Source organism: Enterobacter sp. TCD1-1 (assembly GCF_020567405.1).
Lineage (GTDB): Bacteria > Pseudomonadota > Gammaproteobacteria > Enterobacterales > Enterobacteriaceae > Enterobacter > Enterobacter quasiroggenkampii.
Map to the genome: position 1 here is coordinate 1 of NZ_JAJCXF010000005.1, position 114,440 is coordinate 114,440.

Annotated in this window: 104 protein-coding genes, 5 tRNA genes and 1 pseudogene (1 of these 110 running past the window's edge); 59 read left to right on the forward strand and 51 right to left on the reverse strand. The window is 56.1% G+C overall.

The window, feature by feature from the left end; all coding sequences use genetic code 11:
- From LJA86_RS17815 to LJA86_RS17835, 5 genes are all read right to left on the reverse strand, one after another.
- A partial coding sequence (locus LJA86_RS17815) for a GTP-binding protein (protein WP_229226521.1) occupies positions 1–659 on the reverse strand: 659 nt, incomplete at its 3' end.
- 118 nt (positions 660–777) lie between these two features.
- Positions 778–853: transfer RNA gene (locus tag LJA86_RS17820), tRNA-Thr, on the reverse strand.
- A gap of 6 nt (positions 854–859) precedes the next feature.
- Positions 860–934: transfer RNA gene (locus tag LJA86_RS17825), tRNA-Gly, on the reverse strand.
- A 117-nt stretch (positions 935–1,051) separates the two neighbouring features.
- Positions 1,052–1,136: transfer RNA gene (locus LJA86_RS17830), tRNA-Tyr, on the reverse strand.
- A gap of 8 nt (positions 1,137–1,144) precedes the next feature.
- Positions 1,145–1,220: transfer RNA gene (locus LJA86_RS17835), tRNA-Thr, on the reverse strand.
- Between the two features lie 317 nt (positions 1,221–1,537).
- On the opposite strand from LJA86_RS17835, the gene coaA reads away from it, so the two are divergent.
- Positions 1,538–2,488, forward strand: coding sequence for a type I pantothenate kinase (gene coaA, locus LJA86_RS17840; protein ID WP_021242480.1), 951 nt, complete (start codon positions 1,538–1,540; stop codon positions 2,486–2,488).
- Between the two features lie 43 nt (positions 2,489–2,531).
- On the opposite strand, the gene dppF is transcribed toward coaA, so the two are convergent.
- The 9 genes from dppF to LJA86_RS17885 all read right to left on the reverse strand — a co-directional run bounded on the left by dppF (position 2,532) and on the right by LJA86_RS17885 (position 13,128).
- A complete protein-coding gene (dppF, locus tag LJA86_RS17845; protein ID WP_032644494.1) occupies positions 2,532–3,545 on the reverse strand; it encodes a dipeptide ABC transporter ATP-binding subunit DppF in 1,014 nt (337 codons plus the stop codon).
- Positions 3,542–4,525 carry a dipeptide ABC transporter ATP-binding protein gene (dppD, locus tag LJA86_RS17850; RefSeq protein WP_008502772.1) on the reverse strand — a complete coding sequence of 328 codons (984 nt, stop codon included), beginning with the start codon at positions 4,523–4,525 and terminating at the stop codon, positions 3,542–3,544. Before dppD ends, dppF begins: the two co-directional genes overlap by 4 nt.
- Before the next feature lie 10 nt (positions 4,526–4,535).
- Positions 4,536–5,438 (reverse strand): dipeptide ABC transporter permease DppC, encoded by a 903-nt coding sequence (gene dppC / locus LJA86_RS17855; RefSeq protein WP_048028029.1) that lies wholly within the window; start codon positions 5,436–5,438, stop codon positions 4,536–4,538.
- Positions 5,439–5,447: 9 nt separating this feature from the next.
- Positions 5,448–6,467, reverse strand: a complete 1,020-nt coding sequence (dppB, locus tag LJA86_RS17860; protein ID WP_008502770.1) for a dipeptide ABC transporter permease DppB — start codon at positions 6,465–6,467, stop codon at positions 5,448–5,450.
- A gap of 177 nt (positions 6,468–6,644) precedes the next feature.
- The gene (dppA, locus tag LJA86_RS17865; RefSeq protein ID WP_229226522.1) at positions 6,645–8,252 is read right to left on the reverse strand and encodes a dipeptide ABC transporter periplasmic-binding protein DppA; all 1,608 of its coding nucleotides are present in this window, start codon (positions 8,250–8,252) and stop codon (positions 6,645–6,647) included.
- Between the two features lie 620 nt (positions 8,253–8,872).
- A tRNA-Pro gene (locus LJA86_RS17870) sits at positions 8,873–8,949 on the reverse strand.
- A 91-nt stretch (positions 8,950–9,040) separates the two neighbouring features.
- A complete protein-coding gene (gene eptB, locus LJA86_RS17875; protein WP_045907857.1) occupies positions 9,041–10,732 on the reverse strand; it encodes a kdo(2)-lipid A phosphoethanolamine 7''-transferase in 1,692 nt (563 codons plus the stop codon).
- Between the two features lie 256 nt (positions 10,733–10,988).
- Positions 10,989–12,191 carry an L-lactate MFS transporter gene (locus LJA86_RS17880; RefSeq protein ID WP_008502767.1) on the reverse strand — a complete coding sequence of 401 codons (1,203 nt, stop codon included), beginning with the start codon at positions 12,189–12,191 and terminating at the stop codon, positions 10,989–10,991.
- Between the two features lie 238 nt (positions 12,192–12,429).
- Positions 12,430–13,128, reverse strand: coding sequence for an autotransporter domain-containing protein (locus tag LJA86_RS17885; protein ID WP_048028038.1), 699 nt, complete (start codon positions 13,126–13,128; stop codon positions 12,430–12,432).
- A 153-nt stretch (positions 13,129–13,281) separates the two neighbouring features.
- Here LJA86_RS17885 and tag point away from each other — a divergent pair, with 153 nt between their 5' ends.
- Positions 13,282–13,863 carry a DNA-3-methyladenine glycosylase I gene (gene tag, locus LJA86_RS17890; protein ID WP_063622839.1) on the forward strand — a complete coding sequence of 194 codons (582 nt, stop codon included), beginning with the start codon at positions 13,282–13,284 and terminating at the stop codon, positions 13,861–13,863.
- Positions 13,841–14,287: an N-acetyltransferase gene (locus tag LJA86_RS17895; protein WP_229226523.1), complete on the forward strand. Its 447-nt coding sequence runs from the start codon at positions 13,841–13,843 to the stop codon at positions 14,285–14,287. Before tag ends, LJA86_RS17895 begins: the two co-directional genes overlap by 23 nt.
- On the opposite strand, the gene LJA86_RS17900 is transcribed toward LJA86_RS17895, so the two are convergent.
- Positions 14,250–16,529 carry a molybdopterin guanine dinucleotide-containing S/N-oxide reductase gene (locus LJA86_RS17900; RefSeq protein ID WP_229226579.1) on the reverse strand — a complete coding sequence of 760 codons (2,280 nt, stop codon included), beginning with the start codon at positions 16,527–16,529 and terminating at the stop codon, positions 14,250–14,252. The two genes, LJA86_RS17895 and LJA86_RS17900, sit on opposite strands and share 38 nt — an antisense overlap.
- 211 nt (positions 16,530–16,740) lie before the next feature.
- Between LJA86_RS17900 and LJA86_RS17905 the strand changes: the two genes are divergently transcribed.
- From LJA86_RS17905 to ghrB, 6 genes are all read left to right on the forward strand, one after another.
- Positions 16,741–17,403 (forward strand): OmpA family lipoprotein, encoded by a 663-nt coding sequence (locus LJA86_RS17905; protein WP_024909080.1) that lies wholly within the window; start codon positions 16,741–16,743, stop codon positions 17,401–17,403.
- 179 nt (positions 17,404–17,582) lie between these two features.
- Positions 17,583–18,599, forward strand: coding sequence for a LacI family DNA-binding transcriptional regulator (locus tag LJA86_RS17910; RefSeq protein WP_045907861.1), 1,017 nt, complete (start codon positions 17,583–17,585; stop codon positions 18,597–18,599).
- Between the two features lie 103 nt (positions 18,600–18,702).
- Entirely contained in the window at positions 18,703–19,452 is a 750-nt protein-coding gene (locus LJA86_RS17915; protein WP_229226524.1) for a sugar phosphate isomerase/epimerase family protein, read from the forward strand.
- A gap of 3 nt (positions 19,453–19,455) precedes the next feature.
- On the forward strand, positions 19,456–20,394 hold the full coding sequence (locus tag LJA86_RS17920; protein ID WP_229226525.1) for a sugar kinase: 939 nt from the start codon (positions 19,456–19,458) through the stop codon (positions 20,392–20,394).
- 117 nt (positions 20,395–20,511) lie between these two features.
- On the forward strand, positions 20,512–21,792 hold the full coding sequence (locus tag LJA86_RS17925) for an MFS transporter (RefSeq protein WP_126534948.1): 1,281 nt from the start codon (positions 20,512–20,514) through the stop codon (positions 21,790–21,792).
- A gap of 28 nt (positions 21,793–21,820) precedes the next feature.
- Positions 21,821–22,795, forward strand: coding sequence for a glyoxylate/hydroxypyruvate reductase GhrB (gene ghrB / locus LJA86_RS17930; protein ID WP_069720483.1), 975 nt, complete (start codon positions 21,821–21,823; stop codon positions 22,793–22,795).
- Between the two features lie 58 nt (positions 22,796–22,853).
- Here ghrB and cspE read toward each other — a convergent pair whose 3' ends face one another.
- Positions 22,854–23,066 (reverse strand): transcription antiterminator/RNA stability regulator CspE, encoded by a 213-nt coding sequence (gene cspE / locus LJA86_RS17935; protein WP_003860775.1) that lies wholly within the window; start codon positions 23,064–23,066, stop codon positions 22,854–22,856.
- A 246-nt stretch (positions 23,067–23,312) separates the two neighbouring features.
- Positions 23,313–24,023 (reverse strand): DUF3053 domain-containing protein, encoded by a 711-nt coding sequence (locus LJA86_RS17940; protein ID WP_024909075.1) that lies wholly within the window; start codon positions 24,021–24,023, stop codon positions 23,313–23,315.
- Positions 24,024–24,354: 331 nt separating this feature from the next.
- Between LJA86_RS17940 and LJA86_RS17945 the strand changes: the two genes are divergently transcribed.
- On the forward strand, positions 24,355–24,642 hold the full coding sequence (locus LJA86_RS17945) for an HTH-type transcriptional regulator (protein ID WP_008502755.1): 288 nt from the start codon (positions 24,355–24,357) through the stop codon (positions 24,640–24,642).
- A gap of 39 nt (positions 24,643–24,681) precedes the next feature.
- On the opposite strand, the gene LJA86_RS17950 is transcribed toward LJA86_RS17945, so the two are convergent.
- The gene (locus tag LJA86_RS17950) at positions 24,682–26,301 is read right to left on the reverse strand and encodes an ABC-F family ATP-binding cassette domain-containing protein (protein ID WP_229226526.1); all 1,620 of its coding nucleotides are present in this window, start codon (positions 26,299–26,301) and stop codon (positions 24,682–24,684) included.
- Positions 26,302–27,145: 844 nt separating this feature from the next.
- Between LJA86_RS17950 and LJA86_RS22225 the strand changes: the two are divergent.
- Positions 27,146–27,322, forward strand: a pseudogene (locus LJA86_RS22225) (hypothetical protein); the annotation flags it as partial.
- Positions 27,323–27,543: 221 nt separating this feature from the next.
- Here LJA86_RS22225 and glyS read toward each other — a convergent pair.
- From glyS to LJA86_RS17970, 3 genes are all read right to left on the reverse strand, one after another.
- Positions 27,544–29,613: a glycine--tRNA ligase subunit beta gene (glyS, locus tag LJA86_RS17960; protein WP_126534950.1), complete on the reverse strand. Its 2,070-nt coding sequence runs from the start codon at positions 29,611–29,613 to the stop codon at positions 27,544–27,546.
- 9 nt (positions 29,614–29,622) lie between these two features.
- A complete protein-coding gene (gene glyQ, locus LJA86_RS17965) occupies positions 29,623–30,534 on the reverse strand; it encodes a glycine--tRNA ligase subunit alpha (protein ID WP_003860141.1) in 912 nt (303 codons plus the stop codon).
- A 160-nt stretch (positions 30,535–30,694) separates the two neighbouring features.
- A complete protein-coding gene (locus tag LJA86_RS17970) occupies positions 30,695–31,000 on the reverse strand; it encodes a YsaB family lipoprotein (RefSeq protein ID WP_048226588.1) in 306 nt (101 codons plus the stop codon).
- Between the two features lie 183 nt (positions 31,001–31,183).
- Between LJA86_RS17970 and LJA86_RS17975 the strand changes: the two genes are divergently transcribed.
- Positions 31,184–32,179, forward strand: coding sequence for an acyltransferase (locus LJA86_RS17975; RefSeq protein WP_229226527.1), 996 nt, complete (start codon positions 31,184–31,186; stop codon positions 32,177–32,179).
- Here LJA86_RS17975 and LJA86_RS17980 read toward each other — a convergent pair.
- The 4 genes from LJA86_RS17980 to xylA all read right to left on the reverse strand — a co-directional run bounded on the left by LJA86_RS17980 (position 32,172) and on the right by xylA (position 36,573).
- Positions 32,172–33,092, reverse strand: a complete 921-nt coding sequence (locus LJA86_RS17980) for a GlxA family transcriptional regulator (protein ID WP_229226528.1) — start codon at positions 33,090–33,092, stop codon at positions 32,172–32,174. The genes LJA86_RS17975 and LJA86_RS17980 overlap by 8 nt on opposite strands.
- Entirely contained in the window at positions 33,092–33,631 is a 540-nt protein-coding gene (locus tag LJA86_RS17985; protein ID WP_229226529.1) for an isochorismatase family protein, read from the reverse strand. The genes LJA86_RS17980 and LJA86_RS17985 overlap by 1 nt, the downstream gene beginning before the upstream one ends.
- A 103-nt stretch (positions 33,632–33,734) precedes the next feature.
- A complete protein-coding gene (gene xylB / locus LJA86_RS17990) occupies positions 33,735–35,189 on the reverse strand; it encodes a xylulokinase (RefSeq protein WP_229226530.1) in 1,455 nt (484 codons plus the stop codon).
- A gap of 61 nt (positions 35,190–35,250) precedes the next feature.
- Complete coding sequence (gene xylA, locus LJA86_RS17995) at positions 35,251–36,573, reverse strand: xylose isomerase (protein ID WP_086374966.1); 1,323 nt, start codon at positions 36,571–36,573, stop codon at positions 35,251–35,253.
- A 371-nt stretch (positions 36,574–36,944) separates the two neighbouring features.
- Between xylA and xylF the strand changes: the two genes are divergently transcribed.
- From xylF to xylR, 4 genes are all read left to right on the forward strand, one after another.
- Entirely contained in the window at positions 36,945–37,937 is a 993-nt protein-coding gene (xylF, locus tag LJA86_RS18000) for a D-xylose ABC transporter substrate-binding protein (RefSeq protein WP_008502746.1), read from the forward strand.
- A gap of 72 nt (positions 37,938–38,009) precedes the next feature.
- The gene (locus LJA86_RS18005; RefSeq protein WP_111967672.1) at positions 38,010–39,551 is read left to right on the forward strand and encodes a xylose ABC transporter ATP-binding protein; all 1,542 of its coding nucleotides are present in this window, start codon (positions 38,010–38,012) and stop codon (positions 39,549–39,551) included.
- The gene (gene xylH / locus LJA86_RS18010) at positions 39,529–40,710 is read left to right on the forward strand and encodes a xylose ABC transporter permease XylH (RefSeq protein WP_229226531.1); all 1,182 of its coding nucleotides are present in this window, start codon (positions 39,529–39,531) and stop codon (positions 40,708–40,710) included. The genes LJA86_RS18005 and xylH overlap by 23 nt, the downstream gene beginning before the upstream one ends.
- A 33-nt stretch (positions 40,711–40,743) precedes the next feature.
- On the forward strand, positions 40,744–41,922 hold the full coding sequence (gene xylR / locus LJA86_RS18015) for a D-xylose utilization transcriptional activator XylR (protein WP_021242460.1): 1,179 nt from the start codon (positions 40,744–40,746) through the stop codon (positions 41,920–41,922).
- A 39-nt stretch (positions 41,923–41,961) separates the two neighbouring features.
- On the opposite strand, the gene LJA86_RS18020 is transcribed toward xylR, so the two are convergent.
- Complete coding sequence (locus tag LJA86_RS18020; protein ID WP_063622827.1) at positions 41,962–42,786, reverse strand: protein bax; 825 nt, start codon at positions 42,784–42,786, stop codon at positions 41,962–41,964.
- 314 nt (positions 42,787–43,100) lie between these two features.
- Between LJA86_RS18020 and LJA86_RS18025 the strand changes: the two genes are divergently transcribed.
- From LJA86_RS18025 to LJA86_RS18040, 4 genes are all read left to right on the forward strand, one after another.
- The gene (locus LJA86_RS18025; protein ID WP_229226532.1) at positions 43,101–45,131 is read left to right on the forward strand and encodes an alpha-amylase; all 2,031 of its coding nucleotides are present in this window, start codon (positions 43,101–43,103) and stop codon (positions 45,129–45,131) included.
- Between the two features lie 236 nt (positions 45,132–45,367).
- Complete coding sequence (gene avtA / locus LJA86_RS18030) at positions 45,368–46,624, forward strand: valine--pyruvate transaminase (protein ID WP_229226533.1); 1,257 nt, start codon at positions 45,368–45,370, stop codon at positions 46,622–46,624.
- Positions 46,625–46,929: 305 nt separating this feature from the next.
- Complete coding sequence (locus LJA86_RS18035; protein WP_229226534.1) at positions 46,930–48,144, forward strand: collagen-like triple helix repeat-containing protein; 1,215 nt, start codon at positions 46,930–46,932, stop codon at positions 48,142–48,144.
- Positions 48,145–48,234: 90 nt separating this feature from the next.
- Positions 48,235–49,953 (forward strand): ShlB/FhaC/HecB family hemolysin secretion/activation protein, encoded by a 1,719-nt coding sequence (locus LJA86_RS18040; RefSeq protein WP_229226535.1) that lies wholly within the window; start codon positions 48,235–48,237, stop codon positions 49,951–49,953.
- Here the strand turns inward: LJA86_RS18040 and LJA86_RS18045 are convergent.
- Both LJA86_RS18045 and yiaJ read right to left on the reverse strand, forming a co-directional pair.
- Positions 49,937–50,392 carry a 4Fe-4S dicluster domain-containing protein gene (locus LJA86_RS18045; protein ID WP_229226536.1) on the reverse strand — a complete coding sequence of 152 codons (456 nt, stop codon included), beginning with the start codon at positions 50,390–50,392 and terminating at the stop codon, positions 49,937–49,939. The two genes, LJA86_RS18040 and LJA86_RS18045, sit on opposite strands and share 17 nt — an antisense overlap.
- 3 nt (positions 50,393–50,395) lie before the next feature.
- Positions 50,396–51,214: an IclR family transcriptional regulator YiaJ gene (gene yiaJ, locus LJA86_RS18050; RefSeq protein ID WP_021242452.1), complete on the reverse strand. Its 819-nt coding sequence runs from the start codon at positions 51,212–51,214 to the stop codon at positions 50,396–50,398.
- Positions 51,215–51,438: 224 nt separating this feature from the next.
- Here yiaJ and yiaK point away from each other — a divergent pair, with 224 nt between their 5' ends.
- The 8 genes from yiaK to araD all read left to right on the forward strand — a co-directional run bounded on the left by yiaK (position 51,439) and on the right by araD (position 59,159).
- Positions 51,439–52,437: a 3-dehydro-L-gulonate 2-dehydrogenase gene (gene yiaK, locus LJA86_RS18055; RefSeq protein ID WP_167214663.1), complete on the forward strand. Its 999-nt coding sequence runs from the start codon at positions 51,439–51,441 to the stop codon at positions 52,435–52,437.
- A 10-nt stretch (positions 52,438–52,447) separates the two neighbouring features.
- Positions 52,448–52,915 carry a YhcH/YjgK/YiaL family protein gene (locus LJA86_RS18060; protein WP_196365556.1) on the forward strand — a complete coding sequence of 156 codons (468 nt, stop codon included), beginning with the start codon at positions 52,448–52,450 and terminating at the stop codon, positions 52,913–52,915.
- 151 nt (positions 52,916–53,066) lie between these two features.
- Complete coding sequence (locus tag LJA86_RS18065) at positions 53,067–53,993, forward strand: DUF4862 family protein (protein WP_111967666.1); 927 nt, start codon at positions 53,067–53,069, stop codon at positions 53,991–53,993.
- A gap of 43 nt (positions 53,994–54,036) precedes the next feature.
- Positions 54,037–55,356: an MFS transporter gene (locus LJA86_RS18070; protein WP_025910539.1), complete on the forward strand. Its 1,320-nt coding sequence runs from the start codon at positions 54,037–54,039 to the stop codon at positions 55,354–55,356.
- 95 nt (positions 55,357–55,451) lie between these two features.
- Positions 55,452–56,957 carry an FGGY-family carbohydrate kinase gene (locus tag LJA86_RS18075; RefSeq protein ID WP_048028171.1) on the forward strand — a complete coding sequence of 502 codons (1,506 nt, stop codon included), beginning with the start codon at positions 55,452–55,454 and terminating at the stop codon, positions 56,955–56,957.
- Positions 56,954–57,607: a 3-keto-L-gulonate-6-phosphate decarboxylase UlaD gene (gene ulaD, locus LJA86_RS18080; RefSeq protein WP_048226564.1), complete on the forward strand. Its 654-nt coding sequence runs from the start codon at positions 56,954–56,956 to the stop codon at positions 57,605–57,607. The genes LJA86_RS18075 and ulaD overlap by 4 nt, the downstream gene beginning before the upstream one ends.
- Positions 57,608–57,609: 2 nt before the next feature.
- On the forward strand, positions 57,610–58,470 hold the full coding sequence (locus tag LJA86_RS18085) for an L-ribulose-5-phosphate 3-epimerase (RefSeq protein ID WP_196352846.1): 861 nt from the start codon (positions 57,610–57,612) through the stop codon (positions 58,468–58,470).
- Complete coding sequence (araD, locus tag LJA86_RS18090) at positions 58,464–59,159, forward strand: L-ribulose-5-phosphate 4-epimerase (protein WP_069720500.1); 696 nt, start codon at positions 58,464–58,466, stop codon at positions 59,157–59,159. The genes LJA86_RS18085 and araD overlap by 7 nt, the downstream gene beginning before the upstream one ends.
- Before the next feature lie 83 nt (positions 59,160–59,242).
- Here araD and LJA86_RS18095 read toward each other — a convergent pair whose 3' ends face one another.
- Positions 59,243–59,983, reverse strand: a complete 741-nt coding sequence (locus LJA86_RS18095; RefSeq protein WP_229226537.1) for a MipA/OmpV family protein — start codon at positions 59,981–59,983, stop codon at positions 59,243–59,245.
- Between the two features lie 117 nt (positions 59,984–60,100).
- Here LJA86_RS18095 and LJA86_RS18100 point away from each other — a divergent pair, with 117 nt between their 5' ends.
- The gene (locus LJA86_RS18100; protein ID WP_063622816.1) at positions 60,101–61,066 is read left to right on the forward strand and encodes a LysR family transcriptional regulator; all 966 of its coding nucleotides are present in this window, start codon (positions 60,101–60,103) and stop codon (positions 61,064–61,066) included.
- On the opposite strand, the gene aldB is transcribed toward LJA86_RS18100, so the two are convergent.
- The 6 genes from aldB to LJA86_RS18130 all read right to left on the reverse strand — a co-directional run bounded on the left by aldB (position 61,063) and on the right by LJA86_RS18130 (position 68,215).
- Entirely contained in the window at positions 61,063–62,601 is a 1,539-nt protein-coding gene (aldB, locus tag LJA86_RS18105; RefSeq protein ID WP_048028094.1) for an aldehyde dehydrogenase AldB, read from the reverse strand. The two genes, LJA86_RS18100 and aldB, sit on opposite strands and share 4 nt — an antisense overlap.
- Before the next feature lie 86 nt (positions 62,602–62,687).
- Positions 62,688–64,535 carry a selenocysteine-specific translation elongation factor gene (selB, locus tag LJA86_RS18110; protein ID WP_229226538.1) on the reverse strand — a complete coding sequence of 616 codons (1,848 nt, stop codon included), beginning with the start codon at positions 64,533–64,535 and terminating at the stop codon, positions 62,688–62,690.
- On the reverse strand, positions 64,532–65,917 hold the full coding sequence (gene selA, locus LJA86_RS18115; protein WP_229226539.1) for an L-seryl-tRNA(Sec) selenium transferase: 1,386 nt from the start codon (positions 65,915–65,917) through the stop codon (positions 64,532–64,534). Before selA ends, selB begins: the two co-directional genes overlap by 4 nt.
- A 103-nt stretch (positions 65,918–66,020) precedes the next feature.
- A complete protein-coding gene (locus tag LJA86_RS18120) occupies positions 66,021–66,629 on the reverse strand; it encodes a glutathione S-transferase (protein WP_229226540.1) in 609 nt (202 codons plus the stop codon).
- Between the two features lie 90 nt (positions 66,630–66,719).
- Positions 66,720–67,856, reverse strand: a complete 1,137-nt coding sequence (locus LJA86_RS18125; protein ID WP_025758413.1) for an HlyD family secretion protein — start codon at positions 67,854–67,856, stop codon at positions 66,720–66,722.
- A 2-nt stretch (positions 67,857–67,858) separates the two neighbouring features.
- Positions 67,859–68,215, reverse strand: a complete 357-nt coding sequence (locus LJA86_RS18130; protein ID WP_045907895.1) for a DUF3302 domain-containing protein — start codon at positions 68,213–68,215, stop codon at positions 67,859–67,861.
- A gap of 657 nt (positions 68,216–68,872) precedes the next feature.
- Here LJA86_RS18130 and LJA86_RS18135 point away from each other — a divergent pair.
- From LJA86_RS18135 to trmL, 9 genes are all read left to right on the forward strand, one after another.
- A complete protein-coding gene (locus LJA86_RS18135; RefSeq protein ID WP_045907896.1) occupies positions 68,873–70,780 on the forward strand; it encodes a PTS mannitol transporter subunit IICBA in 1,908 nt (635 codons plus the stop codon).
- 100 nt (positions 70,781–70,880) lie between these two features.
- Positions 70,881–72,029 (forward strand): mannitol-1-phosphate 5-dehydrogenase, encoded by a 1,149-nt coding sequence (gene mtlD / locus LJA86_RS18140; protein ID WP_045907897.1) that lies wholly within the window; start codon positions 70,881–70,883, stop codon positions 72,027–72,029.
- Positions 72,026–72,616, forward strand: coding sequence for a mannitol operon repressor MtlR (mtlR, locus tag LJA86_RS18145; protein WP_047071159.1), 591 nt, complete (start codon positions 72,026–72,028; stop codon positions 72,614–72,616). The genes mtlD and mtlR overlap by 4 nt, the downstream gene beginning before the upstream one ends.
- A 58-nt stretch (positions 72,617–72,674) precedes the next feature.
- Entirely contained in the window at positions 72,675–73,037 is a 363-nt protein-coding gene (locus tag LJA86_RS18150; RefSeq protein WP_021242435.1) for a YibL family ribosome-associated protein, read from the forward strand.
- A 271-nt stretch (positions 73,038–73,308) separates the two neighbouring features.
- A complete protein-coding gene (lldP, locus tag LJA86_RS18155) occupies positions 73,309–74,964 on the forward strand; it encodes an L-lactate permease (protein WP_063622812.1) in 1,656 nt (551 codons plus the stop codon).
- Entirely contained in the window at positions 74,961–75,734 is a 774-nt protein-coding gene (gene lldR, locus LJA86_RS18160) for a transcriptional regulator LldR (protein WP_023294814.1), read from the forward strand. Before lldP ends, lldR begins: the two co-directional genes overlap by 4 nt.
- Complete coding sequence (lldD, locus tag LJA86_RS18165; RefSeq protein WP_023334042.1) at positions 75,731–76,918, forward strand: quinone-dependent L-lactate dehydrogenase; 1,188 nt, start codon at positions 75,731–75,733, stop codon at positions 76,916–76,918. The genes lldR and lldD overlap by 4 nt, the downstream gene beginning before the upstream one ends.
- Positions 76,919–77,088: 170 nt before the next feature.
- Positions 77,089–78,429 carry an MFS transporter gene (locus tag LJA86_RS18170; RefSeq protein WP_045907899.1) on the forward strand — a complete coding sequence of 447 codons (1,341 nt, stop codon included), beginning with the start codon at positions 77,089–77,091 and terminating at the stop codon, positions 78,427–78,429.
- 45 nt (positions 78,430–78,474) lie between these two features.
- A complete protein-coding gene (gene trmL, locus LJA86_RS18175; RefSeq protein ID WP_048226547.1) occupies positions 78,475–78,945 on the forward strand; it encodes a tRNA (uridine(34)/cytosine(34)/5-carboxymethylaminomethyluridine(34)-2'-O)-methyltransferase TrmL in 471 nt (156 codons plus the stop codon).
- Between the two features lie 32 nt (positions 78,946–78,977).
- Here trmL and cysE read toward each other — a convergent pair whose 3' ends face one another.
- From cysE to LJA86_RS18200, 5 genes are all read right to left on the reverse strand, one after another.
- A complete protein-coding gene (cysE, locus tag LJA86_RS18180; RefSeq protein WP_008502718.1) occupies positions 78,978–79,799 on the reverse strand; it encodes a serine O-acetyltransferase in 822 nt (273 codons plus the stop codon).
- A gap of 75 nt (positions 79,800–79,874) precedes the next feature.
- Positions 79,875–80,894, reverse strand: coding sequence for an NAD(P)H-dependent glycerol-3-phosphate dehydrogenase (gene gpsA, locus LJA86_RS18185; protein ID WP_045907901.1), 1,020 nt, complete (start codon positions 80,892–80,894; stop codon positions 79,875–79,877).
- Positions 80,894–81,361 (reverse strand): protein-export chaperone SecB, encoded by a 468-nt coding sequence (secB, locus tag LJA86_RS18190; RefSeq protein WP_003860835.1) that lies wholly within the window; start codon positions 81,359–81,361, stop codon positions 80,894–80,896. Before secB ends, gpsA begins: the two co-directional genes overlap by 1 nt.
- A 32-nt stretch (positions 81,362–81,393) precedes the next feature.
- Entirely contained in the window at positions 81,394–81,645 is a 252-nt protein-coding gene (grxC, locus tag LJA86_RS18195) for a glutaredoxin 3 (protein ID WP_008502715.1), read from the reverse strand.
- Positions 81,646–81,656: 11 nt separating this feature from the next.
- Positions 81,657–82,088 (reverse strand): rhodanese-like domain-containing protein, encoded by a 432-nt coding sequence (locus tag LJA86_RS18200; protein WP_023309913.1) that lies wholly within the window; start codon positions 82,086–82,088, stop codon positions 81,657–81,659.
- 247 nt (positions 82,089–82,335) lie between these two features.
- Between LJA86_RS18200 and gpmM the strand changes: the two genes are divergently transcribed.
- The 3 genes from gpmM to LJA86_RS18215 are packed head-to-tail and all read left to right on the forward strand — an operon-like array spanning position 82,336 to position 86,109.
- The gene (gpmM, locus tag LJA86_RS18205) at positions 82,336–83,880 is read left to right on the forward strand and encodes a 2,3-bisphosphoglycerate-independent phosphoglycerate mutase (protein ID WP_023345210.1); all 1,545 of its coding nucleotides are present in this window, start codon (positions 82,336–82,338) and stop codon (positions 83,878–83,880) included.
- Between the two features lie 33 nt (positions 83,881–83,913).
- Entirely contained in the window at positions 83,914–85,173 is a 1,260-nt protein-coding gene (gene envC / locus LJA86_RS18210; protein WP_025910576.1) for a murein hydrolase activator EnvC, read from the forward strand.
- 3 nt (positions 85,174–85,176) lie between these two features.
- Positions 85,177–86,109: a divergent polysaccharide deacetylase family protein gene (locus LJA86_RS18215; protein ID WP_229226541.1), complete on the forward strand. Its 933-nt coding sequence runs from the start codon at positions 85,177–85,179 to the stop codon at positions 86,107–86,109.
- A gap of 11 nt (positions 86,110–86,120) precedes the next feature.
- On the opposite strand, the gene LJA86_RS18220 is transcribed toward LJA86_RS18215, so the two are convergent.
- From LJA86_RS18220 to kbl, 3 genes are all read right to left on the reverse strand, one after another.
- Entirely contained in the window at positions 86,121–86,921 is an 801-nt protein-coding gene (locus LJA86_RS18220; protein ID WP_229226542.1) for a glycosyltransferase family 2 protein, read from the reverse strand.
- Positions 86,922–87,063: 142 nt separating this feature from the next.
- Positions 87,064–88,089: an L-threonine 3-dehydrogenase gene (tdh, locus tag LJA86_RS18225; protein WP_024906616.1), complete on the reverse strand. Its 1,026-nt coding sequence runs from the start codon at positions 88,087–88,089 to the stop codon at positions 87,064–87,066.
- Positions 88,090–88,098: 9 nt separating this feature from the next.
- Positions 88,099–89,295: a glycine C-acetyltransferase gene (gene kbl, locus LJA86_RS18230; RefSeq protein WP_229226543.1), complete on the reverse strand. Its 1,197-nt coding sequence runs from the start codon at positions 89,293–89,295 to the stop codon at positions 88,099–88,101.
- Between the two features lie 215 nt (positions 89,296–89,510).
- On the opposite strand from kbl, the gene rfaD reads away from it, so the two are divergent.
- Genes rfaD through LJA86_RS18255 form a run of 5 tightly spaced genes read left to right on the forward strand, consistent with a single transcriptional unit; the run spans position 89,511 to position 94,690 of the window.
- Positions 89,511–90,443, forward strand: coding sequence for an ADP-glyceromanno-heptose 6-epimerase (gene rfaD, locus LJA86_RS18235; protein WP_008502707.1), 933 nt, complete (start codon positions 89,511–89,513; stop codon positions 90,441–90,443).
- 2 nt (positions 90,444–90,445) lie between these two features.
- Positions 90,446–91,492 (forward strand): ADP-heptose--LPS heptosyltransferase RfaF, encoded by a 1,047-nt coding sequence (gene rfaF / locus LJA86_RS18240; RefSeq protein WP_045907906.1) that lies wholly within the window; start codon positions 90,446–90,448, stop codon positions 91,490–91,492.
- Between the two features lie 3 nt (positions 91,493–91,495).
- Entirely contained in the window at positions 91,496–92,482 is a 987-nt protein-coding gene (rfaC, locus tag LJA86_RS18245; protein WP_063622806.1) for a lipopolysaccharide heptosyltransferase RfaC, read from the forward strand.
- Positions 92,475–93,584 (forward strand): putative lipopolysaccharide heptosyltransferase III, encoded by a 1,110-nt coding sequence (gene rfaQ / locus LJA86_RS18250; RefSeq protein ID WP_229226544.1) that lies wholly within the window; start codon positions 92,475–92,477, stop codon positions 93,582–93,584. The genes rfaC and rfaQ overlap by 8 nt, the downstream gene beginning before the upstream one ends.
- On the forward strand, positions 93,581–94,690 hold the full coding sequence (locus LJA86_RS18255; RefSeq protein WP_229226545.1) for a glycosyltransferase family 4 protein: 1,110 nt from the start codon (positions 93,581–93,583) through the stop codon (positions 94,688–94,690). Before rfaQ ends, LJA86_RS18255 begins: the two co-directional genes overlap by 4 nt.
- Here LJA86_RS18255 and LJA86_RS18260 read toward each other — a convergent pair.
- The gene (locus LJA86_RS18260) at positions 94,669–95,772 is read right to left on the reverse strand and encodes a glycosyltransferase family 4 protein (RefSeq protein WP_045907909.1); all 1,104 of its coding nucleotides are present in this window, start codon (positions 95,770–95,772) and stop codon (positions 94,669–94,671) included. The genes LJA86_RS18255 and LJA86_RS18260 overlap by 22 nt on opposite strands.
- Positions 95,773–96,002: 230 nt before the next feature.
- Between LJA86_RS18260 and LJA86_RS18265 the strand changes: the two genes are divergently transcribed.
- The 7 genes from LJA86_RS18265 (at position 96,003) to coaD (ending at position 103,817) form a co-directional block, all read left to right on the forward strand.
- Positions 96,003–97,373: an O-antigen ligase family protein gene (locus tag LJA86_RS18265; RefSeq protein WP_229226546.1), complete on the forward strand. Its 1,371-nt coding sequence runs from the start codon at positions 96,003–96,005 to the stop codon at positions 97,371–97,373.
- Positions 97,374–97,516: 143 nt separating this feature from the next.
- Positions 97,517–98,500 (forward strand): glycosyltransferase, encoded by a 984-nt coding sequence (locus LJA86_RS18270; protein WP_045907911.1) that lies wholly within the window; start codon positions 97,517–97,519, stop codon positions 98,498–98,500.
- 8 nt (positions 98,501–98,508) lie between these two features.
- Positions 98,509–99,480: a hypothetical protein gene (locus LJA86_RS18275; protein WP_069720515.1), complete on the forward strand. Its 972-nt coding sequence runs from the start codon at positions 98,509–98,511 to the stop codon at positions 99,478–99,480.
- Between the two features lie 18 nt (positions 99,481–99,498).
- Complete coding sequence (locus tag LJA86_RS18280; protein WP_069720516.1) at positions 99,499–101,133, forward strand: sulfatase-like hydrolase/transferase; 1,635 nt, start codon at positions 99,499–99,501, stop codon at positions 101,131–101,133.
- 156 nt (positions 101,134–101,289) lie between these two features.
- Positions 101,290–102,564 carry a lipid IV(A) 3-deoxy-D-manno-octulosonic acid transferase gene (waaA, locus tag LJA86_RS18285; protein ID WP_024906625.1) on the forward strand — a complete coding sequence of 425 codons (1,275 nt, stop codon included), beginning with the start codon at positions 101,290–101,292 and terminating at the stop codon, positions 102,562–102,564.
- Positions 102,564–103,334, forward strand: coding sequence for a glycosyltransferase family 2 protein (locus LJA86_RS18290; RefSeq protein ID WP_126534972.1), 771 nt, complete (start codon positions 102,564–102,566; stop codon positions 103,332–103,334). Before waaA ends, LJA86_RS18290 begins: the two co-directional genes overlap by 1 nt.
- 3 nt (positions 103,335–103,337) lie before the next feature.
- Entirely contained in the window at positions 103,338–103,817 is a 480-nt protein-coding gene (gene coaD, locus LJA86_RS18295; protein WP_008502695.1) for a pantetheine-phosphate adenylyltransferase, read from the forward strand.
- A gap of 2 nt (positions 103,818–103,819) precedes the next feature.
- Here coaD and mutM read toward each other — a convergent pair whose 3' ends face one another.
- From mutM to radC, 4 genes are all read right to left on the reverse strand, one after another.
- Complete coding sequence (mutM, locus tag LJA86_RS18300) at positions 103,820–104,629, reverse strand: bifunctional DNA-formamidopyrimidine glycosylase/DNA-(apurinic or apyrimidinic site) lyase (protein WP_032675725.1); 810 nt, start codon at positions 104,627–104,629, stop codon at positions 103,820–103,822.
- A gap of 72 nt (positions 104,630–104,701) precedes the next feature.
- On the reverse strand, positions 104,702–104,869 hold the full coding sequence (gene rpmG / locus LJA86_RS18305) for a 50S ribosomal protein L33 (RefSeq protein WP_003024094.1): 168 nt from the start codon (positions 104,867–104,869) through the stop codon (positions 104,702–104,704).
- Positions 104,870–104,891: 22 nt separating this feature from the next.
- Positions 104,892–105,128 (reverse strand): 50S ribosomal protein L28, encoded by a 237-nt coding sequence (gene rpmB, locus LJA86_RS18310; RefSeq protein ID WP_002436699.1) that lies wholly within the window; start codon positions 105,126–105,128, stop codon positions 104,892–104,894.
- 218 nt (positions 105,129–105,346) lie between these two features.
- Positions 105,347–106,015 carry a RadC family protein gene (gene radC, locus LJA86_RS18315; protein WP_032675724.1) on the reverse strand — a complete coding sequence of 223 codons (669 nt, stop codon included), beginning with the start codon at positions 106,013–106,015 and terminating at the stop codon, positions 105,347–105,349.
- Positions 106,016–106,186: 171 nt separating this feature from the next.
- On the opposite strand from radC, the gene coaBC reads away from it, so the two are divergent.
- The 3 genes from coaBC to slmA all read left to right on the forward strand — a co-directional run bounded on the left by coaBC (position 106,187) and on the right by slmA (position 108,551).
- Complete coding sequence (coaBC, locus tag LJA86_RS18320) at positions 106,187–107,398, forward strand: bifunctional phosphopantothenoylcysteine decarboxylase/phosphopantothenate--cysteine ligase CoaBC (RefSeq protein ID WP_090393101.1); 1,212 nt, start codon at positions 106,187–106,189, stop codon at positions 107,396–107,398.
- The gene (gene dut, locus LJA86_RS18325; RefSeq protein WP_008502691.1) at positions 107,376–107,834 is read left to right on the forward strand and encodes a dUTP diphosphatase; all 459 of its coding nucleotides are present in this window, start codon (positions 107,376–107,378) and stop codon (positions 107,832–107,834) included. The genes coaBC and dut overlap by 23 nt, the downstream gene beginning before the upstream one ends.
- Before the next feature lie 120 nt (positions 107,835–107,954).
- Positions 107,955–108,551: a nucleoid occlusion factor SlmA gene (slmA, locus tag LJA86_RS18330; protein ID WP_008502690.1), complete on the forward strand. Its 597-nt coding sequence runs from the start codon at positions 107,955–107,957 to the stop codon at positions 108,549–108,551.
- An 82-nt stretch (positions 108,552–108,633) separates the two neighbouring features.
- On the opposite strand, the gene pyrE is transcribed toward slmA, so the two are convergent.
- Both pyrE and rph read right to left on the reverse strand, forming a co-directional pair.
- Complete coding sequence (gene pyrE / locus LJA86_RS18335) at positions 108,634–109,275, reverse strand: orotate phosphoribosyltransferase (protein WP_229226547.1); 642 nt, start codon at positions 109,273–109,275, stop codon at positions 108,634–108,636.
- 66 nt (positions 109,276–109,341) lie between these two features.
- Positions 109,342–110,058: a ribonuclease PH gene (rph, locus tag LJA86_RS18340; RefSeq protein ID WP_006812424.1), complete on the reverse strand. Its 717-nt coding sequence runs from the start codon at positions 110,056–110,058 to the stop codon at positions 109,342–109,344.
- A 125-nt stretch (positions 110,059–110,183) separates the two neighbouring features.
- On the opposite strand from rph, the gene LJA86_RS18345 reads away from it, so the two are divergent.
- From LJA86_RS18345 to LJA86_RS18355, 3 genes are all read left to right on the forward strand, one after another.
- Entirely contained in the window at positions 110,184–111,047 is an 864-nt protein-coding gene (locus LJA86_RS18345; protein ID WP_008502687.1) for a YicC/YloC family endoribonuclease, read from the forward strand.
- A gap of 205 nt (positions 111,048–111,252) precedes the next feature.
- Positions 111,253–111,870 carry a trimeric intracellular cation channel family protein gene (locus LJA86_RS18350; RefSeq protein WP_045907917.1) on the forward strand — a complete coding sequence of 206 codons (618 nt, stop codon included), beginning with the start codon at positions 111,253–111,255 and terminating at the stop codon, positions 111,868–111,870.
- A 113-nt stretch (positions 111,871–111,983) separates the two neighbouring features.
- On the forward strand, positions 111,984–113,636 hold the full coding sequence (locus LJA86_RS18355; RefSeq protein WP_069720519.1) for a phosphoethanolamine transferase: 1,653 nt from the start codon (positions 111,984–111,986) through the stop codon (positions 113,634–113,636).
- On the opposite strand, the gene ligB is transcribed toward LJA86_RS18355, so the two are convergent.
- On the reverse strand, positions 113,633–114,440 hold the 3' portion of the coding sequence (gene ligB, locus LJA86_RS18360) for an NAD-dependent DNA ligase LigB (protein WP_229226548.1). The gene runs 863 nt beyond the window's last position; 808 of the gene's 1,671 nt are visible here — the last part of the coding sequence; its start codon lies beyond the right edge, outside the window; it ends in the stop codon at positions 113,633–113,635. The genes LJA86_RS18355 and ligB overlap by 4 nt on opposite strands.

Genomic DNA, 114,440 nt, shown 5'->3' on the forward strand with positions numbered 1-114,440 from the left:
GAGAATACGTCTTCGATTGGCAGCAGGAATGGCTTGTCAATCGCACGCTCTGGTTCTGGGATGTAAGAATCCAGGAAACCAGCCAGTTCGATGATTTTCGCTTCCCACTCTGCGTCGCCTTCCAGCGCTTTCAGAGCAGAACCACGAACGATTGGGGTATCGTCGCCTGGGAAATCGTACTGAGACAGCAGTTCACGAACTTCCATCTCTACCAGTTCCAGCAGCTCTTCGTCATCAACCATGTCGCACTTGTTCAGGAACACGATGATGAAAGGAACGCCTACCTGACGACCCAGCAGGATGTGCTCACGAGTCTGAGGCATTGGGCCGTCAGTCGCAGCAACAACCAGGATCGCGCCGTCCATCTGCGCAGCACCGGTGATCATGTTTTTAACATAGTCGGCGTGGCCTGGGCAGTCTACGTGTGCGTAGTGGCGAGTCGGGGTGTCGTACTCAACGTGAGAGGTGTTGATGGTGATACCACGAGCTTTTTCTTCTGGTGCGTTATCGATCTGGTCGAATGCACGAGCAGAACCACCGTAGGTTTTTGCCAGAACGGTAGTGATTGCAGCGGTCAGCGTTGTTTTACCATGGTCAACGTGGCCGATAGTACCGACGTTAACGTGCGGTTTTGTACGTTCAAACTTTTCTTTAGACATCGATTGTCCCTCTAAGACACGGATAAATCGGTGATATCACCACATCAACCAGGCGAAATGCCTGAATTGTTGAATACAGTAAAATTGAAACAGAGAGAAACGGGAAGGAGAAGTGAAGTGGTGCTGATACCCAGAGTCGAACTGGGGACCTCACCCTTACCAAGGGTGCGCTCTACCAACTGAGCCATATCAGCACGTATTGGAGCGGGCAGCGGGAATCGAACCCGCATCATCAGCTTGGAAGGCTGAGGTAATAGCCATTATACGATGCCCGCATCCTGAAACTCGGCTACCCAGTTCTTTCTGTAACAAAAAAAGAGATTTCTCTCTTTTTCAGTTTGAGCTGGCTAATTTTTCCAACCAGCTCCGGCGGCATTTACGCTGCCAGAAAGTGGTGGTGGGGGAAGGATTCGAACCTTCGAAGTCTGTGACGGCAGATTTACAGTCTGCTCCCTTTGGCCGCTCGGGAACCCCACCGGACTTGATGGTGCCGACTACCGGAATCGAACTGGTGACCTACTGATTACAAGTCAGTTGCTCTACCTACTGAGCTAAGTCGGCATCAAGTAGCGCGCATTCTATGGATACCTGCGCGGTCATGCAACTAAAAATTTGCATAAAACGTTCTTTCGCTCACATTTTATGCGAACGAAGCGCTAAGCGCTGTAAAAGTAGTCATTGCGGGTCAAATAATCAACATGCACGCGTGATTTACACTATATACACCATAGCGTGACGGCTTCCGCGTAACGCAGCGCTATCCATCTTTTTTCTTATTATTCCTGCCATCTGGTGTTAACCTCCTGCCCATTGTCCAAAATTAACTGTGTGATGAGCCACGATCCGGCAGTGTAGCGCTGGCTCACTGAAGCATGCTTATGAGCAAAAAAGAGCAAACGTTAATGACGCCTTATCTTCACTTTAACCGCAGCCAGTGGGCTGCCCTGCGTGATTCCGTCCCTATGACGCTGACGGAAGGTGAAATCGCACGGTTAAAAGGGATAAACGAAGATCTGTCCCTTGAAGAGGTGGCAGAAATTTATCTCCCCCTCTCTCGCTTGCTTAACTTCTATATCAGCTCGAACCTGCGTCGTCAGGCGGTGCTGGAGCAGTTTCTCGGGACGAACGGTCAACGCATTCCTTATATCATTAGTATCGCAGGCAGCGTGGCCGTGGGTAAAAGTACCACCGCACGCGTTTTGCAGGCGCTGTTGAGCCGCTGGCCGGAACACCGCAGCGTGGAGCTGATCACGACCGACGGCTTCCTGCATCCAAACGAAGTCTTAAAAGAACGCGGGCTGATGAAGAAGAAAGGCTTCCCGCTCTCTTATGATATGCACCGTCTGGTGAAATTTGTCTCCGACCTGAAATCCGGCGTGCCTCACGTGACAGCGCCGGTCTATTCGCACCTGATCTACGATCGCATCCCGGGTGGGGATAAAACGGTGGTCCAGCCGGATATTCTCATTCTGGAAGGTCTGAACGTGCTGCAAAGCGGCATGGACTATCCTCACGACCCGCATCACGTCTTTGTCTCGGATTTCGTCGATTTCTCTATTTACGTCGATGCGCCGGAAGACCTGCTGCAGAACTGGTACATCAACCGCTTCCTGAAGTTCCGCGAAGGGGCCTTCACCGATCCGGACTCCTATTTCCACCACTATGCTCAGCTTTCTGAAGAAGAAGCGATCAATGTGGCGACGGGGCTGTGGAATGAGATCAACTACGTGAATCTCAAAGAGAACATCCTGCCGACGCGCGAGCGTGCGAGCCTGATCCTCACCAAGAGCGAAAAGCACGCCGTCGACCAGATTCGCCTGCGGAAATAATAAAGCAGACATAAAAAAACCGGCTTAACGCCGGTTTTTTTCGTTATGCATGTGGCTTCTCGCCGTTTTCATCCTGATCGACCGCAAAGCAGGCCACCAGCTGGCCGCCATAATCCTTCAGCTGCGGCTGTAGCTGGGTGCAGGGGCCAAAGCGACGGCTGCAGCGGGCATTGAATGCACATCCCGGCGGCGGATTTAACGGGCTTGGCAGCTCTCCCGTCAGCTTAATACGCTCACGACGATCGTCCGGGTTCAGACGCGGCGTCGCGGACAGCAGCGCCTGGGTGTACGGGTGACGAGGGTTATTAAAGATCTGGTCTTTGGTCCCCTTCTCCACGCAGCGCCCCAGGTACATCACCATCACTTCATCGGCAATATGCTCCACCACCGACAGGTCGTGGGAGATGAACACGTAAGAGAGTCCCAGCTCCTGCTGCAGATCCATCATCAGGTTCAGCACCTGCGCACGCACGGAGACGTCGAGCGCCGACACCGGCTCGTCGGCAATCACCACGTCCGGGTCAAGCATCAGACCGCGTGCGATGGCGATACGCTGACGCTGACCACCGGAGAACATATGCGGATAGCGGTCGTAATGCTCGGTTTTGAGGCCGACCTTCGCCATCATCGCCAGCGCTTTTTCACGGCGCTGCTCTTTGCTCAGATTGCTGTTAATCAGCAGCGGTTCTTCCAGAATCTGCCCCACTTTTTTACGCGGGTTCAAAGAACCATACGGGTTCTGGAACACAATCTGGATTTTCTGGCGACGCAGCTTCTGCGCCTGCGGATCGTGCTTGAGCAGATCCTGGCCCTGATAATAGAGCTCACCGCCGGTCGGCACTTCAATCATCGTCAGCAGACGGCCCAGCGTCGATTTCCCGCAGCCTGACTCTCCCACCACCGCCAGCGTTTTACCGCGTTCGAGGTTAAAGGAGACGCCGTCCAGCGCTTTCACCAGGCGTTCAGGGGCAAACAGTCCCTTCTTCACCGGGTAATATTTTTTCAGGTCGATGGCCTGCAACAGCGGCTGTTGCGTGGTGGCCTGTTGCGTACTCATAGTGTTGGCCTCCCGGCATCATCGAGTGGGTAGTGGCATTTCGACTGACGACCGTCAGCCAGCTGGTTCAGCTCTGGCTCTTCCGCCCGGCATTTGTCCGTCGCATACGGACAGCGCGGATTGAGCAGACAGCCCTGCGGACGGTCATATTTACCCGGCACCACACCCGGCAGCGATGCCAGACGCGCTTTATCCTGAGCAAACTCCGGCAGCGCGCGTAAAAGCGCCTGGGTATACGGGTGACGCGGCGCGCGGAAGATATCGTGCGAATTTCCGGTCTCGACCACCTGGCCGGCATACATTACGATGATTTTGTGTGCAGCTTCGGCCACCAGCGCCAGATCGTGCGTAATCAGCACCAGCGCCATATTCTCTTTCTGCTGCAGCTCCAGCAGCAGCTCGATGATTTGTGCCTGAATGGTCACATCCAGCGCCGTCGTCGGTTCATCCGCAATCAGCAGCTTTGGCCGACAGGCAATTGCCATGGCGATCATCACGCGCTGGCTCATCCCGCCGGAAAGCTGGTGCGGGTAAACGTCCAGACGCGAAGCCGGGTCAGGAATACCCACCTGATTCAGCAGATCGATCGCCCGCTGACGACGGGTTTTCTTATTCCCGCCCTGGTGCACCTTAATCGCTTCCATAATCTGGAAACCGACGGTGTAGCACGGGTTCAGGCTGGTCATCGGATCCTGGAAAATCATCGCCACTTCCGCGCCCACCAGCTGGCGGCGCTGTTTTTCAGAAATGCGCTTCAGGTCCTGACCGTTGAACTGCAGGTTTTCCGCCATCACGCGGCCCGGGTAATCAATCAGCCCCATGATCGCCAGCGAGCTGACGGACTTACCGGAACCGGACTCCCCAACGATACCCACCACTTCGCCCTGATTGACGCTGTAGCTGATGCGGTCCACGGCGCGAAACGGGGTGCCTTCATCGCCGAAGTGCACCGATAATTTATCTACATTTAATAACGCCATCTCGTGCCTCTTACTGCTTCAGTTTGGGATCAAGCGCATCACGCAGGCCATCACCCATCAGGTTAAATGCCAGCACCGTCAGCAGGATTGCCAGACCCGGGAAGGTGACAACCCACCAGGCGCTTTGTGCGAACTGCAACACGTCGGAGAGCATGGTGCCCCACTCCGGTGTTGGCGGCTGCGCACCCATGCCCAGGAAGCCAAGAGCGGCCATATCAAGAATGGCGTTAGAGAAACCGAGCGACGCCTGAACAATCAGCGGCGCAAGGCAGTTCGGGAAGATATTGACAAACATCTGACGCATCGCACCGGCCCCCGCTACGCGAGACGCCGTGACGTAGTCGCGGTTCACTTCCACCAGCACCGCCGCGCGGGTTAAACGCACGTAGTGAGGAAGCGCCACGAACGTCAGCGCCAGGGCGGCGTTACCGATCGACGGCCCGAAGATCGCCACCAGCACCAGCGCCAGCAGCAGGCTTGGCAGCGCCAGCATGATGTCGACGATACGCATGATGATGTTATCAACAATGCCGCCGAAGTAACCGGCAACCAGACCCAGTACGATCCCCATAATCAGGGATAACACCACCACCAGACAGCCGACCAGCAGCGACAGGCGCGCACCGTACATCAGACGCGACAGCACATCGCGGCCCACATCATCGGTCCCCAGCAGGTGCGCCAGGCTACCGCCGTCCTGCCAGGCAGGAGGGGAGAGCAACGCATCGCGGAACTGGTCCGCCGGGTTGTACGGCGCAAGCACGTTCGCAAATACCGCAATCAGGATCATGATAGCGACATACACCAGCCCCACCACCGCGCCTTTGTTGCGCTTGAAGTAGTGCCAGAACTCCTGCATCGGCGTCATCGGAACCGGTGCAGCAACAACTTTGTTTTCAGAAACCTGTGACATGATGGCCCCTTACTTCTTATGACGAATACGCGGGTTCACCACGCCGTACAGCAAATCGACCAGCAGGTTGACGAGGATAATCATCGTCGCGACCAGCAATACACCGCCCTGCACAACCGGATAGTCACGGCGCTGCAGCGCGTCAATCAGCCAGCGGCCCAGGCCCGGCCAGGAGAAGATGGTTTCGGTCAGGATCGCCCCCGCCAGCAACGTCCCCACCTGGAGACCAATAACGGTCACTACCGGCAGCATGGCGTTACGCAGCGCATGGACGATGATGACGCGCATACGCGTCAGGCCCTTGGCGCGGGCGGTGCGGATGTAATCCTCACCCAGCACTTCCAGCATCGATGAACGGGTCATACGGACGATCACCGCCAGAGGAATGGTGCCCAGCACCATGGCAGGCAGGATCATATGCGCGACGGCATCCATGAAGTTGCCCTCTTCACCCCAGATAGCCGTATCAATCAGCATAAAGCCGGTGAGCGGGTTGGAGTCGTCCAGGAAGACCATATCGCTGACGCGCCCGGAAACTGGTGTCAGGTTAAGCTGCACCGAGACCAGCATGATCAGCATCATGCCCCACCAGAAGATAGGCATGGAGTAGCCGGTCAGCGCGAGGCCCACGGCGGTATGGTCAAAAATAGAGCCACGCTTGACGGCAGCCAGTACCCCAACAGGGATACCCACCGCGGTGGCGAAAATCATGGCGCAGACGCCAAGCTCCAGTGTCGCTTTAAAACGCGGCACGAACTCGTCCCACACCGGAAGACGGCTTTTCAACGAAATCCCTAAATCACCGTGCAGCACGCCCCAGATATAGTGGAGATACTGCTGCCACATCGGCTTATCGAGGCCGAGTTCAGCCAGCAGCTGTGCATGGCGCTCAGGGGAAATACCACGCTCGCCCGCCATAATCATTACCGGGTCGCCGGGGATCATATGGACGAAGGCAAAAGTGAGAAGGGTGATACCGATAAACGTGGGGATAACAAGTCCCAGACGTCGGAGGATGAACTGCAACATAACCCGGATTCTCTCTGATGACGCACGCCCAGTGGCGTGACGTCTGTATTGCTCACAAATCTTATCCCCTCTCCTTTCAGAGAGAGAATTAAGCACTGCTGCCGGGTGGCGCTACGCTTACCCGGCCTACATACCGTAGGCCAGTGCAAGCGCAGCGCCGCCTGGCGTTGCTTTTAATTATTCAACCGATACGTTTTCGAAGTGGTGTTTGCCCAGTGGATCAACCACGTAGCCTTTCACTTCTTTACGCACTGGCTCGTACACGGTGGAGTGAGCAACAATCAGCGCCGGAGCCTGATCGTGCATAACAACCTGTGCCTGCTTGTACAGTTCAATACGTTTGTTGTGATCGTCGGTCGCACGCGCCGGCTGGATCAGGTCTTCAAACGGCTTGTAGCACCAGCGAGAGTAGTTAGAACCGTCTTTTGCCGCCGCGCAGCTGAACAGGGTGGCGAAGAAGTTGTCCGGATCCCCGTTATCACCGGTCCAGCCCATCATGACTGCCTGGTGCTCACCCGCTTTGGCACGCTTCAGGTACTCGCCCCACTCGTAGGTCACAATCTTGGCCTGAACGCCAATCTTAGCCCAGTCAGCCTGAACCATTTCTGCCATACGGCGTGCGTTCGGGTTGTACGGACGCTGTACCGGCATCGCCCACAGCTCGACGGTGAAGCCTTTATCCTGGCCCGCTTCTTTCAGCAGCGCTTTCGCTTTCTCAGGATCGTAGGAGTAGTCTTTAACGTCGTCGTTATAGCCCCACATGGTTGGTGGGATCAGGTTTTTGGCTGCAACGCCAGCGCCCTGGTAAACCGCCTTGATAATCGCTTCTTTGTTCACCGCGTAGGTCAGCGCCTGACGCACTTTCACGTCATCAAACGGTTTCTTCTCGGTGTTGAAGGAGAGATAGCCCACGTTCAGGCCAGCCTGCTCCAGCAGGTTGATGTTCTTGTCCTGCTTCATGCGGGCGATGTCTGCCGGGTTCGGGTATGGCATCACCTGGCATTCGTTTTTCTGCAGTTTTGCATAACGTACGGACGCATCAGGCGTGATGGAGAAGACCAGACGGTCAATCTTCGGCTTGGTGCCCCAGTAGCCTTCGAATGCTTTATACAGAATACGGGAGTCTTTCTGGTACTGCAGCAGCTGGAATGGACCGGTACCGATTGGGTTCAGGTCGACTTTCTCCGGCGTACCGGCTTTCAGCATGTTGTCCGCGTACTCTTTGGACAGAATAGAGGCGAAGTCCATGGCCAGGTCAGCCAGGAACGGCGCTTCAGGACGCGTCAGCACGAACTGAACGGTATTATCGTCCATTTTTTTCACTTCAGAGATCAGATCCGGCAGGCCCATCCCTTCGAAGTATTCATAGCTGCCGCCAGAGACTTTGTGGTACGGGTTCTGGGCGTTTTTCTGACGGTCGAAGGAGAACACAACGTCGTCGGCATTAAAGTCGCGCGTTGGTTTGAAATCTTTGCTGTCCTGCCACTTCACGCCCTGGCGCAGGTGGAAGGTATAGGTTTTACCGTCTTCGCTGACGTCCCACTTCTCAGCCAGACCCGGAATCACTTCCGTGGTGCCGGTTTTGAATTCAACCAGACGGTTATAGATCGGTACAGAGCTTGCGTCGTACGTCGTACCAGAGGTAAAGAGCTGTGGGTTAAAGCCTTCCGGCGAGCCTTCAGAACAGTAAACCAGGGTTTTTGCCTGTACGCTTGCTGCCACGGTCATAGCCACCAGGCTCAGACCAAGCTTCAGCATCCCTGACTTCTTCAAGGAAATACTCATTATTCTGCTCCAATGTGATGTTTTGCTTTGTTGTGTTACGCCGCCAGACCTTTATTTATTTTTTACCCGGTCCGGTCGGAGGTGCCCGAAGGCGTTAAAGGGATGGAGAATCCTTTCAGAAGAGCGTTTGAGTTGCAGCGCAGATCGTCCCTGAAATGCCCCTCATGCCCTACAATCTGTCAACAGAATGTGAAAACGTCAATACAGGTGACGGGGATTTACGCTGAGTGTGAGAAACCGCAAACAAAGATTAAAAAAACCATGAGCGCCAGTTTTCAGCAGGGAAATTTATGCTACTCGCCATGTTGCAGCACAACTCTCTCCCTATTTCGCCACAATCAGTGATTAACTTTTATTCAGAATGGGTAAATTTTCTTGCAGAATGGTGATTATCTGAGCACTAAATACCGCGAACGTTAAAACGCACAGCGAAAAATGCTGAGGTTATCCATAAGCAACGCGAAAAAAGATCAATCTATATATAAAAAAATACAATGGATTATGTCACAAAATCGTTAACAGACAGGGAGAAGCCGGTCTAACAGGCGTTTTGGATACTCTGGTGGGGTAAGGTCATAATGCAAAAAGGGCTAACCTTGCGGTTAGCCCTTTTCATAATGTGGTCGGCGAGAGAGGATTCGAACCTCCGACCCACTGGTCCCAAACCAGTTGCGCTACCAAGCTGCGCTACTCGCCGAATGCGGAGCGCATCTTACTGCTGAGGTGCGCCCCCGTCAATCCCTTATTTTCAAAAAGCCATTCAACTGGCGATATTCTCGCCAGAGCAGCTACTGCGCGGCTTTTGCGCTGTTATCGGGGAGTTTACACCAGTTGTTGTTTTCGTTAATTCCACCATCCGGTGAGGTATAGCCGAGACAACCCATTATGGTGTCATACAGCTCAACGTGACGACGCGGCACCTTCATCTCCGCCTCTTTCTTCAGCTGAGCAAACATCTTCGCTTTCTCCGGGTCTTCCAGATACTTGTCGGACATCCACACCATCATTGGCACGCGGAACTGCTCCGGCGGCGCCATCTTGCGTGGCGTACCGTGGAGATGCTCGTATTCATTGATGGATTCACCGTGGTCCGCCGCATAGAAGACAATCGCTTTCTTATCACGAACCTGGTCAATCACCGTATCAATAAAGTGATCCACATACATCACGGAGTTGTCGTAGGAGTTAATCAGCTGAGCCTTGGTGCAGTCTTTATCCACCCCGACACATTCCGGCGTCCATTTGGCAAAGCTACGCGGATAGCGTTGGGTGTAATTAAAGTGCGACCCTTTGGTATGCAGGATGATCATGTGCTTGCCATCAGGCTTACCGTTGAGAGAGAGTTTCATCTCATCTATCAGCAGCATGTCATCGACAGGTTTTCCACGGTTGCGCGCCTCTGCGCCAATCTGCTCGCGGTAGGAAATGTTTTGCGCCATGGTGTTGCTGTAGAACCACATCTCGCTCTGCATCGCATAGAGGTCAGACGTAAATCCAAGCTGATGCAGCACCGAGAAGACGTTTTGCTCTTTTAGCGTACGCTGCGGGTTGTCGCTCGCCCCGCCCTCGCGCACAAACATGCAGCGCAGGGAGAGCTTGGTGGCGGTATCACAGGAATAGCCACGATAGGCAATCAGGTTCTTTTCCTGCGCCAGTTTCGGCGTGGTATCTCGGTTATAGCCGAGAATACCCATATGATCCCAGCGCGTGGTCTCTCCGATAATAAAGACGACGTAGGTATCGTCGATATCCTTTGGCGCAACATAGGTAAATTTCTTCGCCGGGTTTATCAGCGACTTATTATCCGAGGATTCATCCACCTGCGCCCACGCATACAGCCCCAGCGCGGAGATCCAGTTAGACGGCAAATACGAGTTGGCGACCACACCGCCATAGCTTGGCAGATCCACGCCGGAGGTACGTTCATCATTCTTCTGCTTCACTTCCAGCAGGCGAATCGGCCCCCAGACCATCAGGCCCGCCAGCAACACCACGGCGACGCTTCTGAATCGCTTTCCGGGCGTGCGGATCTGGTGAACCAGCGTGTAGCGGCAGCGGTTGCTCCAGATGAGCAGCAGCGGCAAGGCGCTGACGGCCACCAGCCAGAGAATAAAGTGGAGCCCTACAACCTCTTTAGAGAGGTCGATATCCGTGGTCATCACCGAGGCAATAATGCCGTAGCCAATCACCACGTTCATAAAGGTCATGTAATAGCTGGCACCCGCCGAGCACAGCACGATAAACGTTGCCAGCACTCGCCACACGCGACGGCCAAACAGGGTAAGAATACGGAATAAAAAGAAGGTGACCAGTACCGCAGCGACCAATTCGACAACCGCTGCAATTCCTTTCCAGACGGTAAAATCATGCGCATAACCGTCAAACCGACGAAAAAAAACTGCGCCATTCATAAACAGGCCGATGTACAACGCCAGCAAAAAGCAGAGCTTTTGTTGTGCCATCGATTTAATGTATTTCATGCAAGCTACCCGGAACAAGGGACAGTACCACCGCCCACGCTGATTATTACGTGGGCAGATTACATATACGCACAGGGGATCGTTCAGTGAAACGACGACAGGCGTGGTAAGTAGACCACAGAGGAAGGGAAAAGTGGCAGCAGAGTGTGTGATCGGTACAGTTATTTACAAAAAACACTTCAGGAATTTGACAACGCCAGCAAAGCCTCGGTTTTCACATAAGAAACAGGCCGGATAACCGGCCTTATTTAACGTCTCAGGCGTGCACCTCTTTGAAGACTTCACGCTGCGGCTGACGAATCGTCGTGGACAGCGCCAGCGAGATAATCAGCAAGGCAAAGATCACGCAGAAGGTCACGTAGAACCCGCCGAACAGGGAGGCAATCAGCGAGCCGCAGATACTGCCAATCCCGAAGCCCAGATAGATAACCCCATAGTTTTTCGCCAGATTGTTCAGGCCAAAGAACTCGCTCACCAGTGACGGGAAGACGGTAATGGTGCCGCCGAAGTTAAAGGCCACGCAGGCAATCGCCGCGAAGAAGGTGGCTTCATTCAGCGGAGCAAACAGCAGCGCCGCCATACCGACCAGCGAAACCACCTGCCCAATCGTAATCACGCGGATGCGGGCAATTTTGTCAGACAGAATACCGAGGACCAGACGACCTGAGAGGTTAGCAATGGAAATCACGGTCACCGCGTTGGCCGCCGTGGCTGCATCCAGTTTCACCATCCCCTGCGCGATATCTTTCGCCACGCCGATGACATACAGACCGCTCATGCAGGCCGTCAGGAACATCACCGCCAGCATCCAGTACTGTGGCTTACGCATGGACTGCGCGAGGGTGAAGTCGTTCTCCACCACGCCGTTTACAGATTTCACTTCCTGCTGCGGCGCATCTTTCATCAGCGTGGCGCCGAACAGAATCATCACCAGCACGATAGCGCCCCAGATCATGAAGGTTTTTTCGAGACCGACGGACGCCAGCAGATGGGCGTCGATAAATTTGAACCCGAGGCTGCCTAAACCGTAAGAACCAATGGCAAACGCGGAGATTAAGCCTTTACGTTCCGGGAACCACTTCACGCAGTTTGACAGCGTCAGCAGATACCCCGCACCGTCCGCCAGCCCCACCAGCACGCCAGCGCTTAGCCACAACATCATCAGGTTGCTGGAATGCGCGGTCAGGAAAAAGCCCAGCCCCAGCAGGATACCGGACGCCATGGTCACGCGCTTCACGCCAAAACGCTCCTGCAGCTTGCCCGCGACGGAAGATGAAATCGCCAGACCCAGGCTCAGCAAACCAAAGGAGAACGCGACCTGACTGACCGGGGCGCCGAGTTTGTCGGAAAGCGCGCTGTTAAACAGGCTCCAGGTATAGACCGACCCCAGCGCAAACTGAGTGACGATGGTACCAAAGAGCGTGAGCCAGCGCGTGCGGTTATAGGTTGATGTGTTCATGGCAGTTGTCCTGCAAGAGAAATTAAGGAAGTTCGCTGAGGACAACGATAAACAAAACCTTAATATGCCTGGGGTAAAACGGCATGAAATGCAGGCGGAACGGAATGAAATGCCTGGAATCGGGAATGAATGACCTGGCACGGGAATAAAGCGATAGCGTGTTAGTACCTGCTATCGCTGTAAACCCTGTGGTTGTTGTATTCGAGATGTTATCGTAACGTTTAAAAAAGTAACAACTCTAGAAATTCGCGCTGACGCCGAGGGTGTATAAAAACTCCTCACCGGTAGTGGTATGCTCCCCCTGAGCCAGCGACGCATAGGCCGCCATGTGCGTATTAAAGGGAATATCCGTTCCTACGGTGACATCCATCCAGCTACCGTTTTGAGCAGGGGCGGGCGTTTGTGGCATACCAAACTGCGATTTCCACTGATTTTCACCAAACTGCTGGTTATAGCTGATCTGCGCCCAGGGCCGGAGATCGCCGTACTGGGTATTCACGCGCCACCCCAGCGTGCTGATGCTGGCATGCCAGAGCGGGTCCGTGACTGACTGTGTCGACGCGCTATCCCCAAACTCGTTGATCATCATGGGAGCCGTGCCGTCATAACGCCACGCCACCACCGGGCCAGTGGTGATGCGCGCTGAAACGGGAAAATTCCAGCCCACGCTCATCGCCCCCTCTGCCGTACTGCCAGACGGTATATTCAGGGCAAGACCCGGGGCGTTTTGCGAAGACTGAATACGCTCAGCGAGAATATCCTCATAGCGCGGTTGGTGATCCGCGTCCCATGTATAGCGTTCCGCCGTATTATTTTGGGCGTCTGAAACGATATATTCCTGTTGCCAGGCAGACGCTGTATTACAAAAAAACAGGCAGGCTGAAATTCCCACCAGGCCAGACACAGCATGGCGACCACTGATTTTTTTTATCATCATCAACGCGACCCCAGAGAGAGCCGAATTCGGCGATATTTGTCGTTATTCAGGAAGAGCTTATAGCCCTGTATTAACTATTGTCTTTATAGTAAACACGTCAAGCCGGTCAGAACGAATTTTTTGCAAAATCAGTATCAATAAGGGAGATGACGGATGGAACGTTGCGGTTGGGTAAGCCAGGATCAGCTTTATATCGACTATCACGATCGGGAATGGGGCGTGCCGGAAACGGATGGCAAAAAGCTCTTTGAGATGATCTGCCTTGAGGGCCAGCAGGCGGGGTTGTCATGGATTACGGTACTGAAGAAACGCGAAAATTACCGCAACGCCTTCCATCAGTTCGATCCCGTCGCCGTCGCCGCGATGACCGATGAGGACGTCGAGCGACTGGTGCAGGATGCCGGCATCATCCGCCATCGCGGTAAGATCCAGGCCATCATCGGTAACGCACGCGCTTATCTGGCGATGGAGCAAAACGGCGAATCATTTTCAGATTTTGTCTGGACGTTTGTGAACAACACTCCGCAAGTCACGCAGGCCACCACGCTCGCGGACATTCCAGCCTCCACTCCGGCCTCGGATGCGCTCTCGAAGGCCCTGAAAAAACGCGGCTTTAAGTTTGTCGGCTCCACCATCTGCTACGCCTTTATGCAGGCCTGTGGCCTGGTCAACGACCACGTTACCGGCTGCTTCTGTCATCCGGGAGGCCATCATGATCCGCAAATGGCAAAGTGAAAATACCGCGCCGCTTCTGAGCCTGTGGCTTGAAAGCACTACAGAAGCGCATCCGTTTATCGCGCCGAATTACTGGAAAGAGAATGAGGCCATGGTGCGGGATGTTTACCTGCCCTCCGCTGAAACCTGGGTCTGGGAACAGGACGGCGAACCTTGCGGATTTATCAGCGTGATGCAGTCTCAGTTTGTCGGCGCCCTGTTTGTATCGCCGTCATGCATCGGGAAAGGGATCGGGCGCGCGCTGCTGAACCATGTTCAACAGCGCTTCCCGCACTTAACCCTGGAGGTGTATCAGAAAAATGTCCGGGCGGTGAACTTCTACCATGCGCAGGGCTTTCGCATTGAAGACAGCGCCTGGCAGGATGACACCCAGCACCCGACGTGGATCATGAGCTGGCAGGCGGATCAAACGCCGTTAAGGTAAGCTCTGGACCCGTATATTTCTCGACCCAGGCCAGCGCCGTGTTTCCTGCGCAGCCATTCCCCAGCTTCGAGCTGGGGAGATCTTTGGTCAGCACGTTAACCGCCCCGTTTTTACAGATACCGCCTTCGGCGAGCTCAAGGTCAGGCCATGCGCCCTGATGAATGCAGATCACGCCCGGCTTAATCCCGTCGCTCACCACCGCCCCTGCCAGCACCTGCCCGCGTGAGTTCCAGACGCGCACCACGTCGCCGTCCGCAATCCCGCGCGCTTTCGCGTCGAGGGTATTCAGCGTGATCGGCTCTCGTCCGGCGACCGCATACTGCTCGCGCAGGGAGGTATAGTTAAGCTGACTGTGCAGACGGTGCGCGGGATGGGCAGACAACACCTGCAGCTGATCCGGCCGGGCGTTGCCGTGCCATTCGTCCGGCTCGAGCCACATAGGATGCGGCGGGCAGTCAGCATAGCCAAAGCTGGCGATGCGCTCGCTGTAGATCACAATCTTTCCGCTCTCGGTTTTCAGCGGATGGTTCTCCGGATCGCGTCGAAAATCAGCGAAACGAACAAACTGCGCGTTCTGTTCGCTCTCCGGCATTTCAATAATCTGGTTCGCCTCCCAGAACTCAGCAAATGGCGGAAGCGTCACGCCCTGCGCCGCGCCGCGCTGCCCGGCAATCTGGTAGAACGTCTCCAGCCATTGCAGATCGCTTTTCCCTTCAGTAAAACGCGCCCGACCGCCCGCTTCCCACAGTTCGCTCAGTTCAGCAAACACGTCAAAATCGTCACGCGCTTCATCACGCGGGGCGACAACGCGCTTCATCGGGACCATATGCTGATTGCTGTAGTCGCCGGTCATGGTGAGATCGTTACGCTCAAACGAGGTGGTCGCCGGGAGGACGATATCGGCGTGTTTCGCCGAAGCGGTCCAGAAGCACTCTGAAATCACCACCAGCTCCGGCTTCTGCCAGGCGCGGATCAGGCGATTGGTATCCTGATGGTGCGTGAAGTTTGACCCGCCCGCCCACCAGACAAATTTAATATCCGGGAAGTGGCGGTCCAGACCATTGTGCTGATAAAAACCGCCCGGATTTTCCAGGGCTTCAACAATACGCGCCACCGGGATTTTATCCACCGCATCCACGCCGCCCTGCACCGAGCCCTGCAAAGACGCCAGCACCGCCGCTTTACGCGTGGGGTTGCCGCCATTGGCAAAATGATAGGAGAGACCAAAACCGCCGCCCGGCGTACCGATCTGCCCAAGCATCGCGGCAAGGGTCACAAGCATCCAGTGTTTCTGCTCGCCAAACTGCTGGCGCTGCATCCCCCAGCCGGACATTAACATCGTGGCATTTTTATGGAATAACGCCGCCAGTTCGCGGAGTTTATCCGCAGGAACACCGCAAATCTCTGCTGCCCACTCTGCCGTTTTCGCCACGCCATCGGACTGGCCAGTCAGGTAGTGGGCGAACTTATCGAAGCCGGTGGTACAGCGCGTCAGGAATTCGACATCGTGCCAGCCGTTTTCCACCAGCGTATGGGCGATACCCAGCATCATTGCCACGTCGGTGCCCATATGCGGGGCAACCCACTCGGCGCTGTCGCCGAAGAAATCCAGGGTTTCAGAGCGCATCGGGTCAATGCAGATGATGCGCTTGCCGCTTTTGCGCAGCGCGTCGAAATAGCCAATGCCCTGCTCGTCGCTGGCATTCCAGGCAATTTTCAACGTGTTAAGAGGGTTAGCGCTCCACAGCACCACCACATCGGTATGCTCCAGCACCAGCGGCCAGCTGGTCTGCTGCTGATACACTTCGTTCCCGCCCACGACGTACGGCATGATCGCCTGCGCCGCACCGGTGGAGTAATCCCCCAGATGACCGGTATAGCCTCCCGCCAGGCTCATATAGCGCTGCAGCAGCGTCGACGCCTTATGCAGCACCCCATTAGAGCGCCAGCCGTAGGACCCGGCGAAAATCGACGACGGACCGTAACTGTCGCGAATGCGCTTGTGCTGGGTGTGGATCAGCGCCAGCGCGTCATCCCAGCTCACGCGAACAAACTCATCCTGCCCACGAATACCCTGCGGCTTGTCCGGCGAGGCCAGAAAACCTTTACGCACCATCGGCCAGCGCACGCGCGTTTTGCTATGCACCTGATCGCGAACGACGGTCTGTAAAGAGTTGGGATGTTGTGTTGGCAATGCTCCGCGAGATGACAGAACGTTTTCGCCGTCGGTTTCGACCAGCATCGGCCCCCAGTGGGCGGCGGTCAGAATGGTTTTCGTTGAGGTGCTCAAGCGTGCGCTCCTGGTTGCGTGCAGGTTTACGGCCTTCTTGTTGAGGCCGTTTATGGTTTGTCACAAATTTCAGAGTTATACCCGGAATTTTCTCCGTATCTGGACGTCATAATCAACTGCCACGCTCGCCGTGGCAAAGAATAAAAAGGATTAAGGAAAGAAGATGAAAAAACGCGTACTCGTTATTGCCGCTCTGGTGAGCGGTGCCCTGGCTGTTTCTGGCTGCACAACCAACCCTTACACCGGTGAACGCGAAGCGGGTAAATCCGGCATTGGCGCGGGTATCGGCTCGCTGGTCGGTGCAGGCGTTGGGGCGCTCTCCTCCTCCAAGAAAGACCGCGGCAAAGGCGCGCTGATTGGCGCAGCGGCAGGCGCAGCGCTGGGCGGCGGCGTAGGCTATTACATGGACGTGCAGGAAGCGAAGCTGCGCGACAAAATGAAGGGAACCGGCGTGAGCGTGACGCGCAGCGGCGATAACATCATCCTGAACATGCCGAACAACGTGACCTTCGACAGCAGCAGCGCGACCCTGAAACCGGCTGGCGCGAATACCCTGACCGGCGTGGCAATGGTGCTGAAAGAGTACAACAAGACCGCGGTGAACGTGATGGGCTATACCGACAGCACCGGCAGCCAGGATCTGAACATGCGTCTGTCCCAGCAGCGCGCCGATGCCGTGGCCAGCTCGCTCATCACCCAGGGCGTTGAAGCAAACCGCATCCGCACCAGCGGCATGGGCCCTGCCAACCCTATCGCCAGCAACAGCACGGCGGAAGGCAAAGCGCAGAACCGCCGTGTTGAGATTACGTTAAGCCCAATTCAGTAGGTAAAAGCAAAACGGCAACCCCGTTGCCGTTTTTAGTGTTTGCGCCCTCTCCCGTGGGAGAGGGTTGGGGTGAGGGCATCAGACCGCAACCTCCGGTACGCGCAGCGCCACCGGGCAAATTACTTGATTCGTCCGATTTTCCCGCTAAGGTATTCTCACTAAATTCAGGGAAATCAGTGATGAGCAAACCAGCCCGGGCCACCATCAGCGACGTGGCGAAAGCCGCCAAAACCGGTAAAACCAGCATTTCGCGCTATCTTAACGGCGAGAAACACCTGCTGTCCGATGCGTTGCTGGCGCGTATTGAACAGGCCATTGCCGATCTCGACTACCGTCCCAGCCTCATGGCGCGCGGGCTCAAACGCGGCCGCACCCGCCTTATCGGGCTGATCATCGCCGATATCACCAACCCCTACTCCGTGAACGTGCTCAGCGGTATCGAAGCCGCCTGTCGCGAGAAAGGCTTTACGCCGCTGGTCTGTAATACCAACAACGAAGTCGACCAGGAGCTGCATTATCTCGACCTGCTGCGCAGCTATCAGGTGGAAGGGATTGTGGTCAACGCGGTAGGCATGCGTGAAGAAGGATTAAATCGCCTGCAGCAATCCTCCCTGCCCATGGTCCTCATCGACCGTAAAATCCCGGAATTTGCCTGTGACGTGGTCGGGCTGGACAACACCCAGGCCGCGACGACCGCCACCGAACATCTGATTGAACAGGGCTTCGAGGCCATTCTGTTTCTGAGTGAACCGCTGGGGATGGTCAACACCCGTCGTGAACGCCTGAGCGCATTTCGCGCCACGCTGGAGCGTTATCCCGGCGTGATCGCCGAAAATGCCGAAACGCCGCTGCACGAAGCCGCGCAGCTCGACAACACCCTGCGTCAGTTCCACATGCGCCATCGCGGGATGCGAAAAGCCGTTATCTCCGCCAACGGGGCGTTGACCCTGCAGGTTGCCCGCTCGCTCAAGCGCATTGGCCTGCACTGGGGCAGCGACATTGGTCTGCTGGGATTCGATGAACTGGAATGGGCGGAACTGGCTGGCGTAGGCATTACCACCCTCAAACAACCCACCTGGCAGATTGGCTATGCTGCTGTTGAACAAGTGGTTCGTCGTATTGAAGGCACCAGCGATGCCGTTCGCGAGCAGGTCTTCTCCGGTGAACTGATCGTTCGTGGCTCCACCGCGCGTTAAATTTCCCTTGTGATAGCGATCATAAATTCAACATCCTGACCTTTTCTTTGGAACCGGTTCCATCTAGCGTAATAGTATTGATATGTTGCGATGGAGTCCGAAGATGGGCAGGAAAATTATGGTGGTCACCGCCGCGTACGGTGCGGAACAGGTGCGGCAGGCGGGCGGTCAACGGGCGATGCTTCCCGTTATTGCTGGCGCGGGGGCAGACGGCGTGGAGATCCGCCGGGAACTGTTCAACAGCGAAGAGCTGCTGGCGCTGCCTGCGCTGGGCGAATCCATTGAGCTGCTGGGCCTGCTGGCGTGCTACTCCGCACCCGCCGCCCTGTTTATGCCCGACGGCACCCTCAACCCGGACCTGCCACACTATCTCTCTGAAGCCAACACCCTGAACGCCCTGTGGCTGAAGCTTTCCCTCGGCCATTTCAGCGACACGCAACCGCTCGACGCCCTGCGTACGCTGCTGATTACCAGCGGCATGGCGCTGGTCGTGGAGAACGATCAGACCGACTGCGGACAGCTCGCGCCCATGCAGCGCTTCCAGGCCGCCTGTCGGGAAATGGCGCTCCCCGTCACGCTGACCTTCGACATGGGCAACTGGCTGTGGGTGGGCGACTCACCGGAAGAGGCCGCGCGTCATCTGGCCCCTGCGGTGAGCTATATCCACGTGAAAGCCGCCGTGCCGCATAAAGATAACTTCCGCGCCGTCGCACCGGACCGCGCCGATGCACGCTGGCTGGATCTGCTCGGCCAGCTGCCTGCCGATGCCCCGCGCGGTATCGAATTCCCGCTGGAAGGGTCGGATTTAACCGCCGTTACCCGCCATTACGTCAACCTGCTGCGCGAGGAGTAAACCATGCACAAGACGCTGGATGTCATCACGATTGGTGAAGCCATGGCCATGTTTGTCGCCACCGAAACGGGTGAGCTGAGTGCGGTGGAGCACTTTATCAAACGCGTCGCAGGCGCAGAGCTGAACGTCGCGACCGGCCTGGCGCGTCTCGGCCTGAACGTGGGCTGGGTCAGCCGCGTGGGGGATGACAGCTTTGGCCATTTCGTTCTCGATTCGCTGAAAAAAGAGGGGATTGATGCCGCTGGCGTCACCCTTGACGGACGCTTCCCTACCGGCTTTCAGCTTAAATCCAAGGTCGAAAATGGAACCGATCCCATCGTAGAGTATTTCCGTAAAGGCTCGGCCGCAAGCCACCTCTCTGTCGCGGATTACCACGCCGATTACTTTGCCTCCGCGCGCCATCTTCATCTGAGCGGCGTGGCGGCCGCGCTGTCTGCCAGCTCGTATGAACTGCTGGATCATGCGGCAGCTACCCTGAAAGCCCAGGGCAAAACGATCTCGTTCGATCCGAATTTGCGCCCGGTGCTGTGGAAAAGCGAAGCGGAAATGGTGGAGAAACTGAACCGTCTGGCGTTCAGGGCGGACTGGGTTCTGCCAGGCCTGAAAGAAGGGATGATCCTGACCGGCGAAAGCACGCCGGAAGGCATTGCCGACTTCTACCTGAAAAAAGGGGTAAAAGCGGTGGTGCTGAAGACCGGTGCCGATGGCGCATGGTTTAAAACGGCCAACGGTGAACAGGGTGCGGTCGCGGCAGTGAAGGTCGAGAACGTGGTCGACACCGTCGGCGCAGGTGACGGCTTTGCCGTGGGCGTGATTAGCGCCCTGCTGGAAGGTAAAACGCTGCCGCAGGCCGTCGCGCGAGGCAACAAGATTGGCTCGCTGGCCATTCAGGTGCAGGGCGACAGCGAAGGATTACCAACGCGAGCACAGCTCGGCGTTTAAATTCTCTCTCCCTGTGGGAGAGGGCCAGGGTGAGGGCAGCAAGCCGCACCAAATAATTAAGCCACCGTGTACCCTACAGACAACGGCGGTAACAACCTCAACAACAGAGGCAAGCCTATGAACAGTTCGACCAATGCAGTAAAACGCTGGTGGTACATCATGCCAATCGTGTTTATCACGTACAGCCTGGCGTACCTTGACCGTGCCAACTTCAGCTTCGCGTCCGCAGCAGGGATCACCGAGGACCTCGGGATCACCAAAGGTATCTCCTCCCTGCTGGGTGCCCTTTTCTTCCTGGGTTACTTCTTCTTCCAGATCCCCGGCGCGATTTATGCGGAACGCCGCAGCGTGCGTAAGCTGATCTTCATCTGTCTGATCCTGTGGGGCGCCTGCGCGTCACTGACCGGTATGGTGAACAATATTCCTGCCCTGGCCGCCATTCGCTTTATCCTCGGCGTCGTTGAGGCGGCGGTTATGCCCGCGATGCTGATCTACATCAGCAACTGGTTCACCAAATCTGAGCGCTCGCGCGCGAATACCTTCCTGATCCTCGGTAACCCGGTCACGGTACTGTGGATGTCGGTGGTGTCGGGCTACCTGATCCAGTCCTTCGGCTGGCGCGAGATGTTTATCATTGAAGGGGTACCGGCGATTATCTGGGCCTTCTGCTGGTGGGTGCTGGTGAAAGATAAACCTGCCCAGGCGAAGTGGCTTTCCGAAGATGAAAAAGCAGCGCTGCAGGCGCAGCTGGATAAAGAACAGCAAGGTCTGAAGGCGGTACGTAACTATGGTGAAGCCTTCCGCTCACGTAACGTGATCCTGCTCTGCGCACAGTATTTTACCTGGAGCATTGGCGTGTACGGCTTTGTGCTGTGGCTGCCGTCCATTATCCGCAGCGGCGGTGAAAACCTCGGCATGGTCGAAGTAGGCTGGCTGTCATCCGTACCGTATCTGGCGGCAACCATCGCGATGATCACCGTCTCCTGGGCGTCGGACAAGCTGCAGAACCGCAAGCTGTTTGTCTGGCCGCTGCTGCTGATTGCTGCCTTCGCCTTTATTGGCTCCTGGGCCGTGGGCGCAAACCACTTCTGGGTCTCTTATACGCTGCTGGTGATTGCCGGTGCCGCCATGTATGCCCCGTACGGACCGTTCTTCGCCATCATCCCCGAGATGCTGCCGCGTAACGTTGCGGGTGGCGCGATGGCGCTGATTAACAGTATGGGTGCACTGGGTTCGTTCTGCGGCTCCTGGTTCGTGGGTTACCTGAACGGTGCCACCGGCAGTCCGTCCGCATCGTACATCTTTATGGGGGTGGCGCTTTTCGCCTCGGTGTGGCTTACTCTGATTGTTAAGCCTGCTAATAATCAACAACACCCTGTCGGCGCTCGCCACGCCTGAATCCTTAAAAAAATCAACGGAGATTAGCATGAAGCCGTCCGTCATTTTGTATAAAGCCCTGCCGGAAGATCTGCAGAAACGTCTTGAAGAGCACTTCACCGTTACGCAGGTGAAGAACCTGCGCCCGGAAACCGTGGCACAGCACGCCGACGCGTTCGCCAGCGCCGAAGGCCTGCTGGGTTCAAGCGAAAAAGTGGATGTCGCCCTGCTGGAGAAAATGCCGAAGCTTCGTGCTACCTCAACCGTTTCCGTGGGTTACGACAACTTCGACGTGGATGCCCTAAACGCCCGCAAGATCCTGCTGATGCATACGCCGCATGCCCTGACGGAAACCGTGGCCGATACGCTGATGGCGCTCATGCTCACCACGGCCCGTCGCGTGGTGGAAGTGGCTGAGCGCGTCAAAGCGGGCGAATGGACAAAGAGCATTGGTCCGGACTGGTTCGGTGTGGATGTTCACGGCAAAACGCTGGGCATTGTCGGTATGGGGCGTATCGGGCTGGCGCTGGCGCAGCGCGCGCATTTTGGTTTTAACATGCCGATTCTGTATAACGCGCGTCGCCATCACAGTGAAGCCGAAGAACGCTTCAACGCCCGTTACTGCGAGCTGGATACCCTGCTGCAGGAAGCCGATTTTGTCTGCCTGGTTCTGCCGCTGACGAACGAAACCCGTCATCTGATCGGCAAAGAGGCGTTTGAAAAAATGAAGACGTCCGCCATTTTCATCAACGCGGGTCGTGGCCCGGTGGTGGATGAGAAGGCGCTGATTGAGGCCCTGCAAAACGGTGAGATCCATGCCGCAGGTCTGGACGTGTTTGAGCAGGAGCCGCTGCCGGTGGATTCGCCACTGCTTTCGCTGCCTAACGTGGTTGCCCTGCCCCACATCGGCTCAGCCACCCATGAGACGCGCTACAACATGGCGGCCACCGCGGTTGATAATCTGATTGCCGCATTAGGTGGAAAGGTGGAGATAAACTGCGTGAACCCGCAGGTGCAACGGTAGAAACGAAAAAACCCGCCAGAAGGCGGGTTTTTAAATTCTTTGCTACTGGGTTGGAAGCTTACAGGCTTACAACGTTACCAGCTGCTGGGCCTTTAGCGCCGCTTTCGATGGTGAAGGACACTTTCTGACCTTCGTCCAGAGATTTGTAGCCATCGTTCTGGATAGCAGAGAAGTGTACGAACACGTCTTTAGAGCCATCGTCAGGAGTGATGAAGCCGAAACCTTTATCAGCGTTGAACCATTTTACCAGACCAGTCATTTTAGCAGACATAGAAATTACCTTATTAACAAATATATTGTGCCTTCCGGCTTGATGGATTGCGTTACAGATTTTTAAGCGATGAAGGAAGGGTCACTACGAAGGGTATCTATGGATAACAATCTGGACTGCTTTACTAAACTGCTTTAGGTCTGTGTAACAAACCGACGGGAACAGTTATACCGATGTGGTAGAGGAATGACAAGCGTTATTTTCTGTATGCATAAAAAAACCCCGCCAGAAGCGGGGTTTTTCGTCTTATTCTGTGGCAGTGACTGCCGCACTCCAGGCCTGGCTAAAGGCCTGATGCTGGGAGGCCAGCGGCCCAATCAGCGTATTGTACTGGCTTGCCTGCTGGGAGGTCGGGAACTGAATACCGTTGGCAACAAAGCTCACCTGCGTATTCTGCTGGGCGATAAAGTCACCCACCTGGACCAGCTGCTGCGTGAAGATTTGCGCGGCTGGAATCAACGGCTGCAGTGCTTCAGACGGTTTGGTCACCACTTTCTCATACACTTTGTCGAAGACCGGTTTGAGATCGTCGCCCTGCTTCAGCGCAGAACGTGACGCGTCAGCCTGCATTTTCGCATTTTGCAGCTGCTGGCTCAGCACGCCAAGCGCACCGTTGGACTGGCGCAGCGGTTCACGTTGCGTCATATAATCCTGTGGAACGCGGATGGCGTTCACGCTATCCACTACCGGGCGGATACCGGAATCCATCGCCTGGCTCACCTGCTGTGAATAACCATAAAGAATGGCGTAATCGGACACGAAGGGGCCAAACTGTTTTTTCTGATCCGCAGTCAGCGTCGGCAACCGCTCGCCGCTGCGCATCACTGTATTCTGCAGAAAATCGATAAACGCTTTGCGCTGATCGCCTTCTTTATCAAAACACCCACTCAGGCTAACAACCATCAACAACGCCGCAATAGGCGCAAACCAGCGAGAGCAGGACTTTCCTGTCGCCATTTTATTACTCCTTTCACCCAAAAAAGCGCACACCGGCACACGCGTGCCCGACGCTGACAAGGATAGTCCAGGTCAGCCTTGCAAGATACTCTTTTCATGCAAAACGGCTATTGCCGATTTATTTCTTATCATTTACAAAAAAATACCTGGCGAAGCCGACATATGACTAATCAGGGAATTAGCATAACTCTCCATATTGCTGAATCGGATACAGCGATCGTTACCGCACGATTAATCACACCCGTGACGATCCTGGGTTGGTATTAGGGACTATTCTTAATTGGCTCTCTGATGTTCTTGATCACGATGTGAGATTTAAGAGGAGTCCTCAATGGAATATAAAGATCCTGAGTTTGAACTGCTGAGCAGTCTGGAACAGATCATTTTTAAAGATGTACCGCAGACGATTACCCTGCAACAAAAATCCAATCCCTTTACAGAATATGAGCAATTGCGCAAAGGGACAGGACTGAAAACCGAAGAATTCGCCAGAGCGATGGGTGTCAGCGTGGCTATGGTGCAGGAGTGGGAGTCAAAACGTGAGAAACCCACCCCAACCGAGTTAAGGCTGATGCGCCTGATTCAGGCCAACCCTGCACTCAGCAAACAGATAGCGTAGTGAAGATTGAATGCCCCCGCCTTTGCGGGGGCTTGTGTTTTACAGGCTATCACAACGCCAACCCGCCTCTTCCCACACCAGCGCATGCGTTAACGTTAAGCCGCTTAAAAACGCCTCATCGTGTGATACCACCAGCAGTGCCCCAGGGAAACCGGCCAGCGCCGCTTCAATGGCCTGGACTGAAGCCAGATCCAGATGGTTGGTCGGTTCATCCAGCAGCAGAAGCTGCGTAGCCTCCGCGCGCCACAGCACGCAGGCCAGGGCAGCCTTAAGACGCTCACCGCCGCTGAGCGCCGCCAATGGGAGCATCACTTTGTCAGCCCCCAGTTGAAGCTGCGCTAAACGGGTTCGCAATACCCCCTCTTCCAGAGGGGTATGACTCAAATTGAGATGCGTCATGACCGACTGCGAGAGATCGAGCCGGGAGAGATGCTGGTCGAGATAAGCACAGCTAACGGAGACCTTACAGGTACCCGAACGGGGAGTCATCTCGCCGAGGATAGTTTTTAACAGCGTCGATTTTCCGCAGCCGTTCGGTCCCTTTAACGCCACGCGCATCGGTCCGTCCATACGCCAGGTAAGCGGTGGAACAGGCACATGCGGCAGCACCAGATCCTCCAGCACCAGTACCTGTTTGCCCTCCGGGACCTGACTCCCCGGCAGAGTGAACATCACCGGGTTATCGTCTTCAACCCGCTCACGCGCCTTGTTAACCGCAGCGTTCAGCGCTTCATTTTGCTCGCTGTGCTGTTTTTTCCAGGAGCCGATACGTTCCTTTGCCGCGCCTTTATATTTGACCCGCTCAAACGACGCGATATTCAGGGTATCGACGGTGCGTAACGTCTTTGCCGACCGCCGCTGGCTGTCATCATGCTCTTTTTGCATGCGTGCGCGGGTGCGTTTGCGCTCGGTTGCCGCATGTTCCAGCGCCGCACGGGCCGCCTGCTGTTCGGCATCGCGCTGGGCTTGATAATCCGCATAATTTCCGCCGTAGCTGCGCAGACCCGAGGCGCTCAGCTCAAGGATACGGGGTACCTGAGCCAGTAACTCACGGTCATGGGAGGCCACCAGTACGCCGCCCTGATACCGACTCAACTGGTCGTAGAACCATGCCCGGCCTTGTCGATCCAGATGGTTAGTGGGTTCGTCCAGCAGCATGAAATCCGCTTCAGCCGTAAACGCCCCGCACAGCAGGGCACGAATGCGCTCGCCGCCGCTGAGTTCACCGGCAGGTTTATCCGGATCAAACGGCGGAAGCTTCGCATTGATAAACGCTTCGCTCAGACGTTCGGCTATATCCCAGTAACCGTCGAGCAACGCCAGATCGTCGGGCTGGTAATCGCCGCTGTCGATGCGCTTACGCGCCGCAAAAATCGCGTCATATCCGAGAAGTTCAGCCAGCGTCGTCTGCGAAGAAATGACGTGCTGCTGCGCCACCCAGGCATGCGAGCCAAAGCGTTCGATATGACCGGTAGCCGGTTCGTCCAGCCCCGCCAGCAGACGCAGCAGACGCGTTTTTCCGCTGCCGTTGCGGCCAACCAGCGCGCACAGGGAGGGTTCCAGCGAAAGATTCAGCGGACCAAAAAGGGTATCGCCCGTCGGAAACTGACAGGTGACCTGATGCAAAATAAAAGAAGGGGACTGCGCAAAATGAGCCATAAGCACTCCTGAATGAAATCAAAACATCCCCTGCCGACGTGGTAGCGTTTAGCAAGGATCGAAATTCATCAGTCGTGTTTGTTCATTTTTGGGGGGTGCTCCAGCGCGAGTAAGTTAACGCGATAAGGATAGCGGTAATGTGTTGACGGTTTCAAGGTTAAATTTTGGACGACTTATACTCCCTCTCCCTTTGGGCTGAGGGATCCCCACAAATTAATGCGAGCAGTGAACAATCCCCTCGCCCCTTTGGGGAGAGGGTTAGGGTGAGGGGGAGCATACGGCTCTGGTGGTCATTCCGTTCACTTGATGTTCCTTGCTACTCTGTAACGACAATACCCGTGAACGTGCCAGGGTGGCTCAGTCGCCACCACCCTGGCTACCCGGGCTCCCGGCGGTAAATCGCCGCTACGCGGTACCTTCGGCTTATTCCTTCCGGCTTATCGGGGACGAGCGGAGGTAACATCCTTGTAAAGCCCACCCTCTCGGCGCATCCATACGCCTCGCCCCGGCCTACAGGAAACGCCTCAGCGATTTACAGCCGGACCATAGCGTCGCTGTAAGACCTCTGCCCGCAGTATGCTTTTCATTGCGGTGATTTTGCGAGTCTCTTTCCAGAAATGGTAATATCCTCAGTGGTATAGCTCAAATCTGTTGCCGCCTGTTTTGATGAGCAGTAAGTTCTCTTCGCACCTGCAAAATCAGGTGCCGGGTTTAGCATCCTGGCTTATCTTATCGGCGGCACATTTTGTGCAGCATGCTTTGCTACATCTCAATGGTGGGCTGAGCAGGGGCATCGAAAGATGCGCCGGTATCCGATAAGGCCGGTAATGCTAACTCTGTTCAGTCCACCACCAGCGAAGTTAGCATTTCCGGTGGTGGAAGCTTTATCACTTATCGGAGGCTGCCAATATGGCTACTACCCCAACCCACGCTCATTCTTTATTCACCCTGCCCTTCAACCACACCACCGACTTCACCGAACTGGCGGATAACTGCGAACGTTTTACCGACGCACTGGTAGATTGCGAAGAACCCGCCCCAAAAATGGCGCTTTACGGCAGACTTTATGCCTGTCTGAATCTTCTGCAACCCGCGCTTCTGGATCCTGTTCCGGACGCTTTAAAAGCCAGCCTGATCGCGATCGGCTAAACCTGCCGGATGGCGCTGCGCTTATCCGGCCTACGAAAGCCCCATAAAAAAACCCGCCGAAGCGGGTTTTTAGCATTTGTCACAACGGGCACATTACTGCAGCAGCGAAATATCCGCCACGCGCAGGAACAGCTCACGCAGTTTTTCGAGCATAGAGAGACGGTTAACACGCAGCTCTTTATCTTCTACGTTCACCATCACTTTCTCGAAGAAGGCGTCGATAACGTCACGCAGCTCGGCCAGTTCCACCAGCGCTTCCTGGTAGCGACCTTCCGCGAAGACCGGCTCGAGCTTGTCGCGCAGCACCACAACCTGCATCGCCAGGGCGATCTCTTCCGGCTCTTTCAGCGTCGCGGCGTTTACGCGCTCGTTAAGCGTCTCGTCGGATTTCGCCAGAATGTTGGATACACGCTTGTTGGCTGCCGCCAGAGCAGATGCCGCTTCCAGCGTACGGAAGTGGGAAACCGCCTTCATACGCGCATCGAAATCAGCCGGACGGGTCGGACGACGCGCCAGCACCGCCTGAATGGTGTCGACGGTGTAACCTTCATCCTGATACCAGGCGCGGAAACGACCGAGCATAAAGTCGATCACGTCATCCACCACGTTCGCGTTGGTCAGCTTGTCGCCGTACAGACGCACCGCTTCTTCGGTCAGGGTCTGCAGATCCAGGTTCAGGTTCTTCTCAACGATGATACGCAGCACGCCGAGCGCAGCACGACGCAGCGCAAACGGGTCTTTGTCGCCTTTCGGATGCTGACCGATACCGAAGATACCCGCCAGGGTGTCCATCTTATCGGCAATCGCCACCGCGCACGCAACCGGGTTAGACGGCAGTTCATCACCCGCAAAGCGCGGCTGATACTGCTCGTTCAGGGCCACGGCCACGTCTTCCGCTTCGCCATCGTGACGCGCGTAATGCATACCCATCACGCCCTGGGTGTCGGTAAATTCGAACACCATGTTGGTCATCAGGTCACACTTGGACAGCAGGCCCGCACGCGTTGCGTGGTTGACGTCCGCACCGATTTCACGGGCAATCCAGCCGGACAGCTCCGCGATACGGTCGGTCTTGTCGCGCAGCGTACCCAGTTGCTGCTGGAACAACACGGTCTGCAGGCGTGGAAGATGATCTTCCAGACGCTTTTTACGGTCGGTATTGAAGAAGAACTCGGCATCCGCCAGACGCGGACGAACGACCTTCTCGTTACCAGAGATAATCTGGATCGGATCTTTCGATTCGATGTTTGCCACGAAGATGAAGTTTGGCAGCAGTTTGCCGTCGTTGGCATAGACCGGGAAGTACTTCTGGTCACCCTTCATGGTGTACACCAGCGCTTCAGCCGGAACGGCCAGGAATTTCTCTTCGAACTTCGCGGTCAGCACAACCGGCCATTCCACCAGAGAGGTCACTTCTTCCAGCAGGCTGTCGCTCAGATCGGCTTTACCGCCAATCTTGCGCGCCGCGTCTTCCGCGTCCGCTTTGATTTTGGCTTTACGCTGTTCGTAGTCAGCAATGACCTTGCCGCGCTCCAGCAGGATCTGCGGATACTGGTCGGCATTGTCGATGGTGAACTCTGGCTCGCCCATAAAGCGGTGGCCGCGGATCACGCGATCGGACGCCACGCCCAGAATGGTGGCCGGAATAACGGTGTCGCCCAGCAGCAGGGTCACTGTGTGAACCGGACGCACAAAGTGCACGTCAGACGCGCCCCAGCGCATCAGCTTCGGAATAGGCAGCTTCGCCAGAGACGTGGCAATCATGTCCGGCAGCAGCGCTTCCGCGCTTTCGCCCTTCACGTGCGCACGGTACAGCAGCCACTCGCCTTTATCCGTGGTCAGACGCTCGGCCTGATCGACGGTGATGCCGCAGCCGCGCGCCCAGCCTTCCGCCGCTTTGCTCGGCTTGCCTTCCGCGTCAAAGGCCTGGGCAATCGCCGGGCCACGTTTTTCGACTTCGCGATCTGGCTGGGACGCCGCCAGATTTGCCACTTTCAGCGCCAGTCGGCGCGGCGCGGCAAACCACTCAATTTTACCGTGTGCCAGGCCAGCGTTATCCAGCTCGGCAGTCACGTTCGCAGCAAAAGATTCAGCCAGGCTGCGCAGGGCTTTTGGTGGCAGCTCTTCGGTGCCGATTTCCACCAGGAAAGTTTTCTCAGACATGGCCGCCTCTTATTTGTTTCGGTTGCACATCGGGAAGCCAAGGGCTTCACGGGACGCGTAGTAAGCTTCTGCAACGGCTTTGGTCAGGGTACGAATACGCAGAATGTAGCGCTGACGTTCAGTCACGGAGATGGCTTTGCGGGCGTCCAGCAGGTTGAAGCTGTGGGCGGCCTTCAGAATACGCTCGTAGGCAGGCAGCGGCAGCGGAGTCTCCAGCGCCAGCAGCTGCTGCGCTTCTTTCTCATACTGCTCGAAGCAGGTGAACAGGAAGTCCACGTCCGCGTATTCGAAGTTATAGGTGGATTGCTCCACTTCGTTCTGATGGAACACGTCGCCGTAGGTGGTTTTACCCAGCGGGCCGTCGCTCCAGACCAGGTCGTAAACGCTGTCTACGCCCTGAATGTACATGGCCAGACGTTCCAGACCGTAGGTGATCTCACCGGTGATCGGCTTACATTCCAGACCGCCCACCTGCTGGAAGTAGGTGAACTGGGTCACTTCCATGCCGTTCAGCCACACTTCCCAACCCAGACCCCAGGCACCCAGCGTTGGGTTTTCCCAGTTATCTTCCACGAAACGGATGTCGTGGATGGTTGGATCCATACCCAGCTCTTTCAGCGACCCGAGGTACAGTTCCTGAATGTTGTCGGGTGATGGCTTAATCACCACCTGGAACTGATAGTAATGCTGCAGACGGTTCGGGTTTTCACCGTAACGACCATCGGTCGGACGACGGGAAGGCTGCACATACGCGGTCGCCATTGGCTCTGGCCCCAACGCGCGCAGGCTGGTCATCGGGTGTGAAGTGCCGGCGCCGACTTCCATGTCCAAAGGTTGAACAATGGTACAGCCCTGACGAGCCCAGTAATCCTGTAAGGTCAGGATCAGGCCCTGGAAGGTCTTGGTATCAAACTTTTGCATAGTATTTCGTGCTGGATACGTGTGGTTTTAAATGGAAGGGACCAGTATACCCGCTGGCTGCAAGATATACAGTACGAAACGGGGTTGTTTAGGGAAAATTGGGAAATAAGCCTTCCGGCCAGAACGCTGACGGCGTCTGGCTGTTGATTATCCGAGCAGGCTAGCGCATGGAGAGGTGTAAAAACTGACCGTCCGCATCAAACGAGCAGACAAAGCCCTCTTTACGCGACGTATGGCCCCGCAGCTCATAGCTGCCCTGAAAACGTTCAAAACCGGTAACGTCAATTTTCTGCACGTCCGAGTTATAGCGGCGAGCGGCCCGATCTTTACAGAGCGCTTCCATATTCAGTGATCGTTCCGGGCTCATTTTACCCTGCTGCGCTTTTTGCACAGGTGCTTCCTGTGGCGCACTGCATCCCGCCATTATGAACAGCAGAAAGAGTGACGCCACACGCTTCATCATCATTTTTATTACCGCCCTGGTCAGTGGCTGTTATTTTTAGTATCAACGCTTTTATAGATTATGGTCCGGCATTCTGCGAATCTCGTGGCCTCCCGACAAGCCTGCGGAATAAAACTCAGAATTTTCCAAACGAAGACATTTGGACAATGGGAGTCACACTCAATTTACAGGGAATACGAGGAACTGATGCAGTCAAAAATTAACTGGATTGATAACCTGCGAGGAATAGCCTGTCTGATGGTGGTCATGATCCACACGACGACCTGGTACGTCACGAATGCGCACAGCATCAGCCCCGTTAACTGGGATATCGCCAATATTCTCAACTCTGCGTCGCGGGTCAGCGTGCCGCTGTTCTTTATGATTTCCGGCTTTCTCTTTTTTGGCGAGCGCAGCGCGCAGCCAAGGCACTTCATCCGCATCGCGGCCTGCCTGGGGTTCTACAGTGCCGTTGCCTTGCTCTATATCACGCTGTTCACCTCAATAAACGCCGGACTATCGCTAAAATACGTGCTGCAAAAGCCGGTGTTCTACCACCTGTGGTTCTTCTTCGCCATTATCGTGATCTATCTGGTCTCCCCCCTCATTCAGGTGAAAAACGTCAGCGGAAAAATGCTTCTGGCCCTGATGGTGGTGATTGGCATTGTCGCCAACCCAAATACGGTCTCGCAGAAAATCGACGGATTTGAGTGGCTGCCGGTGAACCTTTATATCAACGGCGATACCTTTTACTACGTGCTTTACGGCATGCTGGGGCGCGCCATCGGGATGATGGACACGCAAAAACGTGGTCTGAACTGGCTCTGCGGGTTGCTGTTTATGGCTGGCGTGGCGGTGATTTCACGCGGGACGCTGCATGAGCTGCAGTGGCGCGGCAATTTTGCCGATACCTGGTACCTGTACTGCGGGCCGATGGTCTTTATCTGTGCCGTATCGCTGCTCACGCTCGTTAAAAATACCCTGAATACGCGTCCCCTTCCCGTACTGAGCGTCATTTCACGACACTCTCTCGGGATTTACGGTTTTCACGCGCTGGTGATCCACGCATTTCGGACAAGAGGCGTTGAGCTTAAAAGCTGGCCGGTGCTGGATATCGTCTGGATTTTTGTCGCGACCCTGGCGATCAGCCTGCTGCTGTCGATGCTGCTGCAAAAAATCGACACTCGCCGCTTCGTCAGCTAATGCTTCGCTGCCGGGCGCGATGGTACTGGCGCGGGGAGGAAAATCCTGCCGCCAGTGAAGCCTGCTCCACGCCGCGCCCCTGCAATAGCCACTGCTCCGCCACCGCCAGACGCAGCTGCTCCAGATAATCGCGAACGCTAATCCCTAAATGTGACTGAAAAAGCCGGGTGAGATGGCGCGGGCTGACGTGCGCCAGTGCGGCGATATCAGGCAAGCTCCACGTTTTTTGTGGCTCGGCGGTGAGCGCATCCTGCGCCCGATGAATCGCCGGATGAAGATGATTGCGGTAGCGCAGCCACGGGGAGAGCTGGGGATCGTCACCGGAACGGCGGAACCAGACCACCATCTCGCGCGCCACGGCCAGCGCCTTTTCGGGACCGCACAGGCGGTTAATCATATGCAGCGCCAGATCGATGCCAGACGTGATCCCCGCGCTGGTCCAGATGTTCTCATCCTGCACAAAGATGCGGTTTTCTTTAATCGTCGCTGTGGGGGCTGCGGTGCGTAAACGACTGATAACGTCATGGTGGGTTGTACACTGCCGGTTGTTCAGCAGGCCCGATTTCGCCGCCAGCAGCGCACCAGAACAGACGCACATCACCGTGATATCCCGGCGTTGAATGGCCGGCTGCAGGCGCATCAGCCAGTGCTGTATCTGTAACGCCTGTGGTGTCGAAAATTGAGTGCGGGAGTCGCTCACGCCGGGCAATACCAGCAGGCTCCCCTCTGGAAGACGTTCCGGTAGCGGCTGGATGCCGCTCATCGTCAGGCCTATCGACGTCGGAACGTCCGGTTGCGGGCCAATGTAATGCAGACGAAACGCGTCGCCAGCCAGCACAAAGGTCTCTGCCGGGCCCGTCATATCTAATGACAGCACCCCGGGCAACATGACGAACCAGACGTCGATGGGCATTACAGTGACTCCAGCGTCTCCGCTACCGTTTTAATGTCGGCAAAACGCCCGGACAGTACCGTTTCGGTACGGTGGCGAATTTCCGCTGCGCTAAGGGCAATGCCCCTGTACGTCATGGGGAACGTCAGCGAGGCCTCGCTCACAAAGGTCACAGCATAACCCAGATCGGATGCCACCCGGGCGGTGGTTTCGCAGCATTGCTCCGTGCGAATGCCGCAGATAATCACACTATTGATATCACGCTCACGCAGCCAGCGATCGAGCCCGGTATCCGTGAAGGCATTATGGACGTGTTTCTGGAAAACCACATCCGGCTGATGACGCAAAAAGGCCATAGGTTTAACAAAGCCGCTTTGCAGCGTGAAGGGGCCGTCTTCATCTACATGGAAAATATCAACGACCGGAATACCGCGCGCCTGGCAGCCTTCAATCAGCCCCAGCATCGCCTGCTGAAAGGCAGGAATGTCGTCCTCCTGCCAGTAATTGCGATGATGGAACGACTGCTGAGTATCAATATTGATGAGTGCAATGCGTGACATGGTGGATCTCCTCGCCAGTGGGTGTGACACCATACTGGCAAGGAAATAAAGGCACGCACAGACCAAAAAAGGACATCCTTGTGCCGCGGTCGGACAAGCGTGTTTACGACATCAGCGGCAGCAGTTGCTGATAGATTTTACGGAATACCGCGCGCCTTTCCGCGTACCGTGCATGGTTTGCCGCATCAGGGAAATGCGCCTGCTCAAGGGTAAGCTGCGGCAGCAGTTGCGAAAGCGGTTGTTCCGGATGAATGGCTATCTGCGCCAGACGCGCGGCGCCGAGCGCGGGGCCTACATCCCCTCCCGTACGGAAATCCAGCTGCAACCCGCTGATATCCGAAAGCATTTGTCGCCAGTAAGGGCTTCGCGCACCGCCGCCAATCAGGGTGACGCTTGCGGGTTTCAGGCCGCAGTCGTGGACCACGTCCATCCCATCGGCCAGCGCATACCCCACCCCTTCCAGAACCGCACGCGCCAGTTCTGCCGGGCCATGCTGATGGGTTAAGCCAAAGAACACCCCTTTCGCTTCCGGGTTGTTGTGCGGCGTACGTTCTCCAGAAAGATACGGTAAAAACCAGACGGCACCCGCAGCGTCATCCGCCTGCTGTGCTGCGGCAATCAACGCAGGAACATCAGCCATCCCGGTCAGCTTCGCCGCCCAGTCCAGGCACGACGCTGCACTCAGCATCACCGACATCAAATGCCATTTTCCCGGAAGCGCATGACAGAAACTGTGCACAGCGCTTTCGGGATTACTGCGATAGCCGTCGCTGACGGCAAAATAGACGCCAGACGTTCCCAGAGACAGCATCGCCTGCCCTGCCTCAACCATGCCGACGCCCACGGCACCCGCAGCGTTGTCACCGCCCCCGGCAACCACCGGTACGGCAGGCATATTCCAGCGTTCCGCAACGTCCGGCAGCAATGTGCCTGTTACCTCGCTACCTTCGAACAGCACGGGCATGTGTTCACGGGTCAGGTGGCAGGCATCCAGCATCGCCTCGCTCCAGTCGCGTTTCGCCACGTCGAGCCACATCGTGCCGGCGGCATCGGACATGTCGGAAGCAAAATCGCCCGTCATACGAAAGCGCAGATAGTCTTTCGGTAGCAGGACTTTCGCCACCTGCCGGAAAATATCCGGCTCGTGTCGCTGCACCCACAGCAGCTTGGGGGCGGTAAAGCCGGGCATCATCAGGTTGCCGGTAATCTCACGAGACGTGGGTACGCGCGCCTCGAGAAGCGCACACTCTTCCGCACAGCGGCCATCGTTCCAGAGAATGGCGGGTCGCAACACGCAATGTTCGCTATCCAGCAAGGTAGCACCGTGCATTTGACCGGCAATCCCCAGCGCTTTCACGTCACGCAGAGAATACTGTTCACCTAACGCCTTGATTGCACGATCCGTTGCCTGCCACCACTGCTCCGGGTCCTGTTCCGACCACAGCGGATGCGGACGTGAAACCTGCAGCTTTTCCGTCTGCGTTGCTAACACCTCGCCCTGTTCGCTTAACAGGATGGCTTTCACACCCGATGTGCCAAGATCGATCCCGATATACATTACGGTGACTCCTTTAACAGAAATGCCCGGTGGCGCTAACGCTTACCGGGCCTACGTGCTGTTATTTATCGAACAGGTAGTGATTGACCAGATTTTCCAACAGCTCCTGGTGCCCGCTCTGGTGCTGCGGTGCCAGCTGATGTTGTTCAGCGTACTTCGCGATGTCCGCAAGTGATAACTGACCTTTCAAAATTTGCTGGCCCAGCTCACTGTTCCAGCCGCTGTAACGCTTCGCCACGCGTTTATCGAGCTCGCCGTCTTCAATCATACGTGCCGCCACTTTCAGCGCCAGCGCCATGGTGTCCATCGCGCCAATGTGGCCGTAGAACAGATCGTATTTGTCGGTGCTCTGGCGACGCACTTTGGCGTCAAAGTTCAGGCCGCCGGTAGTGAAACCACCCGCTTTGATGATTTCGTACATCACCAGCGCATTCTCTTCCACGCTGTTCGGGAACTGGTCTGTGTCCCAGCCCAGCTGCGCGTCGCCGCGGTTAGCATCGACCGAGCCAAAGATGCCCAGCGCAATCGCAGACGCGATCTCGTGGTGGAAAGAGTGGCCCGCCAGTGTGGCGTGGTTGGCTTCAATGTTCACTTTGATTTCTTTTTCCAGACCGAACTGCTTCAGGAAGCCATACACCGTCGCCACGTCGTAGTCATACTGATGCTTCGTCGGTTCCTGCGGCTTCGGCTCGATCAGCAGCGTGCCGCGGAAGCCGATTTTGTGCTTATGGTCGACAACCATCTGCATAAAGCGGCCAATCTGCTCGCGCTCCTGACGCAGATCGGTGTTCAGCAGCGTTTCATATCCTTCACGGCCACCCCAGAGGACATAGTTTTCGCCGCCCAGCTGATGCGTGGCATTCATTGCCGTCACCACCTGCGTGGCTGCCCAGCTAAACACTTCCGGATCCGGGTTGGTTGCCGCACCCGCGCCGTAGCGTGGGTTAGTGAAGCAGTTTGCTGTGCCCCAGAGCAGCTTCACGCCGCTTTGCTGCTGTTTTGCAGCCAGTACATCCACCATCTGCGCAAAGTTGTTCAGATACTCTTTCAGCGATGCGCCTTCCGGTGACACGTCGACGTCATGGAAGCAGTAGTACGGCACGTTCAGCTTGTGGAAGAACTCAAACGCCACATCGGCTTTGCGCTTTGCCAGTTCGATGGCCTCACCCGGCTGCTGCCATGGGCGGTCAAAGGATCCCACGCCGAACATATCGGCACCGTTCCAGCAGAAGGTATGCCAGTAACAGGCGGCAAAGCGCAGATGATCTTCCATGCGCTTACCCAGCACCAGCTCATCCGGGTTGTAGTGACGAAATGCTAAAGGATTGGTCGTTTTCGGGCCTTCGTAACGAACACGATCGAGTTGGTCGAAATAAGCTTGCATATTGAGCTCCATAATCAGGGTATGCGGCGAGTCGTTGATACAGGAGTAATAGTGAATAGACATTTTGGGTTGCTCAATTACGTTATTTCACACTGCTATTGAGAGAATGCACAACTGTGCGCTGGCTCGCAAAATAATGCGCAGACAAACTATTTTTCGGCGCGGATTCCAGAATCAAATGTAATTAAGACGTTACGTATTTTAAAATCCGATCGCGGTCATAAATTCAGAAATAAACCAAATATCGTAATGAGAAGATAAAAATCTGTAATTGCCAGCCCGCCTTTCCGCGTTAAAAATTTGCTGCGTCTCAGCAGTGAATGTTTCTTTTATCTCAGCAACACATACCCCTACAAAAAGGCCTAATAATTATGAAGATAAAGAACCTGACCCTAACGCTCTGCACTACGCTCCTGCTTGCCAGTTTTGCCGGTCATGCCAAAGAGGTCAAAATTGGCATGGCGATTGACGACCTGCGCCTGGAGCGCTGGCAAAAAGATCGCGATATCTTTGTAAAAAAAGCGGAATCCCTCGGCGCAAACGTGTTTGTTCAGTCGGCTAACGGCAACGAAGAAACGCAAATGTCGCAGATCGAGAATATGATTAACCGTGGCGTCGATGTGCTGGTCATTATCCCCTATAACGGCCAGGTATTAAGTAACGTGGTGAAAGAAGCCAAACAAGAAGGCATAAAAGTGCTGGCTTATGACCGCATGATTAATAATGCGGACATTGATTATTATATTTCGTTCGATAATGAAAAAGTCGGCGAATTACAGGCACAAAGCCTGATCGACAAAGTACCTCAGGGCAATTATTTCCTGATGGGCGGCTCTCCGGTGGATAACAACGCCAAGCTGTTCCGCGAAGGGCAAATGAAGGTCCTTAAACCGTACATCGACAACGGGAAAATTAAAGTGGTTGGCGATCAATGGGCCGACGGCTGGCTGCCAGAAAACGCGCTGAAGATTATGGAAAATGCGCTGACAGCCAACAACAACAAAATTGATGCGGTTGTGGCCTCCAACGATGCCACCGCTGGCGGTGCGATTCAGGCATTAAGCGCCCAGGGGCTGGCGGGTAAAGTCGCCATTTCTGGACAGGATGCCGATCTGGCTGGCGTAAAACGCATTATCGCAGGCACCCAAACCATGACGGTCTACAAACCGATTACCGAGCTTGCCAATACGGCGGCGGAAATCGCCGTGGAACTGGGCAATGGCAAGCAACCTAAAGCAGACGCAACGCTGAATAACGGGCTGAAAGACGTTCCGGCTCGCCTGCTCACCCCTATTGAAGTCAATAAAGAGAACATTGACGCCACCGTCATTAAAGACGGCTTCCATAAGAAGAGCGAACTGTAATCCGGCGCGGCCCCTGCTTTGCAGGGGCGCATCACGTTGTACTGTTCTTCCCTCGGTTTATGTGGAGCAGTTATGCCTTATTTACTTGAAATGAAAAGCATCACCAAGCGCTTCGGCACGGTGAAAGCCGTCGATAACGTCAGTCTCCGGTTGAATCCCGGCGAAGTCGTTTCGCTGTGTGGCGAGAACGGCTCAGGCAAGTCAACGTTGATGAAAGTGTTGTGCGGAATCTACCCGTATGGCAGTTACGAAGGCGAAATCGTTTTTGCTGGCGAAGTTATCCAGGCGACTCACATTCGTGATACCGAACGTAAAGGCATCGCCATCATCCACCAGGAACTGGCGCTGGTGAAGCATCTCACCGTGCTGGAGAACATTTTCCTTGGGGCCGAAATTTCCCGCCACGGCGTGCTGGATTACGACACCATGACGCTACGTTGTGAAAAGCTGCTCGCGCAGGTGAGTCTCAGCATTTCACCGGATACCCGCGTGGGCGACCTGGGACTGGGGCAACAGCAGCTGGTTGAAATCGCTAAAGCGCTCAATAAACAGGTCAGGCTGCTGATCCTTGATGAGCCCACGGCCTCGCTCACCGAACAGGAAACTGCGGTACTGCTCGATATCATTCGCGATCTGCAAAATCACGGCATCGCCTGCATCTACATTTCGCACAAGCTGAACGAGGTTAAAGCCATTTCGGACACCATCTGCGTGATCCGCGACGGGCAGCACATCGGCACGCGTGAAGCCGCGGGCATGAGTGAAGATGACATCATCACCATGATGGTAGGACGCGAGCTGACGGCGCTCTACCCGAATGAGCCTCACACTAAAGGTGATGAAGTGTTGCGCGTGGAAAATCTGACCGCGTGGCACCCCGTTAACCGCCACATCAAGCGTGTGAATAACGTCTCGTTTTCTCTGCACAGCGGCGAAATCCTCGGTATCGCCGGGTTAGTCGGCGCCGGGCGCACGGAGGCCGTACAGTGTCTGTTTGGCGTGTGGCCGGGGCGCTGGGAGGGCACGATTTATATCGACGGCCAGCCGGTGAAAATCGACAACTGCCAGCAGGCGATCGCCCGCGGAATTGCCATGGTGCCGGAAGACCGCAAAAAAGACGGCATCGTGCCGGTTATGGCGGTGGGGAAAAACATTACGCTGGCGGCGCTCGATCGCTTCTCCGGCGCGCTGAGCAGCCTGGACGATGCCGCCGAGCAGCAGTGCATCCTTCAGTCACTCGCCCGATTGAAGGTCAAAACCTCCTCACCGGAACTGGCCATTGGCCGCCTGAGCGGCGGCAACCAGCAGAAGGCGATTCTGGCGCGCTGCCTGCTTCTCAATCCACGCATATTAATCCTTGATGAGCCGACGCGCGGAATTGATATCGGTGCCAAATATGAAATCTACAAACTGATTAATCAGCTTGTACAGCAAGGGATTGCCGTCATTGTCATTTCGTCTGAGTTACCCGAAGTGCTCGGCCTGAGCGACCGTGTGCTGGTCATGCACGAGGGAAAACTGAAAGCCAACCTGATTAACCAGAACCTGACGCAGGAGCAGGTGATGGAAGCCGCTTTAAGGAGCGAACGTCATGTCGAAAAGCAACCCGTCTGATATCAAAGTCGCCGTTCCGACGCCCGGTGCGTTCGCAGGGCTAAAAGCGCTGAACCTACAGGTTTTCGTGATGATCGCGGCGATTATCGTCATCATGCTCTTCTTTACCTGGATGACCGATGGTTCGTACCTCAGCGCGCGTAACGTCTCTAACCTGCTCCGCCAGACAGCTATCACCGGCATTCTGGCCGTCGGCATGGTGTTCGTGATTATCTCCGCGGAAATCGATCTGTCGGTCGGTTCAATGATGGGGCTCCTCGGCGGTGTGGCGGCGATTTTTGACGTCTGGCTCGGCTGGCCGCTGCCGCTGACCGTGGCGGTCACGCTGGTATTGGGGCTGGTACTGGGGGCCTGGAACGGCTGGTGGGTAGCCTACCGTAAAGTGCCGTCGTTCATTGTCACCCTGGCGGGGATGCTGGCCTTCCGTGGGATCTTAATCGGCATTACTAACGGCACCACCGTCTCCCCGACCAGTGCGGCCATGTCGCAGATTGGTCAGAGCTACCTCCCGGATGGCGTGGGCTTTACCATCGGCGTGGCGGGATTGCTGGCATTTGTCGCGTGGCAGTGGCGTGGACGCATGCGTCGTCAGGCGCTGGGGCTGGCGTCGCCAGCATCCACGTCGGTGGTGGGACGTCAGACGCTCACTGCCGTCATTGTGCTGGGCGCCATCTGGCTTTTAAACGACTATCGCGGTGTTCCGACCCCCGTGCTGCTGCTGACGCTTTTGCTGCTGGGCGGCATGTTTATGGCCACGCGCACCGCGTTTGGCCGCCGTATTTATGCCATCGGCGGCAACCTTGAGGCTGCCCGCCTCTCGGGCATTAACGTTGAACGCACCAAACTCGCGGTCTTCGCCATTAACGGCCTGATGGTCGCCATCGCCGGGTTGATCCTCAGCTCGCGTCTGGGGGCGGGTTCCCCCTCTGCCGGTAACATCGCCGAACTGGATGCTATCGCCGCCTGCGTTATTGGCGGTACCAGCCTCGCAGGGGGTATCGGCAGCGTCGCGGGCGCGGTGATGGGGGCATTTATCATGGCATCGTTGGATAACGGGATGAGTATGATGGACGTCCCGACGTTTTGGCAGTATATCGTCAAGGGGGCCATTCTTTTACTGGCAGTCTGGATGGACTCGGCCACCAAGCGACGGGCCTGATAACGGTATTGTGACTTAATTGGGAAGTGAGCCATGTTTGAAAAGCGTCACCGCATTACGTTGTTATTCAATGCCAACAAAGCCTACGACCGCCAGGTGGTAGAAGGCGTGGGTGAATATTTGCAGGCGTCGCAATCCGAGTGGGATATCTTTATTGAGGAAGATTTTCGCACCCGTCTGGAGAACATCAAAGACTGGCTGGGCGATGGCGTTATCGCCGACTATGACGACCCCGTCATTGAGCAACTGCTGACCGACGTCGACGTTCCGATCGTGGGCGTCGGCGGCTCCTACCACTCGCCCGAACACTATCCGCCGGTTCACTATATCGCCACCGATAACCATGCCCTGGTCGAGGCCGCGTTTCTCCATTTAAAAGAGAAAGGCGTCCATCGCTTCGCGTTTTATGGTTTACCCGCCACCAGTGGCAAGCGCTGGGCCGTTGAGCGTGAGCACGCGTTTTGCCAGCTGGTCGCGCAGGAGAAGTATCGCGGCGTGGTCTATCAGGGGCTGGAAACTGCCCCGGAAAACTGGCAGCACGCACAGAACCGTCTCGCTGACTGGCTGCAAACGCTTCCGCCGCAAACCGGCATTATTGCTGTGACGGACGCCCGCGCGCGGCACGTGCTGCAGGTCTGCGAACACTTACACATTCCGGTGCCCGAAAAACTGTGCGTGATTGGCATTGATAACGAAGAGCTTACCCGCTACCTGTCCCGCGTGGCGCTCTCTTCCGTGGCTCAGGGCACGCGTCAAATGGGCTATCAGGCAGCGAAGCTGCTGCATCGCCTGCTGGATAAAGAATCTCTGCCGCTTCAGCGCCTGCTGGTGCCTCCTGTTCGCGTCGTAGAACGTCGCTCAACCGATTATCGCTCCTTAAGCGACCCGGCCGTTATTCAGGCCATGCACTATATTCGCAACCACGCCTGCAAAGGGATTAAGGTCGATCAGGTACTGGATTCGGTGGGCATTTCGCGTTCGAATCTGGAGAAGCGTTTCAAAGAAGAGGTGGGCGAAACCATTCATGCCGTTATCCATGCTGAAAAGCTGGAGAAAGCACGCAGCCTGCTCATCTCCACGTCGCTGTCGATCAACGAAATCTCGCAGATGTGCGGTTACCCGTCGCTGCAATATTTTTATTCGGTGTTTCGCAAAGAGTATGACACCACGCCGAAAGAGTATCGGGATCGCCACAGCGAGGTGCTGATCTAGAAAAGAAAACGCCTTCCAGTGGAAGGCGTTTTTTTGAGATTACATATGAGCGGCGATTAAGCGCTGGTTATCCTGGTACATAGCGAACAGATAGTTGTTATAGCTCTGTCCCTTCGTCGAATACCCTTTCAGCTTGTGGATCATCGTACTGGCCGTCACTTCCTGGTCCGCTTTACGCAGCTGAGCGCGTGATTTACGGAACGATGAGTAGGCCGGGTGCGTGTTCAGATTCACCACATAGGCGTTCACGGAATCCTTCACGGATTCAAACTGCGAATAGCCTTTCACCTTGCCAGGCGCATTCGTACAACGGCCTTTCACGCATTTCATGCCGAAAAGGTTGTTGTTGCTACGCGCAAGCTTAGACGTTCCCCAGCCGCTTTCGGCTGCAGCCATGGTCGCAACCATGCTGCCCGGGATGATATCCACACGCTCAAGGAGAGCATTCCACGGAACACGACGCGTGTTACCGTTCCAGCTCAGCTTGTAGCGCTTCGTGATATCTTTCAGACGCGCGCGCTCTGACGGCGACCAGCGGCTATCGTACTGTTTGGAAATCAGCCAGTTACGATCCGCAGTAATCGCGGCATTTTGACTCGTGATGTAAGGCATTACCGTCCGGAGAAACGCTTTTTTCCTTGGTGTTCCGGAAGGGTATTTTCGCAAATCAGGAAGTGAACTACTCTTTGCACTATTGCGAGAATACTCTTGTTTACTGCTAACCTTACTACTTGTCGTCTTTATTACGTGGGCTTTCTTACTCGTTGTATCCGTGTGCGTCTTCGCAAGCACCTCACCCGAAAATGCCGTGGTGAGTAACATGAGTATCGCAGCCCCATATCGTCGAATGGGAGTCGATATCATTAGGTCTCCTGGTCGGATGTAATCATCCTAACACCTTATTTTTTTCACAAATTTGAGAGCGGAATCTCAAATCATATCAAAAATAGACTTCAAGAGCACGTATAGAAATAGTCCAATTCCGAAACTATGTCACCTGAAACTTGCTCATAAAAACATCATTTCCGGAAAAATGTGTGCGTTATCGCAGATAACTGCCTAATTTTGCGCAAGATCACTCATCCTCACGCATCCTCCTGGCAGAAAGCGACAGGGGATGAGTTTTTCCCGCCCGCCTGCTGGCACACTGGTCAAAAAATCCGCGACAGGAACCAGGAATGAAACGCACCGCAATAGCCTTTCTGATGTTACCCGCACTGGCACATGCCGACTGGTCATCGCCGGGGTTTGGCGCATTTCGCGCCGAGGGCACCGGGATTTTCACCAGCCAGGCAAAGCTTGCGAAGGGTACGCGTCCTCTTACGCTGAGTTTTGACAAGACGTGCTGGCAGCCCACAGGCGCGATAAAACTCAATGAGATGCTGTCGCTCAAGCCCTGTGACGGCGCTCCGCCGCAGTGGCGCCTTTTCCGCGACGGTGAATACCAGATGCGGATTGATACCCGATCCGGCACGCCCACCCTGCTGCTGGCGGTTCAGAGCGCGACAGAACAGCCGGTGGCCAACGTTATCCGCCAGTGTCCGAAGTGGGACGGTAAGCCGCTAACGCTGGACGTCAGCCATACCTTCCCGGAAGGCTCCGTCGTGCGCGACTACTACAGTAAACAGACGGCGACCGTACAAGATGGGAAAATCACCCTGCAGCCAGCCGCCAACAGTAACGGCCTGCTGCTGCTTGAGCGCGCCGAAACCGACAAGCCGGCACCGTTTAGCTGGCAAAACGCCACTGTCTATTTTGTACTGACCGACCGCTATGTAAATGGCGACCCGAGCAACGACAACAGCTATGGCCGCCATAAAGACGGCATGCAGGAGATTGGCACGTTCCACGGTGGCGATCTAAAGGGGCTGACCAGCAAGCTCGATTACCTGCAGCAGTTGGGGGTGAATGCGCTCTGGATAAGCTCCCCGCTTGAGCAGATCCACGGCTGGGTAGGCGGCGGAACCAAAGGTGATTTCCCGCATTATGCCTACCACGGCTACTACACCCAGGACTGGACAACGCTCGATGCCAACATGGGCACCGAGGATGACCTGCGTCAGCTTGTTGATGAGGCGCATAAGCGCGGCATTCGCATCCTGTTTGATATCGTCATGAACCACGTTGGCTATGCCACGCTGGCAGACATGCAGGAATTTCAGTTTGGTGCCCTGTACCTTCAGGGTGATGAACTGAAAAAGACGCTGGGAGAACGCTGGACGGACTGGGCGCCGGGCCCAGGCCAGACCTGGCATAGCTTCAACGACTACATCAACTTCAGCGACAAGGCCGCATGGGAAAAATGGTGGGGCAAGAAATGGATCCGTACCGACATCGGTGATTACGATAATCCCGGCTTCGACGATTTAACGATGTCGCTGGCGTTCCTGCCCGACCTGAAAACGGAATCCACCGTCGCTTCCGGGTTACCCAATTTCTATCAACATAAGCCCGATACCCACGCGAAAGCGATTCCGGGCTATACCCCGCGCGACTACCTGACCCACTGGCTCAGCCAGTGGGTACGTGACTACGGCATCGACGGTTTCCGGGTGGATACCGCGAAACACGTTGAGCTTGCGGCCTGGCAACAGCTGAAAGACCAGGCAAGCCAGGCGCTGGCCGCCTGGAAAGGCGCTCACCCGGATAAAAAGCTCGATAATGCACCGTTCTGGATGACCGGGGAATCCTGGGGCCACGGCGTCATGCAGAGCGATTATTACCGCCACGGTTTTGACGCGATGATTAACTTTGATTATCAGGAGCAGGCGGCAAAAGCGGTGGATTGTCTGGCCGATATGGATCTCACCTGGCAGCAGATGGCGGAGAAACTGCAAAGCTTCAACGTGCTGAGCTACCTCTCATCCCACGATACGCGCCTGTTCCGCGAAGGGGGTCAGCGCGCGGCGGAACTGCTTCTGCTGGCACCGGGCAGCGTGCAAATCTATTACGGGGATGAGTCCGAGCGTCCATTCGGCCCGACAGGCTCCGACCCGCTGCAGGGCACCCGCTCAGATATGAACTGGCAGGACGTCACGGGCAAGCAGGCCTTAACCGTCGCCCACTGGCAAACGCTGGGTCAGTTCCGCGCCCGTCACCCGGCGATTGGTGAAGGCAAACAAACCACGCTGTCGCTGAAAGAGGGGTATGGCTTCGTGCGCGAGCACAAGGGCGATAAGGTGATGGTGGTATGGGCGGGTAATCAATAGCCCCCTCACCCTAACCCTCTCCCCAGAGGGGAGAGGGGATTGCACGGTGCAGTCTTTCACCCTCGCCCCTTTGGGGAGAGGGCCGGGGTGAGGGGAATTCCACCAGAACTATTCACTACAAAAACACACTTCCACCCTATAAAACAACAAATCCGACCACACCACCCGATTTGCACCAACACGGTGCTAGCGTTATGGTTACCCACTTTCAAAATAAGCTCGACAGATCACCTGCTATGACGTTTTCACTTTTCGGCGACAAATTTACCCGCCATTCAGGCATTACTCGCCTGATGGAGGACCTCAACGACGGGCTGCGCACACCGGGCGCAATCATGCTCGGCGGCGGAAACCCGGCTCAAATCCCGGAGATGAATTCCTATTTCCAGACCCTGCTCGCTCAGATGCTGGAAAGCGGCAAAGCAACCGATGCGCTTTGCAATTACGACGGCCCGCAGGGTAAAACCGAACTGCTGGCACTCCTCGCCGAAATGCTGCGTGACGAGCTGGGCTGGGATATCGAACCACAGAATATTGCACTAACAAACGGCAGCCAGAGCGCGTTTTTCTACTTGTTTAACCTGTTCGCAGGACGTCGCGCCGACGGCACCACCAAAAAAGTGCTGTTCCCGCTGGCACCGGAGTATATCGGCTACGCCGATTCCGGCCTGGAAGAGGATCTGTTCGTCTCCGCGCGCCCGAACATTGAGCTGCTGCCGGAAGGCCAGTTCAAATATCACGTCGATTTTGAACACCTGCATATTGGCGAAGAGACGGGCATGATCTGCGTATCGCGCCCGACTAACCCAACGGGCAACGTGATCACCGATGACGAACTGATGAAGCTGGATGCGCTGGCAAATCAGCACGGCATCCCGCTGGTGATCGATAACGCCTACGGCGTACCGTTCCCGGGCATTATCTTCAGCGAAGCACGTCCGCTGTGGAACCCGAACATTGTCCTGTGCATGAGCCTCTCTAAGCTGGGTCTGCCGGGCAGCCGCTGCGGCATTATCATCGCCAATGAGAAAATCATTACCGCCATCACCAATATGAACGGCATTATCAGCCTTTCTCCGGGCGGCATTGGCCCGGCGATGATGTGCGAGATGATCAAACGCAAGGACCTGCTGCGTCTGTCGAATGACGTGATTAAGCCTTTCTACTACCAGCGCGTTCAGGAGACGATCGCGACACTTCGTCGCTATTTGCCGGAAGAACGCTGTCTTATCCACAAACCGGAAGGGGCGATTTTCCTGTGGCTGTGGTTTAAGGATTTACCTATCACCACCGAACTGCTTTACCAGCGCCTGAAAAAGCGCGGCGTACTGATGGTGCCGGGCGATTATTTCTTCCCAGGTCTGGATAAGCCGTGGCCGCATACCCATCAGTGCATGCGCATGAACTACGTCCCCGATCCGGAAAAAATCGAAGCGGGTGTTAAAATTCTCGCCGAAGAGATCGAAAAAGCCTGGCGCGAAGGCAATTGTTAAATAATAAGGCTCTTCAAATGAAGAGCCTTATTTTTCCGTGATCTGAATCTTATATTAAGGATATATCCTGTAGCGTTTAATTTATCATCTCCCTTGAGTTTCCTTAGGAATATTCCTTTAATTTACGCTCGCTAACTTTCCCCTCAATAATTAAGCTTCGATTAAAGATCTTAACTTATTGTTATTTTGAAACAACCCTCTGCAACGCTGGGAAATACCTTTCCGAGCCACTTTCATGCATATTTAAAAATAGGGCATATACTCACTAATACGCCGCTCGGCGTTCTTTTGCGTGGAGTATTCATATGCTACCTAATAATGTTAGTCGCATCAGCGCTATCGCTGTTGCGGTACTGCTCGCGTTCTCTCTTTCTGCCTGCAGTGGAAGCGGTGGCGGCTCTCATCACTCAACGGCCAAAAATAACCCTGCGACGGGAAGCAGCAGCGGCTCAGGTGATGGAAGTGGCACGACCGCGAACAATGGCGGTTCGGGCAGCAACGGCTCGGGTACCGGGACGGGTTCAGGTACCGGGACAGGCGCTGGTGGCGGAACGGGTTCTGGTTCAGGATCGGGCTCAGGAGGCAATGGCAGCGGAGGAACCGGAACAGGCAACACGGGCGGTGGCGGAACCACTACCGCAGGCGTAAATACGATACTGGGTGATGCCGGTAAAACCGTAACCAGCGTCGGATCGACGGTGGATGGCCTTGGAAGCCAGCTTCCGACAAATAACCCCGTCACGTCAACCGTTTCAACCACCGTCAGCGGTGTTGGCAGTGCCGTGTCCACCGTGGGGACAGGCGTCACGACTGGCGTTGGCGATCCAAATAACCCGAACGGTGTGGGTACCACGGTTAAAGGCGTGACCACGTCGGTCACCTCCCTTGGCAATACCGTTTCAACGGTAGGCACGGGCCTGGCGAGCTCCACTTCCGGAACACCGGTCAGCGGCGTAACCGGCCTGACGGGCAGCGTGGTCAACAGCACCGGGCAACTGGTCAGTAACACCGGCACGGGTCTCACCAACACGGTAAGCAGCCCTGCGGTCACTCAGGTAACAACCGATACCACGACCCTGGCTAACAAGACGCTGGGCGGAGTACAAGGCGTGACGCAAAGCGTAGGTACCACAACGGGTCTCGGCACACCGGTCAACGGTCTGCTGACCCAGGTGGGCGGCACCGTCAGCGGCGTGGGGACCAACATTAGCAGCAGCAACAGCGGGCTTAGCGGTGTCGGTCAGGTCGTTCAAAATGTCGGCCAGACGGTCACGGATAGCGGTACGCTGGTCAAACCCGCCTCTTCGACAACGGGAGGAAGTTCAGGCTCTCTCACAGCCAATGCAAATGTGGCGGCCACGAACAACAGTCTGGGTGCAACGGTCAATACGACCCTCAATACCCTGACTGCAGGCGTTACGGCCAACGCAGCAACAACATCAAGTCAAAATACGTCAACAGCGAATCCGATTAACGGACTCAACACGTTAACCACCGGTCTGCTGACGCCAAAACAGTAACCTGCTTATTGTCATTCTGCGCCCCTGGTTCAGGGGCGCTTTATACAGCGACACTCCCCCTAACCGGGAATGATGAACAGGGATAGCGCGATGAAACACCACTTCCTTTTTTCGCTGACGGGGCTGGTTGTGCTGAGCATGGCCCGCGCCGATACACTGCCCTCTATTATTAACCCTGATAACCCGGCGCAAGTTTCTCGTAACGTTGCCCCCGAACAAACGGAGGCCGTCCCGCAGCCGAAAGTCAAAATAGAAAAACCGCAGTCAACGCTGACGCCTGAAACGCCCATTACCATTAATCACATTCAATTTATTGGCGGCACGCGTTATCCCTTGCAGGAATTACTTCAGCCCTTCAGGCCTTACGCCGGAAAAACCGTGCCGCTAAAAACGCTCACCGGGCTGGTAAACGATATTACGGCGCGCTATAAGGCTGACGGTTTTCCGCTCTCCTATGCGTGGCTGCCCGATAATAATTTCCAGCAGGGAAATATTAAAATTGTTCTGGTTGAAGGCTATGTCGCTCACAGCGACATCACCAGTAATAACCCGCACATCGCCGAACGTCTTAAACGTTTGTCCGAAAAAATCATGGCGGAAAAACCGCTGTCTCAGGATACGTTCGATCGCTACAGCCAGCTGATGACGCGCACCCCGAACGTTCCGGTCACGGCTAACGCACAGTTGCCAACCAATATTTATGGCGCGGCGGCGATGCAAATCACCGGCAACCAGGAGCGGAGCTGGAATATCGCCTCGACGATCGATACCCGTAAAGGGCAAGATTTAATGATGCTGAACGGCACGCTCAGCAACATGACAAGTTATGGCGATCAGCTTGGCGTGGCCACGCTTGTGCCGTTAGATAGCAACACGCGAAAAAACTATGTTGGGCTCAACTGGCAGCAGTTTTTAAACGATGAAGGGCTGACGATGCAGCTCAAAGGCAGCTATTACCGCGAAGATCCGCGAGATTTTTCGCCCCTGCTCTCTTTGCCGAATAATATCAGCGTCGATTCGAAGCAAAAAACAACGCAATACAACGGTGGCGTGACGTTTGGCTATCCCCTGCTGCTGACGCAAAAATCACAAATTAATCTGACCGGCGGTTTTGATTACACCGACCGCCAGGATGATTATGCTCTGCAGGCCAGACTGCAGGGCAAAACCTATCGTCTGGACTCCGTCAACCAACACGCGCGTTATCCGGCGCTGGAAGTGGGCGTTAATGGTGCGCATCAGTTCACAACCGCCAGCATCAGCGGCCGACTCAACGTGCGTCAGGGCATTGATGCGATGGGTGCCGATATCGTCTCGGCTCCCAGGCCCGATATGAATTTCACGCTCACGAAAAGCTATCTGGACGCAGCCTGGCTGTTTGCCGACAAGTGGCGGCTTTCAACGTCCTGGGAGGGTGACTGGTCAAATAACACGTTGCCAGAACCCGAACGCGTTAGCTTCGGTGCCCAGCGGTTTGGCCGTGGATACCAGGACAGTGAAGCAAGCGGTGATTACGGCTATGGCGGGCAGGTAGAACTGCGCTATATCCAGATGCGAAAAGAGAGTACCTGGCTTGCCACAATCCAGCCCTACATCCTGGCCGATACCGCGCAAACCTGGTTTAACACCTCAGGTTTGCCTCATCAACGGCTCGGGTCAGTGGCGACCGGCGTGATGGTAGGCGATACCCGCCACTATAGCGTCACGGTTGAGGCGGCAAGACCCGTAGGGGATGTTCCGACAGACAGTCGCAACAGAGACTGGCGCTACAGTCTGACGTTTACGTGGAATTTCAATAAAATGCAGTAAGCCTTTCAGCCCGAATACTGACAGGATCAACGCAGTGCAGCGCGTGGGTTGGACAGGCCTCCACGCAGGCCGGTCCGCCTTCGCGATGACGGCACAAATCACATTTCAGCGCTTGTGCCCTGTTTCCCACCAGCCGTACCTGCATCGCCCCAAACGGACAGGCGACCATACAGCTCTTGCAGCCAATACAGCGCGTCTGCTCAACAAGCCAGGCGCCCGCCGTACGGCTGATGGCATGGGTTGGGCAGACGTTGGCACAGGGGGCGTCCTCGCACTGATGGCACCCCACCGCCGTTGTGAAGTCGTCCCCTTTCACCACCCGAAGGCGGGAGGTAAAAGCCTGCGCGGTGAAATCGTCCTGATGCGCGACCGCACAGGCCACTTCACAGGTGCGGCACCCGATGCATTTTTCCGCATCCGCCATGATAAATCGGTTCATCTGTTACGCCTCGCGTACGTTAAAACCCAGCTCTTTTGAGATAGCCTCTGCCGTTTCGCGCAGCGGTTTGAGCAGGTTCTTCTCGCCCACCTGCTTCATGCGCGACGTCGATAGCGAGATAGAGATCGCATACGGGACGCGGCCGTGAATATCAAACACCGGCACGGCAATACAGGAGACTCCCAGCTCGTTCTCTTCTTTGTCCATCGCCATGCTGCGATCGCGAATTTCCGCCAGTTCATCATACATGGCGCTCAGTTCAGTGATGGTGTTGCGCGTCAAAGGTTGGATCTGTTCCTGATGGCTTTCCCAGTAGCTCGCCACGTAATCCTGATGGCCAAACGCCATGTAGATCTTGCCCATCGCGGAACAGTAAAGCGGCATATGCTGGCCAATATAGGCGCGCGTGCGCAGCATACCGGTTGTCGGTTCGAGCTTATAAATCAGGATGGCGTGGTCATCTTCCCGGCTGGAGAAGTTCACCGTCTCGCCGGTCGCAATGTTCAGCGCTTCGAGGTGCGGAGCGGCCACGTGAATGATATTCAACGACGACAGCGCCTTTTGCCCGACGGCGATAAATTTGGTGGTCAGGCGATAGCTTCCTGCGGCGGGTGCCGGGGTCACGTACCCGCACGACTGTAGCCCCTGCAGCAAGCGGTGCACGGTGCTCTTGTTCAGCCCCGCCAGTTCCGATAAATGCGCAAGCGGACACCCGTTCGGATAGTTGCTGAGGATCTCAATCAGCATCAGGCCGCGAAATAAGCTCTGGCTGCCTGCTGGCCTCTCTTTTTCTTGCGTCATTTCGCTCTCTTTCATGCTCATTACATGGCTCCTTTTCATCGCGACCTGATGGTAGCGCAAAGTGTGGGTCAGTTCACGATCTCAACAGAAAAAACACAACCAGTTGATTTTAATCGATTTTGAAAAACATGAATGTCGTTGATCTGACAAAATATGATCGCTATATTTGAAATCATATTTCGCATAGTGGAATTTAGCGATAAAAAAGCACTCACACTTGCCCTTAAAAGAACAGGAGAACAGGGATGAAAGTGACCTTCGAAGAGTTGAAAGCGGCGTTCAATCGGGTTCTGCTCGATCGCGGCATAAAAGCGGAAACCGCAGACGCTTGCGCCGAGATGTTTGCCCGCACCACGGAATCCGGCGTCTATTCGCATGGTGTGAACCGCTTCCCGCGCTTTATTCAGCAGCTTGATGCAGGGGATATCATTCCTGACGCCCAGCCCAAACGGGTGATGACATTAGGCGCCATCGAACAGTGGGATGCGCAGCGCTCCATTGGCAACCTGACGGCGAAGAAGATGATGGATCGCGCCACCGAGCTGGCGTCCGATCACGGCATTGGTCTGGTGGCACTGCGTAACGCGAACCACTGGATGCGCGGCGGCAGCTACGGCTGGCAGGCGGCGGAGAAGGGCTATATCGGCATTTGCTGGACCAACTCGATTGCCGTGATGCCCGCGTGGGGATCAAAAGAGTGCTGCATCGGCACGAACCCGCTGATCGTTGCCATTCCGTCGAACCCTATCACCATGGTCGACATGTCGATGTCGATGTTCTCCTACGGCATGCTGGAGGTGAACCGCCTGGCCGGGCGCGCGTTGCCGGTAGATGGCGGCTTTGACGACGAAGGTCACCTCACCAGAGAGCCGGGCGTGATCGAGAAAAACCGCCGTATTCTGCCCATGGGCTACTGGAAAGGGTCCGGCTTATCCATCGTCCTCGATATGATCGCCACCCTGCTCTCAAACGGATCTTCCGTCGCGGAAGTGACCCAGGACAACAGCGACGAGTACGGCGTATCGCAGATCTTCATCGCCATTGAGGTGGATCGTCTGATCGATGGCCCAACCCGCGATGCCAAACTGCAGCGCATTATGGACTTCATCACCACCGCCGAACGCGCGGATGAGAATGTCGCCATCCGTCTGCCGGGGCATGAATTTACCCGTTTGCTTGAAGAGAACCGCTGCAACGGCATCACGGTTGACGACAGCGTGTGGGCGAAAATCCAGTCTCTGTAAGGAGTGGGCCATGATATTCGGACATATTTCCCAGCCAAATCCGTGTCGCCTGCCGCGGGCAATTGAAAAAGCCCTTCATTTTCTGCGCACGACGGATTTCTCTCTCCTGGCGCCAGGCGTAGTAGAAATTGAAGGTCGCAACATTTTTGCCCAGGTTCTGGATCTGACAACAAAGGATCTGCACGAGAATCGCCCGGAAGTGCATCGCCGCTATCTGGATATCCAGTTCCTGGCCTGGGGTGAAGAGAAAATCGGTATCGCGATTGATACCGGTAATAACGAAATAAGCGAATCATTACTGGAACAGCGCGATATTATTTTTTATCACGACAGTGAAAATGAGTCGTTTATCGAAATGATACCCGGCAGCTATGCCATATTTTTTCCGCAGGATGTGCACCGTCCTGCCTGTATTAAAAACAAGGAAACCACAATTCGTAAAATTGTGGTGAAAGTGGCAATCAGCGAATTAGATTAATTTTCTGAGATACCCTAAATAATTCGAGTTGCAGGAAGGCGGCAAGAGAGTGAATCTCCAGGAGCTTACATAAGTAAGTGACTGGGGTGAACGAGCGCAGCCAACGCACATGCAACTTGAAGTATGACGGGTATAAATACAGGAACGCGAAATGACCAACACCAGTTTTATTATTGGTGCGTACCCCTGCGCACCCTCGTTTCACCAGAAAGGCGAACAAGAAGAACAAACCTTCTGGCGGGAACTTTCCGACACGCCGAATATTCGCGGGCTGGAACAGCCTTGCCTTGAAAATCTTCATCCTCTTGGTGACGAATGGCTGTTCCGCCATACCCCGGGGGACTGGCAAATCGTGGTCACGGCTGTAATGGAAACCATGCGCCGCCGCGGCAGCAACGGCGCATTTGGCCTGGCCTCGGCTGACGACGCGCAGCGTAAAGCATGCGTGGACTTTTACCGGCATCTGCACCAGAAAATTAACGCCGTGAATGCCCGTTATCCAGGCAAAGTGATTGCTCTGGAAATGCAGGCCGCCCCGCAGGCGGGCAATGCTTCCGTCGAACAGGCTACAGAAGCGTTTTCCCGCTCGGTTCGGGAAATCGCGGGCTGGGACTGGGACTGCGATCTGGTGCTGGAACACTGCGATGCCATGAACGGCCCGGCACCGCGCAAGGGCTTCCTGCCCCTGGAGCAGGTGCTGGAGGTGGTGAAAGACACGGATATCAGCGTCTGCATCAACTGGGCGCGGTCGGCCATCGAAGGCCGTAACACCACCCTTCCCCTTGACCACGTTCAGGCCGCGCTTAATGCCAGGAAACTGGGTGCGCTGATGTTTTCAGGCACCACCCCCGGCGGGGAGTATGGTGAATGGCAGGATCTGCACGCGCCATTTTCCTCCTTCTGTGCCGACAGTCTGATGTCCACTGAACGTGCAAAAGCACTCTTTACTACGGCGAGCGCCGCAACGTTGAAATTCTCCGGTATTAAATTACTGGAAATAAATGCTAATGCTGATGTCAGCCATCGCATCGCCATTTTGCGCGACGGTATCAGCGCAATGAATAAAGCAACGCAATAACAATAAGAAAAGTTTATTCCGGTTACCTACTGAGAGATTAACTATGAATATTTCTACTCATGCTCTACATGCGGATATTCCGCGCCAGCGCTGGCTAAGAATCATTCCTCCTATTCTTATCGCCTGTATTATTTCATATATGGACCGCGTGAATATCGCGTTTGCAATGCCGGGAGGGATGGACGAAGAATTAGGTATTACCGCCACCATGGCAGGCCTCGCGGGCGGCATATTCTTTATCGGCTATCTGTTCCTGCAGGTACCCGGCGGCAAGATTGCGGTGCACGGTAGCGGCAAGAAATTTATCGGCTGGTCACTGGTCGCCTGGGCGGTGATCTCGGTGCTCACGGGTCTCGTGACGAATCAGTACCAACTGCTGGTGCTGCGCTTCTTACTCGGCGTGGCGGAAGGCGGGATGCTACCCGTTGTGCTCACCATGATCAGCAACTGGTTCCCGGATGCCGAACGCGGTCGCGCCAACGCAATTGTGATCATGTTTGTACCCATCGCCGGGATAATCACCGCCCCGCTGTCGGGCTGGATTATCACCGCGCTTGACTGGCGCTGGCTGTTCATCATTGAAGGTCTGATGTCCATTGTTGTGCTGGTGCTCTGGGCATTCACGGTCTACGACCGTCCGCAGGAAGCCCGCTGGATCTCAGCGGCAGAGAAAAACTATCTGGTACAAACGCTGGCGGCTGAACAGCAGGCCATCGCCGGAAAAGAGGTGAAAAATGCCTCGCTCAGCGCGGTGCTGTCTGACAAAACCATGTGGCAACTGATCGCCCTGAATTTCTTCTATCAGACCGGGATTTACGGTTACACCCTCTGGCTGCCGACCATTCTGAAGGAGCTGACGCACACCAGCATTGGTCAGGTGGGGATGCTCGCCATCCTGCCCTACATCGGCGCCATTGCGGGCATGTTCTTGTTCTCCTCGCTTTCTGACCGCACCGGCAAGCGCAAGCTGTTTGTCTCCCTGCCGTTGATTGGCTTCGCGCTCTGCATGTTCCTCTCCGTAGCCCTGAAAGCAAACATCTGGCTGGCCTATGCCGCACTGGTGGGCTGCGGTTTCTTCCTGCAATCCGCCGCCGGCGTGTTCTGGACGATCCCGGCAAGACTGTTTAGCGCAGAGATGGCGGGCGGCGCGCGCGGCGTGATCAACGCCCTGGGCAACCTCGGTGGCTTCTGCGGCCCGTATGCCGTTGGCGTGCTGATCACCCTGTACAGCAAAGATGCGGGCGTCTACTGCCTGGCCGTTTCACTCGCGCTGGCGTCGCTGCTGGCCCTGCTGTTGCCGGCGAAATGCGATGCCGGGGCAGAGCCCAATCCCACGGTAAATCCCCATAAACGTGCGGCCTGATGCCCTCACCCCAGCCCTCTCCCACGGGGAGAGGGAGAAAACCAAACCGTAGGCCGGGTAAGCGCAGCGCCACCCGGCAATTAAGCGAGATGAAGATGAGTGAAAAAGAGACCTTCTGGCTGGGTATCGATTGTGGCGGTACTTATCTTAAAGCCGGTTTATACAACAGCCAGGGCAAAGAAGTCAGTATCGAACGCCGCTCCGTTGCCACGCTCAGCCCGCGAGCGGGCTACGCCGAGCGGGATATGCATCAGCTGTGGCAGCACTGCCACGCAACCATCGCCGCGTTGCTCAAGAATGCAGGCGTAAACGGCAACCAGATCAATGGGGTCGGCATTTCTGCTCAGGGTAAAGGGCTGTTTCTGCTCGATAAACAGGACCAACCGTTGGGCAACGCCATCCTCTCCTCCGATCGCCGGGCACTGGAGATTGTGCAGCGCTGGCAGCAGGACGGCATTCCCGAAAAACTCTACCCGCATACGCGCCAGACGCTGTGGACCGGGCATCCGGCCTCGCTTCTGCGCTGGGTCAAAGAGAACGAGCCGCAGCGCTATCAGCAGATTGGCTGCGTGATGATGGCGCACGACTATCTGCGCTGGTGCCTGACCGGCGTGAAGGGCGGTGAAGAGAGCAACATCTCCGAGTCCAATCTCTACAACATGAATACCGGGCAGTATGACCCGCAGCTTACGCGCTGGCTCGGGATCAGCGAGATTGACGGCGCCCTGCCGCCGATTGTCGGTTCAGCAGAAATCTGCGGGGAAATCACCGCTCAGGCAGCCGCCCTTACCGGTCTCGCGGCGGGCACGCCCGTCGTGGGGGGACTGTTTGATGTGGTTTCCACCGCGCTCTGCGCCGGACTGCAGGACGAGCACACGCTGAATGCCGTGATGGGCACCTGGGCCGTCACCAGCGGGATAGCCAGTGCGCTTCGCAGCAACGAACCCTTCCCCTACGTTTATGGCCGTTACGTGCATCCGCAGCAGTACATCGTTCACGAAGCCAGCCCGACCTCGTCTGGCAATCTTGAGTGGCTCACCGCGCAGTGGGGCGACATGTCGTTCAGCGAGATCAACCACGCCGTTGCCAGCCTGCCGAAAGCCGAAAGCGATGTGTACTTCCTGCCGTTCCTCTATGGCAGCAACGCCGGGCTGGAGATGACCAGCGGCTTCTACGGGATGCAGGCGCTACACACCCGCGCGCATCTGCTGCAGGCGGTTTATGAGGGCGTGGTGTTCTGCCACATGACCCACCTCAACCGCATGCTTGAACGCTTTACCCACGTTCATGCCCTGCGCGTGACGGGGGGTCCAACCCATTCGGACGTGTGGATGCAAATGCTTGCGGACGTCAGCGGGCTGGCGATTGAACTGCCACAGGTAGAAGAGACCGGCTGTTCTGGCGCGGCGCTGGCCGCCCTGGTCGGCACCGGCGTGTATCCCGATTTCCATACGGCGCAATGCGCCCTCCGACACGACATTCGTGTCATTGAGCCTGACATGCGCGCCCATGCGGCCTATCAGCGCAAGTATCAGCGCTATCAGCTACTGATTTCAGCACTACAGGGCTATCACGCCCGAGTTAAGGAGAACAACCTATGAGCCGACCATTACTGCAGCTGGCGCTCGACCATACCTCTCTTCAGGCCGCGCAGCGTGATGTCGCGACGCTTGCCGATCACGTTGATATCGTCGAAGCGGGCACCATTTTGTGCCTGACCGAAGGGCTAAACGCCGTGCGCGCCCTGCGCGAGCAGTGCCCGGATAAAATCATCGTTGCGGACTGGAAAGTGGCCGATGCCGGAGAAACGCTGGCAGAGCAGGCATTTGGCGCGGGTGCAAACTGGATGACCATCATCTGCGCCGCCCCGCTGGCCACCGTTGAACGCGGCCACGAGGTAGCCCTGCGCCGCGGGGGGGAAATCCAGATGGAGCTCTTTGGTCACTGGACGCTGGACGATGCTCGCGCATGGCATCGCATCGGCGTGAAGCAGGCCATTTATCACCGCGGACGTGACGCACAGGCGAGCGGCCAGCAGTGGGGTGAGGCGGATCTCGCAAAAATGAAAGCGCTCTCCGATATCGGTTTGCAGCTTTCGGTTACCGGCGGTATCACCCCCGCCGACCTGCCGCTGTTTAAGCAAATCAACGTCAAAGCCTTTATTGCCGGACGCGCGCTGGCAGGTGCCGCCAATCCACCGCAGGTGGCACAGGCATTCCATTCGCATATTCGCGACATCTGGGGAGCGTAACCATGCGTCTGCATCCGTTAGGTATTTACGAAAAAGCGCTGCCAAAAGATCTCTCCTGGCCCGAGCGGCTGGTACTGGCGAAAAGCTGCGGGTTCGATTTTGTCGAGATGTCTGTCGATGAAACCGACGAGCGATTATCACGCCTCGACTGGAGCACCACGCAGCGCGCCTCTCTGGTGGAAGCGATGCTGGAAACCGGCGTGGCGATCCCCTCTATGTGCTTGTCTGCCCACCGTCGCTTCCCGTTTGGCAGCCGCGATGAGACCGTGCGCGAACGCGCCCGTGAGATCATGAGCAAAGCCATCAGGCTGGCGCGTGATTTAGGCATTCGCACCATCCAGCTTGCCGGGTATGACGTCTATTACGAAGCGCATGACGAGGGGACGCAACAGCGCTTTGCCGACGGGCTGGCCTGGGCCGTAGAACAGGCCGCCGCCGCACAGGTGATGCTGGCGGTGGAGATCATGGACACCGCGTTTATGAACTCCATCAGCAAATGGAAAAAGTGGGACGACATGCTCGCCTCACCGTGGTTCAGCGTTTATCCGGACGTCGGCAACCTGAGCGCGTGGGGTAACGACGTCACCGCCGAGCTGACGCTGGGCATTGACCGCATTGCGGCTATTCACCTGAAAGATACCCAACCCGTCACCGCACAAAGCCCCGGGCAGTTCCGCGACGTGCCGTTTGGCGAGGGTTGCGTCGATTTCGTTGGCGTGTTTAACACGCTGCATCAACTGAACTATCGCGGCGCATTTCTGATTGAAATGTGGACCGAAAAAGCAAAAGAGCCGGTGCTGGAGATTATCCAGGCGCGCCGCTGGATTGAAGCCCGTATGCAGGAAGGAGGCATGACATGCTAGACGAACTTAAAGCCGAGGTACTGGCAGCAAACCTGGCGTTGCCCGCCCACCAGCTGGTGACGTTTACCTGGGGCAACGTCAGCGCAGTGGACCGCAAAAGCGGCATGATGGTCATTAAACCGTCCGGTGTGGAATACAACGTGATGACGGCGGAGGATATGGTGGTGGTGAATATCGCCACGGGCCAGGTTATTGAGGGGAATAAAAAGCCCTCTTCAGACACGCCTACCCATCTTGCGCTGTATCGTCGTTACCCGGAGATTGGCGGCATCGTGCATACCCATTCGCGCCACGCCACTATCTGGTCCCAGGCGGGGCTGGATTTACCGGCCTGGGGAACCACGCACGCGGACTATTTCTACGGGACCATCCCCTGCACGCGCCTGATGACCACGGCAGAGATTGCAGGAGAATACGAATACCAGACGGGTGAAGTGATCATCAAAACCTTCGAGGAGCGCGATCTTAGCCCGATGCAGATCCCGGCGGTGCTGGTCCACTCCCACGGCCCGTTCGCTTGGGGTAAAGACGCGGCCGATGCGGTTCACAATGCCGTGGTGCTGGAAGAGTGCGCCTATATGGGCCTGTTCTCTCGCCAGCTCGCGCCACAGCTTCCGGTTATGCAGCAGGAACTGCTCGACAAGCATTATCTGCGCAAGCATGGAGCCAATGCCTATTACGGGCAGTGATCATAGATAGAGGCTTTAGGGAACAGCAGTACAGGCACGATCGTAGGCCGGGTAAGGCAAAGCCGCCACCCGGCTTTACCACATCAGAAACGCCAGGTCAGGCCGGTCATCAGCGCGAAGCTGTCGTCGCGGTCGATCATCGGGCTATTCTTCACGTCGTCAGGCAACACGGTGTAGACCGCGCTGGCATTGAGATACAGCTTCTGGGTTAACTGATATTTAGCCGCCAGACCAACGTATGGCGTCCAGCTGTCACCGGCAGTGTATTGATCCAGTCCGGAGCGGCGAGACTCGCTGCCGGATACGCCGTAGTAGTAGTCGTTATAGCTTTCGTCGCTGTAGAACACACCCACAGAAGGCGTCAGGGTCAGGCGATCCATTTTGATTGGACGGAAGTATGATACTTCGCCGACCACGCCGCCGCTTTCATCCGTGGCATCACCAGAGACCGCCACTTTCAGCGACCCCCAGCTCTCGTGGCGGTAGTACGCACCGCCGAGGAAGGCGGACGCTTTACGCTCATCCAGCTGCTTCATCTGATGGTCGTCATTATCGTCAGGGTCGAAATGCAGCGGCATCCACGTTGCGGTCAGGCTTAATTCATTTTTTGCATCTTTCCACAGGATCCATCCGCCCGTGGTCTGGCGAACGTAAAAGCGATCGCCTTCGTAGCTAATTAACGGTACCGCAGTCGTATTTTCGTTATAGCCTTTGTATGGAGACTCATTAAATACAGCCCCCGCTCCAAGTGAAAATTCCCCGGCTATGGCAGACGTTGATGCAAATAACGTGGCAGCGATGAGTAAATTGTATTTAATAGTCATTCTATGTAATCCATTTAAATGCCAAACAAGCGAGGCGCATAATAATGGTTACAAAATTGCCAATGCAACGCTGCGGTTTATATAATATTATATATAAAATCATATAGATGGGTGTGCATGATGAGTACATTACAGCTAAAACCACGCGAATTAAAAATTATCTCCGTCATCGCCGCCACCCACAGCATTGGTGATGCCGCCGCCCTGCTGGGTATGGCGCAGGCCAACGTCAGTAAATATCTGTCTGATTTTGAAACGCGGGTTGGGCTCAAGGTCTTTGAGCGCACCACGCGCCAGCTGGCCCTGACCCAGTTTGGTGAAGCGTTACTCCCCTACGTGAACGCCACGCTGGATAAGAACAGCCAGCTTGTTAATTTCATTGCTGATTATAAGCACGAAAAGCGCGGAAAAGTGACGATCTATGCCCCAACAGGTATCGTGACCTACCTCGCGCGACACGTGATCCATCAGATAGAAGACATCGGTGACATCCGCATCTCCCTGAAAACCTACAATCTGGACCGGAATGAATTTTCAGAAGGCGTTACCTTTCCGGATGACTGCGACATTTTAATTACCTATGCTCAGCCAAAAGACGAAAGTCTGGTTGCCAGCGTGCTGACAAAATATTCCGTTACGGCCTTCGCAACCGTAGAATATTTAAATAAACATCCCTTAACCGGACCTGAAGATTTAATTAATCACTCCTGTATTCTCATTGACTCCATGCTGGTCGATGATGCCAACATCTGGCGTTTCCGCGTGCACGGCAGCGATGACGTGCACGACTACCGGGTGACCGGTAATTATATTTGCGACAATACGCAGACTGCCCTGGAGTTGGCCAGAAATAATCTTGGGATTGTTTTTGCACCAAAAGAGAGTCTGAAAAAGGAATTAACGAAAGGCATGCTGGTCCCCTGCTTCCCGCATCAGGAAGAGTGGTGGCTCGATCTGACGGCCATCTTCCGCAAACGCGAATACCAGCCCTGGCGCGTGCAATACGTTCTGGATGGCGTCCTTAACTGTCTGCGCCAGCAAATTGCTCAGGCCGCCCACGGACGGCCTGAGCTGGGCGACTAGAACAGCCCCAGTGGCTTATCGGAATAGCTGACCAGCAGACATTTGGTCTGCTGGTAATGCTCCAGCATCATCTTGTGGGTTTCACGTCCGATGCCCGACTGCTTATAACCGCCAAATGCCGCGTGCGCCGGATAGGCGTGGTAGCAGTTGGTCCAGACGCGCCCGGCCTGAATGCCGCGGCCCATTTTATAGGCCAGATTACCGTTGCGACTCCAGACGCCTGCGCCCAGGCCATACGGCGTGTCGTTGGCAATCTCCAGCGCCTCCTCTATCGTTTTAAAGGTGGTCACGGCCAGCACCGGGCCGAAAATCTCCTCCTGGAAAACGCGCATGTTGTTCTGGCCGAAGAGGATCGTCGGCTCAAGGTAATAGCCGTCCTGCAGATCCCCTCCCAGCACCTTACGACGCCCGCCGGTGAGAATATCCGCCCCCTCTTTCTTGCCGATGTCGATGTAGTTGAGGATCGTTTCCAGCTGTCCGTGCGAGACCTGCGCCCCCATCTGGGTAACGTTATCGAGCGGGTTACCGCTGCGGATAGACTCAACGCGGCGAATGGCCCGCTCCATAAAGCGCTCGTAGATGGATTCCTGCACCAGCGCGCGGCTTGGGCAGGTGCAGACTTCGCCCTGGTTAAACGCAAACAGCGCAAACCCTTCCAGGGCTTTATCGAAGAAGGCATCCTCTTCCTCCATCACGTCCGCGAAGAAGATGTTCGGGGATTTCCCGCCCAGTTCCAGAGTCACCGGGATAATGTTCTGCGTGGCGTACTGCATGATCTGCTGGCCCACCTCCGTCGACCCGGTAAACGCCACTTTGGCGATACGTTTTGAGGTAGCCAGATATTCGCCTATCTCCCCGCCCGCGCCGTTCACCACGTTAATCACGCCCGGCGGCAGGAGATCGCCAACGATTTCCATCAGCAGCAGGACCGAGAGCGGGGTCAGACGCGCCGGTTTGAGCACAATACAGTTTCCGGCCGCCAGCGCGGGCGCCATTTTCCAGCTCGCCATCAGCAGCGGGAAGTTCCACGGAATAATTTGCCCGACGACGCCCAGCGGTTCGTGGAAGTGATACGCCACGGTGTCGCTGTCGACTTCGCTGATCCCGCCCTCCTGAGCGCGAATACAGGAGGCAAAATAGCGGAAGTGGTCAATAGCAAGCGGCACGTCAGCCGCCATCGTTTCCCGGATCGGCTTGCCGTTATCCCAGGTTTCCGCCGTCGCCAGCAGCTCCAGATTCTGCTCCATCCGGTCGGCGATTTTGAACAGGATCGCCGCCCGGTCCTGCACGGAGGTGTGAGCCCATTTCTCTTTCGCTTTGTGCGCCGCATCCAGCGCCAGGTCGATATCACGCTTACCGGAGCTGGCAATCTCGCACAGCGGCTGGCCGGTAACCGGGGTCAGGTTGGAATAGTATTCGCCGTCGACGGGAGCGACCCAGTCGCCGCCAATAAAGTTGTCATAACGGGGCTTCAGCTTGAGGGGAAAACCATACTCGCCGGGCTGGATACGCGATGAGGGAGGATTGTTTGTCATGTCCGTCTCCTTGCTGTTGGTGTACAACAAGGGTAGTTCCGGCTGGCGATTTTCTCGCCAGCCGGTAACGGTGTTTACGACTGAGGTCACGGAGTTTCAGGAAATAATAACGAATCGCGCAACAGATGATCGTTACCGCGACGGCGGGTAAAGCCGATGCGGTTGAAGTATTCCAGGATCTGGATCGCCAGCTTGCGCCCCACGTTCAGCCGATCGCGGAAATCCGCTGCGCAGGTCGAGCCGCGCGCCTGATCCAGCTCGCGGATCAGGTTGGCAAACGCCACAATGCGATCGTTACGGTAGTAACGATCTTTCACGATCGCGACGATTAGCCCCTGCTGCGCCGCATGGCGCAATACCTGGCGCATCACCTGCTCATCGGTATTGGTTTCCCTGGCCAGATCGCGAACCCACCACGGCTCATCACCAAACAGCGGGGCCGCTTTTTGCCATATGGCCTCTTGCTCGGCGGTGAACCCGGCCTTGTGATCCGGCAGGTGCAGCCAGCCGTGGTGGCTTTTAATCACTCCGCTTTCGCGCATGTTTTCGATCAGCAGCAGCACCAGCGCATCGTCTTCCATCGGCAGCGCCATGCGTCGCAGACGCTCGCGCCCCGGGCCAGGCTCGTCCTGATGCTGTTCATGGTAAGTCGCGAGCGTGTTCAGTATCTTACGCTGCCAGTGCGCAGCAACCGGGGCATTGAGCAGGCTGTTGCCGGCCTGAATAAAGCCCGGCTCCTGGGTCAGCTGCCGTAAGCCTTCCCCGCTCAGCTGGCGTGCCCATGCAAAATCACGCAGACTCACCGCCCCGCGATCGAGGTGCACCCGCAGCGCGGCGTTATCCTCTCTGGCGTCTGCCAGCGCGGCAAGCCACTGCAAATATTCCGGCTTACGCTTGCCGCGTCGGGGTGGGTTAAGCGCCACCACGCGCGCGCCCGCCAGCGTTTCCCTTGCAGAAATGTCACGCAGTACCAGACGATCGTTATCTGCCAGCCAGAGCGGCGAATCGAATACCAGCTCGGCAAGGTCGTTTTCCAGCAGCGACACGCGCCCGGTGATATGGCTGGCCGCGTGGTGAATATGCAGCGGCTGCCATTGGGTCAACGGCATGTGTGTCTGCAGGGAGACAATCACGCGTTCAGACGGTTCCGGCGGGGCATCGGCCAGCAGCCAGTCTCCGCGATTAATCTGCTCTTTTTCCGCATCCCCGGCAATGTTCAGCGCGATACGCTGCCCGGCGTGGGCACGGTCAGCGGGCTGGTTTTGTGCATGCAGCCCGCGCACGCGCATCGGTTTATTCACGCCCGTCAGCCAGAGCGTATCTCCCACGCTGACTTCACCACTCAGCGCGGTGCCGGTCACGACCAGCCCCGCACCTTTTACGGTAAACGCCCGGTCGATCGCCAGACGGAAACGATGATGGCTGGCGTGGTCGCGTGTTGAAAGGTTCTGCAAATGGTGGCGAAGTTCGTCGATACCACGCCCTTCTGTCGCCACGGTGACAAAAAGCGATGCGTCGGCAAAACCATACTCCCGCAGAGTCGCCTGGACCGTTTCGCGCACCTCGCTGACGCGCGCATCATCCACGCGATCGGCTTTGGTCAGCGCCACGGTCAGCTGCGGGTTGCCGGTTAGCTGCAGGATCGCCAGGTGCTCGCGGGTTTGCGCCATCACGCCGTCATCGCAGGCCACCACCAGCAGGGCATGATCGATGCCACCCACGCCCGCCAGCATGTTGGACAGAAACTTTTCATGCCCCGGCACATCAATAAAGCCCAGCACGCGACCATCAGGCTGGGGCCAGTAGGCATAGCCCAGATCGATGGTCATGCCGCGCTTTTTCTCTTCCGGCAGGCGATCGGCGTTTACGCCGGTAATGGCCTGCAGTAACGTGGTTTTTCCGTGGTCGACGTGACCGGCGGTGGCAATAATCATTTCAACAACATCTCCAGAAATCGCTCTTCATCTTCAAGGCAGCGCAGATCCAGCCACATTCGGCCGTCGTAAATCCGCCCGATAACCGGCGTCGGCAGGCCACGCCAGCGCGACGACAGCGCCTCAAGCTGGCTGCCGCGCCCGTCACGCGGTGTGAACGTCAGCGCCTCACTCGGCAGCCTGTCCACCGGCAGCGACCCGCTGCCAATCTGCGACTGGCAGGGCTCAATGCGAACGTCAAAATCGGGGTAATGCGCGGCGACGCGCGGCAGCAGTAACTCGGCCTGGGCGCGAATCGAGGCGGCATCGCGGCTTAACAGACGCAGCGTGGGCAGGCGGTCGGCCAGTTTTTCCGGGTGGAGATAGAGCCGCAGCGTCGCTTCCAGCGCGGCAAGCGTCATTTTATCGGCGCGCAGGGCGCGCTTAAGCGGGTGCTGCTGCAGCTGCGCAATCAGCTCGCGCTTGCCGACGATAATCCCGGCCTGCGGCCCGCCCAGCAGTTTGTCGCCGGAAAAGCTGACCAGGCTCACGCCCGCCGCAATCATCTCTTGCGGCATCGGCTCTTTTGGCAGCCCGTACAGGCTCAGATCCACCAGCGAGCCGCTGCCGAGATCGGCAATCACCGGTATATTCAGTTCGCGCCCAATCGCCGCCAGCTCCGCCTCGTCAACCGTTTTGGTGAAGCCTTCAATATGGTAATTGCTGGTGTGGACCTTCATCAGCAGGGCGGTATTTTCATTCACCGCCGCGCGATAATCTTTCGCATGGGTACGGTTTGTCGTGCCCACTTCATGCAGCGTGCAGCCCGCCTGGCGCATCACGTCCGGGATGCGAAACGCCCCGCCAATCTCCACCAGCTCGCCGCGGGACACCACCACCTCTTTGCCGCTGGCGGTGGCCGCCAGCATCAGCAACACCGCGGCGGCGTTGTTATTCACAATGCAGGCATCTTCCGCGCCGGTCAGCTGGCACAGCAGCTCCGCCAGCGCGCGGTCGCGGTGCCCGCGTCCGGCGCCGTCCAGATCGTACTCCAGCGTCACGGGTGTTCGCATGGCCTGCACGACCGCGGCAACGGCCTCTTCCGCCTGCTGCGCGCGCCCCAGGTTGGTATGCAGCACGGTACCCGACAGGTTTATCACCGGGCGTAACGCGCTTTGCGCCTTCTCATCCAGCCGCTGTTCAACTTCCTGCTCCCACGCGCTACACCAGTCGGGCAAGGCGTTTTCTGCCTGAATCGCGCAGCGGGCTTCGTCCTGAAGCAGGCGTAACATTTCCACCGTCGCGGTATGGCCGAAACGCTCAACAACAGCATGAATGCGGGGTTCGCGAAGAAGACGGTCGGTAGCGGGGATCTGGCTGTACAGCGAATGATGAGTAGTCATGAAAGCGCCTGGCGAGTAAATATCTTCCCCCCTCCCGACGGGAGAGGGAGTTAACATGTGAGGGGATTGTACCGCCTCCGACGGCGAAGTGTTATAACCCGCGTCAAGCCTTTGGCGGTTCGGTACGGGCAAAGCTCTCGCGGCTAAACAGCGTGTCAGCAAGCTTCACCAGCAGCGGACGGTCGACGCACCAGCCCGGGGAGACGCGGCGGAAGTTGAGATAACCAATCGCGCAGGCGATGGCGATGGTCCCCAGGTTCAGGCTGTCGGTGTCGATCTTACCCTCCCGGATTAGCTGTTCGCATCTGTCCAGGCTGCGGCTGATTTTTTCCCGCTGGCGTAACAGTTCCGTTTCCGACTGCTGGGCGGCGTGCCTTGCCTGTTCCCGTACGGAGGTTAACGCCGCATCCATAATACCATCGGCAAGGGCTTCAACCTGCTTCACCGCCAGCGCCGCTTTTGGGTCTGCTGGCAGCATTGCCGGGGCAACGCCCAGCAGCTCGATATACTCCGCAATAATCGGGGAATCAAACCAGTATTCTCCCTCGTCTGTGACCAGCGCTGGCACTTTTCCCAGCGGGTTGTACTGCGCGACGCCGTTTTCCGCGTTGTAGGGCTGTTCATTCACGAATTCAAATTCAATCCCCTTCTCCAGCAGGAGAATCGAGATTTTTCGCACGAAGGGACTGGTATAGCTGCCGATGAGTTTCATTGCCTGATCCTTGATGCCGGAAAAAAGTCAGTATGGATCAAGCGATGAAAAAAGGGCAGGTCTGCATGTCGCATTCCCGCCCTGGAAGGATTAGTGATCGAGGTAGAGGTAGTGCATCCAGCTGGTCATACGCAGCAGTACTTTACGCATGACCGAGACGTGGGCGAAGTGGTCCGAATAGACCGCCACCTGGGCATAGATACCGTCCGGCAGGGCATCGACTTCCGCGTTGGGTTCCAGCTCAATAAGTGCCTGAACGCCGTCCGTTCCCGGCACCACCGTCAGCGACTGCAGCGCGCCCTGCGCCTGATAGGTTCCCCCCGGCACCACCGGCAGAATACTGGTGAGCTTCCCGGAGAAGACCTGGCCCGGCAGCGCGTTAAACACCACTTCCGCTTCATCGCCCGGCTTCAGACGCAGCAGCGAGTTCTGACGGAACTGGGCCACAATCTGACGCTTCTGTTCAGGGATAAAGACCATCACCGGACGCAAAGGCAGCGCGGCGGCATAGGTTCCCGGACGAATCAGTACCTGAGTGATATAACCATTGCTCGGCGCACGCACCACGGTCTGGTCCAAATTGTATTTGGCTTCGGCAAGCTGGGCGCGTAAGGACGCAATCTGCGACTGTTCACCGTTCACCATGCTGTCTAACTGGCTTTGGATCTGCACCTGTTCAGCCACGGAGCCTTTCACCAGCGCATCCTGTGCCAGATAGTTCTGACGCGCGTTGTCGATATCGCTTTCAGAGAACGGGTTCACCTTCGCCTGGCTGCCTTTCAGGTAGCGCTGATAATCTTTATAGAGGCGATCGCGTTCAGCGGAGACGCGCGTGGTATTGGCAACGGCTTCCGCCAGCTGCGCCTTCAGATTATCGATATTGTGCGTCGCGGTCACCAGGTCGGCCTGAAGTCTGTCGACGCGCGCCTGATAGCGGCCTGGATCCAGTTTAAATAACACTTCGCCTTTTTTAATGAGCTGGTTATTTTTATCGGTCACTTCGCTGACCACACCGGTCACCTGCGGCGTGATTGGAATAGAAATAACCGCTTTTTGCGCCGTAAAGGTATACGGGTGGTTATAGTTCATTAACAGAATAAGTCCGGCAACAATAAATACGCCGCCTAATGTTGCGGTGGCAAGCGTCCACTGGTTGACCGGAATTCGGAATATTTTAAAGATGGCCCAGGCAAATGCCACGTAGGTCAAAATAATCAACAGATCCATGATTAGCGCTCCAGCGTGTTCTTATCAGCAGCAGGCTTTACCGCGCCCAGCTTTTGTTCGAGTTCCGCCACGCGTTTGGCGAGCGCATCCATGCCCGGGACCTCATCAGGCTTTGTGATGTGGTTTTGCATGCCCCAGCCGCGATCCTCGCGGTACAGCGTGGCCCAAATCCACAGGAATGGCCAGATGGCATGAAGCGTAAACAGGCTAATCCAGCCAGCCGTATGAATGGCATCGGCATGCGGATGGTTACGCTTTTTGGCCATATTATAAGGAATATCATGGATGGCGATGATTCCGTAAAAGAGAACCAGAAATACAAAAATCAATACGCCCAGCGCAAAATAGTTGAGAAACATATTCTCCTCACTTAAACAACGTCAACTCATTAAATTAATAAAACGGTACGCAACCTAATTAATTTTTTATAAACACGGGGTTGTGCTTACTATTTCCGAGCCGGGGAGTATCGGTTTTTATAATATCTCCATGCAAGTTTATAAGCGTGTCAAAATATATCCTGAATAATAATAGACTTAACCTTACAATATGAGCGTAATCCACCTTTTAACTTTTCGCCATACCACACATCAAAAGTGGTTTTTTAGCTTATCGTGTCGTGCAATATCATCCAGGCGCTGAATCGCGAAGCAGAGTTTGCCGCCGATCACAGCCGGAGAAATCCGCATAAAAATATTTTGTGAAATCAGTCACAATCCAGAAACAAACCCACCAGAACAAAACGTGACAACAATCACATAAAAGGGTGGATTTTGCTTTTTTTGTCGCCATTGTATTTTTTTTGCCCGCAGATTTTGTGATTGAGATCACTCCATTGATATCCCTACCCCCTGCCTTTACGTGACACGCATCACACAAATTTTCCCTGTCTGGACAGTTGAACGATTCAGTGCCAGATTTCACAGCATCAGAACAGGGTCCGGCTACCTCTGCCGCCTCATTAACAATAAACCTCGGGCCGCAAGCCTAAGCGTAAACAGAAGAAGGGGTGTTTTATGTCATCCGATTTCAAGATCAAAGTTCAAAGCTTTGGTCGTTTCCTCAGCAACATGGTGATGCCAAATATCGGCGCGTTTATCGCGTGGGGTATCATCACCGCATTGTTCATTCCGACAGGGTGGTTGCCTAACGAAACGCTGGCGAAACTTGTTGGCCCAATGATTACCTATCTCCTGCCGCTGCTCATCGGTTTCACCGGGGGTCGTCTGGTGGGCGGTGACCGTGGTGGCGTCGTGGGTGCCATCACAACCATGGGTGTTATCGTCGGTGCGGATATGCCGATGTTCCTCGGTGCGATGATTGCCGGTCCTCTGGGCGGCTGGGCGATTAAGAAATTCGACGTCTGGGTTGATGGTAAGATCAAATCCGGCTTCGAAATGCTGGTGAACAACTTCTCTGCGGGCATCATCGGGATGATCCTCGCCATTCTGGCGTTCCTCGGCATTGGCCCTGCGGTTGAAGTGCTGTCCAAAATTCTGGCGGCAGGCGTTAACTTCATGGTGGCGCACGAGATGCTGCCGCTGGCGTCTATCTTCGTTGAACCGGCGAAAATCCTGTTCCTTAACAACGCCATCAACCACGGCATCTTCTCGCCGCTGGGTATCCAGCAGTCTCACGATCTCGGCAAGTCTATCTTCTTCCTGATTGAAGCCAACCCGGGTCCAGGTATGGGCGTTCTGCTGGCGTACATCTTCTTTGGCCGTGGCAGCGCTAAACAGTCTGCTGGCGGCGCGGCGATCATCCACTTCCTGGGCGGTATCCACGAAATTTACTTCCCTTACGTGCTGATGAACCCACGTCTGATCCTGGCCGTTATCCTCGGCGGTATGACCGGTGTGTTCACCCTGAGCGTGCTGGGCGGCGGTCTGGTTTCTCCGGCCTCTCCGGGTTCTATCCTGGCGGTACTGGCGATGACGCCAAAAGGCGCTTACTTCGCGAACCTCGCGGCTATCTTTGCGGCAATGGCCGTCTCCTTCGTGGTCTCTTCTATCCTGCTGAAAACCAGCAAAGTGAAAGAAGATGATGACATCGAAGCCGCAACCCGTCGTATGCACGACATGAAAGCCGAATCCAAAGGCGCGACGCCACTGGCAGCCGGTGATGTCTCTAACGACCTGAGCCACGTGCGTAAAATCATCGTTGCCTGCGACGCCGGTATGGGTTCCAGCGCAATGGGTGCAGGCGTGCTGCGTAAGAAAGTGCAGGATGCGGGCCTGACCAATATTTCCGTGACCAACAGCGCCATTAACAGCCTGCCGCCGGATGTTGACCTGGTTATCACGCACCGCGATCTGACCGAACGCGCCATGCGTCAGGTACCACAGGCACAGCACATTTCGCTGACCAACTTCCTCGACAGCGGCCTGTATACCAGCCTGACCGAACGTCTGGTTGCCGCGCAGCGTCACGAAGACAACGAAGTGAAAGTGCGTTCCAGCCTGCAGGACAGTTTTGACGAGAGCAACGCCCACCTGTTTAAGCTAGGTGCGGAAAACATCTTCCTCGGTCGTACCGCGGCCACCAAAGAAGAAGCGATTCGCTTTGCCGGTGAGCAGCTGGTGAAAGGCGGCTACGTTCAGCCTGAATATGTCGACGCGATGCTGGAACGCGAAAAACTGACCCCAACCTATCTGGGCGAATCCATCGCGGTGCCGCACGGTACGGTTGAAGCGAAAGATCGTGTCCTGAAAACCGGCGTCGTATTCTGCCAGTACCCGCAGGGCGTGCGTTTCGGTGAAGAAGAAGACGACATCGCCCGTCTGGTGATTGGTATCGCCGCTCGCAACAACGAGCACATTCAGGTGATTACCAGCCTGACCAACGCGCTGGATGATGAGTCCGTCATTGAGCGTCTGGCCAATACCACCAGCGTTGAAGAAGTTCTGGCTCTGCTTAACAAATAACAGTACTCCTCCCTCTCCCCCCGGGGAGAGGGCTAGGGTGAGGGGAAAACGTTCCTCACCCCAGCCCTCTCGGGTAAAAACATTGATGAAGGTTAATACTATGAAAGCATTACATTTTGGCGCAGGTAATATCGGTCGTGGTTTTATCGGTAAACTGCTGGCAGACGCGGGCATTACCCTGACATTCGCCGATGTGAATCAGGTTGTCCTGGATGCCCTGAATGCCCGTCATAGCTATCAGGTCCATGTGGTCGGTGAAAACGAGCAGGTTGAGACGGTATCTGGCGTCAACGCGGTCAGCAGCATCGGCGACGACGTTATTGACCTTATCGCCAGCGTCGATCTGGTCACCACCGCCGTAGGTCCGGTTGTGCTTGAGCGTATCGCCCCTGCGGTCGCGAAAGGCCTGGCAAAACGTAAAGCGCAAGGTATCGATACCCCGCTGAACATCATCGCCTGTGAAAACATGGTGCGCGGCACCACGCAGCTGAAAGGCCACGTGCTCAACGCTGTGGCAGACGAAGACAAAGCCTGGGTGGAAGCGCACGTGGGTTTTGTGGATTCCGCCGTGGATCGCATCGTTCCGCCTTCCGAATCCGCGACCAACGATCCGCTGGAAGTGACCGTAGAAACCTTCAGCGAGTGGATCGTCGATAAAACCCAGTTTAAAGGCGCGCTGCCGACCATTCCGGGAATGGAATTAACCGATAACCTGATGGCATTTGTCGAACGCAAACTCTTCACGCTGAACACCGGGCATGCTATAACCGCGTACCTCGGAAAATTGGCCGGTCATCAGACCATTCGTGACGCGATCCTCGATGAGAAGATCCGCGCAGTGGTAAAAGGGGCAATGGAAGAGAGCGGCGCGGTGCTGATTAAACGCTACGGTTTCGATGCGGATAAACACGCAGCATACATCCAGAAAATCCTCGGTCGCTTTGAAAACCCGTATCTGAAAGATGACGTTGAGCGCGTGGGCCGCCAGCCGCTGCGTAAGCTGAGCGCGGGCGACCGCCTGATTAAGCCGCTGCTGGGCACGCTGGAATACGGTCTGCCGCACGCCAATCTGGTGAAAGGGATTGCCGCCGCAATGCACTACCGCAGCGAGCAGGACCCGCAGGCGCAGGAACTGGCTCAGCTGATTGATACCCAGGGCGCGCAGGCTGCGCTGGCGCAGATTTCCGGTCTGGACGCCAACAGCGACGTGGTTGTGGAGGCGGTTAACGCATACAACGCAACCAAATGATGCAGAATGCGGCGCAGGTTAGCCTGCGCCCGGATAACAGATTGTCAGATATGCAGGCAATAATGGAACAAACCCAGGCCTTTGAAAATCGTGTGCTTGAGCGTCTGAATGCTGGCAAAACCGTACGAAGTTTCCTGATTGCCGCCGTCGAGCTGTTAACCGAGGCGGTGAATATCCTGGTGCTTCAGGTGTTTCGCAAAGACGACTACGCGGTAAAATATGCTGTAGAACCGTTACTGGACGGAGACGGACCGCTGGGCGATTTATCCGTGCGTCTGAAGCTGATTTATGGTCTTGGCGTGCTGAACCGACAAGAGTATGAAGATGCAGAGCTGCTAATGGCGCTGCGCGAAGAACTCAATCATGACGGTAATGAATACACCTTTACCGACGATGAAATCCTGGGGCCGTTCGGCGAGCTGCACTGCGTCACCGCGCTTCCTCCGGCACCGCAGTTTGATAACAGCGACCCTGAGCTCTACGCGATGCAAAAGCTGCGTTATCAACAGGTTGTCCGTTCCACGATGGTTCTCTCCCTGACTGAGCTGATTTCCCGAATCAGCTTAAAAAAAGCGTTTCAGAAGTAAGCCTGCTCACATTGGTGTATCCTTCCCTCTAAATTCCCCGTTTTCAGAGTTATTTGTCATGAAAGAAGTCGAAAAGAACGAAATTAAACGCCTGAGCGACCGCCTGGATCTCATCCGCCACCAGATGGCGGGCCTGTCACTGGTCGAGTCCGCCGAGAAGTATGCCGAGCTTGAAAAAGAGACCGCGAAGCTGGAAGCAGAGATCGAGCGCCTGCGCGAAGTCAAAGGCCAGAAGCTGAGCAAAGAAGCGCAGAAGCTGATGAACATGCCGCACCGTCGTGCGATCACCAAAAAAGAGCAAGCCGACATGGGCAAGCTGAAGAAAAGCGTCCGTGGTCTGGTGGTGGTTCACCCGATGACCGAGCTTGGCCGCGAAATGGGCCTGAAAGAGATGACGGGCTTTTGTAAGACGGCGTTCTGATTTCATGCCGGGTGGCGCTGCGCTTACCCGGCTTACTCTTTTCCCCTTCGTGTGAATTGGTCCAACCAATAGCGCAACCAATCCTCCCCCGGTTCACAATTCCATTATTTCCGCTCACAAAACCATTGCTAGCTCATAACATCTGGTTAACCATTCATTGTCATTAACCCTACAACACAACATTGGCAGGACCACTTTTACACAGACTGTGACGCAGAGATGAGCGGAGACTCACCCGCAGCGCAGGCTGTCTGGTCCCCAGGAGACCTGCATGAGCCTCTGGCAACAAAACTACGACCCGGCCGGCAATATCTGGCTGTCGAGCCTGATCGCATCGCTTCCGATCCTGTTCTTCTTCTTTGCGCTGATTAAGCTCAAACTGAAGGGCTACCTTGCCGCGACGTACACCGTCGCCATCGCCCTGCTGGTGGCGCTGTTCTTCTACAAAATGCCGGTCGATCGCGCGCTGGCCTCCGTCGTCTACGGTTTCTTCTACGGCCTGTGGCCGATTGCGTGGATCATCATCGCGGCGGTCTTTGTCTATAAAATCTCGGTGAAAACCGGGCAGTTCGACATTATCCGCTCGTCGATTCTCTCCATTACGCCGGACCAGCGCCTGCAGATGCTGATTGTCGGCTTCTCCTTTGGGGCGTTTCTGGAAGGCGCGGCAGGCTTTGGCGCACCGGTGGCGATCACCGCCGCGCTGCTGGTGGGCCTGGGCTTTAACCCGCTGTATGCCGCAGGCCTGTGCCTGATTGTGAACACCGCACCGGTGGCGTTTGGTGCGATGGGTATTCCGATTCTGGTTGCGGGCCAGGTGACCGGCCTGGACAGCTTTGAGATTGGCCAGATGGTGGGTCGCCAGCTGCCGTTCCTGACCATTATCGTCCTCTTCTGGATCATGGCGATTATGGACGGCTGGCGCGGCGTGAAGGAGACCTGGCCTGCGGTGATGGTGGCGGGCGGTTCGTTCGCGATTGCCCAGTACCTCAGCTCGAACTTCCTTGGCCCGGAACTGCCGGACATCATCTCTTCGCTGGTTTCCCTGGTCTGCCTGACGCTGTTCCTGAAACGCTGGCAGCCGGTCCGTATTTTCCGCTTCGCCGACATGGGCGCCTCGCAGGTCGATCAAACCCTGGCCCGCACCGGTTACACCGCAGGACAGGTGATTCGCGCCTGGTCGCCGTTCCTGTTCCTGACCGCCACGGTTACGCTGTGGAGCATTCCGCCGTTTAAAGCCCTGTTCGCCCCGGGCGGCGCGCTGTACGACATGGTGATTAACGTTTCGGTGCCGTTCCTCGACAAGATGGTCGCCCGTATGCCGCCGGTGGTGCACGCCGCCACGCCGTATGCCGCGGTCTATAAATTCGACTGGTTCTCCGCCACCGGGACCGCCATCCTGTTTGCCGCTATTCTTTCCGTGGTGTGGCTGCGCATGAAGCCTGCGGCTGCGGTGCAGACCTTTGCGTCGACGATTAAGGAGCTGATGCTGCCGATCTACTCCATCGGCATGGTGCTGGCGTTCGCGTTTATCTCGAACTACTCCGGCTTGTCATCTACGCTGGCACTGGCGCTGGCGCATACCAGCCACGCCTTCACCTTCTTCTCACCGTTCCTTGGCTGGCTGGGGGTGTTTCTGACCGGTTCCGATACCTCGTCTAACGCCCTGTTTGCCGCGCTGCAGGCCACGGCGGCCCAGCAGATTGGCGTGTCGGATGTTCTGCTGGTGGCCGCAAATACCACCGGCGGCGTGACCGGGAAAATGATCTCCCCACAATCCATCGCCATTGCCTGTGCGGCGGTGGGACTGGTCGGTAAAGAGTCGGATCTGTTCCGCTTTACCGTGAAACACAGCCTGATATTCACCTGCATGGTCGGAGTGATCACCACCCTGCAGGCCTATGTCTTAACCTGGATGATCCCATGATAGTGATGCCCAGACGCCTGTCCGACGAGATTGCCTCTCGCGTGCGGGCGCTGATTGAAGAACAACAGCTGGAAGCGGGCATGAAGTTGCCCGCCGAACGCCAGCTCGCCGCCCAGCTTGGCGTGTCGCGCAATTCACTGCGCGAGGCGCTGGCAACACTGGTCAGCGAAGGGGTGCTGGTAAGCCGTCGCGGCGGCGGCACCTTTGTACGCTGGCAGCATGACGACTGGTCCGAGCAAAACATCGTTCAGCCACTGAAAACGCTGATGGAGAACGACCCGGACTACAGCTTCGACATCCTTGAAGCGCGTCACGCCATCGAAACCAGTACCGCCTGGCACGCAGCCATGCGGGCAACCGACGCCGACAAAGAGAAACTCATCGCCTGCTTTGAGGCCACGCAAAGCAGCGACCCGGACATCGCCTCCCAGGCGGACGTGCGTTTTCACCTGGCGATTGCCGAGGCGTCGCACAACGTGGTGCTGCTCCAGACCATGCGCGGGTTCTTCGACCTGCTGCAATCCTCCGTGAAGCAGAGCCGCCAGCGCATGTATCTGGTTCCGCCGGTGTTTGCCCAACTGACCGAACAACACGAGGCGGTGCTCAACGCCATTCTGGCCGGTGATGCCGAAGCCGCGCGCAAAGCGATGATGGCGCATCTCGGTTTCGTGCATACCACCATCAAACGATTCGATGAAGACCAGGCCCGACAGGCGCGTATTACCCGTCTGCCTGGCGACAGTGATATTTCCAGGGAGAACAAAGCATGATCATTTCAGCAGCCAGTGACTATCGCGCCGCGGCGCAGCGCATTTTGCCCCCGTTCCTGTTCCACTACATTGACGGCGGGGCGTATGCCGAATACACCCTGCGCCGCAACGTGGAAGATCTGTCGGAGGTGGCTCTGCGCCAGCGCGTGCTGAAGAATATGTCTGACCTGAGCCTTGAGACAAAACTGTTTAACGAAACGCTTTCCATGCCGGTCGCGCTCGCACCTGTCGGTTTATGCGGCATGTACGCCCGTCGCGGTGAAGTGCAGGCCGCCGCCGCCGCAGATGCTAAAGGCATTCCGTTTACCCTTTCCACCGTTTCCGTCTGCCCGATTGAAGAGGTTGCCCCAACCATCAAGCGGCCAATGTGGTTCCAGCTGTACGTCCTGCGCGATCGCGGCTTTATGCGTAACGCGCTGGAGCGCGCCAAAGCGGCGGGCTGCTCCACGCTGGTCTTTACCGTTGATATGCCGACCCCCGGCGCACGCTATCGTGATGCCCACTCCGGCATGAGCGGCCCAAATGCGGCGCTCCGCCGCTACTGGCAGGCGGTAACGCATCCACAGTGGGCGTGGGACGTTGGCCTGAACGGTCGTCCACACGATCTGGGCAACATCTCGGCGTATCTGGGTAAACCCACCGGGCTGGAGGATTACATCGGCTGGCTGGCGAATAACTTCGATCCGTCCATCTCCTGGAAAGACCTGGAGTGGATCCGCGAATTCTGGGACGGCCCGATGGTGATCAAGGGGATCCTCGACCCGGAAGATGCCCGCGATGCGGTCCGCTTTGGCGCAGACGGGATTGTGGTCTCTAACCACGGCGGACGCCAGCTCGACGGGGTGCTCTCCTCTGCCCGCGCCCTGCCGGCCATTGCCGATGCGGTGAAAGGCGATATCGCCATCCTGGCCGACAGCGGGATCCGCAACGGGCTGGACGTGGTGCGCATGATTGCGCTGGGTGCCGACAGCGTGCTGCTGGGACGCGCGTATCTGTATGCCCTGGCGACGGCTGGTCAGGCAGGCGTGGCGAATCTGCTTAACCTGATCGAAAAAGAGATGAAGGTGGCGATGACGCTGACCGGTGCGAAAACCATTAGCGAAATCAGTAAGGATTCCCTGGTGCAGGAGTTAAGCAAATTACCGGCAGCGCTGGCTCCGCTTGCTCAGGGAAATGCGGCCTGAATTCTCACCCACTTTAAATTCTGTTTCTCACGCGTCCGATCTCCCCCTCGGGCGCTTTTTTATGCCGAAAATAACATCCAGATAACATATTGGATAAGAAAATTTGACATCCACCTGCCGTCCGCAATTGTATAGACAAGCAAAGACAAGAACACATCCGAGGGGAGTGTATGACCTATTCAGGTAAGGTGGATATTCAGCAGGTGATCGACGACAGTCGCTTTTCAGGGTTTCACTGGCTGCTCATTGTGCTGGGCTTTCTGGTTCTGGCGATCGATGGCTTTGATACGGCGGCAATGGGCTACATCGCGCCCACACTGTCGGCAGAATGGGGGATCCATAAACAGGATCTGGGGCCGGTGCTGAGCGCGGCGCTGCTGGGGCTGTCGTTGGGCGCGCTGATCGCCGGTCCAGTATCGGACCGGATGGGCCGCAAGCGGGTGCTGGTCTTTTCGTGTCTGTTCTTCGGCCTCGCGAGCCTGGGCACGGCCTGGGCGCAAAGCCTCAATACCCTGACGCTGTGGCGCTTTCTGACGGGCCTGGGGCTCGGCGCCGCCATGCCGAATGCCATTACGCTGATCTCCGAGTTTGCCCCCCAGCGCTGCCGCGCCATGGCGATTAATACCATGTACTGCGGCTTCCCTCTGGGTGCGGCGGGCGGCGGGGCGATCTCGTCCTGGCTTATTCCCCACCACGGCTGGCGAAGCGTGCTGCTGACCGGCGCAATTGCGCCGCTGATTTTAACGCTGCTGCTGGCACTGTTGTTGCCGGAGTCGGTGAAGTTTCTGGTGCAGCGCGGGAAAGACGTCATGCAGGTTCGCCGGATTGCCAGCCGGTTCGCCCGCGGTACGCTGGAGGGCGTCACGGGCTTTTTCCTGGCGGAGGAGAAAACCGCGTCTAAAAAAGGGAGCGTGTCGCAGCTGTTTTCGATGCCCTGGCTGCCCGGAACCCTGATGCTGTGGGTGACCTACTTTATGGGGCTGGTCATCTACTACGTCCTGCTGAGCTGGATGCCGACGCTGATGCAGGGGATGGGTTATGCGCTGGCGGAGTCCGCCTGGCTCACCTCGCTGTTCACCTTCGGCGGCACGGCCGGCATTCTGCTCGCCGGCTGGATGATGGACCGCTGGGAAGCGCACAAGGTTGTCGCGGGCGGGTTTATCCTGACGATGGGGCTGATCCTGCTACTCGGCATGGAGCATAACCATATCGCCCTGTTTGGCGGGTTGATTTTCCTGATGGGGATCGCGATGAACGGCGCGCAGTCGGGCATGCAGACCCTGGCCGCCACCTTTTATCCCACCGAGTGCCGCGCGACGGGCATCGCCTGGATGCAGGGGATCGGCCGCTTTGGCGGCGTGGCGGGCACCATGACCAGCGCCCAGCTTCTTTCGATGCAGTGGCAGGCAGACAGTATTTTAATGATCCTCAGCGTGCCCGCCCTGGTGGCCGCAGCGGCAACCGTCTACAAAATGCTGTACAGCCGCTCGCAAGAACCCGGCGTCGCGTAGGTCCTCTCTTTTCTGCTATCCTGCCCCCGCAATTAAGGGGGCAGCATGCTTAACATCGTTTTATTCGAACCAGAAATTCCGCCAAATACCGGCAATATTATCCGCCTGTGCGCCAACACCGGTTTTCGTCTGCACATCATTGAGCCAATGGGCTTTACGTGGGACGACAAACGCCTGCGCCGCGCGGGGCTGGATTATCATGAATTTACCGCCGTTATTCGCCACCATGATTACGCCGCGTTTCTGGAAGCCGAGCAGCCGCAGCGCATGTTCGCCCTGACCACCAAAGGTACGCCAGCGCACAGCGCCGTAAGCTATCAGGAGGGTGACTATCTGATGTTTGGCCCGGAAACCCGCGGCCTGCCGGCCACGATTCTGGATGCCCTGCCCGCTGAGCAGAAAATACGTATTCCGATGATGCCGGACAGCCGCAGCATGAACCTGTCGAATGCAGTGTCGGTAGTGGTGTATGAAGCATGGCGCCAGCTGGGTTATCCGGGCGCTATTCTAAGGTAGGCCCGGTAAGCGCAGCGCCACCGGGCAAAATGTCAGATGCCGTCACCATACTCAAACGTATGGTGAATACCGTTGAAGTGCTGATCCATATCCATGGACGGCTTGTCGCTGTCTGGCTTACCGACGATGCGCGCCGGTACGCCAGCGGCGGTGGTGTGCGGCGGAACTGGCTGGAGCACCACGGAGCCTGCGCCGATCTTCGCGCCGCGCCCGACTTCGATATTGCCGAGGATTTTGGCACCCGCGCCTATCATCACCCCTTCGCGAATTTTCGGATGGCGATCGCCGCTGGTTTTCCCGGTACCACCCAGGGTAACCGACTGCAGGATCGAGACGTCGTCTTCAATCACGGCCGTTTCCCCGACAACAATCCCGGTGGCGTGGTCGAGCATGATCCCACGGCCAATCTTCGCCGCCGGGTGAATATCAACCTGAAACGTCACGGAAACCTGGTTTTGCAGGAAGATGGCCAGCGCGCGGCGGCCTTCATTCCACAGCCAGTGCCCAATGCGGTACGCCTGCAGAGCGTGGAAGCCTTTCAGGTACAACAGCGGGGTAGAATATTTATCGACCGCCGGGTCACGCGTGCGCACGGCCTGGATATCACAGGCGGCAGAGGCGATCATTTCCGGGTCAGCGGCGTAAGCCTCCTCCACCACCTCACGAATGGCAATCGCGGGCATGATCGAGGACGCCAGCTTGTTGGCGAGCATATAGCTGAGCGCGCTGCCGAGGTTTTCGTGCTTGAGTAGCGTTGCGTGGTAGAAACTGGCCAGCATAGGCTCACAGTCGGCCAGCGCCCGGGCTTCGGCTTTAATGTTGTTCCAGACGATATCCAGTTCTTCACACGGCATTGCTAACTCCAGACGATAGTATAATGACCAGCCAGTTCTGCGCTGGCTGGGTCATTCAGGTGACAACGGTTCCGACTAGTTACTGCTGCGCTCGTCCTTGCGCGCACGACCTAATAAGGTCAATGCTGCCTCGCGCGCATTTTTTCCGCAATACAATACCTGATAAATTTCCTCGGTTATTGGCATTTCGACACCGAAACGGTGCGCCAACTCGCGGACTTCTTTGGTATTGCGGTAGCCTTCAACCACCTGGCCAATCTTCTCCTGCGCGTCTTTCACATCGCTGCCCTGTCCGAGCATCATGCCAAAGCGGCGGTTACGAGACTGGTTGTCGGTACAGGTCAGCACCAGGTCGCCCAGGCCAGCCATCCCCATAAAGGTGGCCGGATCGGCACCCAGCGCTTCGCCCAGGCGGGACATCTCGGTCAGACCGCGGGTGATCAGCGCCGTACGGGCGTTGGCACCAAAACCAATGCCGTCGGACATCCCGGCGCCAATCGCAATCACATTCTTCACCGCCCCACCCAGCTGCACGCCGATAAAATCGGGGTTGCTGTAGACGCGGAAGCTCTTGCCGCAGTGCAGCAATTGCTGGAGATCGTCGGAGAAGGCCTGGTCGGTTGAGGCCAGCGAAATCGCCGTCGGCAGGCCAGCGGCCAGCTCTTTGGCAAAGGTCGGGCCGGAGATGACCGCCAGCGGGATCGCATCACCCAGCGCTTCGCGGGCAACGTCCTGCAGCAGGCGTCCGGTTTCGGCTTCCAGTCCTTTTGTCGCCCAGACAATACGCGCATCCGGGCGCATCAGCGGCTTAATCTGACGCAGCACGTCGCCAAAGACATGGCTCGGAACCACAATCAGAATGTTGCGGCTGGCCGCCAGCGCGGTCGCAAGGTCGCTTTCAAGGTGCAGGGAGTCAGGGAACGGAACGTCCGGGAGAAACGCGACGTTGCAACGATCGCGCTGCAGCGTGGCGATATGTTTTGGGTCGTGGCCCCACAGGACCACCTCGTGACCATTTCTTGCCAGAGTAATGGCAAGAGCGGTGCCGTATGAGCCGGCACCGATCACAGTCATTGACGCATTAACAGTGCTCATCAGGCATCCTGATGTTGTTCAGCACCTTCGCCAGCCTGCTGCTGCAGATAGTTCATGAACAGCGCATCAAAGTTAACTGGCGCAAGGTTCAGTTGCGGGAATGTACCGCGAGAAACCAGGCTGGTGATGCATTCACGCGCATACGGGAACAGAATGTTCGGGCAGTACGCACCCAGGCAATGCGCCATCTGGTTGCCTTCGATGCCGCCGATAGAGAAGATACCGCCCTGCTGTACTTCACACAGGAATGCAGTTTCTTCGCCCAGAGAGGCGGTAACGGTCACACGCAGCACGACTTCATACACGTCATCTGCCAGCTGGGTAGATGCGGTATCCAGATCAAGTTTAACCTCTGGCTGCCAATCTTTCTGGAAAACGTGTGGCGCATTTGGCGCTTCGAAAGAGACATCTTTGGTGTAGATACGCTGGATCTGGAAAGTCATCTCGGTGTTGTTTTGTTCTGACATGGAAATACCCTTTTTAATTGTCCTAAAGTCTCTTAGCTCAGCAGCGGATCGAGTCCACCACGGGCGTCGAGCGCATACAAGTCATCACAGCCGCCAATGTGCTGCGCATCAATAAAAATCTGTGGAACCGTCGTACGACCACTACGTTGGATCATCTCTTCGCGTTTAATCGCGTCACCGTCGATCGGCAGTTCCTGGAACGTGACGCCTTTACTGTTCAGCAGCGCTTTCGCACGATGGCAGAACGGGCAAGTCGCTTTGGTATAGATCTCAATATGGGCCATGACTGAACTCCTTATTTACCGCGCACCAAAGGAAGATTTTCCCCGCTCCAGCCGGAAATACCTTCTTTCAGCACCGTTACGTTTTCGAAGCCTGCTTTATGAAGCGCGCTGGCAGATTCCTGTGCCTGCATGCCGGTCGCATCCACAACGATAATCGGCTGGGCTTTGTGTTTTTCAAGCTCACCGACGTTGTTCGCTTTGATTTCAGCTGGCAACAGGTTGATTGCGCCCGCAATGTGACCTTTGCGGAAATCGTCACGCTGACGCAGATCGACAACGACGGCATCTTCTTTGTTAATCAGACGCGTCGCTTCACCACGGGTGATAACCTTAATCTTAGACGTCAGGCTCTTAAATGTGGTGAACAGCACAGCAGCCAGCAGGCCAATCCACGCGATGCTCAGAACCGGATGGCGGCTAACGAATTGCATAATTTCTTGCATGGAGGGTAACTACTCCCGACTAAGTGATAAAAAAAACCAGGACAGGAGTATACCTGTGCGTTCTGGCAAATACAGCCAGCGACCCTAACCTAATCCATTTTCTGCGGCATGCCACCTAAAAAAATGCCTCAAAATGGTCTGGTCAGCACCTTGCCCCTGCGCTTTCTTTGATCTTCTGCGGCTATTTGATCGATTCAGCTGTAGTAAAATTACGCAAATTTTGACTCTTGAGCATGAGGTTGTCGCAATGTCGGTTTCTAAAAAACCTATGGTACTGGTGATTCTGGATGGCTATGGCTACCGTGAAGACAGCCAGGATAACGCTATTTTCAACGCCAAAACCCCGGTCATGGATGCCCTGTGGGCAAAACGTCCGCATACGCTGATTGACGCGTCTGGCCTGGAAGTGGGCCTGCCGGACCGCCAGATGGGCAACTCCGAAGTCGGTCACGTTAACCTGGGCGCCGGGCGTATTGTGTACCAGGACCTGACGCGTCTGGACGTTGAAATCAAAGAACGCACCTTCTTCTCCAACCCAACGCTGTCAGGCGCGGTTGATAAAGCCGTTGCCGCTGGCAAGGCCGTTCACATTATGGGCCTGCTCTCTGCCGGCGGCGTTCACAGCCACGAAGATCACATCATGGCGATGGTTGAGCTGGCCGCTGAACGCGGTGCGGAAAAAATCTATCTGCACGCCTTCCTGGACGGCCGCGACACGCCACCACGCAGTGCAGAAGGCTCCCTGAAAGCCTTCGAAGATAAATTCGCCGCGCTGGGTAAAGGCCGCGTGGCCTCCATCATTGGTCGTTACTACGCCATGGACCGCGACAACCGCTGGGATCGCGTTGAACAGGCCTATGATCTGCTGACCCTGGCAAAAGGGGAATTCCAGTTCGCGACCGCCGTTGAAGCCCTGGAAGCAGCTTATGCACGTGATGAAAACGACGAATTCGTGAAAGCATCCGTGATCCGTGCTGAAGGCCAGGCCGATGCCGCGATGGAAGACGGCGATGCGCTGATCTTCATGAACTTCCGCGCTGACCGCGCGCGCGAAATCACTCGTGCGTTCGTCAACAGCGACTTCGACGGTTTTGCCCGTAAGAAAGTGGTAAACATCGACTTCATCCAGCTGACCGAATACGCGGCAGACATCAAAGCCCCATGCGCTTACCCACCTGCCTCGCTGGCCAATACCTTCGGTGAGTGGATGGCGAAGAACGACAAAACGCAGCTGCGTATTTCCGAAACGGAAAAATACGCGCACGTGACCTTCTTCTTTAACGGCGGCGTTGAAGAGCCGTTCAAGGGCGAAGAGCGCATTCTGATCAATTCCCCGAAAGTCGCCACCTACGATCTGCAGCCAGAGATGAGCTCTGCAGAATTGACTGAAAAACTGGTTGCGGCCATCGAGAGCGGTAAGTACGACACCATCATCTGTAACTACCCGAACGGCGACATGGTCGGTCATACCGGGGTGATGGAAGCGGCAGTGAAGGCGGTTGAAGCGCTGGACCACTGCGTTGAGCAGGTGGCGAAAGCGGTTGAATCCGTTGGCGGCCAGCTGCTGATCACCGCGGATCACGGTAACGCTGAACAGATGCGCGACCCGGCGACCGGCCAGGCACACACCGCCCACACCAACCTGCCGGTTCCGCTGATTTATGTGGGTGATAAATCAGTGAAAGCCGTAGAAGGCGGCAAGCTTTCTGACATCGCGCCAACCATGTTGTCGCTGATGGGGATGCCGATCCCTGAAGAGATGACTGGTAAGCCGCTGTTCATCGTGGAATAATCGCTCCCCATGAGGGGAAAGGCGATTTTTTCAATCACATGGGTCGTGAAGCCGCTTAGGTTATCAGTCAGACCTCTGTTTTACGCCAGCGCACTCAGCGCTGGCGTATTGCTGTGCGCCGCATCCGCCCACGCGGATGACCGCGACCAGCTGAAATCCATTCAGGCCGATATCGCCGCCAAAGAGCGTGCGGTACGCCAGCAGCAGCAGCAGCGCGCCGCCCTGCTCGCCCAGCTTAAGCAGCAGGAAGAGGCCATCTCCGCTGCCACGCGTAAACTCCGTGAAACGCAAAACACCCTTGCCCAGCTGAATAAGCAGATCGACGAGATGAACGCGTCGATTGCCAAACTCGAGCGCCAGCGCGATGCGCAGGAGCGCAATCTTGCGGCACAGCTTGATGCCGCATTCCGCCAGGGTGAACATACCGGACTCCAGCTGATCCTCAGCGGCGAAGAGAGCCAGCGCGGCCAGCGCCTGCAGGCCTACTTTGGGTATCTGAACCAGGCGCGTCAGGAGACGATCGCGCAGCTGAAGCAGACGCGCGAAGAGGTCTCCACGCAAAAAGCCGAACTGGAAGAGAAGCAGAGCCAGCAGCAGACGCTGCTCTACGATCAGCAGGCCCAGCAGGCGAAGCTCGAGCAGGCGCGCAACGAGCGTAAGAAAACCCTGGCCGGTCTCGAGTCTTCGATTCAGGAAGGGCAGAGCCAGCTGAGCGAAATGCGCGCCAACGAATCAAAACTGCGTAACAGCATCGCCCGTGCGGAAGCCGCGGCGAAAGCGCGCGCCGAAAAAGAGGCTCGCGAGGCGCAGGCCGTTCGCGACAAGCAGCAGGAAGCCTCCCGCAAAGGCACCACCTACAAGCCAAGCGAAAGTGAACGTTCCCTGATGTCGCGTACCGGCGGCCTGGGTTCACCTCGCGGCCAGGCTTTCTGGCCCGTTCGCGGTTCAATTCTGCATCGCTATGGCGAACAGCTGCAGGGTGAGCTACGTTGGAAAGGGATCGTTATCGGTGCGTCTGAAGGTAGCGAAGTGAAAGCGATTGCCGATGGTCGCGTGATTCTGGCCGACTGGCTGCAGGGTTACGGACTGGTGGTGGTGGTCGAACACGGTAAAGGTGATATGAGCCTTTACGGCTACAACCAGAGCGCGCTGGTCAGCGTCGGTACGCAGGTGCGCGCGGGCCAACCCATCGCCCTTGTGGGCAGCAGTGGCGGTCAGGGCCGCCCGTCACTCTATTTCGAAATTCGTCGTCAGGGTCAGGCGGTCAATCCACAGCCGTGGTTGGGAAGATAAGTTTTGCTTCAATTTCGTCGAATCGTTTTCTCCGTCGTCAGCACGCTGGCGCTGGCTGCACCGGTATACGCAGGTAAGCTCGCTATCGTGATTGATGACTTTGGTTATCGTCCGCACTATGAAAATCAGGTGCTGGCGATGCCGTCAGCCATCTCAGTCGCCGTCCTGCCAAATGCCCCCCACGCGCGTGAGATGGCGACCAAAGCCCACAGCAGCGGGCATCAGGTTCTCATCCACCTGCCCATGGCCCCGCTCAGCAAGCAGCCGCTGGAAAAAGATACCCTGCGCCCGGATATGAGCAGCGAGGAGATCGAGCGCATCATCCGCGACGCCTACAACAAGGTGCCGTATGCCGTAGGGCTGAACAACCATATGGGCAGCGCGATGACCTCCAGCCTGTACGGGATGCTAAAAGTGATGCAGGCGCTGGAGCGTTACAACCTCTACTTCCTCGACAGCATGACCATCGGCAACAGCCAGGCGATGCGCGCCGCTCAGGGAACGGGCGTAAAGGTGATTAAGCGCAAGGTATTCCTGGATGACACCCAGAACGAAGCCGATATTCGTATGCAGTTCAATCGCGCGGTACAGCTGGCCCGCCGCAATGGTTCGGCCATTGCCATCGGTCACCCGCACCCGTCGACCGTTCGCGTCCTGCAGCAAATGCTGCCGACCTTACCTTCCGATATCACGCTGGTCCGCCCGAGCGATCTGCTTAACGAGCCGCAGGTGGATACATCTACGCCGAATACTGCGCAGCCCGTGCCAACTGCACCGCGTAATCCGTTCCGCGGCGTGAAGCGCTGCGTACCGAAGCAGCCGCTTGAACCGGTCTACGCGACCCGCTTCTTCTCTGTCATCGGAGACAGCATCAGTAACAGTACGCTGGTGAAATACGTCCAGCAGCAGTGGCAGGGATGGGGTAAGAAAGCCTGACCGCCTGACGCTTATTTCGCAATCTGAGAGTCCGTCTGCTCATTCGCAACGGGCTCTTTTTTCTGCTGATGCTGATACCAGGATTTGAAATACTTCAAAAAGCTGTAGGCTGTAGCATACAGTCCCGTCACGACCCCAACCTTGCCCTGACGCCAGGCTCCGCTGAACAGATACCATTTGAAGAACGCCCCGATGGCGCTGATGATGCCGCGTCCGATCGAAGGGCGAGCCGGCTGGTACTTCACCAGCCGGGTGGTGTAGCTGTTGAGCTTGTTGAACACTTCATGAAGGTTATAAAACGTGTCGTGACGCACCCGCCCTGGCATTTTCATGGCGACAATCTTGCCTTCAACTTTGTCATCCACGGGTCGTTGGTTGAAGCGAGCCTGGGTACGATTGAACAGCCGCACCGGGAAATCAGGGGAGGAAACAGGGTAGATTGTACGCACCTCTTCACCCAGCACATGCCAGTACCGGGCGATACGCCAGGCGCGATCGGCGGAAGGTTCATCCCCGGCTTTCAGGGTCAGAATAAAGTCGACAGTCTCCGCGTCCAGAATCTCGTCGCTATCCATGCAAAGCACCCAGTCATTGCTCGCCAGATCGATCGCATGGTTCATCTGCACGCCATGCATAGCATAGGGGTGATGATGAAGGGAGAGCCCGTACTCGCGGCAAATAGAAAGAGTGGCATCCGTACTGCCGGAATCCAGAACGACAATTTCATCTGCCACCGTCAGCAGCGGAGGAATCACCTCGCGCAGCAAACGCGCAGAATTACAGGTCAATAAACAAACGGTAAGCTTGAACATAGGCGCTGTAAACTTAAACGGATAATCAACAAACTTTATAAGTGTGCGGGTAAAAAAGCGAAGGAAAAATCGAAATAATCTGATTGCGGATGTAAGAAACGTGAAGAGGTCGTAAAAAAAGCGCCCGAAGGCGCTTTCTCTGTTACTCCCAGCTCAGGATCACTTTCCCTGACTGGCCGGAACGCATCGCGTCAAAGCCCTGCTGGAACTCATCGATGGAGAAACGGTGAGTAATAATCGGGGAAAGATCCAGACCGGACTGAATCAACGCCGCCATCTTGTACCAGGTCTCAAACATCTCGCGGCCATAGATGCCCTTGATGAACAGCCCCTTGAAGATCACTTTGTTCCAGTCGATAGACATATCCGACGGCGGAATGCCCAGCATCGCGATACGACCACCGTGGTTCATGGTGTCGAGCATGGTGCGAAACGCCGGCGGCGCGCCGGACATCTCCAGGCCCACGTCGAAGCCCTCGGTCATGCCCAGTTCTTCCATCACGTCGGTCAGGCTCTCTTTCGAGACATCCACCGCGCGGGTGACGCCCATTTTGCGCGCCAGCGACAGGCGATATTCGTTCACGTCGGTGATCACAACGTTGCGTGCACCCACGTGCTTCGCCACGGCCGCCGCCATGATGCCGATTGGGCCCGCACCGGAGACCAGCACGTCCTCACCCACCAGATCGAAGGAGAGCGCCGTGTGTACCGCGTTACCAAACGGGTCGAAGATGGAGGCCAGATCGTCAGAGATATTGTCCGGGATTTTGAAGGCGTTAAAGGCCGGGATCACCAGATATTCCGCGAAGCAGCCCGGACGGTTTACGCCCACGCCGATGGTATTACGGCACAGGTGCGTACGCCCACCGCGGCAGTTACGGCAGTGGCCGCAGGTAATATGGCCTTCACCGGAAACGCGGTCGCCGATTTTGAAGCCTTTCACTTCCTGGCCGATACCCACCACTTCGCCGACATATTCGTGACCGACAACCATCGGTACCGGAATAGTTTTCTGCGACCACTGGTCCCAGTTGTAGATGTGAACGTCAGTACCGCAGATAGCTGTTTTACGAATTTTGATCAGCAGATCGTTATGACCGACTTCCGGTTCCGGCACGTCGGTCATCCAAATCCCTTCTTCCGCTTTCAGTTTGGATAACGCTTTCATCACACGTCCTCAGGCAATGACGCCCAGCTGTTTACCGATGCGGGTAAAGGCTTCCACCGCACGTTCAATTTGTTCAGGCGTATGCGCCGCAGACATCTGGGTGCGGATACGCGCCTGACCTTTTGGCACCACCGGGAAGAAGAACCCGGTGACATAAATCCCTTCTTTCTGCAGTTCGCGGGCAAATTGCTGCGCCACGACCGCATCGCCCAGCATCACCGGAATGATCGCATGATCGGCACCGGCCAGGGTGAACCCTGCTGCGCTCATTTTTTCACGGAACAGACGGGCGTTAGACCACAGACGGTCGCGCAGCCCGGCACCGGACTCCACCATCTCCAGCACTTTGATAGAGGCGGCAACAATCGCCGGCGCCAGGGAGTTGGAGAACAGATACGGACGTGAGCGCTGACGCAGCCACTCAACCACCTCTTTGCGCGCAGCGGTATAGCCGCCGGATGCGCCGCCAAGCGCTTTGCCCAGCGTACCGGTGATGATGTCCACGCGGCCCATGACGTCGCAGTATTCGTGGGAGCCCCGGCCGTTTTCGCCGACAAAGCCCACCGCGTGAGAGTCATCGACCATCACCAGCGCGTCATATTTATCTGCCAGGTCACATACGCCCTTCAGGTTGGCGATCACGCCGTCCATGGAGAACACACCGTCGGTGGCGATCAGCACATGGCGAGCGCCCGCTTCACGAGCCTCATTCAGGCGCGCTTCCAGCTCAACCATGTCGTTGTTGGCGTAGCGGAAACGCTTCGCTTTGCACAGGCGCACGCCGTCGATGATGGAGGCGTGGTTCAGGGCGTCGGAGATAATGGCATCTTCTGCGCCGAGCAGGGTCTCGAACAGGCCGCCGTTGGCGTCGAAGCAGGAGGAGTACAGAATCGCGTCTTCCATTCCGAGGAAGTTCGCCAGCTTTTGCTCAAGCTGCTTGTGGCTGTCCTGGGTACCGCAGATAAAGCGTACGGAGGCCATGCCGAAGCCGTGGGTATCCATGCCATTTTTGGCAGCGGCAATCAGCTCAGGGTGATTCGCAAGACCTAAGTAGTTGTTCGCACAAAAGTTGATCACATGGCTGCCGTCGGCAACGGTGATGTCCGCCTGCTGGGCAGACGTGATAATACGCTCTTCCTTGAACAACCCTTCCGCACGTGCGGTCTCGAGGTCGCTGTTTAACTGTTTGTAAAAATCACCACGCATTGCAATTCTCCAGACTCGGCAAATTTCGGGACATATTACCCAAACCTATAGTTCATGACGAGATGACACGTCATCTCTTGTCGTTTTTGCAGCATAAATCACGTGTACCCTTGCGCTATGTCGGTGAATGGCTGAAGGGCAGCCATACTAATGATATGATAGAAACATTAGCGTCCGGGATTGTACCCGGGCTCCACACTTCAAAGGTTACAGTTATGATCATCGTTACCGGCGGCGCAGGCTTTATCGGCAGCAATATTGTTAAGGCTCTCAATGACAAAGGCATCACCGACATCCTGGTGGTTGACAACCTGAAAGACGGCACCAAGTTCGTTAACCTGGTGGATCTGAACATCGCTGACTACATGGATAAAGAAGACTTCCTTATCCAGATTATGGCAGGTGAAGAGTTCGGCGAGATCGAAGCCATCTTCCACGAAGGTGCCTGCTCGTCCACTACCGAGTGGGACGGCAAGTACATGATGGACAATAACTATCAGTACTCCAAAGAGATCCTGCATTACTGCCTGGAGCGTGAAATTCCGTTCCTGTATGCCTCTTCTGCTGCCACCTACGGCGGGCGCACCTCGGACTTCATCGAATCCCGCGAATATGAGCAGCCGCTGAACGTCTACGGTTACTCCAAGTTCCTGTTCGACGAGTACGTGCGTCAGGTACTGCCAGAAGCGAACTCGCAGATCGTCGGTTTCCGCTACTTCAACGTCTACGGACCGCGCGAAGGCCACAAAGGCAGCATGGCGAGCGTGGCGTTCCACCTGAACACCCAGCTGAATAACGGTGAAAGTCCAAAACTGTTCGAAGGCAGCGACGGCTTTAAGCGTGACTTCGTCTACGTGGGTGACGTGGCCGCCGTAAACCTGTGGTTCTGGGAAAACGGCGTGTCCGGCATCTTCAACCTCGGTACCGGCCGCGCAGAGTCCTTCCAGGCGGTGGCTGACGCCACGCTGGCGTACCATAAAAAAGGCAGCATTGAGTACATTCCGTTCCCTGACAAGCTGAAAGGCCGTTACCAGGCGTTCACGCAGGCCGATCTGACTAACCTGCGCGCCGCAGGTTATGACAAGCCGTTCAAGACCGTTGCCGAAGGCGTAACGGAATATATGGCCTGGCTGAACCGCGACGCGTAAGTATGAGAATTCTGGTGATCGGCCCGTCATGGGTGGGCGACATGATGATGTCGCAAAGTCTCTATCGCACGCTCAAGGCGCGTTATCCCCAGGCGATAATCGACGTGATGGCACCCGCGTGGTGCCGTCCGCTGTTATCGCGTATGCCGGAAGTGAATGAAGCTATCCCGATGCCGCTCGGCCACGGGGCGCTGGAGATTGGCGAGCGCCGCAAGCTCGGCCATAGCCTGCGCGAAAAGCGGTACGATCGTGCGTATGTCCTGCCCAACTCCTTTAAATCCGCGCTGGTGCCCTTCTTTGCGGGCATCCCGCATCGCACCGGCTGGCGCGGCGAAATGCGCTACGGTCTGCTGAACGATGCGCGGGTGCTGGATAAAGCGGCCTGGCCATTAATGGTGGAGCGCTACGTGGCGCTGGCCTATGACAAAGGCGTGATGCGCAGTGCGAAAGACCTGCCGCAGCCGCTGCTCTGGCCCCAGCTACAGGTTAACGACGGTGAAAAATCCCAGACCTGCAGCGCGTTTGGCCTTTCGTCTGAACGCCCGATGATTGGCTTCTGCCCTGGCGCCGAGTTCGGTCCGGCAAAACGCTGGCCCCACTACCACTATGCGGAGCTGGCGAAACAGCTGATCGACGAAGGCTACCAGATTGTCCTGTTCGGTTCGGCAAAAGACCACGAGGCGGGCAACGAAATTCTCGCCACACTCAGTAATGAACAGCAGGCCTGGTGCCGCAACCTGGCGGGAGAAACGCAGCTTGAACAGGCCGTTATTCTGATTGCCGCCTGTCACGCTGTGGTCACCAACGATTCAGGCCTGATGCACGTCGCCGCTGCGCTCAACCGCCCGCTGGTAGCGCTGTATGGCCCAAGCAGCCCGGACTTCACGCCTCCGCTTTCCCATAAAGCGCGCGTCATCCGCCTGATCACCGGCTACCACAAGGTGCGCAAAGGCGATGCCGCAGAAGGCTATCATCAGAGCCTGATCGACATTACGCCAGCGCGCGTTCTCGAAGAACTCAACGCACTGCTGTTGAGCGAAGAAGGATAACGAATGCGGGTATTGATCGTTAAAACCTCTTCGATGGGTGATGTTCTGCATACGCTGCCGTCGCTGACGGACGCCATGCGGGCCATCCCCGGCATTCGTTTTGACTGGGTGGTGGAAGAAGGCTTCGCGCAGATCCCCACCTGGCATGAAGCGGTTGACCGCGTGATCCCGGTGGCGATTCGCCGCTGGCGGAAAGCGTGGTTCTCTGCGCCGATTAAAGCCGAACGCAAAACCTTCCGCGAGGCGGTACAGGCGCAGCGTTACGATGCCATCATCGACGCGCAGGGGCTGGTCAAAAGCGCCGCGCTGGTGACGCGACTGGCGCGCGGCGTAAAGCACGGCATGGACTGGCAAACCGCCCGCGAACCGCTGGCGAGCCTGTTCTATAACCACCGCCACCACATCGCGAAGCAGCAGCACGCGGTGGAACGTACCCGCGAGCTGTTTGCCAAAAGCCTGGGCTATGCGAAACCGGAAACCCAGGGCGACTATGCGATTTCCCGGCATTTCCTGCAGACCTCATCGCAGAAAAGCGATCCTTATCTGATTTTCCTTCACGCGACAACCCGCGATGACAAGCACTGGCCGGAAGCGCACTGGCGCGAACTGATCGGCCTGCTGGCAAGCGCGGGGCTGCGTATCAAACTCCCGTGGGGCGCACCGCACGAAGAGGCACGGGCCAAACGACTGGCAGAAGGATTTGATTACGTGGACGTTCTGCCGCGCATGAAACTTGACGGCGTCGCTCAGGCGCTGGCAGACGCTACGGCTGTAGTCTCCGTGGATACGGGCCTCAGCCACCTGACGGCGGCGCTGGACCGTCCTAACATCACGCTTTACGGCCCAACGGACCCGGGGCTGATCGGCGGCTATGGAAAAAATCAGTATATCTGCCGCCCGGAACACTCATCGCAGTTGAGCGATCTCAGCGCCGCTGCGGTATTTGCGCAATTAGAGCCTTTGCTGGCAGCAGAGAGAGCCTATGTCTGATTTTTTCTCAGCGGAGCGCCCGCCAAAGCGCGTGCTGATTATTAAGCTGCGTCACCACGGTGACGTTCTGCTTACCTCGCCGGTGTTTACCGTGCTGAAAAAGAACTGGCCGAACGTGGAAGTCGATGCGCTGGTTTATGACGATACCCAGGCGATGCTGACCAGCCATCCGCATATCGACCAGGTGCATACTATTGGGCGCAACTGGCGCAAGAAGGGGTGGTTTGAACAATTCCGCCTCTACCGCGCCCTGCTGAATACCCTGAAAGGCCGTCAGTATGACGTGCTGATTAATCTGACCGAACACTGGCACGGCGCGCGTCTGGCGCGTCGCCTGAAACCGCGCGTCTCCGTCGGCTTTAAGCCGGATAAACGCGGGGGCCTGGCACGTCGTCGCTGGGTGAAATCGTTCACCACGCTCTACCCGGCCATTCAGGACAACAGCCGCCATATGGTGGAAGTCAATCTGGATGCCCTGCGCCGAATCGGTATTCATCCGCAGTCCGACGAAGACAAGCATACGCTTTTTGTGCCTGGTGACGCGGCAGAAGCCTCTGTGGCCGAAAAACTGGCCGGGTTTGGGCTCACGAGTAAATCCTACATTCTGGTTCACCCGACCTCGCGCTGGATGTTTAAGGCCTGGGATATCAAAAAACTGGCAGCGACCATTGATAACCTGGCGGCGCGCGGCCTGCCGATCGTCCTCTCCGCCGCACCGTCAAAAGAAGAGAAGGCCTACATGGATGAGCTGCGCGCAGCCCTCACCCAGCCGGTCTTTGATTTAAGCGGTCAGCTGAACCTGAAAGAGCTGGGTGCGCTCATGAAGCACGCCCGGGTGTACTTTGGCGTGGATTCCATGCCGATGCACCTTGCAAGCGCCGTCGGTACGCCGACCGTCGCTATCTTTGGCCCTACCGGCGCCATCAAATGGGCACCGTGGGGGGTAAATTATCGTGTGATTGTGGCCGGGTTTACCTGCCAGCCGTGCGGCAAAGCGGGCTGCGGAGACAGCGGTGTCTCTGACTGCATTACGGCCATTACCCCACAGCAGGTGCTGGGCGCAATCGATACGATGCTTCTGGAAACGGAAACCCCTGCATGAAACTGGCCATTGTTCGACAGACCTACAACCCCAACGGTGGCGCAGAGCGTTTTGTCTCACGTGCGCTGAACGTGCTGGCGCAGGATACCTCCCTTGATGTCACGCTGATTGCTCGCCAGTGGGAGGATGCCGCAGGATGGAAAACGTTGACGGTCAATCCGCCGTTTCGCAATCGCATCGCGCGTGAATCCGGTTTTGCCGTCGAAGCCGCCGCGCATTTTGCGCAGTTTGATATTGTGCAAAGCCACGAACGCATACCGGGCGCCACCATCTTCCGGGCGGGCGACGGTGTTCACGCCACCTGGCTTGAGCAATATGGTCGTATTCTGTCGCCACTGGCGCGTTGGGCGCAGTCTCTGAGCCGTTATCACCGCTACATTCTGCAGGCCGAGGCGCAGATGTTTACCCATCCGCAGCTGCGCAAGGTGATCTGTAATTCGAAGATGGTTCGCGATGATATCGCCCGTCGTTTCGGACTGTCGGAAGACAAGCTGACGGTGATCTACAACGGCGTAGACACCGTTCAGTTTAGTCCTGAGGTCCGCGCCCTTTCGCAGCGTGATGCACTGGGTATTCCCCGTAACGCACCGGTACTGGCGTATGTTGGGTCAGGCTTCAGCCGCAAAGGCGTCGCCACCGCGCTGCGCGCTATTGTGCCGCATCCTGACGTCTGGCTGCTGATTGCCGGCCGCGATAAACATGCGCGGAAGTTCGAAAAGCTGGCGCAGGCGCTGGGAATTTCCTCTCGAGTGACGTTCCTGGGCCCCGTAGCCAACGTGCGTGAAGTGTATGGCACGGCTGATGCCCTTATCCTGCCGACGCTCTACGATCCCTTCCCGAACGTCTGCGTGGAAGCCCTGGCCTGTGGTTTGCCACTGCTCACCAGCCACGGTTGTGGCGCGGCGGAGTGGATAACCGAGGGTCAAAACGGCTGGGTACGCGATGCGCTGGATAGCGAAGGTTACCAGCAGGCCATCTCGCTGTGGCTAAAAGGCCGTGAACAGGGTGTCGATTACGTCGCTGCCGCGCGTGCGACTGCGGAGCCTTTCACCCTGGAGAGAATGGCCCGAGAGCTACAAACGCTTTATCGCGATTTGCTGCGCTGAGCGGCATCGGAGAAGACCTTCTCCATCGCGTCCAGCATACATTCGCGGGTAAAGTGCGTGCTCAGGTAGTCATACCCCTGTTGCGCGAGCGTCTCGCGAAGGGCTGAGTCGGCATAGAGTTTCATTATGGCATCGCGCAGTGCGTTTTCGTCGCGCTGGGCGACCAACAATCCCGTCTGCCCGTTAATCACCGCATCTCCCGTTCCACCGGCATCCGTCGCAATGGTGGCAATACGGGTGGCTAACGATTGCAGTACGCCCTGCGGCACACCTTCCATATCATGCGAAGGACTCAGCGCAATATCAAAGGCCGGAAACCAGCGTTCCGGATCGGGTTGATGTCCCGCCATGACCACGCGCTGCTGTAATCCCAGCGCGGCGATTTCCTGTTCCAGCGTCGCCTTGTGCGGGCCTTCGCCAACAATCGCCAGCTTGATGTGTGGATTGTCGATTTTCGCCAGGGCATGCAACAGTACGCTATGGCCTTTGTTCGGGCGCAAATGCGACACCACGCCCAGCCAGAAATCTTCCTCAGACAGGCCACAATGCGCGCGAGCTTCGTGCTTATCTCCCGGATGGAAACGCTGCGTATCGACACCGCTTGGCACCGACGTACTCTGAGACATCGGCACGCCAATATTTGCCACCTGATGGCGCAGCGCCTCCCCGGTAGTCACGATGTGCGCGCAGGCGGTGCGGAACAGCCAGCGTGTCGTCCAGTTGTTACGCGGAACGCCGGACGCATGACGGGTTCTCACCAGTGGTACGGAGTTGGAGAGCGTCAGATTCGCCAGCGCCACCAGCCAGGTATCGGCAGAGTTATGGCTGTTGATGACGTCAATCGACTGACGGTTATCCTTCAGCCAGCGACGCAGCAGCTGCAGGTTTTTAAGGTTCTTACGCTTCAACGGCATCGTGACCACCGTCAGACCGGCACTGCGTGCCAGCGCGTGAAGCGGCGCAGTTTCCGGACAAAGGAGAGTCACCTGATGGCCACGCTGAATCATCCCAAGCGATTCGTTGATAATGCGCAGAGGCTGCCCGCCTTTGCCGCCGTCTGCTTCAGTGTGAACAATGTGCATATATTTCCTGTCGTTTAGCTGAAACCGCTGTCCAGGCTGCCGATTATATACGTGGGTATTACGATAATGCACAGGCGGATTAATCTTGCTTACAAACATTGTCCTTCTGTAGTTATGGCTTATGTGGTAATTTTCTCAGGCTTTTATTCCACTCAAAATCAGTGGAATCTGCGTATGGCATTGTTAACTAACCGGTATTAACGCCGAGATCCTTTACCAGTACCAAAATTATGACAAATACTCGTAACATCCTGACAGGTCTTTTAGTACTGTCTGTACTGGCTTTATGTTTTATCTGGCCAATCCCAAACGATCAGCTACCTTTTCATCGTAATGGACTGATTTATCCTAATATTGTGGTGGCGCTCGGTCTTTTCTTTAGCTCCTCAGTGGCGAGAAAAGCGCTGGACTTAAACAAAATTAAGTTCGTGCTTATTGTGCTCTGGGCATTAACCTTCTTTATCCTGATTAACGGCTTTTTTGTCGCGCCAGATATTAAAGAAATGGTGTCGACCTGGGATGGTCAGTGGTTCCGTCCGGTATTGCTTTTCTGCGCGGGTCTGGTGTTATTACCGGTGATTCAGGAGCGCTTCCCCTCTTTATCGGCAGCCCGTTTCTTTACTCTCGTCGTCCTTTTTTTCTGGGGCGTCGTCTGTATCCACCTCCTTGATACCGTCTGGCTTTACTGGCGAGACGGCGTGATCCACTGGGGCGAAACGCGGATTGTTTATAACCGCACGCGCATGAGCTTCCAGGTCAATATGATCACCGGTTTCCTGATCGCTGAACTGCTTGCACGCGGCCTGCTTCATCAGCGTTTCTTACGCCTGAAGACACCGTTCCTCGCCTTTATGCTGCTGTGTAACCTTGTCTGCACGGCGTTAGTCGATACCCGCTGGGGAACGATCGGCCTGGTTGGTAGTCTGTTCTCCACCTTCATACTGCTTAGCCTGCACAGTATGCGTCGCAGCCGGGTAGTACTAACAGGCATTATTCTTGTGAGCATCATTATCGTTTCCGCGCTTCTGGGCTATGCTTCCTGGAAAACCGATCCGCGCTGGCAAAACCTGGAAGATGATGCAGTAACAGGCTGGAACGCGCCTTTCACCAGTTTTTGCTATAACAGAACCAACGGAACTGTACCGACTAACGATCTCGGTCGACCAATGGACCACTCCAACGGCTGTCGCGCGAGTTTCTTCCATCAGGGCTGGAAACTGGTGGGTGAACATCCTGCGGGAATGGGACCTCGCAAAGAGGCCTTCCGCTATGTGCTGCGTCGCGACACGCAGGACAATCGCATTGATATTCCGCACAGCCACTACGGCCTGATTGAGTTTGGTATCCAGAACGGGGTTGTGGGCATTGCAGGCTGGCTGATTCTGCTGGCAGGCTGCTGGTACATCGGCTGGCGCGAGTTCCGCCATGGCAATATGATGGCAGGCATGTTCTTGCTGCTGTTTACGGTTGGTTTCTTCTCCCGAACCATGGTTGACCACAATTTGAAAGATCACTACCTGGAACAATATATGCTGTTAACCGGGTTACTTGTGGGAATGTGCGCGTTACGACCCGCTAAACGGACAGAAACAACCTCCTGATCGCGTATATTGCGCCGATGATAACAGGCATCGGCGCAACATTACCCATCAGAACTCTTTTGCCTGCCGGCTGTCGAAAAGCCATTGCACATTGCTGTATCGCTCGTTAGCCGCATCTCACCGCGTTAAATTACGGAGTAAGCATGTCTGGAACGCCTCAATTAAGCCTCGTTGTCGCCGTCTATAATGGCGAGAATTTCCTGAGCGCTTTTTTTGACAGCATAAAGAAACAGAATCTGCCCAGCCTGGAACTTGTTATCGTTAATGACGGCTCAACTGACGGCTCCGCAGATATCATCGCCCGCTACGCCAGTGAATTCAGTCATTTTAACGTCATCGACCAGCCTAATGGGGGTGTCTCTGCGGCCCGTAATACCGGTCTGGCCGTGGCTACGGGCGAGTACGTCGCGTTCCCGGATATTGATGACGTTATCTATCCGGGTATGTATCCGCGCCTGCTGGAGATTGCACTCGCCGGGCAGTTGGACGTCGCGACCTGCAACGGTACCTATATTTATGATGACGGACGCCCGTCGAAGAAGATTTTCCCTTCAGATAAACTTGCGTCAACCGGCGTGCTGGACGGCCCGACCTGGCTGCAGATGGCGCTCGAATCGCGCAAGTTCCTGCACGTAACGTGGCTGAATATCTATCGACACGCCTTTATCAAAGAGCAGGGCTTCAGCTTTGAACATGGTCTGCGCCATCAGGACATCCCCTGGACTACGGAAGTGCTGCTCACCGCCAGACGCGTGCAGTATATTGATGAGGTCTATTACGATTACCTGATCCATTCCGCTTCCGTTTCCCATACGCCAGGCACGGACGACACGCGCATGCGCTCTTCGCGCCATTACATGAAGATTCTGGAGATGCTGGACGCCATCAACAAACGCTATCCGGAACAGGTGAAACGCGTACCCGCCTGCCGCTGGCAAATCGCCAAAGAGGGTCTGGGGATCCTGCATAGCATTAACAACATTGACGATATGGCCAAAAAACGCGAGATCACCCGTGAGCTTTTCGATCGCGGTATCTGGACGCTGATTTGGCAAAATGCGCGCGGCTTCCGCCAACGGTGGCGTCTGGGACGTCGCTACTTCCGTCTTAAAAAACTCGTCAAATGAGTGGAATTATGAGCAAGCTTAAACTGCATGTTGTTTCCCGCCCTGAGTTTATCGCGACGAATTTTGCCGATTTTCAGGAACTGATTGATCAGAAAATCAATCCGGATGATATTCCGCATCGTTTTTACTGTGGGGGAAGAGGCGTCTGGACATTTCAGACGATGCTCAGCCTTAACTATTACTATAACGGTCAGATTGAATGTTCATGGGGCACTGAATGCCGCCCGGACGCAATTAATCTGATGCACAACGATCACTATGGTTCCCGCGTAAAACCCTGGGTCGGCGTGACCGTTGTTGCTCGTGCCGATCGTCCGCCGGTTATCGGCGCGGATTACGTCGTCGAACAAAACCCTGAAGTTGCTAACATCCCAGGGCGTATCTTTATTCCTAACTGGCCACAGCCGGGCGTAAAACCGCGTGAGCGCAACGACGAGACAATCAAAACCGTCGCATTCTTCGGCCGTGTAGACAGTTTCCCGGACCAATACCGCGAAGGGAACTTTAAGCAACGCCTTGCCGAACAAGGTATCGAGCTACGCATCTCGTTCGATAACTGGACAAACTACCAGGACGTGGACGTATGCATCAGCTTCCGCAAATCACACGATCATAAACTGGCGCGTAAGCCTGCCAGCAAGCTCATTAACAACTGGCTGGGGAAAACGGTGATGGTCTGCGATGACGAGCCGTCTTATCGCGCGATCCGCGAAAGCGAGCTGGACTACCTGATCGCCAAAAACCCTGATGAAGCCTTCGATGCCATCATGCGTCTTAAAAATTCCCCTGAACTGTATCGTCAGATGCGCGAACAGGGTGAAAAACGCCTACAGGTCTATTCCCGCGAAGCGGTCGCCGCACGCTGGTACGCCCTGTTTGAGGATATCTGGCGTAAAGGATTGCACAATCGTCCTACGGTAGTTCGCGCACTGCGCTTTGGTTTTGGTAAAGCCATTCGCCCGCTGACTAAAAAGTTCTGATCGGAATAGAGCCCTTCCATGTTCAAAACAACGACACACTCTTCGTTCACCCCACGCAGCAATCTGTTGCGCACCCTGGGGTTAACGCTGGCATTCTTGCTGCTGTTCTCGCTCTCAGAAATCATCATTCTGCTGAAAGATCATGTCTACCAGCCGAAATCCGGTGATATCTCGCTGTATCTGATCATCTCCCTGCTTGCCGCGGCCAGTGCGCGTTTCTTCCTGACTCGCCTGCTGCTGGCCGTCACGTTTATCGTTCAGATATCGGAAGCGGTGTACTACCAGTTCTACGGTCAGTTCTATGGCCCGAGTGAAGTCTGGCTGGCGTTCGTGGAAACGAAAGATATTGCCAGTGGGATCACCGACAGCCTGGGTTCACTGGGCATCTACTTCGCCATCATGATTGTGGCGGTCGTGTTTGCGCTGGGCTTTGCGCGTCGTCTGGCGCCGCTTTGGCACAAATGGATTGCGCTTCCTTGCCTGCTTGCCATCGTCGTGATGTTTGTCGGCCAGTTCTACAAAGCGGTCGACGGGCAGATGTACAAGTTCAACCCGGACCTGCGTCACTCCCTGCTGCGTAACGGCCTGTCTGCGATGAGCTTCAGCGCCATACGCCTGATCCCGGAAGCGATGTCAGGAGAAAACCAGAATCTGACCCATTACGATCCCTACCAGGTCAAACCTGTTAAGGATACGCGTGCGGGCAAATATTCGATTATTCTGGCGATAGGTGAAAGCCTTAACCCGCACCACGTCAGCGCCCTGGGCTACGAACGCGATACCACGCCCGAGCTGAAAGCGCTGCTCCAGCAGTATCAAGGTACGGGCCGTCTGATTGTCTCCAACGCCGTATCCACCCGCGTGGCCATCCCGATGCTGGTGAATAATCTGCGCGAGCCGGATAACTACGGGGCCTATAAATCGAAATCCACCAATATCTTCGCCAACGCGAAGAAACAGGGTTATCAGACCGCCTTTATCTCCGCCCAGGGACTGGAAGGGCTGAGCAACTGGATTGGTATCCATGATATTGATCTGTGGGAAGATACCCAGATCCGCCCGGCACCGGATGTCGGCGCGGACGTTGTTCTGACGCCATCCGTTGAGAAAGCAACGCTGGACTGGAACAAACCGTTCCTGATGGTGCTCAACAGCCGTGCTCCACATATCCCGTACGAGCGTAATATCCCGCAGGGCTTCGCGAAGTTCTCTACACCGCGTCTGAGTGATGATGTGGCGCAGAAGAAAAATGAGTATGACGATGCGGTCCGCCTGTATGACAAAGAACTCGCGTCCGCGATTCGCACCGCGCTGGCAAAATCCAAACTGCCGGTGCTGGTGTTTATCACCTCCGATCACGGGGAACGCGTGGGCGATAACGGTCTGTTTGGCCATTCGGTTGTAGAAATGCCAATTGCTCAGGTACCGTTCCTCTACTTCAGCAACGATCCAGCTTACGCCATGAAGGAGATCAGCCCGCAGATGCCGCTCAACCATTATCAGGTGGCAACGCTCATCAACAAGATGCTGGGCTACGACGTCAGTAATCCAAATCAAAAAGATGACAGCTTCTTCATCACTGGCGGTGACATTCGCGGGCTTTCGGAGCGCGTAACCTACCATCTGAACGCCCTCCCCGAAGCGGAGCGCTAAACGGTGAGACAAGAAACGGGCAAGAAATTGCCCGTTTTTTTTCAGGCGAATGAGCGTAACGCAGGCAAATGGGTGTCTTAAAACACCAAAGAGATAGCTTTAGACGGCTCAAATGCTTAGAATTTGCCCGCCGAAACTAAAAAAACGGATAATCGCTTGGAATTGTTGTATACCGCTCTGCTCTACATCATTCAGCCACTGGTGTGGCTGAGACTGTTGCTTCGTAGCCGTAAAGCGCCTGCGTATCGTAAACGCTGGGCTGAACGCTATGGCTTCTGCCGCAATAAAGTCGCGCCGGACGGTATTTTGCTGCATTCCGTTTCTGTCGGTGAAACGCTGGCGGCAATCCCGCTGGTTCGCGCCCTGCGTCACCGCTACCCGTCGCTGCCGATCACCGTCACGACGATGACGCCAACCGGCTCGGAGCGCGCGTTATCCGCTTTTGGCAAAGACGTTCATCACGTCTATCTCCCTTACGACCTGCCCTGCGCCATGAATCGTTTCCTGAATACCGTTCGCCCGAAGCTGGTGATTGTGATGGAAACCGAACTGTGGCCGAACATGATTTCCGCCCTGCATGCCCGTAAAATCCCGCTGGTGATTGCCAACGCGCGCCTGTCAGAGCGATCGGCGAAAGGTTACGGCAAGCTGGGTAAATTTATGCGCCGCTTGCTGAGCAAAATCACGCTGATCGCCGCGCAGAATGAAGAAGATGCGGCACGCTTTGTCTCTCTGGGCCTCAAACGCAACCAGCTTGCAGTGACGGGTAGCCTGAAATTTGATATTTCGGTTACCCCGGAACTCGCCGCCCGCGCGATCACGCTGCGTCGCCAGTGGGCCCCGCGTCGTCAGGTCTGGATTGCGACCAGTACCCATGACGGTGAAGAAGAGATTATCCTGCAGGCGCACCGCAAGCTGCTGGAAAGCTTCCCTGATTTACTGCTGATCCTCGTGCCCCGCCATCCGGAGCGTTTCAAAGATGCCCGTGAAATGGTGCAGAAAGGCGGTTTCAGCTTCACGCTGCGCAGCAGCGGGGAGATCCCGTCTGGCAGCACCCAGGTGGTGATTGGCGACACGATGGGCGAACTGATGCTGCTGTACGGCATTGCTGACCTCGCGTTTGTCGGCGGCAGCCTGGTGGAGCGCGGCGGTCATAACCCGCTCGAGCCGGCAGCCCACGCCATTCCGGTGCTGATGGGGCCACATACGTTTAACTTCAAAGATATCTGCGCGAAATTACAGCAGGCCGATGGTTTAATTACCGTAACCGATGCGGATTCGGTAGTCAAAGAGGTATCGACCCTTCTGACTGATGAAGATTATCGCCTGTGGTACGGGCGTCATGCCGTTGAAGTGCTGCATCAGAACCAGGGCGCCCTGACCCGTCTGCTGCAACTTCTGCAACCTTACCTGCCCCAGCGGAGCCACTGATGTCAACGCGTCTGTCGGTCGTGATGATCGCCAAAAACGCCGCCGACCTGCTTCCGGACTGCCTGGCATCAGTTGCCTGGGCTGACGAGATAGTCATTCTTGACTCCGGAAGTACGGACAGCACGGTGGACGTTGCCCGGGCAGCGGGTGCAAAGGTGTTTACCGACGTTGACTGGCAAGGCTATGGCATCCAGCGCCAGCGCGCGCAGGGGTTTGCCACCGGTGATTATGTCCTGATGCTCGATACTGACGAACGTATTACGCCAGAACTTCAGCAGGCCATTCAGGCGGTGCTTTCCTCGCCTCAGCCTGGTGCTGTATACAGCATTGCCCGTCGTAACTATTTCCTTGGCCGATTTATGCGCCACAGCGGCTGGTATCCAGACCGCGTGACGCGCCTCTACGAGCGCGAGCGCTATCAGTACAACGACAATCTGGTGCATGAATCCCTGAGCTGCGACAACGCCCGGATCATCCCCCTGACGGGCGATTTGCTGCACCTGACCTGCCGGGATTTCGCGAGCTTCCAGCGTAAACAGCTCAACTATGCCACGGCTTGGGCGCAGGAGCGTCACCAGCGCGGCAAGAAGGCCTCACTGACCGGTATCTTCACCCACACGCTGGGCGCGTTCCTGAAAACACTCCTGCTGCGTGGTGGAGTGCTGGACGGTAAGCAGGGCTGGTTACTCGCGGTAGTGAATGCCCAGTATACTTTCAACAAATACACCGAGCTGTGGGCGCTCTGCCGCGGCTACTCAGAGAAAACGTGAGCCATGAGCACAAAAGCGATTTATCCGGGTACCTTCGATCCGATCACCAACGGTCATCTTGATATCATCACCCGTGCGGCGTGCATGTTTGACAAGGTGATCCTGGCCATTGCCGCGAGCCCCAGCAAAAAGCCAATGTTTGACCTCCACGAGCGCGTGCAGCTTGCCACCGATGCCATTTCGCACCTGCCGAATGTTGAGGTGGTCGGGTTTAGCGACCTGATGGCTAACTTCGCCCGCGCCCAGCAGGCGAACATTCTGATCCGCGGCTTACGCGCGGTGGCAGACTTCGAGTATGAGATGCAGCTGGCGCACATGAACCGCCACCTGATGCCGGAGCTGGAGAGCGTGTTCCTGATGCCCTCCAAAGAGTGGTCGTTTATCTCGTCCACGCTGGTAAAAGAGGTGGCGCGTCATCACGGGGATGTTACCCATTTCCTGCCGGTTAACGTCCACCAGGCGTTGATGGAAAAGCTAAAGTAGCCCTATTTCTGGCACTGACGGCAGTAGAACGTGGCGCGCTGGGCGTGCTTCGTGGCAATAATGGGCGTACCGCAGACTCTGCACGGTTCGCCTTTACGGCCATACACCTGCAGCTCTTGGGCAAAATAGCCCGGCTTGCCGTCACTTTGCAGGAAGTCCTTCAGCGTTGTTCCCCCCTGTTCAATCGAGCGCAGCAATACGGCTTTAATCACGCGGACCAGCAGCTCACACTCCTGCGCCGACAGCGAAGAGGCCAGCCGATCGGGATGGATCCCGGCGGCAAACAGCGATTCGCTGGCATAGATATTCCCCACGCCGACCACCAGCTTGTTATCCATCAGCCACGGCTTAATCGGGCTTTTCTTTTTCGCGCACTTCGCTTTCAGGTATTCCGCGTTAAACGCGTCTGAGAGCGGCTCCGGGCCCAGATGCGCGAGCACGTTATGCCCTTCCAGCTCTTTCGTCCACAGCCACGCGCCAAAGCGCCGTGGGTCGGTATAACGGAGCACTTTGCCGTTACTCATCACCAGATCGACGTGGTCGTGCTTTTCCGCAGGCAGTTCTTCAGTAAGAACGCGCAGGCTCCCGGACATCCCCAGGTGGATAATGATCCAGCCGTCGGGCAGTTCCAGCAGCAGGTATTTCGCGCGACGCTGCACGCTAAGGACGGGTTGATCGCTCAGGGCGTGGATCTCATCGGACACCGGCCAGCGCAGACGCCCGTTACGGACAACCGCGTGAAGAATCGTCGCGCCGACCAGATGGGGCTCGATGCCACGACGGCTGGTTTCTACCTCAGGTAATTCAGGCATGGTTCCTCCGTTGAGATACAGAATGCAAAAAACCCCGCAGTTGCGGGGTTTTTCGATACAAGGAGACTAAAATTATTTGATTTTAGCTTCTTTGTACAGTACGTGCTGGCGTACAACTGGATCGAATTTTTTCAGTTCCAGTTTTTCCGGCTTAGTACGTTTGTTCTTCGTGGTGGTGTAGAAGTGACCTGTACCAGCAGAAGAAACCAGCTTGATTTTCTCGCGAATACCTTTAGCCATGATTTATTTCCTCTTTAAGTACTTAGTACTTTTCGCCACGGGCACGCAGTTCGGACAGAACTGTATCGATGCCTTTCTTATCGATTACACGCATACCTTTAGCAGATACGCGCAGGGTGACAAAACGCTTCTCGCTCTCAACCCAGAAACGGTGAGAGTGCAGGTTCGGCAGGAAACGGCGTTTAGTCGCGTTCAGTGCGTGGGAACGGTTGTTACCGGTCACCGGACGCTTGCCAGTAACTTGGCAGACTCGGGACATGTCTATTCTCCAAAAATCAAATTAGCTCGAGCTTCGTATGGGGTATCGGCGCCTCGTCAGGCTTTACAGCCCGGTCATCGCATAGTTCTAAGTGAACTCTCGATTGCCAGGCCCAAATGCCAAACCCGAGATTCTCAAAGGTGGCGTAGTATACGCTGACTCGGCGGTGTGCTCAAGTCCCGAACAGACAAAGATCCCGATGGATCGCGAGAAATAGCCTAAATCCAGCCATGTTCTGCAAAAGAAATGTACTCTCCGCGGCCAATTATCAGATGGTCCAGCACACGAATGTCCATGAATTGACAGCATTTGATAATGCGCTCGGTGATTTCTTTGTCCGCTCTGCTCGGTTCTGCACAGCCAGAGGGGTGATTATGCGCGAGGATCACGCCCGCTGCATTCACTTTTATCGCTTCCCGCACAATTTCACGCGGATGCACCTCAACGTGGCTTAACGTGCCGGCAAAGAGGCAGCTATGTTTCAGTACCCGGTTTCGGTTATCGACAAAGATCACCATAAAGATCTCGCGCTCGATATCGGTTAACTGGCTTTGCAGATATTCACGCGTCATCGCTGGCGTCAGGATCGGATCGTCCTTCTCCATGCGGACATTGTAAAAACGGCGGGCAAGTTCGGCAATGGCCCTCAACTGGGCATATTTCGCCACGCCGATCCCCTCAACATGCTTAAACTGCGCCAGCTCGGCGGTCAGTAAACCGTACAGCGAACCGAAACGTGCTATCAGCTCTTTTGCCAGCGTAAATACCGTTTTGCCGGGCGTTCCGGTACGTAAAAAGAGCGCCAGCAGTTCATCATCTTTTAACAGGGTGACGTCGTAGCGCAGCAGTTTTTCACGCGGCAGCAGCTGCTCATCCTCTTCTTCCATGCTCTTTCTCCCTTTTTAACCGCATGCTGCCACAGGCCCATCCGGCGCTCGACGGCCACGTTGCGTTCTTGCGTAGCGCCTCGCAAAGTGGTCGAAGGACAAAATCACCCCGTTTTGGGGATTGTGATAAAATGCCCGCTCTCTGGTGAAACCCAACAGGAAAGAATCATGATGAGCCTGGCCGGTAAAAAAATCGTTCTTGGCGTGAGCGGCGGTATTGCTGCCTACAAAGCGCCGGAGCTGGTACGTCGTCTGCGCGAGCGCGGGGCAGATGTGCGGGTCGCGATAACCGAAGGCGGTAAAGCCTTTATCACTCCTCTGAGCCTGCAGGCCGTTTCAGGATACCCGGTATCTGACAGCCTGCTCGATCCGGCTGCCGAAGCCGCAATGGGCCATATTGAGCTTGGGAAATGGGCAGATCTGGTTATCCTCGCCCCCGCCACCGCGGATTTAATCGCTCGGGTGGCGGCCGGTATGGCAAACGATCTGGTTTCCACCATTTGTCTGGCTACGCCTGCCCCTGTTGCCGTCGTTCCGGCCATGAACCAGCAGATGTACCGTAATGCCGCCACTCAGCACAATCTTGAGACGCTGGCCTCACGCGGCCTGCTTATCTGGGGTCCGGACAACGGCAGCCAGGCCTGCGGCGATGTTGGCCCGGGCCGCATGCTCGATCCGCTAACGATTGTTGATATGGCCGCAGCCCACTTCTCGCCTGTCAACGATCTGCAACATCTCAACATCATGATTACCGCGGGCCCCACGCGCGAGCCGCTGGATCCGGTGCGCTACATCACCAACCATAGTTCCGGCAAAATGGGCTTTGCGATTGCCGCCGCCGCTGCGAAGCGTGGCGCGAACGTCACGCTGGTGAGCGGCCCGGTCTCTCTGCCTACCCCTGCGTTTGTGAAGCGAATTGACGTTACCACCGCGCTGGAGATGGAAGCCGCCGTGCAGGCACATGCGCAAAACCAGCAGATTTTTATCGGCTGTGCGGCCGTTGCAGACTATCGCGCCGAGACGATCGCCGAGGCTAAAATTAAAAAGCAAGGCGATGAATTAACACTAAAAATGGTGAAAAATCCGGACATTGTTGCCGGTGTCGCCGCACTAAAAAGCCACCGTCCATACGTTGTTGGGTTTGCCGCAGAAACGAATAATGTGGAAGAATATGCCCGGCAAAAACGTACCCGCAAAAACCTCGATTTAATTTGCGCGAACGACGTATCGCTGGCCACACAAGGATTTAACAGCGACAGCAACGCACTGCACCTTTTCTGGCAGGATGGAGATAAAGTCTTACCGCTTGAGCGCAAGGAACTCCTGGGCCAACATTTACTCGACGAGATCGTTACCCGTTATGATGAAAAAAATCGACGTTAAGATTCTGGACCCGCGTGTTGGCGAGCAATTTCCGCTGCCAACCTATGCCACCTCCGGCTCTGCCGGTCTTGACCTGCGCGCCTGTCTCGATGACGCCGTAGAACTGGCTCCGGGTGCCACGACCCTGGTTCCGACTGGCCTGGCGATTCACATCGCTGACCCGTCGCTGGCGGCGGTGATCCTGCCGCGTTCTGGCCTGGGTCATAAGCACGGCGTTGTGCTGGGTAACCTGGTGGGACTGATCGACTCCGACTACCAGGGCCAGCTGATGGTCTCCGTCTGGAACCGTGGTCAGGACAGCTTCACCATTGAACCGGGCGAGCGTATCGCACAGATGGTCTTTGTACCGGTGGTACAGGCAGAATTTAACCTGGTGGCAGACTTTGATGCCACCGACCGTGGCGAAGGCGGCTTCGGCCATTCCGGGCGCAAATAACTGCCCGACAGACACGTATCCCACAGCGTCATAATGCAATAACAAACCGCAAACGTCCGTTTGCGGTCGCTGTGTGGATGCCAGCCTGGCAAGTGCTTATTTTCAGGGGTATTTTGTAACATGGCAGAAAAACAAACCGCGAAAAGGAATCGTCGCGAAGAAATACTTCAATCTCTGGCTCTGATGCTTGAATCCAGCGATGGCAGTCAACGCATCACCACCGCTAAACTGGCCGCCTCCGTAGGCGTGTCTGAGGCGGCGCTGTACCGTCATTTTCCGAGCAAGACCCGGATGTTCGACAGCCTGATCGAGTTTATTGAAGACAGCCTGATCACACGCATCAACCTGATTCTAAAAGACGAAAAAGACACCACCGCGCGTCTGCGTCTGATTGTGCTGTTAATCCTTGGCTTTGGTGAACGCAATCCGGGCTTAACCCGTATCCTGACCGGCCACGCGCTGATGTTTGAACAAGACAGACTGCAGGGCCGCATTAACCAACTTTTCGAACGCATTGAAGCGCAGCTGCGCCAGGTGCTGCGCGAGAAGAAAATGCGTGAAGGTGAAGGATACAGCATTGATGAAACGCTGCTGGCGAGCCAGATTCTGGCGTTTTGTGAAGGGATGCTCTCCCGCTTTGTGCGTAGCGAGTTCAAATACCGCCCAACGGACGATTTTGACGCCCGCTGGCCGTTAGTCGCAGCACAATTACAGTAACGCCATCGCCGGATGGCGGCTTCGCCATATCCGGCCTGCGAACGGGTAGGCCCGGTAAGCGCAGCGCCACCGGGCAATGCAATTAAACCCCAAACGTTTCGCGATACGCTTTTACCGCTGCCAGATGGTCCGCCATCTCAGGCTTCTCTTCCAGATACGCAATCAGCTCTTTGAGGGTGATAATCGACGTCACTTTGCAGTTGTAGTCGCGCTCCACTTCCTGAATGGCGGAGATTTCTCCACGACCACGCTCCTGACGATCCAGCGAAATCAACACGCCAGCCAGCGTTGCACCGTTGGCCTGGATAATCTCCATTGATTCGCGGATCGCCGTGCCTGCGGTGATCACGTCGTCGACCAGCATGACGCGGCCCTGCAGCGCGCTGCCGACCAGATTCCCGCCTTCACCGTGGGTTTTAGCCTCTTTGCGGTTAAAGCAGTACGGCACGTCGCGGTCATGGTGTTCCGCCAGCGCCACCGCGGTGGTGGTCGCAATCGGAATGCCTTTATAGGCCGGGCCAAACAGCAGGTCAAAATCAATCCCGGAATCTACCAGCGCTTCGGCATAGAAACGGCCTAACAATGCCAGATCGCGCCCGGTATTAAACAGCCCGGCGTTGAAGAAATAGGGACTCTTACGCCCGGATTTCAGCGTAAATTCGCCAAACTTAAGTACCTGCTTGTTAAGCGCAAACTCAATAAACTGGCGCTGATACGATTTCATGGATTTGCTCCTTTGGTTTTCTGTCTTACAGGCAAAAAAAAGGCGACTCATTGGTCGCCTTTAAAATCAATTTTCTAACGCCGCTTTCTGCGTCGTGACAATGGATTCGATTCCCCCTCGGGCCAACGCCAGCAGGGAGAGAAGTTCTTCGTGAGTGAACGGCTCGCCTTCTGCCGTGCCCTGCACCTCAATGATGCGACCATCTTCGGTCATCACCACGTTCATGTCTGTCTCTGCCGCGGAATCTTCAACGTATTCCAGATCGCAAAGCGCTTCACCGTTAACGATGCCTACGGAGACCGCCGCAACCATGCCTTTCATTGGATTGGTTTTCAGCTTACCGGCTGCAACCAACTTGTTCAGGGCATCGGCCAGCGCGACACAGGCGCCGGTAATAGAGGCCGTACGCGTGCCGCCATCGGCCTGAATTACATCGCAGTCCAGGGTAATCGTGAATTCGCCGAGGGTTTTCAGGTCAACGGCAGCGCGCAGCGCACGCGCGATCAGACGCTGAATTTCCATGGTACGACCGCCCTGCTTACCCTTCGCCGCTTCACGGGCATTACGGGTATGGGTCGCTCGCGGCAGCATGCCGTATTCTGCGGTGATCCAGCCCTGACCCTGACCTTTCAGGAAGCGCGGAACGCCTTCTTCGATGGAGGCGGTGCACAGCACTTTGGTGTCACCAAACTCAACCAGCACGGAGCCTTCAGCGTGTTTTGTATAGTTACGGGTCAGGGTGACGGGACGCACCTGATTGGCGCTACGACCTGATGGACGCATGATGGATTCTCCGGCTTGAAACGAATGTGGCTGCGCATTATACGGATAAAGGACGCTTATTCCTATCCTGAGAAGCCCCCGAAAGCTATAATCCCCCCATCTCTCCTTTAAAAACGGGAATGTCTATGATCCGCAGTATGACCGCCTACGCCCGGCGTGAAATCAAGGGTAGCTGGGGTAGCGCTACATGGGAAATGCGCTCGGTAAACCAGCGTTACCTGGAAACGTATTTCCGTATGCCGGAGCAGTTCCGCAGCCTTGAGCCTGTTGTACGCGAGCGTATCCGTACGCGCCTGACGCGCGGTAAAGTGGAATGTAACCTGCGCTTTGAGCCTGATGCCAGCGCACAGGGCGAGCTGATCCTTAACGAAAAACTGGCGAAACAGCTCGTCAATGCGGCGAACTGGGTCAAAATGCAGAGCGATGAAGGCGAAATCAACCCGGTTGATATTCTGCGCTGGCCTGGCGTCATGGCCGCCGGTGAGCAGGATCTGGACGCCATTGCCGCTGAAATTCTGGCCGCCCTCGACGGCACGCTGGATGACTTTATCGTTGCCCGCGAAACCGAAGGTCAGGCGCTGAAAGCGATGATTGAGCAGCGCCTTGAAGGCGTCAGCGCTGAAGTGGCTAAGGTTCGCACCCATATGCCGGAAGTGCTGCAGTGGCAGCGCGAGCGCCTTGTCGCCAAACTGGAAGAAGCAGAAGTTCAGCTGGAAAACACCCGTCTGGAACAAGAGCTGGTGCTGATGGCGCAACGTATCGATGTCGCTGAAGAGCTGGACCGTCTGGAAGCGCACGTTAAAGAGACCTACAACATTCTGAAGAAGAAGGAAGCGGTGGGCCGCCGTCTGGACTTTATGATGCAGGAGTTCAACCGTGAGTCGAACACCCTGGCGTCTAAGTCTATCAATGCAGAAGTCACTAACTCCGCGATTGAGTTGAAAGTGCTGATTGAGCAAATGCGCGAGCAGATCCAGAATATTGAGTAATGTCTTTCCGGGTGGTGTCGACGGCGCCACCCATTATTATTTCTAATCCATCCCAGCACCTGATTTTGCGTTTCACCGCCGCTCATCAAGCTCATTCAACTTAACTTGATAAAAATATATAGGGCAAACCCCGTCGCCTTAGAAAAACTCAATCGTGATCTTGCGCACAAATCGCTAACCTCCCCGCATTCACACCGGAGGGTATATGCTGCTTCACATTCTTTATCTCATTGGCATCACCGCAGAAGCCATGACCGGCGCACTTGCCGCCGGACGTCGCCGTATGGACACCTTCGGCGTGATCATTATTGCTACAGCGACCGCGCTGGGCGGCGGTTCGGTACGAGATATCCTGCTGGGACATTATCCGCTCGGCTGGGTAAAAAACCCTGAATACATTGTTATTGTCGCGATTGCCGCCGTGTTGACCACCATCGTGGCGCCCGTTATGCCCCATCTTCGCCGTCTTTTTTTAGTCCTTGACGCTTTGGGTCTGGTGGTTTTCTCCATTATCGGGGCGCAAATCGCGCTGGATATGGGCGAAAGCCCGGTCATAGCCACTATCGCCGCGGTCGTAACAGGTGTATTTGGCGGCGTACTGCGCGATATGTTCTGTAAGCGCATTCCACTGGTTTTCCAGAAAGAGCTTTACGCTGGAATATCCTTTGCCTCTGCCGTTCTGTATATTGCTTTACAACATTATGTTTCGAGCCATGATGTTGTGGTCATTGCCACGTTATTATTTGGTTTTACGGCTCGCTTGCTGGCGCTGCGCTTAAAACTGGGATTGCCCGTTTTTCATTACACGCAGGACACCCATTGAATTCTCAACAAAACCACAACAAAGTAGTAAAAAGCACCTTTTGTTATCCCATATAACCGGGCCAAACGCGATAAAATGTCGCCACTTTGTCCCCATAAACTTGCGTTAAAACAATGTCCTTTGCCAAAACGTCAGCACTGATTATTAATAAAAAACTCAGCAGCCATTTTTTAATTTTGCTGCTCGTTTCCGTGCTGATTCAGTTATGGCCAGTATTTTTAACACAACCTGCGCGATTCGCAGTGCGCATTGCGATTTGTAATGCGCTCTTACTGGTCTGCGCCGCAGCGATCTATCGCACGCTTCCCGGTAAGATCGTCGCATTTGTTTTAACCGCCCTGCTTACGTTAAATTTTGCGGTTGCTTACAGCACATGGAGTGTCTACCAGAGCGAATTTAACACCGTATTTGCGATGAGTATTCTCGGCACTCACGTAGCCGAAGCGAAAAGCATGTCAGGTTTATACCTGCACTGTTTACCAGCCGCGGTTGCTTACTTTGTTGTCACCTGGTACGCAATCAAATCGACGAGCGAGCATGTTTCTTCCCGTGTGAGAACTGTCGGCTTCGTTCTGCTTGCCGTTTATTTGGGCTGGTATTCAACGGCAAACTGGCTAAAAAAACGCCACGATCTTGAAGTTTATTATCCGCTAAGCTCGCGGATTTTAACCAATACGCCGTTTTACACTGGTGCAGAGTTCATTATTGCCCATCGCGATAACGCGCTGGCGGAGAAAATTAGCCAGCACAGCGTCAATTATCCTGCGTTGCAGTATCATGACACGGGCATCGAAAACTATGTTGTTATCGTGGGTGAATCCGCACGTCGCAGCAATATGAAGCTCTACGGTTTTCACCAGGATACCACGCCTGTGGAATCCAGGCTGGCGAAGGACGCCCTCATCTTTAGCAATGCTATTGCCCCCGCGTCAGCCACCGTGCTTTCCGTGCCGATGATTTTAAGCAAAGCTGATCCAGACCACTTCACCACCGATAAGCTTGCTGACAATATCGTTAGCGTCGCTAAAAAAACGGGCTATCACACCGAGTGGATTAGCGCCCAGGGTAACACAGGCAAGAGCAATAACTACATTGTGGCCATTGCCTCTATCAGCCATAAAGCCCAGTGGATTGATACCCGTTATGACACCGAGCTTTTACCGGCCCTGGATGAGGCGCTTAAAGCCCCCGGCAAGAAGTTAATTTTCCTGCATATCAACGGCAGCCATGAGATGGCCTGCGATCGGTATCCGGCATCAGCGAATATTCTGCATACCGGCAACAAATATGAAGATTGCTACAATAACGCGATTCTGTTTACCGACTACTTCATTGGCGAAGTGGCTAAACGTCTGCAGGGCAGCGCATCCTCTCTGCTCTATTTTTCAGACCATGGGCTGGAAAAAAACCCGCAATTGAATTCCATCTATATGCATGGCTCACGCAACCCAAGCAAAGAGGCTTACCAGGTCCCCCAGTTTATCTGGTATAGCCAGCAAGCCCTGAATGCCCAAAAAAGAGCGGTGGGGTGGGTACATGAAGCGTGGCCCACAGCAAGCAATTATGAGTTGATGTTAACGTGGCTTGGAATCACAACGGGTGTTGATCAATGCGGCTCGGTGCTTGCACCGTGCTATCAGGCTCCTACACTTATCCCGGTAATTGATGGCGGCCGCCACATCTATGACTACGATCAGCTTCGCGAAACCTTCAGTTCACCAGACAGACATACCCCCTGGCGCAAAGCTAAAGCAAGCTCGCTCTAAAATCCGGGCAGACCCTGCTTGCCTAGCCAGGAAGCCAGGCCGGCAACGCCAGGGTCATGGATGAATGCAACAATTTGTCGCGCCTTCTTCTCTCCCGTTCCCGGCAGGCTCTGCCAGTCTTTTGCGTTACGTCCGCTCAACGTTTGCCACGTTACGTCCCCCATCGCCTTCAGCGAAGCCTGTGTCAGCGGAACACCCAGTGCCATGAGCCAGCGGATAAAAGGCTTCTCGCGCACCAGATTAAATCGATGCCAGAGCGCCAGCCCGCGCGCGGAGGAAAATCCAGGCGTAGCCTGCATTTGCGCCTGCGTTAATAACAGCCACGAAAAGAGATGTTCAAAATGATGCGCCTGCCAGAGGGTCCGCCAGCCTGACTCACCTAATCCTTCAATATCAAATACCTGCTTTGAGCTGAGCCATGCCAGTCGGGCAAAGAACTGCTCCATACATTCCGGCGAAGCATAGAAACAGCTCAGCGCATGATACCGTGAGGCGGGAGGCTCAGGTTTATGTCTGTCCGTCCCGCGCCAGACCACCTTATCAAACCGGGGAATACCCTGCCCGGCCAGGCTGACCTGGATCTGATCCCCCGGGGCAATATCCAGCCGCTGCCAGCGCTCAACTGAGCCCAGACTCACCCGCTGCACCTGTTTATCATCCAGTTGCACGGGTTCCAGCGCGGCTACAACGGACATTTTGCCCGTTCGCCCCACGGAAAAATGAATATCACTCACCTCGGCCACCTGGGCTGCTGGCATATATTTCCACGCAACCACCCAGTTGCCTTCGCCCGGCAACCAGCCT

Bases quoted from the DNA above. Each gene is read 5' to 3' on its own strand.
- rpmB (WP_002436699.1), bottom strand. From the start codon at position 105,128: ATGTCCCGAGTCTGCCAAGTTACTGGCAAGCGTCCGGTGACCGGTAAC.
- LJA86_RS18270 (WP_045907911.1), top strand. From the start codon at position 97,517: ATGTCTGGAACGCCTCAATTAAGCCTCGTTGTCGCCGTCTATAATGGC.
- LJA86_RS17940 (WP_024909075.1), bottom strand. From the start codon at position 24,023: ATGGCGACAGGAAAGTCCTGCTCTCGCTGGTTTGCGCCTATTGCGGCG.
- selB (WP_229226538.1), bottom strand. From the start codon at position 64,535: ATGATTATTGCCACCGCCGGTCACGTCGACCACGGAAAAACCACGTTA.
- eptB (WP_045907857.1), bottom strand. From the start codon at position 10,732: ATGAAATACATTAAATCGATGGCACAACAAAAGCTCTGCTTTTTGCTG.
- LJA86_RS18170 (WP_045907899.1), top strand. From the start codon at position 77,089: ATGACCTATTCAGGTAAGGTGGATATTCAGCAGGTGATCGACGACAGT.
- dppC (WP_048028029.1), bottom strand. From the start codon at position 5,438: ATGTCACAGGTTTCTGAAAACAAAGTTGTTGCTGCACCGGTTCCGATG.
- LJA86_RS18355 (WP_069720519.1), top strand. From the start codon at position 111,984: ATGTCCTTTGCCAAAACGTCAGCACTGATTATTAATAAAAAACTCAGC.
- LJA86_RS17985 (WP_229226529.1), bottom strand. From the start codon at position 33,631: ATGTCACGCATTGCACTCATCAATATTGATACTCAGCAGTCGTTCCAT.
- LJA86_RS17895 (WP_229226523.1), top strand. From the start codon at position 13,841: ATGATCCGCAAATGGCAAAGTGAAAATACCGCGCCGCTTCTGAGCCTG.
- LJA86_RS17970 (WP_048226588.1), bottom strand. From the start codon at position 31,000: ATGATGATGAAGCGTGTGGCGTCACTCTTTCTGCTGTTCATAATGGCG.
- xylB (WP_229226530.1), bottom strand. From the start codon at position 35,189: ATGTATATCGGGATCGATCTTGGCACATCGGGTGTGAAAGCCATCCTG.
- araD (WP_069720500.1), top strand. From the start codon at position 58,464: ATGCTAGACGAACTTAAAGCCGAGGTACTGGCAGCAAACCTGGCGTTG.
- LJA86_RS17945 (WP_008502755.1), top strand. From the start codon at position 24,355: ATGGAATATAAAGATCCTGAGTTTGAACTGCTGAGCAGTCTGGAACAG.
- LJA86_RS18265 (WP_229226546.1), top strand. From the start codon at position 96,003: ATGACAAATACTCGTAACATCCTGACAGGTCTTTTAGTACTGTCTGTA.
- mtlR (WP_047071159.1), top strand. From the start codon at position 72,026: ATGATGCAGAATGCGGCGCAGGTTAGCCTGCGCCCGGATAACAGATTG.
- LJA86_RS18135 (WP_045907896.1), top strand. From the start codon at position 68,873: ATGTCATCCGATTTCAAGATCAAAGTTCAAAGCTTTGGTCGTTTCCTC.
- LJA86_RS17980 (WP_229226528.1), bottom strand. From the start codon at position 33,092: ATGCCCATCGACGTCTGGTTCGTCATGTTGCCCGGGGTGCTGTCATTA.
- glyS (WP_126534950.1), bottom strand. From the start codon at position 29,613: ATGTCTGAGAAAACTTTCCTGGTGGAAATCGGCACCGAAGAGCTGCCA.
- cspE (WP_003860775.1), bottom strand. From the start codon at position 23,066: ATGTCTGCTAAAATGACTGGTCTGGTAAAATGGTTCAACGCTGATAAA.
- LJA86_RS18345 (WP_008502687.1), top strand. From the start codon at position 110,184: ATGATCCGCAGTATGACCGCCTACGCCCGGCGTGAAATCAAGGGTAGC.
- rph (WP_006812424.1), bottom strand. From the start codon at position 110,058: ATGCGTCCATCAGGTCGTAGCGCCAATCAGGTGCGTCCCGTCACCCTG.
- lldD (WP_023334042.1), top strand. From the start codon at position 75,731: ATGATCATTTCAGCAGCCAGTGACTATCGCGCCGCGGCGCAGCGCATT.
- LJA86_RS17905 (WP_024909080.1), top strand. From the start codon at position 16,741: ATGAAAAAACGCGTACTCGTTATTGCCGCTCTGGTGAGCGGTGCCCTG.
- yiaK (WP_167214663.1), top strand. From the start codon at position 51,439: ATGAAAGTGACCTTCGAAGAGTTGAAAGCGGCGTTCAATCGGGTTCTG.
- coaBC (WP_090393101.1), top strand. From the start codon at position 106,187: ATGAGCCTGGCCGGTAAAAAAATCGTTCTTGGCGTGAGCGGCGGTATT.
- xylA (WP_086374966.1), bottom strand. From the start codon at position 36,573: ATGCAAGCTTATTTCGACCAACTCGATCGTGTTCGTTACGAAGGCCCG.
- gpsA (WP_045907901.1), bottom strand. From the start codon at position 80,894: ATGAGCACTGTTAATGCGTCAATGACTGTGATCGGTGCCGGCTCATAC.
- LJA86_RS18150 (WP_021242435.1), top strand. From the start codon at position 72,675: ATGAAAGAAGTCGAAAAGAACGAAATTAAACGCCTGAGCGACCGCCTG.
- selA (WP_229226539.1), bottom strand. From the start codon at position 65,917: ATGACTACTCATCATTCGCTGTACAGCCAGATCCCCGCTACCGACCGT.
- tag (WP_063622839.1), top strand. From the start codon at position 13,282: ATGGAACGTTGCGGTTGGGTAAGCCAGGATCAGCTTTATATCGACTAT.
- mtlD (WP_045907897.1), top strand. From the start codon at position 70,881: ATGAAAGCATTACATTTTGGCGCAGGTAATATCGGTCGTGGTTTTATC.
- LJA86_RS18280 (WP_069720516.1), top strand. From the start codon at position 99,499: ATGTTCAAAACAACGACACACTCTTCGTTCACCCCACGCAGCAATCTG.
- avtA (WP_229226533.1), top strand. From the start codon at position 45,368: ATGACGTTTTCACTTTTCGGCGACAAATTTACCCGCCATTCAGGCATT.
- rfaC (WP_063622806.1), top strand. From the start codon at position 91,496: ATGCGGGTATTGATCGTTAAAACCTCTTCGATGGGTGATGTTCTGCAT.
- LJA86_RS18045 (WP_229226536.1), bottom strand. From the start codon at position 50,392: ATGAACCGATTTATCATGGCGGATGCGGAAAAATGCATCGGGTGCCGC.
- gpmM (WP_023345210.1), top strand. From the start codon at position 82,336: ATGTCGGTTTCTAAAAAACCTATGGTACTGGTGATTCTGGATGGCTAT.
- radC (WP_032675724.1), bottom strand. From the start codon at position 106,015: ATGGAAGAAGAGGATGAGCAGCTGCTGCCGCGTGAAAAACTGCTGCGC.
- LJA86_RS18065 (WP_111967666.1), top strand. From the start codon at position 53,067: ATGACCAACACCAGTTTTATTATTGGTGCGTACCCCTGCGCACCCTCG.
- LJA86_RS18085 (WP_196352846.1), top strand. From the start codon at position 57,610: ATGCGTCTGCATCCGTTAGGTATTTACGAAAAAGCGCTGCCAAAAGAT.
- lldP (WP_063622812.1), top strand. From the start codon at position 73,309: ATGAGCCTCTGGCAACAAAACTACGACCCGGCCGGCAATATCTGGCTG.
- ulaD (WP_048226564.1), top strand. From the start codon at position 56,954: ATGAGCCGACCATTACTGCAGCTGGCGCTCGACCATACCTCTCTTCAG.
- LJA86_RS18095 (WP_229226537.1), bottom strand. From the start codon at position 59,983: ATGACTATTAAATACAATTTACTCATCGCTGCCACGTTATTTGCATCA.
- LJA86_RS18100 (WP_063622816.1), top strand. From the start codon at position 60,101: ATGATGAGTACATTACAGCTAAAACCACGCGAATTAAAAATTATCTCC.
- LJA86_RS17925 (WP_126534948.1), top strand. From the start codon at position 20,512: ATGAACAGTTCGACCAATGCAGTAAAACGCTGGTGGTACATCATGCCA.
- LJA86_RS18020 (WP_063622827.1), bottom strand. From the start codon at position 42,786: ATGATATCGACTCCCATTCGACGATATGGGGCTGCGATACTCATGTTA.
- LJA86_RS18290 (WP_126534972.1), top strand. From the start codon at position 102,564: ATGTCAACGCGTCTGTCGGTCGTGATGATCGCCAAAAACGCCGCCGAC.
- LJA86_RS17920 (WP_229226525.1), top strand. From the start codon at position 19,456: ATGCACAAGACGCTGGATGTCATCACGATTGGTGAAGCCATGGCCATG.
- LJA86_RS18025 (WP_229226532.1), top strand. From the start codon at position 43,101: ATGAAACGCACCGCAATAGCCTTTCTGATGTTACCCGCACTGGCACAT.
- dppA (WP_229226522.1), bottom strand. From the start codon at position 8,252: ATGAGTATTTCCTTGAAGAAGTCAGGGATGCTGAAGCTTGGTCTGAGC.
- LJA86_RS18005 (WP_111967672.1), top strand. From the start codon at position 38,010: ATGCCTTATTTACTTGAAATGAAAAGCATCACCAAGCGCTTCGGCACG.
- xylR (WP_021242460.1), top strand. From the start codon at position 40,744: ATGTTTGAAAAGCGTCACCGCATTACGTTGTTATTCAATGCCAACAAA.
- xylH (WP_229226531.1), top strand. From the start codon at position 39,529: ATGTCGAAAAGCAACCCGTCTGATATCAAAGTCGCCGTTCCGACGCCC.
- LJA86_RS17950 (WP_229226526.1), bottom strand. From the start codon at position 26,301: ATGGCTCATTTTGCGCAGTCCCCTTCTTTTATTTTGCATCAGGTCACC.
- rfaD (WP_008502707.1), top strand. From the start codon at position 89,511: ATGATCATCGTTACCGGCGGCGCAGGCTTTATCGGCAGCAATATTGTT.
- LJA86_RS18275 (WP_069720515.1), top strand. From the start codon at position 98,509: ATGAGCAAGCTTAAACTGCATGTTGTTTCCCGCCCTGAGTTTATCGCG.
- LJA86_RS17910 (WP_045907861.1), top strand. From the start codon at position 17,583: ATGAGCAAACCAGCCCGGGCCACCATCAGCGACGTGGCGAAAGCCGCC.
- LJA86_RS18350 (WP_045907917.1), top strand. From the start codon at position 111,253: ATGCTGCTTCACATTCTTTATCTCATTGGCATCACCGCAGAAGCCATG.
- trmL (WP_048226547.1), top strand. From the start codon at position 78,475: ATGCTTAACATCGTTTTATTCGAACCAGAAATTCCGCCAAATACCGGC.
- yiaJ (WP_021242452.1), bottom strand. From the start codon at position 51,214: ATGAGCATGAAAGAGAGCGAAATGACGCAAGAAAAAGAGAGGCCAGCA.
- cysE (WP_008502718.1), bottom strand. From the start codon at position 79,799: ATGCCGTGTGAAGAACTGGATATCGTCTGGAACAACATTAAAGCCGAA.
- rfaQ (WP_229226544.1), top strand. From the start codon at position 92,475: ATGTCTGATTTTTTCTCAGCGGAGCGCCCGCCAAAGCGCGTGCTGATT.
- grxC (WP_008502715.1), bottom strand. From the start codon at position 81,645: ATGGCCCATATTGAGATCTATACCAAAGCGACTTGCCCGTTCTGCCAT.
- LJA86_RS18035 (WP_229226534.1), top strand. From the start codon at position 46,930: ATGCTACCTAATAATGTTAGTCGCATCAGCGCTATCGCTGTTGCGGTA.
- pyrE (WP_229226547.1), bottom strand. From the start codon at position 109,275: ATGAAATCGTATCAGCGCCAGTTTATTGAGTTTGCGCTTAACAAGCAG.
- kbl (WP_229226543.1), bottom strand. From the start codon at position 89,295: ATGCGTGGTGATTTTTACAAACAGTTAAACAGCGACCTCGAGACCGCA.
- dppF (WP_032644494.1), bottom strand. From the start codon at position 3,545: ATGAGTACGCAACAGGCCACCACGCAACAGCCGCTGTTGCAGGCCATC.
- dut (WP_008502691.1), top strand. From the start codon at position 107,376: ATGATGAAAAAAATCGACGTTAAGATTCTGGACCCGCGTGTTGGCGAG.
- coaA (WP_021242480.1), top strand. From the start codon at position 1,538: ATGAGCAAAAAAGAGCAAACGTTAATGACGCCTTATCTTCACTTTAAC.
- LJA86_RS17900 (WP_229226579.1), bottom strand. From the start codon at position 16,529: ATGCTGGTCGAAACCGACGGCGAAAACGTTCTGTCATCTCGCGGAGCA.
- secB (WP_003860835.1), bottom strand. From the start codon at position 81,361: ATGTCAGAACAAAACAACACCGAGATGACTTTCCAGATCCAGCGTATC.
- glyQ (WP_003860141.1), bottom strand. From the start codon at position 30,534: ATGCAAAAGTTTGATACCAAGACCTTCCAGGGCCTGATCCTGACCTTA.
- tdh (WP_024906616.1), bottom strand. From the start codon at position 88,089: ATGAAAGCGTTATCCAAACTGAAAGCGGAAGAAGGGATTTGGATGACC.
- rpmG (WP_003024094.1), bottom strand. From the start codon at position 104,869: ATGGCTAAAGGTATTCGCGAGAAAATCAAGCTGGTTTCTTCTGCTGGT.
- coaD (WP_008502695.1), top strand. From the start codon at position 103,338: ATGAGCACAAAAGCGATTTATCCGGGTACCTTCGATCCGATCACCAAC.
- LJA86_RS17880 (WP_008502767.1), bottom strand. From the start codon at position 12,191: ATGAACACATCAACCTATAACCGCACGCGCTGGCTCACGCTCTTTGGT.
- LJA86_RS18200 (WP_023309913.1), bottom strand. From the start codon at position 82,088: ATGCAAGAAATTATGCAATTCGTTAGCCGCCATCCGGTTCTGAGCATC.
- LJA86_RS18130 (WP_045907895.1), bottom strand. From the start codon at position 68,215: ATGTTTCTCAACTATTTTGCGCTGGGCGTATTGATTTTTGTATTTCTG.
- xylF (WP_008502746.1), top strand. From the start codon at position 36,945: ATGAAGATAAAGAACCTGACCCTAACGCTCTGCACTACGCTCCTGCTT.
- LJA86_RS17885 (WP_048028038.1), bottom strand. From the start codon at position 13,128: ATGATGATAAAAAAAATCAGTGGTCGCCATGCTGTGTCTGGCCTGGTG.
- aldB (WP_048028094.1), bottom strand. From the start codon at position 62,601: ATGACAAACAATCCTCCCTCATCGCGTATCCAGCCCGGCGAGTATGGT.
- ghrB (WP_069720483.1), top strand. From the start codon at position 21,821: ATGAAGCCGTCCGTCATTTTGTATAAAGCCCTGCCGGAAGATCTGCAG.
- mutM (WP_032675725.1), bottom strand. From the start codon at position 104,629: ATGCCTGAATTACCTGAGGTAGAAACCAGCCGTCGTGGCATCGAGCCC.
- LJA86_RS18125 (WP_025758413.1), bottom strand. From the start codon at position 67,856: ATGGATCTGTTGATTATTTTGACCTACGTGGCATTTGCCTGGGCCATC.
- LJA86_RS18255 (WP_229226545.1), top strand. From the start codon at position 93,581: ATGAAACTGGCCATTGTTCGACAGACCTACAACCCCAACGGTGGCGCA.
- rfaF (WP_045907906.1), top strand. From the start codon at position 90,446: ATGAGAATTCTGGTGATCGGCCCGTCATGGGTGGGCGACATGATGATG.
- LJA86_RS18075 (WP_048028171.1), top strand. From the start codon at position 55,452: ATGAGTGAAAAAGAGACCTTCTGGCTGGGTATCGATTGTGGCGGTACT.
- LJA86_RS17975 (WP_229226527.1), top strand. From the start codon at position 31,184: ATGCAGTCAAAAATTAACTGGATTGATAACCTGCGAGGAATAGCCTGT.
- LJA86_RS18120 (WP_229226540.1), bottom strand. From the start codon at position 66,629: ATGAAACTCATCGGCAGCTATACCAGTCCCTTCGTGCGAAAAATCTCG.
- LJA86_RS18060 (WP_196365556.1), top strand. From the start codon at position 52,448: ATGATATTCGGACATATTTCCCAGCCAAATCCGTGTCGCCTGCCGCGG.
- LJA86_RS17915 (WP_229226524.1), top strand. From the start codon at position 18,703: ATGGGCAGGAAAATTATGGTGGTCACCGCCGCGTACGGTGCGGAACAG.
- LJA86_RS18260 (WP_045907909.1), bottom strand. From the start codon at position 95,772: ATGCACATTGTTCACACTGAAGCAGACGGCGGCAAAGGCGGGCAGCCT.
- LJA86_RS18220 (WP_229226542.1), bottom strand. From the start codon at position 86,921: ATGTTCAAGCTTACCGTTTGTTTATTGACCTGTAATTCTGCGCGTTTG.
- dppD (WP_008502772.1), bottom strand. From the start codon at position 4,525: ATGGCGTTATTAAATGTAGATAAATTATCGGTGCACTTCGGCGATGAA.
- slmA (WP_008502690.1), top strand. From the start codon at position 107,955: ATGGCAGAAAAACAAACCGCGAAAAGGAATCGTCGCGAAGAAATACTT.
- LJA86_RS18040 (WP_229226535.1), top strand. From the start codon at position 48,235: ATGAAACACCACTTCCTTTTTTCGCTGACGGGGCTGGTTGTGCTGAGC.
- LJA86_RS18070 (WP_025910539.1), top strand. From the start codon at position 54,037: ATGAATATTTCTACTCATGCTCTACATGCGGATATTCCGCGCCAGCGC.
- dppB (WP_008502770.1), bottom strand. From the start codon at position 6,467: ATGTTGCAGTTCATCCTCCGACGTCTGGGACTTGTTATCCCCACGTTT.
- lldR (WP_023294814.1), top strand. From the start codon at position 74,961: ATGATAGTGATGCCCAGACGCCTGTCCGACGAGATTGCCTCTCGCGTG.